Source organism: Erythrobacter sp. AP23, assembly GCF_001542855.1.
In the GTDB taxonomy this organism is placed as follows: Bacteria; Pseudomonadota; Alphaproteobacteria; order Sphingomonadales; family Sphingomonadaceae; genus Qipengyuania.
This window is the reverse complement of sequence record NZ_LNBY01000004.1, coordinates 1-96,389: the sequence shown is the minus strand read 5'-3', so window position 1 is coordinate 96,389 and position 96,389 is coordinate 1. Positions and strand designations below refer to the sequence as shown.

General features: G+C 63.2%; 87 protein-coding genes. 51 read left to right on the top strand and 36 right to left on the bottom strand.

Features of this window, described 5'->3' with window-relative positions; all coding sequences use genetic code 11:
• Positions 1-2,573: strawberry notch family protein (locus tag ASS64_RS04820; RefSeq protein WP_198147647.1), on the bottom strand; the 2,573-nt coding region annotated here is incomplete at its 3' end.
• A 75-nt stretch (positions 2,574-2,648) separates the two neighbouring features.
• Positions 2,649-3,557 carry a toprim domain-containing protein gene (locus ASS64_RS16345; protein WP_083508182.1) on the bottom strand — a complete coding sequence of 303 codons (909 nt, stop codon included), beginning with the start codon at positions 3,555-3,557 and terminating at the stop codon, positions 2,649-2,651.
• Positions 3,558-3,702: 145 nt separating this feature from the next.
• Between ASS64_RS16345 and ASS64_RS04810 the strand changes: the two genes are divergently transcribed.
• Entirely contained in the window at positions 3,703-4,287 is a 585-nt protein-coding gene (locus ASS64_RS04810; protein WP_067690743.1) for a lytic transglycosylase domain-containing protein, read from the top strand.
• 66 nt (positions 4,288-4,353) lie between these two features.
• On the top strand, positions 4,354-4,482 hold the full coding sequence (locus ASS64_RS16920; protein ID WP_234002328.1) for a DUF5818 domain-containing protein: 129 nt from the start codon (positions 4,354-4,356) through the stop codon (positions 4,480-4,482).
• 18 nt (positions 4,483-4,500) lie between these two features.
• Here the strand turns inward: ASS64_RS16920 and ASS64_RS04800 are convergent, their stop codons facing one another.
• From ASS64_RS04800 to ASS64_RS04790, 3 genes are all read right to left on the bottom strand, one after another.
• Positions 4,501-5,670, bottom strand: coding sequence for a tyrosine-type recombinase/integrase (locus ASS64_RS04800; RefSeq protein WP_369815353.1), 1,170 nt, complete (start codon positions 5,668-5,670; stop codon positions 4,501-4,503).
• 265 nt (positions 5,671-5,935) lie between these two features.
• On the bottom strand, positions 5,936-6,199 hold the full coding sequence (locus ASS64_RS04795; RefSeq protein ID WP_198147646.1) for a hypothetical protein: 264 nt from the start codon (positions 6,197-6,199) through the stop codon (positions 5,936-5,938).
• 53 nt (positions 6,200-6,252) lie between these two features.
• A complete protein-coding gene (locus ASS64_RS04790; RefSeq protein ID WP_067690738.1) occupies positions 6,253-6,873 on the bottom strand; it encodes a TetR/AcrR family transcriptional regulator in 621 nt (206 codons plus the stop codon).
• A 127-nt stretch (positions 6,874-7,000) separates the two neighbouring features.
• Here ASS64_RS04790 and ASS64_RS04785 point away from each other — a divergent pair, with 127 nt between their 5' ends.
• The gene (locus tag ASS64_RS04785; RefSeq protein ID WP_067690735.1) at positions 7,001-9,331 is read left to right on the top strand and encodes a TonB-dependent receptor; all 2,331 of its coding nucleotides are present in this window, start codon (positions 7,001-7,003) and stop codon (positions 9,329-9,331) included.
• A 48-nt stretch (positions 9,332-9,379) separates the two neighbouring features.
• Here ASS64_RS04785 and ASS64_RS04780 read toward each other — a convergent pair whose 3' ends face one another.
• Complete coding sequence (locus ASS64_RS04780; protein ID WP_234002327.1) at positions 9,380-10,681, bottom strand: sulfotransferase; 1,302 nt, start codon at positions 10,679-10,681, stop codon at positions 9,380-9,382.
• Positions 10,682-10,812: 131 nt separating this feature from the next.
• Between ASS64_RS04780 and serS the strand changes: the two genes are divergently transcribed.
• From serS to ASS64_RS04765, 3 genes are all read left to right on the top strand, one after another.
• Positions 10,813-12,090 (top strand): serine--tRNA ligase, encoded by a 1,278-nt coding sequence (gene serS, locus ASS64_RS04775; RefSeq protein WP_067690732.1) that lies wholly within the window; start codon positions 10,813-10,815, stop codon positions 12,088-12,090.
• 114 nt (positions 12,091-12,204) lie between these two features.
• Positions 12,205-12,969, top strand: coding sequence for a 5'/3'-nucleotidase SurE (gene surE / locus ASS64_RS04770; RefSeq protein ID WP_067690729.1), 765 nt, complete (start codon positions 12,205-12,207; stop codon positions 12,967-12,969).
• 52 nt (positions 12,970-13,021) lie between these two features.
• Positions 13,022-14,146, top strand: a complete 1,125-nt coding sequence (locus ASS64_RS04765; RefSeq protein WP_083508181.1) for a TrkA family potassium uptake protein — start codon at positions 13,022-13,024, stop codon at positions 14,144-14,146.
• On the opposite strand, the gene ASS64_RS04760 is transcribed toward ASS64_RS04765, so the two are convergent.
• Positions 14,143-14,541, bottom strand: coding sequence for a DUF1761 domain-containing protein (locus tag ASS64_RS04760; protein WP_067690726.1), 399 nt, complete (start codon positions 14,539-14,541; stop codon positions 14,143-14,145). The two genes, ASS64_RS04765 and ASS64_RS04760, sit on opposite strands and share 4 nt — an antisense overlap.
• 77 nt (positions 14,542-14,618) lie before the next feature.
• Here ASS64_RS04760 and rimO point away from each other — a divergent pair, with 77 nt between their 5' ends.
• From rimO to ASS64_RS04720, 8 genes are all read left to right on the top strand, one after another.
• The gene (gene rimO / locus ASS64_RS04755; protein WP_067690764.1) at positions 14,619-15,992 is read left to right on the top strand and encodes a 30S ribosomal protein S12 methylthiotransferase RimO; all 1,374 of its coding nucleotides are present in this window, start codon (positions 14,619-14,621) and stop codon (positions 15,990-15,992) included.
• A gap of 351 nt (positions 15,993-16,343) precedes the next feature.
• The gene (locus ASS64_RS04750; protein WP_198147645.1) at positions 16,344-18,599 is read left to right on the top strand and encodes an EAL domain-containing protein; all 2,256 of its coding nucleotides are present in this window, start codon (positions 16,344-16,346) and stop codon (positions 18,597-18,599) included.
• Between the two features lie 208 nt (positions 18,600-18,807).
• Positions 18,808-19,605, top strand: a complete 798-nt coding sequence (locus ASS64_RS04745) for a transglutaminase family protein (protein ID WP_067690761.1) — start codon at positions 18,808-18,810, stop codon at positions 19,603-19,605.
• 85 nt (positions 19,606-19,690) lie between these two features.
• Positions 19,691-21,133 carry a glucose-6-phosphate dehydrogenase gene (zwf, locus tag ASS64_RS04740; protein WP_067690720.1) on the top strand — a complete coding sequence of 481 codons (1,443 nt, stop codon included), beginning with the start codon at positions 19,691-19,693 and terminating at the stop codon, positions 21,131-21,133.
• Entirely contained in the window at positions 21,123-22,940 is a 1,818-nt protein-coding gene (edd, locus tag ASS64_RS04735) for a phosphogluconate dehydratase (RefSeq protein ID WP_067690717.1), read from the top strand. Before zwf ends, edd begins: the two co-directional genes overlap by 11 nt.
• A gap of 2 nt (positions 22,941-22,942) precedes the next feature.
• Entirely contained in the window at positions 22,943-23,914 is a 972-nt protein-coding gene (gene glk, locus ASS64_RS04730; protein ID WP_067690714.1) for a glucokinase, read from the top strand.
• Positions 23,911-24,522, top strand: coding sequence for a bifunctional 4-hydroxy-2-oxoglutarate aldolase/2-dehydro-3-deoxy-phosphogluconate aldolase (eda, locus tag ASS64_RS04725; RefSeq protein ID WP_067690711.1), 612 nt, complete (start codon positions 23,911-23,913; stop codon positions 24,520-24,522). Before glk ends, eda begins: the two co-directional genes overlap by 4 nt.
• A gap of 84 nt (positions 24,523-24,606) precedes the next feature.
• Positions 24,607-25,266, top strand: a complete 660-nt coding sequence (locus tag ASS64_RS04720) for a L,D-transpeptidase family protein (RefSeq protein ID WP_067690708.1) — start codon at positions 24,607-24,609, stop codon at positions 25,264-25,266.
• Positions 25,267-25,272: 6 nt separating this feature from the next.
• Here ASS64_RS04720 and tilS read toward each other — a convergent pair whose 3' ends face one another.
• The 5 genes from tilS to ASS64_RS16340 all read right to left on the bottom strand — a co-directional run bounded on the left by tilS (position 25,273) and on the right by ASS64_RS16340 (position 30,704).
• Positions 25,273-26,136 carry a tRNA lysidine(34) synthetase TilS gene (gene tilS / locus ASS64_RS04715; RefSeq protein ID WP_255356017.1) on the bottom strand — a complete coding sequence of 288 codons (864 nt, stop codon included), beginning with the start codon at positions 26,134-26,136 and terminating at the stop codon, positions 25,273-25,275.
• A gap of 76 nt (positions 26,137-26,212) precedes the next feature.
• A complete protein-coding gene (locus tag ASS64_RS04710; protein WP_067690702.1) occupies positions 26,213-27,130 on the bottom strand; it encodes a tol-pal system YbgF family protein in 918 nt (305 codons plus the stop codon).
• Between the two features lie 102 nt (positions 27,131-27,232).
• Entirely contained in the window at positions 27,233-28,066 is an 834-nt protein-coding gene (locus ASS64_RS04705) for a RodZ domain-containing protein (protein ID WP_067690698.1), read from the bottom strand.
• A 140-nt stretch (positions 28,067-28,206) separates the two neighbouring features.
• Positions 28,207-30,477 carry a phosphoenolpyruvate--protein phosphotransferase gene (ptsP, locus tag ASS64_RS04700; protein ID WP_067690695.1) on the bottom strand — a complete coding sequence of 757 codons (2,271 nt, stop codon included), beginning with the start codon at positions 30,475-30,477 and terminating at the stop codon, positions 28,207-28,209.
• 71 nt (positions 30,478-30,548) lie between these two features.
• The gene (locus ASS64_RS16340; RefSeq protein WP_083508180.1) at positions 30,549-30,704 is read right to left on the bottom strand and encodes a YdcH family protein; all 156 of its coding nucleotides are present in this window, start codon (positions 30,702-30,704) and stop codon (positions 30,549-30,551) included.
• A 165-nt stretch (positions 30,705-30,869) separates the two neighbouring features.
• Here ASS64_RS16340 and ASS64_RS04695 point away from each other — a divergent pair, with 165 nt between their 5' ends.
• Positions 30,870-31,079, top strand: a complete 210-nt coding sequence (locus ASS64_RS04695; RefSeq protein WP_067690758.1) for a YdcH family protein — start codon at positions 30,870-30,872, stop codon at positions 31,077-31,079.
• 92 nt (positions 31,080-31,171) lie between these two features.
• A complete protein-coding gene (locus ASS64_RS04690) occupies positions 31,172-31,627 on the top strand; it encodes a DUF1465 family protein (protein ID WP_067690692.1) in 456 nt (151 codons plus the stop codon).
• Here the strand turns inward: ASS64_RS04690 and ASS64_RS04685 are convergent, their stop codons facing one another.
• Complete coding sequence (locus ASS64_RS04685) at positions 31,628-33,091, bottom strand: glycerol kinase (protein ID WP_067690689.1); 1,464 nt, start codon at positions 33,089-33,091, stop codon at positions 31,628-31,630.
• Positions 33,092-33,153: 62 nt separating this feature from the next.
• Between ASS64_RS04685 and ASS64_RS04680 the strand changes: the two genes are divergently transcribed.
• The 6 genes from ASS64_RS04680 (at position 33,154) to ASS64_RS04655 (ending at position 40,123) form a co-directional block, all read left to right on the top strand.
• The gene (locus ASS64_RS04680; protein WP_067690686.1) at positions 33,154-34,026 is read left to right on the top strand and encodes an MBL fold metallo-hydrolase; all 873 of its coding nucleotides are present in this window, start codon (positions 33,154-33,156) and stop codon (positions 34,024-34,026) included.
• Positions 34,011-34,694, top strand: a complete 684-nt coding sequence (locus ASS64_RS04675) for a DUF4230 domain-containing protein (protein ID WP_067690683.1) — start codon at positions 34,011-34,013, stop codon at positions 34,692-34,694. The genes ASS64_RS04680 and ASS64_RS04675 overlap by 16 nt, the downstream gene beginning before the upstream one ends.
• 80 nt (positions 34,695-34,774) lie before the next feature.
• Entirely contained in the window at positions 34,775-35,545 is a 771-nt protein-coding gene (locus tag ASS64_RS04670; protein WP_067690680.1) for a hypothetical protein, read from the top strand.
• 69 nt (positions 35,546-35,614) lie between these two features.
• A complete protein-coding gene (gene nadA / locus ASS64_RS04665; RefSeq protein ID WP_067690676.1) occupies positions 35,615-36,601 on the top strand; it encodes a quinolinate synthase NadA in 987 nt (328 codons plus the stop codon).
• A 25-nt stretch (positions 36,602-36,626) separates the two neighbouring features.
• A complete protein-coding gene (locus ASS64_RS04660) occupies positions 36,627-38,747 on the top strand; it encodes a prolyl oligopeptidase family protein (protein WP_067690673.1) in 2,121 nt (706 codons plus the stop codon).
• 59 nt (positions 38,748-38,806) lie between these two features.
• Positions 38,807-40,123 carry a DUF2254 domain-containing protein gene (locus ASS64_RS04655; RefSeq protein ID WP_067690670.1) on the top strand — a complete coding sequence of 439 codons (1,317 nt, stop codon included), beginning with the start codon at positions 38,807-38,809 and terminating at the stop codon, positions 40,121-40,123.
• A gap of 3 nt (positions 40,124-40,126) precedes the next feature.
• Here ASS64_RS04655 and ASS64_RS04650 read toward each other — a convergent pair whose 3' ends face one another.
• Complete coding sequence (locus ASS64_RS04650) at positions 40,127-41,035, bottom strand: DMT family transporter (RefSeq protein ID WP_067690667.1); 909 nt, start codon at positions 41,033-41,035, stop codon at positions 40,127-40,129.
• A gap of 54 nt (positions 41,036-41,089) precedes the next feature.
• On the opposite strand from ASS64_RS04650, the gene ASS64_RS04645 reads away from it, so the two are divergent.
• Positions 41,090-42,202, top strand: coding sequence for an alkene reductase (locus ASS64_RS04645; RefSeq protein ID WP_067690664.1), 1,113 nt, complete (start codon positions 41,090-41,092; stop codon positions 42,200-42,202).
• Between the two features lie 31 nt (positions 42,203-42,233).
• Complete coding sequence (locus tag ASS64_RS04640) at positions 42,234-43,109, top strand: CoA ester lyase (protein ID WP_198147644.1); 876 nt, start codon at positions 42,234-42,236, stop codon at positions 43,107-43,109.
• Here ASS64_RS04640 and ASS64_RS04635 read toward each other — a convergent pair.
• Together ASS64_RS04635 and lipB are read right to left on the bottom strand one after the other, a co-directional pair.
• Positions 43,106-43,417: a hypothetical protein gene (locus ASS64_RS04635; protein WP_157075081.1), complete on the bottom strand. Its 312-nt coding sequence runs from the start codon at positions 43,415-43,417 to the stop codon at positions 43,106-43,108. The genes ASS64_RS04640 and ASS64_RS04635 overlap by 4 nt on opposite strands.
• A complete protein-coding gene (gene lipB, locus ASS64_RS04630) occupies positions 43,417-44,088 on the bottom strand; it encodes a lipoyl(octanoyl) transferase LipB (protein ID WP_067690658.1) in 672 nt (223 codons plus the stop codon). The genes ASS64_RS04635 and lipB overlap by 1 nt, the downstream gene beginning before the upstream one ends.
• 59 nt (positions 44,089-44,147) lie before the next feature.
• Between lipB and ASS64_RS04625 the strand changes: the two genes are divergently transcribed.
• A complete protein-coding gene (locus ASS64_RS04625) occupies positions 44,148-44,972 on the top strand; it encodes a glycerophosphoryl diester phosphodiesterase membrane domain-containing protein (RefSeq protein ID WP_067690656.1) in 825 nt (274 codons plus the stop codon).
• Here the strand turns inward: ASS64_RS04625 and ASS64_RS04620 are convergent.
• On the bottom strand, positions 44,969-45,577 hold the full coding sequence (locus tag ASS64_RS04620) for a class I SAM-dependent methyltransferase (RefSeq protein WP_369815354.1): 609 nt from the start codon (positions 45,575-45,577) through the stop codon (positions 44,969-44,971). The two genes, ASS64_RS04625 and ASS64_RS04620, sit on opposite strands and share 4 nt — an antisense overlap.
• Positions 45,578-45,698: 121 nt before the next feature.
• Here ASS64_RS04620 and ASS64_RS04615 point away from each other — a divergent pair, with 121 nt between their 5' ends.
• Positions 45,699-47,045: an MFS transporter gene (locus tag ASS64_RS04615; protein ID WP_067690650.1), complete on the top strand. Its 1,347-nt coding sequence runs from the start codon at positions 45,699-45,701 to the stop codon at positions 47,043-47,045.
• 4 nt (positions 47,046-47,049) lie between these two features.
• Here ASS64_RS04615 and ASS64_RS04610 read toward each other — a convergent pair whose 3' ends face one another.
• On the bottom strand, positions 47,050-47,394 hold the full coding sequence (locus tag ASS64_RS04610) for an arsenate reductase family protein (RefSeq protein ID WP_067690647.1): 345 nt from the start codon (positions 47,392-47,394) through the stop codon (positions 47,050-47,052).
• Positions 47,395-47,556: 162 nt separating this feature from the next.
• Between ASS64_RS04610 and ASS64_RS04605 the strand changes: the two genes are divergently transcribed.
• Positions 47,557-49,674: a TonB-dependent siderophore receptor gene (locus ASS64_RS04605; RefSeq protein ID WP_067690644.1), complete on the top strand. Its 2,118-nt coding sequence runs from the start codon at positions 47,557-47,559 to the stop codon at positions 49,672-49,674.
• Between the two features lie 3 nt (positions 49,675-49,677).
• Here the strand turns inward: ASS64_RS04605 and ASS64_RS04600 are convergent, their stop codons facing one another.
• Together ASS64_RS04600 and ASS64_RS04595 are read right to left on the bottom strand one after the other, a co-directional pair.
• On the bottom strand, positions 49,678-50,220 hold the full coding sequence (locus ASS64_RS04600; RefSeq protein WP_067690641.1) for a (2Fe-2S)-binding protein: 543 nt from the start codon (positions 50,218-50,220) through the stop codon (positions 49,678-49,680).
• 25 nt (positions 50,221-50,245) lie between these two features.
• Positions 50,246-51,013, bottom strand: a complete 768-nt coding sequence (locus ASS64_RS04595) for a class II aldolase/adducin family protein (protein WP_067690638.1) — start codon at positions 51,011-51,013, stop codon at positions 50,246-50,248.
• 131 nt (positions 51,014-51,144) lie between these two features.
• Between ASS64_RS04595 and ASS64_RS04590 the strand changes: the two genes are divergently transcribed.
• The 9 genes from ASS64_RS04590 to ASS64_RS04550 all read left to right on the top strand — a co-directional run bounded on the left by ASS64_RS04590 (position 51,145) and on the right by ASS64_RS04550 (position 62,605).
• Positions 51,145-52,500, top strand: coding sequence for an MATE family efflux transporter (locus ASS64_RS04590; RefSeq protein WP_369815352.1), 1,356 nt, complete (start codon positions 51,145-51,147; stop codon positions 52,498-52,500).
• A 51-nt stretch (positions 52,501-52,551) separates the two neighbouring features.
• Complete coding sequence (locus ASS64_RS04585; RefSeq protein WP_067690633.1) at positions 52,552-54,939, top strand: chemotaxis protein CheA; 2,388 nt, start codon at positions 52,552-52,554, stop codon at positions 54,937-54,939.
• Positions 54,936-55,370 carry a chemotaxis protein CheW gene (locus ASS64_RS04580; RefSeq protein ID WP_067690631.1) on the top strand — a complete coding sequence of 145 codons (435 nt, stop codon included), beginning with the start codon at positions 54,936-54,938 and terminating at the stop codon, positions 55,368-55,370. The genes ASS64_RS04585 and ASS64_RS04580 overlap by 4 nt, the downstream gene beginning before the upstream one ends.
• A 56-nt stretch (positions 55,371-55,426) precedes the next feature.
• Positions 55,427-55,792 carry a PleD family two-component system response regulator gene (locus ASS64_RS04575; protein ID WP_067690630.1) on the top strand — a complete coding sequence of 122 codons (366 nt, stop codon included), beginning with the start codon at positions 55,427-55,429 and terminating at the stop codon, positions 55,790-55,792.
• Positions 55,793-55,803: 11 nt separating this feature from the next.
• The gene (gene cheB, locus ASS64_RS04570; protein WP_234002326.1) at positions 55,804-56,901 is read left to right on the top strand and encodes a chemotaxis-specific protein-glutamate methyltransferase CheB; all 1,098 of its coding nucleotides are present in this window, start codon (positions 55,804-55,806) and stop codon (positions 56,899-56,901) included.
• Positions 56,892-57,755 carry a protein-glutamate O-methyltransferase CheR gene (locus tag ASS64_RS04565; RefSeq protein WP_067690624.1) on the top strand — a complete coding sequence of 288 codons (864 nt, stop codon included), beginning with the start codon at positions 56,892-56,894 and terminating at the stop codon, positions 57,753-57,755. The genes cheB and ASS64_RS04565 overlap by 10 nt, the downstream gene beginning before the upstream one ends.
• Positions 57,756-57,828: 73 nt before the next feature.
• Positions 57,829-59,400, top strand: a complete 1,572-nt coding sequence (locus ASS64_RS04560; RefSeq protein ID WP_234002325.1) for a bifunctional diguanylate cyclase/phosphodiesterase — start codon at positions 57,829-57,831, stop codon at positions 59,398-59,400.
• Positions 59,397-61,205, top strand: coding sequence for a methyl-accepting chemotaxis protein (locus tag ASS64_RS04555; protein ID WP_067690622.1), 1,809 nt, complete (start codon positions 59,397-59,399; stop codon positions 61,203-61,205). Before ASS64_RS04560 ends, ASS64_RS04555 begins: the two co-directional genes overlap by 4 nt.
• A gap of 56 nt (positions 61,206-61,261) precedes the next feature.
• Positions 61,262-62,605: a methyl-accepting chemotaxis protein gene (locus tag ASS64_RS04550; protein ID WP_067690619.1), complete on the top strand. Its 1,344-nt coding sequence runs from the start codon at positions 61,262-61,264 to the stop codon at positions 62,603-62,605.
• Positions 62,606-62,671: 66 nt separating this feature from the next.
• Here the strand turns inward: ASS64_RS04550 and ASS64_RS04545 are convergent, their stop codons facing one another.
• The gene (locus ASS64_RS04545) at positions 62,672-65,995 is read right to left on the bottom strand and encodes an amidohydrolase family protein (protein ID WP_067690616.1); all 3,324 of its coding nucleotides are present in this window, start codon (positions 65,993-65,995) and stop codon (positions 62,672-62,674) included.
• 29 nt (positions 65,996-66,024) lie between these two features.
• On the bottom strand, positions 66,025-67,053 hold the full coding sequence (locus tag ASS64_RS04540; protein ID WP_067690613.1) for a LacI family DNA-binding transcriptional regulator: 1,029 nt from the start codon (positions 67,051-67,053) through the stop codon (positions 66,025-66,027).
• Between the two features lie 185 nt (positions 67,054-67,238).
• Between ASS64_RS04540 and ASS64_RS04535 the strand changes: the two genes are divergently transcribed.
• The 4 genes from ASS64_RS04535 to ASS64_RS04520 are packed head-to-tail and all read left to right on the top strand — an operon-like array spanning position 67,239 to position 71,480.
• Positions 67,239-68,747, top strand: coding sequence for an NAD(P)/FAD-dependent oxidoreductase (locus tag ASS64_RS04535; protein ID WP_067690610.1), 1,509 nt, complete (start codon positions 67,239-67,241; stop codon positions 68,745-68,747).
• A gap of 33 nt (positions 68,748-68,780) precedes the next feature.
• Positions 68,781-69,539, top strand: a complete 759-nt coding sequence (locus ASS64_RS04530; RefSeq protein WP_067690607.1) for a molybdopterin-binding protein — start codon at positions 68,781-68,783, stop codon at positions 69,537-69,539.
• Between the two features lie 52 nt (positions 69,540-69,591).
• Entirely contained in the window at positions 69,592-70,560 is a 969-nt protein-coding gene (locus tag ASS64_RS04525; protein ID WP_067690604.1) for a polysaccharide deacetylase family protein, read from the top strand.
• Between the two features lie 11 nt (positions 70,561-70,571).
• Positions 70,572-71,480 (top strand): GNAT family N-acetyltransferase, encoded by a 909-nt coding sequence (locus ASS64_RS04520; RefSeq protein ID WP_067690752.1) that lies wholly within the window; start codon positions 70,572-70,574, stop codon positions 71,478-71,480.
• Here the strand turns inward: ASS64_RS04520 and ASS64_RS04515 are convergent.
• From ASS64_RS04515 to rplK, 3 genes are all read right to left on the bottom strand, one after another.
• Positions 71,477-71,656, bottom strand: coding sequence for a hypothetical protein (locus ASS64_RS04515; protein ID WP_067690601.1), 180 nt, complete (start codon positions 71,654-71,656; stop codon positions 71,477-71,479). The genes ASS64_RS04520 and ASS64_RS04515 overlap by 4 nt on opposite strands.
• 161 nt (positions 71,657-71,817) lie before the next feature.
• The gene (gene rplA / locus ASS64_RS04510) at positions 71,818-72,510 is read right to left on the bottom strand and encodes a 50S ribosomal protein L1 (RefSeq protein WP_067690598.1); all 693 of its coding nucleotides are present in this window, start codon (positions 72,508-72,510) and stop codon (positions 71,818-71,820) included.
• Positions 72,511-72,514: 4 nt separating this feature from the next.
• Entirely contained in the window at positions 72,515-72,946 is a 432-nt protein-coding gene (rplK, locus tag ASS64_RS04505) for a 50S ribosomal protein L11 (protein WP_067690596.1), read from the bottom strand.
• A gap of 306 nt (positions 72,947-73,252) precedes the next feature.
• Here rplK and ASS64_RS04500 point away from each other — a divergent pair, with 306 nt between their 5' ends.
• Positions 73,253-74,479: a sensor histidine kinase gene (locus tag ASS64_RS04500; protein WP_198147643.1), complete on the top strand. Its 1,227-nt coding sequence runs from the start codon at positions 73,253-73,255 to the stop codon at positions 74,477-74,479.
• A 203-nt stretch (positions 74,480-74,682) separates the two neighbouring features.
• Positions 74,683-75,717 (top strand): retroviral-like aspartic protease family protein, encoded by a 1,035-nt coding sequence (locus ASS64_RS04495; protein ID WP_067690590.1) that lies wholly within the window; start codon positions 74,683-74,685, stop codon positions 75,715-75,717.
• Between the two features lie 114 nt (positions 75,718-75,831).
• Here the strand turns inward: ASS64_RS04495 and nusG are convergent, their stop codons facing one another.
• Positions 75,832-76,368, bottom strand: coding sequence for a transcription termination/antitermination protein NusG (gene nusG / locus ASS64_RS04490; RefSeq protein WP_067690587.1), 537 nt, complete (start codon positions 76,366-76,368; stop codon positions 75,832-75,834).
• 44 nt (positions 76,369-76,412) lie between these two features.
• On the bottom strand, positions 76,413-76,616 hold the full coding sequence (secE, locus tag ASS64_RS04485) for a preprotein translocase subunit SecE (protein ID WP_067690584.1): 204 nt from the start codon (positions 76,614-76,616) through the stop codon (positions 76,413-76,415).
• Positions 76,617-76,868: 252 nt separating this feature from the next.
• On the opposite strand from secE, the gene ASS64_RS04480 reads away from it, so the two are divergent.
• A complete protein-coding gene (locus ASS64_RS04480) occupies positions 76,869-78,392 on the top strand; it encodes a sodium:alanine symporter family protein (RefSeq protein ID WP_067690581.1) in 1,524 nt (507 codons plus the stop codon).
• An 82-nt stretch (positions 78,393-78,474) separates the two neighbouring features.
• On the opposite strand, the gene ASS64_RS16795 is transcribed toward ASS64_RS04480, so the two are convergent.
• The 4 genes from ASS64_RS16795 to ASS64_RS04465 form a co-directional block, all read right to left on the bottom strand.
• On the bottom strand, positions 78,475-78,624 hold the full coding sequence (locus ASS64_RS16795; protein ID WP_198147642.1) for a hypothetical protein: 150 nt from the start codon (positions 78,622-78,624) through the stop codon (positions 78,475-78,477).
• Positions 78,625-78,671: 47 nt separating this feature from the next.
• The gene (locus ASS64_RS04475; RefSeq protein WP_067690578.1) at positions 78,672-79,835 is read right to left on the bottom strand and encodes a glycosyltransferase family 87 protein; all 1,164 of its coding nucleotides are present in this window, start codon (positions 79,833-79,835) and stop codon (positions 78,672-78,674) included.
• 104 nt (positions 79,836-79,939) lie between these two features.
• The gene (locus ASS64_RS04470; RefSeq protein WP_067690576.1) at positions 79,940-81,763 is read right to left on the bottom strand and encodes a DUF885 family protein; all 1,824 of its coding nucleotides are present in this window, start codon (positions 81,761-81,763) and stop codon (positions 79,940-79,942) included.
• 121 nt (positions 81,764-81,884) lie between these two features.
• Complete coding sequence (locus tag ASS64_RS04465) at positions 81,885-82,724, bottom strand: MipA/OmpV family protein (protein WP_067690573.1); 840 nt, start codon at positions 82,722-82,724, stop codon at positions 81,885-81,887.
• 115 nt (positions 82,725-82,839) lie between these two features.
• Between ASS64_RS04465 and crtY the strand changes: the two genes are divergently transcribed.
• From crtY to ASS64_RS04435, 6 genes are all read left to right on the top strand, one after another.
• Positions 82,840-84,027 carry a lycopene beta-cyclase CrtY gene (gene crtY / locus ASS64_RS04460; RefSeq protein ID WP_067690570.1) on the top strand — a complete coding sequence of 396 codons (1,188 nt, stop codon included), beginning with the start codon at positions 82,840-82,842 and terminating at the stop codon, positions 84,025-84,027.
• Entirely contained in the window at positions 84,024-85,574 is a 1,551-nt protein-coding gene (locus tag ASS64_RS04455) for a phytoene desaturase (RefSeq protein ID WP_083508178.1), read from the top strand. Before crtY ends, ASS64_RS04455 begins: the two co-directional genes overlap by 4 nt.
• An 8-nt stretch (positions 85,575-85,582) precedes the next feature.
• Positions 85,583-86,164: a TIGR00730 family Rossman fold protein gene (locus ASS64_RS04450; protein ID WP_067690746.1), complete on the top strand. Its 582-nt coding sequence runs from the start codon at positions 85,583-85,585 to the stop codon at positions 86,162-86,164.
• Positions 86,165-86,241: 77 nt separating this feature from the next.
• Complete coding sequence (locus ASS64_RS04445; RefSeq protein WP_234002323.1) at positions 86,242-87,183, top strand: phytoene/squalene synthase family protein; 942 nt, start codon at positions 86,242-86,244, stop codon at positions 87,181-87,183.
• Between the two features lie 36 nt (positions 87,184-87,219).
• Positions 87,220-89,091 (top strand): acetyl/propionyl/methylcrotonyl-CoA carboxylase subunit alpha, encoded by a 1,872-nt coding sequence (locus ASS64_RS04440; RefSeq protein ID WP_067690564.1) that lies wholly within the window; start codon positions 87,220-87,222, stop codon positions 89,089-89,091.
• A 121-nt stretch (positions 89,092-89,212) separates the two neighbouring features.
• Entirely contained in the window at positions 89,213-90,763 is a 1,551-nt protein-coding gene (locus ASS64_RS04435; protein ID WP_067690561.1) for an acyl-CoA carboxylase subunit beta, read from the top strand.
• On the opposite strand, the gene ASS64_RS04430 is transcribed toward ASS64_RS04435, so the two are convergent.
• Positions 90,760-92,025: a multidrug effflux MFS transporter gene (locus ASS64_RS04430; RefSeq protein WP_067690558.1), complete on the bottom strand. Its 1,266-nt coding sequence runs from the start codon at positions 92,023-92,025 to the stop codon at positions 90,760-90,762. The two genes, ASS64_RS04435 and ASS64_RS04430, sit on opposite strands and share 4 nt — an antisense overlap.
• A 67-nt stretch (positions 92,026-92,092) precedes the next feature.
• On the opposite strand from ASS64_RS04430, the gene dinB reads away from it, so the two are divergent.
• Positions 92,093-93,223: a DNA polymerase IV gene (dinB, locus tag ASS64_RS04425; RefSeq protein WP_067690555.1), complete on the top strand. Its 1,131-nt coding sequence runs from the start codon at positions 92,093-92,095 to the stop codon at positions 93,221-93,223.
• Here the strand turns inward: dinB and ASS64_RS04420 are convergent.
• The 4 genes from ASS64_RS04420 to ASS64_RS04405 form a co-directional block, all read right to left on the bottom strand.
• Complete coding sequence (locus ASS64_RS04420) at positions 93,220-93,690, bottom strand: NUDIX domain-containing protein (RefSeq protein WP_067690552.1); 471 nt, start codon at positions 93,688-93,690, stop codon at positions 93,220-93,222. The two genes, dinB and ASS64_RS04420, sit on opposite strands and share 4 nt — an antisense overlap.
• On the bottom strand, positions 93,678-94,298 hold the full coding sequence (locus ASS64_RS04415; RefSeq protein ID WP_067690549.1) for a 6-phosphogluconolactonase: 621 nt from the start codon (positions 94,296-94,298) through the stop codon (positions 93,678-93,680). The genes ASS64_RS04420 and ASS64_RS04415 overlap by 13 nt, the downstream gene beginning before the upstream one ends.
• Positions 94,299-94,373: 75 nt before the next feature.
• Complete coding sequence (locus ASS64_RS04410; protein WP_067690546.1) at positions 94,374-94,835, bottom strand: Dps family protein; 462 nt, start codon at positions 94,833-94,835, stop codon at positions 94,374-94,376.
• Positions 94,836-94,926: 91 nt separating this feature from the next.
• Positions 94,927-95,490, bottom strand: coding sequence for a hypothetical protein (locus ASS64_RS04405; protein ID WP_067690543.1), 564 nt, complete (start codon positions 95,488-95,490; stop codon positions 94,927-94,929).
• Between the two features lie 79 nt (positions 95,491-95,569).
• Here ASS64_RS04405 and ASS64_RS04400 point away from each other — a divergent pair, with 79 nt between their 5' ends.
• Complete coding sequence (locus tag ASS64_RS04400; RefSeq protein ID WP_067690539.1) at positions 95,570-96,364, top strand: SDR family oxidoreductase; 795 nt, start codon at positions 95,570-95,572, stop codon at positions 96,362-96,364.
• The last annotated feature ends 25 nt before the right edge of the window (positions 96,365-96,389 follow it).

Below are 96,389 nucleotides of genomic sequence, written 5' to 3'. Positions count from 1 at the left end.
GCGTCGCTCATCGCCTCGGAGCGAAGATTGCCGTCCTCGTCGGCGAAGACCTGCATCAGGCGCACCGGGAAGCTCTTGGTAAGATAGTCGATGACGTATTCACGCGGGGACAGATCGATATCGAGCGCTTCGCGTTCTTCCAAGCTAAGGTCGGCAAGGCGTCGGTCGAGCATGGCCTCGGCTGTCGACACGAGCTGCACGACAACCGAATGGTCTTCACCAAGTGCCGCCTCCATCGCGGGGATCAGGCTCGGCAGTTTCATCGAAAGCAGGAGCTGGGCAAAGAAGCGCTGTTTGGTGCCCTCGAAGATCGAGAGTGCTGCTGCCTTGGCGTTCCCATTGAGCGTATCGCCGCTGTCCTCGTCGACCACGCGGGTTGCTTCGAGCGCAGCTTCGAGGTTGCGGTGAATGATCGCCCAGGCATCGGCATAGGCATCGTAGATCCGCACCTGCGCTTCGGTCAGGCTGTGTTCGAGGATCTCGTACTCGACCCCGGCGAAGGAAAGCGCACGGGCAAGATAGAGACCCTGGGCCTTGAGATCACGGGCGACGAGCTCCATCGCCGCGACGCCGCCAGCGCGGATCTCGGTCATGAATGCCTCGTGGGTCGGAAAAGCGGTCTCGGGTCCCCAAAGGCCGAGGCGGGAAGTGTAACCGAGGTTGGCGATATCCGAAGCGCCAGTGGCAGACGCGTAGAGCACGCGGGCGCGCGGGAGATGGTTCTGCAGCCTGAGGCCCGCCATACCCTGTTCGGAGCCCTTGACCTTGCCGCGGGTTGAAGAGCCCCCGAGCGCATTAGCCATCGCATGGGCTTCGTCGAAGGCGATCACGCCGTCGAAATCCTCGCCCGCCCAGGCAAAGATCTGGTCGAGCCGCGTATCCTCGGCGCGGCCCGAGCGCAGCGTCGGATAGGTGACGAAGAGAATGCCTTCGGACGTCGTTACGGGCTGGCCGAGTTTCCAGCGGGAGAGCGGCTGGATGTCGAGCGGCAGCCCACCAAGTGCTTCCCAGTCGCGGCGTGCATCTTCGAGCAGCGCCTCGTTCTTGGTGATCCAGATATGGCGACGCTCGCCGGCGAGCCAGCGGTCCATGATGACCGCGGCGATCTGTCGTCCCTTTCCCGCTCCTGTCCCGTCGCCGAGGAAGAAGCCTTGGCGGTAGGCGTGGCCGTCGTTGGCAAGCTCAAGCGAGGTGCCTTCCTGGCTGACCTTGAATTGACCCGGGAGGTCGTGTGCGAATGCCTGGGCAGCGTAGACCAGTGTCTCGCATTGCGCTTCGGACAAGAGGCCATTGGCCTGCCAATTTGCGGGGAGACGCGGGCAAACATCGGGCTGCGGTGCTGCGACCGAACCCATGGCGACCGATTCCACGAGCGGGGTGGGATGCACCGGCGCATCTTCGAAGGCGATGCGGCTGGGCCGGTAAGGCAGGTAGATGCCTGCCTGTTCGGGCACAGGCGCGGGGTCGGCGAAGACCGAATAGGCAAGGTCGATCGCATTCGCCGTGGCTGCTGGTGTCGCGGCGAACGGCGCCATCGGCCGAACCGGCGCGCTTTGGGCCGAAGTCTTGCCAACGAGGCGCACTGGCTTACCGAGCGGCAGGCGATGGATGTTGGCGGAGGTCTGTACGCGTGGCGGAAGCGCAGTGATAAGCTCGTGGAGCGAGATGAGGTCGGCAGTATCTCCGGTGATCGCAGGCGAGGACGCAGTCGGCGTCTTGTCGAACACAACCAGGCGAACAGCGATCCCCGTTCCTGTCCGGCGAAACATCTGCTGCAAGCGGACATTGAGCAGGAGCGATGCTTCGTCCTGTTCCTTGGCGAAGGTTGAAGCGTCGAAGCCTTCGGGCATGATCGCGACTATCCTCGCCCCAGCGGCTGACGCCCGGATTGCACTGCGCAGGTGGCGCTGCGCCGTCTCACCATCCTTGCCGCGTTCGTGGCTGTGAGCGAACGGCGGGTTCATCAGCACGGCCGACGGAACAGGGCCGCGAAGCAGGTCGGCGATCAGTTCCCCGTCATGCGCGGTGATCGGGGCCGCAGCGAAGATGTGGCCTAGGCTGTCTCGTCTGGCCGGATCGATCTCGTTGAGGAGCAGCGAGGCCTTCCGGACGCTGCCCCATAGGGCAAGCGCACCATTGCCGGCGGACGGTTCGAGCAGCGTGTCGTGCGCAGAGATAGCTGCGGCCCCTGCCATCAGCCAGGTCAGCATTGGCGGGGTCGAGAACTGCTGGAGCTCGACCTGTGCCTCGCTGCGAACATGCCGGGGCGGTAAGGCTGCTTTGAGCCAGTCGAACCGCGCTTCGGCTTCGTGCACGTTCGTCGCCAGATCGATCCGTGAGGACTCTCGCAGCCAGAGCAGTGCGCCGATCTCGACCGCGTTGTTGTAGTCATCGATGGTCCAGGCGCTTCCCCAGTCCATGACGCCGGTTTCCTCGGCGAACAGGCCGGCGATATCGGCGCGGGAAAGGTGACGTCCCGAAGCGAGAAGCTCGGCAATCCCGGCGCCGACGGCGTAAGCCAATGGCACTGACGACTGTTGCTCGCCGGCGGGAAACAGGTCTGATTGAAACATGGCGATTCGTCCTCCTGATGAGGGCATCGGGACACACCCTCTGCCGGATCAGAAATTCGAGAAGCCCTCTCTCCTCTACCGGGCCGTTTTGCGGCGCAGCCATGCTGTGAGTTCGTCGTTCCAGTCGGTGTCGCGCGAGGAAGGCTTGCGAACCTGGATCGTCCGTCCATCGCGGGCATAAGCGGCTAGGCCACGCGACGCGGCCAGCTCACCGCCAGCATCGTGATCGACGAAAAGGTGAAGCTCGGTCACGCTCTCGGGCACGCTCACGAGACCGAAGCGCTCATTGCCCAGGGTCGCCCACACGGGAATGCCGGTGAGAGCATAGGCCGACATCGCGCTCTCGACCCCCTCGGCAAGGCCAAGCTTGCCGGAAACTGGAGCGAAGAGACGAACAGCAGCTTCACCGAGCGCGCCGAGCGCGCGCTTCGGTTTGTCGAAATCGGCCTTGGCATTGCCCGAAAGGAACGTGCGATGGATGGCGATCGGCCCCTCGTCGAGGCTGACCGCCGCAATCATCGCGGGCAAAAAGCGGGCCCGTCCTTCCGGGCCAAGCGGCGTTCGTGGATGGAAGCGGAGCGCGGGAGATGCGGCGAGGATGCCGCGGCTCTCAAGATAAGCCTTTGCCGGAGTGGCACGCAGTGGCTGTGCATCGCGCCAGATCCTCAGCGCTACCGCCGAGAGTTTGCGGGTGCTGGTCGGTTCGGGTTCGTTGGTGGTCATAGAAGCTGAAAAAAGCGCCGGTGCCTCGAAACCTTCACGCGCCAATGCAGACAGTACGCCCTGCTGATCGCACCCCGCGAAACAGTGGAAGAGGATAGCCTGTCGGCCGAGCGACACACTCAGAGACGGCGTGCGGTCATCATGCGCGGGGCAGCAGGCCATCCCCTTTGTGCCGGACCATTTGCCCCCTCGGCTTTCGCAGATCTTGCGGGCGGTGTCCTCAAGCGAGGTACGTGACAGGGTTGAATTCGAAACGGGCATACCGGCTCCATCGCCTCACAATTGCCCCCTCCAGACGAACCCCTCTCCTCTCGGATAAACTTGCAAAAAAACGTTTTCCTACACCCATTCGTTCTATTTATGTTCTCTTGCGGATCGAGGCAAGGTGAAAGGTAATTCGATGCGAATGTCTCTGGTGGCCTGCGGTTGCGCTGCGCTCGCGATTGCGATTTCGGGATCCGCGCGCGCGCAGGAGTTTCAGGTCTTCGACCATGACCTCGCCACAGTTGAGGCTACAACCGACAAAGGGCGCGCTTTCAACCCGACTGCAATCTACTTGGGCAAGCCAGACGGCGGCAAGGCTTATATCGATAGAAGCTTCAAGGAAGCCTTGTATGAGCCACTCATCCGGCAAGCTGAAGCGCGATACCAATTGCCAGCTCGACTGCTTCAGGCCCTGATTTGGCAGGAATCGCGGTTCAACCCGATGGCGATCAGTCCGGCTGGCGCCGCTGGGCTCGCTCAACTCATGCCGGGAACGGCAAGAGAACTTGGTGTCAGCAATCGCCACGATCCGGCTCAGAACATCGATGGCGGCGCGCGGTATCTGAAGCAGATGCTAGAGCGCTTCGGTGCGATCCATCTCGCGCTGGCTGCCTACAACGCTGGACCCGGCGCCGTGTCGCAAGCCGGCGGAATACCGAAAAATCGGGAAACACCTGGATATGTGAAGAGCGTTATTGAGCGATGGATGGCATACAGCAGATCATGAATACGAATCGGAAAAGGATTAGCGGCCGACTTGAGCACCTCCCTCGAGGAGCCGCCATCGTAATCGATGCAGGGGGATCACTGGGTTCTCGAGGACTTTGAGCCGTCGATTGATGATTTCGGGTTTGAAGTCACCGCAGAGGGTGTCGTCGTCGGCCTTGATCGGCTGCGGGTAGAGTGGTTGAGTGCCTGCTAGTCGAGAGTCGCTTGGCAATCAAAGCACAAGTTGCGCTAAGGCCTCCTCAGCGTCGTTTCGAACAAGATGCCCATAGTGGCGTTCGATCATAGCGACACTAGTATCCGCCATTTGCGCAACCGTGAGAATGGGAAGGCCACCGCGAACCAAGTCGGTAATCACGCTGTGGCGCAAAGTGTATGCTGATGTTTGCGCAGGCAGCTCAGATGCCACCACAGCCTTCTTGATCGGACCCTTCCACATATCTTTCGACCATGGGATGCCGTCGCTGCGAGTAAACAACCATGCAGAAGGCAGTTTGCTTTTGGACTGCTCGCTCAAGAAGCTCGCGATGCTTTCCGGCACCGATATCTGGCGGGGCACGCCGTTCTTGTCGGACCCGATTGTAAGTGTTCTCGTCCGTTTCTCAAAATTGCTCACATTGAGCGCAGCCAACGCACCCGGCCGAAGCGGAAGCAAACATAGTGCGCGCACAAATGGCTCTATGTCGGTGTCGAGCTCGGAAAGCAGCCGACGACGTTCTTGCCTGTCCAGATAGAGGTCCCGTCTCCTATCGGCACCTTTGATGGGCTTCAACGCCTCTTGCCACGCCGCGTCCGTCTTCGGTGCGCCTGGAGGTAGAATTCGCCAAAGCGCAGCGCGAAGCGGCACCATGTCTCGGTTGATCGTGGCAGCCGAACGGGCTTTGACTCGTTTGTCGCCCTTCTTGCTCCGACTGATCAATGCGGGAGCATCTTCCAGGCGTTTTCGCCAGTCGCGAAGGTGTCGTCTCCGAAGCTTCGAAAGCTTGATCCGCGCGAGTGGATCGCCGAAAACATGGCGGCGAAACACGCCCTCTGCGATTGAGCCTGGCTTTTCGCTCAAATAGGCTCGACATGCGTCTGCCACGGTCTCAAGCTTCTCAACTTGGATACCTCCGCTTTCGACCAGTTCCGCAAACGTCTCGGCTTCTTTTCTGGCCGCAGCAAATACATCGTTGCCAGTCAGGGATCCAAACCGTCCGAGCGCCTTTCGGCGATACTTCCGCAAATCCTCATCGTAAGCGCGAGCAAACCAGGTTCCATGGCTCCCAAGCTTGGAAGGCCTATACCCGACATACCAACCAGCTTGGAGGCGTTGCCAATAAGGCTCCTTGTCTGCTCTCGGCTTCAATTTGTCGCGCGATCCAATCTTGCTGAGGTCCGGCAAGCCATCCTCCATCCGCGTCGCAAATCGAAAAAGTATGAAAAAAGTATGAAAAACTTATGCGCACGCTTGAGGATGACCATAGACGAAAGATGCTGTTTTTCAAGTATATTTTTCGTCCTCATGCTTCCGCATGAGTCCTAAAACCCATCTTTCACACAGGTGGGGTCGCAAGTTCAATCCTTGCCGCGCCCACCATCTCCTCCGATCCGGAACGACCAAGACCGCCCCTGACGAGGCGGCCTTTGTTCGCCTTATGCCGGAACGCTCAGGCGGCCTTCCTGCCGTTGTCCGTCTTGGGCGCGGTGGAGGTCTTGGATGGCGTCTGTTCCGGGCCTTCCGCCTGCTTCTTGTCGAGGACCTTCTTGGCGACATAGCCGCCGACGCCGAGCGCGACCATTGCAGGAACGCTCATCCGGCGTAGCACGCTGGTCGCGATCACACCCAACGCGGCTCCGCTGGCGCCGCCCAGGCCGCTGGTCCTGCGGGCGATCCGATCGCCCACGAATGCTCCGATTACCTTGCCGATCATGTCGAATTCTCCTTTGGGAGATCAACGACATCGCACACCTGCGGTTCCGCCCGTCATGCGTTGCTTCCGGCTATTCCCCTGGCGAGAAATGCGTTTGCGCGGCGCGCGACCTCCGCAAAATCCGGGTCGCCTTCGCGCGCCCAGATGACGTAACGCAGCCCCAGAAATACGTTCATGCCCATCAACGCCCAGGCCTCGGGCGGGCCGAGATCGGGACGGTATTCACCACCCTCGGCCCCAACCCGCAACCGTTCCTCGATACGCGCTCCGATGGTTTCGTAATGGGCACGATAGCTCTCGGGATCGACGAATTCCGCCTCGTCGATGATGCGGTAGATTTCCTTGTGCTCGGCGGCGAATTCGAGAAAGGCGCGCAGCGCGGCCCGTTCGACCTCGAGTGCGCCCATCGAGGGTTCGATCGCCTCGCGCGCCGCTTTGCCCACGCCCGCACTCATGTCCGAAACCAGCGCGCGGAAGATTGCATCCTTGCTGTCGAAATAGGTGTAGAAAGTCCCCAGGGCTACCCCGGCACTGCGCGTGATGCCGCTGATCGAAGCCTCGTGAAAACCCTTCTCGGCAAATTCGGTAGCAGCCGCATCGAGCAGCTTGCGCAGCGTCCGTCTGCCCCGCTCCGTCCGCGGCGTCTTGTCGCTTGAAACGTCCGTCGCAGCCATTGGTCGATCCCCCCGCAAACTGCGCAAACCTACCAAAACCGACCTGCCGCGCAACAAGAAACTTGAAAGGTGGTTCAACTTTCAGTATTGCTTCAGGCAGATAACAATTCGGGAGGGAGAAACCGCAATGCGTTCGATCAGGATTCTTGCCGCCAGCCTGCTGTGCGGTGCGGCTACGACGGCATTCATCGCCGCGCCGGCGCAGGCACAGCCGGATGACGATCCAATCGCCGAGGCAGCACCGGCCGACGACGGCAACATCATCATCGTTACCGCACGGCGCCGCGAGGAACGCTTGCTCGACGTGCCCGTGGCCGTCAGCGCCCTTAGCGGCGAAGAGCTGTCGCAGCGCGGCGCGCTCGACATTACCGATGTCGGCCAGACCGTGCCCAATGTGACGCTGGAAGCGAGCCGCGCGACCAATTCCACCCTTTCCGCCTTCATCCGCGGTATCGGCCAGCAGGATCCAGTTTCCGGCTTCGAGCAGGGCGTCGGGATCTATCTCGACGATGTCTATCTTAACCGCCCGCAAGCCGCGGTGCTCGACATTTACGACGTCGAACGGATCGAGGTATTGCGCGGACCGCAGGGCACGCTCTACGGCCGCAACACGATCGGCGGTGCGGTCAAATACGTGACCCGGCGCCTGCCGCAGGAGACCGCGCTCAAGGTGCGCGCGACCTACGGCACGTACGACCAGGCGGAAGGCGTCATCACCGCTTCGACCCCGCTCGGCGACCTTGCCCGTATCGGCGGTTCGTTCGCACGACTCTCGCGAGGCGGCTTCGGTGACAATCTCACCACCGGTCTGGAGAATTACAACAAGGATATCTGGGCGGGCCGCGCAAGCCTCGAGCTCGGCGGCTATGGCGAGCCGGTCTTCATCCGCGTCCAGGGGGATTACACCAAGGACAAGAGCAATCCGCGCGGCGGCCATCGTCTGATCCCGGGCCTGAACTCGGGAGCACCGGTGCTCGACAATGTCTTCGATACGCGCGGCGGGCTCAACGACCCCGAACAGGACGTCGAGTCCTACGGAGTGTCGCTGCACGCCGAGGTCGAGCTGGGCGATGCCCTGACGCTCCGTTCGATTTCCGCCTGGCGCAAGGACGACAGCTTCACACCGATCGACTTCGACGCGCTTCCCGCGGTCGATCTCGACGTGCCCGGCGCCTATTTCAACGAACAGGTAAGCCAGGAATTCCAGCTGCTGTGGGACGATGGCGGGCCGTTCAGCGGGCTGCTCGGCTTCTATTATCTCGACGCCAAGGCCGACACGCTGTTCGATGTACGCCTTTTCACCACCTTCCCAGGGTTTACCGCCTTCACTCAGGCCAATGTGGATACCGAAACCTATGCGATCTTCGGCGATTTCACCTACGATCTGAACGAGCAATTCAGCCTGTCGGTCGGGGGGCGCTACACCTGGGATGAACGCAGCGCCGAAATCCTCCGCCAGAACTATCTGGGCGGCGGTTCACCGGTCTTCGGCGGTGCCGGCGTTCCTTTCGGCGGGCCGAGCACCGACTTCGCAGGTAGCCGCGAGTTCAAGAAATTTACGCCCCGGGCCTCGATAAGCTTCAAGCCCACGCCCGATCACAATATTTATGCGAGCTATTCGAAAGGCTTCAAGGGCGGCGGTTTCGATCCGCGCGGGGTCGGCCTCAATGCGCCCACCACGACGCCGGGAGGCCCGACCGACCAGGAAGTCGCCGACTTCTTGAGTTTCGCGCCCGAAGAAGTCGACAGCTACGAGATTGGCTACAAGGGCAATATCGGTATCCTGAACATCGCCGCAGCGGCTTTCTATGCCGATTACACCGACGTTCAGATTCCGGGCTCGGTTGCGTGTGAGGTTGGGGGAGTGACGACCTTCTGCGGCGTCGTCTCCAATGCGGGCAAGGCCACCTTCAAGGGCCTCGAGCTAGAGGCCAATGCACGCTTCCCCGGCGGGTTCGGCCTTGCCGGATCGCTCGGCTATATCGACGCGCAATATGACGAATACATCACCAATATCAACAATGCGCCGGCCGAGGTTGCGGAATTCCGCGTGGTTCAGAACACGCCCGAACTGACCGGCAGCATCACCGCCAGCTATGACACGCCGGTGGGCACAGGCGATCTCTATCTCGCAACGACGCTGTCCTATCGCAGCAAGACCAGCCAATTCGAGATTCCCAACCCCTTCCTCGATCAGGACGGTTTCGCGCTGCTCGATGCCAGCGTGGTCTATACCGCGCCGGACGATCGCTGGAGCGTGGGGATTTACGGCAGGAACCTGTTCGACAAGGAATACAAGACCAGCGGCTATACCTTCGTAGCCACCGATCCGAGAACGGGAGCGATAGTCAACGGCGCGAACGGGTTCCCCATTCCGACCTTGGGCCCCGAAGGCACCTTGACGGCCTTCTACGGCAATCCGCGGCAGGTCTTCGCCACGGTCACCTTTACCTATTGATCTGGTAGAACGGCGCACGGGGTCGGGAGGATTGTTCCCGACCCCTTGCTATTTGGCGGCGCGCCGGCGCGAAGGCAGCGCCTGGTTTTCGACCGGGATGCCGAATGTCTCGGTATAGTCGGCAAAGCGTTCGTTTACTTCGTCTTCGCCGAGGCCGAATTCGGCCAGGCTATAACGATGCGGGTTCCGCTTCAGCTGTGCCGAACGGTCGAGATAGCGCTGCATCCCCGGCACCGCCGGTTCCATGTCGAGACCCAGGAAGCGATAAACCCGCTCCATCGTCGCGCGCCAGTCCTGCTCCATGTCCTCATACTGCACATCGATCATCCGCTCGCGCGGAATGGAATCGCGCGCGCAGCGCATCTTCGCGATCATCTGGTCGGTCTTGTCGAGCCACTGCCGCCCGGTTTCCTGCGGCGAAACGTGATCGGTGTAGATCGTCGTCTGGTTCCACGCCAGCGAGGCCGCGCTGCCGACCACCTGCCGCGGATCGCGATGAGTGAAGATCAGCCGCGCATCGGGAAACACCTCGAGCAGCGCGGGCAGATCGAGCATGTGTTGCGGGGTCTTCAGTATCCACGGCCGCAGCGAGCTTTCCTGCTGCGACCAGCCTATCAGCCGCAGCAGATTGGCCATGTGGCGATAGGCCGGCACGGCGGATTCGTCTGCGCACCAGTCGGCATATCCCGGCACATGCCACTGTGCCTCCCACTTCATCCCGTACATCGAGGCGGCAACCAGGCCGAGTTCTTCCTCGGGCTCGAACGCCCCTGTCGGGTGGATCGACAGCGTGCGCGGATTGGCCAGCCGCGCGACCTTGAGGATACGGCTGGCGAGCTTGGGCCGGAAATCTTCGGCCTCGCCGGCCAGCACAGCCTCGAATTCGGGGCGCGGCACGGGGCTGATCGTCTCGAAGCTACGCAGATGAGCGAAACGCTTGTCGCTCGCCAGCAGCCGGTGAAGACGCGTGGTGCCCGAGCGCATCGGGCCGACGATCACCACCGGGTTCTTGAGCGGCCGGGCGAGGATTTCGGGATGCCGCTTGAACCACATCTGCGTATAGAGCCGATCGCGCAGCACGTGATGGAACATCTTCATGGCGGAAAAGTCGCCCGCCGCATTGAGCTGTGCTTCGCTCCCGACGCTGTCGAGCAGGACGTCGAACGGGCGTTCGAACCAGGGGTCGCCGAAATCGTCGAGGCCGGTCGCATCGACCGCCTGTTCGAGCAGGAAACCTTTTTCGAGCCGCGCCGGGTCGATCACGCCCAGCCTGCGCCCACCCCGGATCACGCCGTCCGCGACATCGATGAAACGCGTGCGGCGCGGCGGCTGGATCGGCTGGTCGTGCAAGCTGGGTGGCCTTTCAAGCTCTTGGAATTGCCCCTCAACGTATGGACGCTAGAAGCGTGCCCGCAAAAGGACAAGGCGCGCCGGTCCGAAGTATCTGGCCAAGGCGAATGCGAAAAGGCATAGGCCCGGCCATGCACGATATTGCCTTTATCAGAGCCAATCCGTCCGACTTCGATGCCGCCCTTGCCCGCCGTGGCGCCGATCCGGTGGCCGACCGCATCATCGCGCTCGACGCCAAGAAGCGCGAGGCGGCAACCAGGGTCCAGCAGGCGCAGAACCGCCGCAACGAGGCCTCCAAGGCGATCGGCCAGGCAATGGGCCAGGGCGATAAGGACAAGGCCGAAGCGCTGAAGGCCGAAGTGGCCGAGATCAAGGCGAGCATGCCCGAATGGGAAGAGGCCGAGCGCGCTGCGGGAGCCGAGCTGCACGATCTGCTCGCCACCCTGCCCAACCTGCCCGCCGACGACGTGCCGCAAGGCGCCGACGAGACCAACAATGTCGAGCAGCACCAGTGGGGCACGAAGCGCGAGTTCGATTTCGAGCCGAAGGAACACGCCGACATCGGCCCCGCGCTGGGAATGGAATTCGAAACCGGCGCCAAGCTCTCGGGCGCGCGCTTCACCTTCCTGCGCGGCGATATCGCCCGGCTGCACCGCGCGCTCGCGCAGTTCATGCTCGACAAGCAGACGCGCGAAAACGGCTATACCGAATGCAATCCGCCCGTGCTGGTCGGCGACGAAGCGATGTACGGTACCGACAAGCTGCCCAAATTCGCCGAGGACAGCTTCCGAACGACCGACGATCGCTGGCTTGTCCCGACCTCGGAAGTCCCGCTCACCTATTCGGTTGCGGGCGATATCCTGCCCGATCTGGCCGAGCCGATCCGCATGACGGCACACACCTTGTGTTTCCGCTCCGAAGCAGGCTCGGCTGGACGCGATACGCGCGGGTTCATTCGCCAGCACCAGTTCGAAAAGGTCGAACTGGTCAGCGTCTGTCGCCCAGAAGACAGCGAGGCCGAGCACGAGCGCATGACGAAGTGCGCCGAAGGAATCCTCGAAGCGCTCAACCTCCCCTATCGCCGCATGCTGCTTTGCACCGGCGACATGGGCTTCGGCGCACGCAAGACCTACGATCTCGAAGTCTGGCTGCCCGGCCAGGGCGCCTGGCGCGAGATTTCGTCCTGTTCGAACACGGGCGATTTTCAGGCCCGCCGGATGAATGCGCGCTATCGCCCCGAAGGCGAGAAGAAGACGCGGTTCGTCCATACGCTCAACGGCTCGGGCCTGGCAGTCGGGCGCACGCTGGTCGCGGTGATGGAAAACTACCAAAACGCCGACGGCAGCGTCGATGTACCCGACGTGCTCGCCCCCTATATGGGCGGCATCTCGATATTGGTACCACGGTAGAATTCCGTTCGCCCTGAGCTTGTCGAAGGGCTGTCCTTTTCTTTGAGTGCTGTGCCTGAAGTGAAGAACGGTGCTTCGACAAGGTCAGCACGAACGGATAGAGAGAGTGTCGCTTTGAGAATTCTCCTCACCAATGACGACGGCATCCATGCACCCGGGCTCGAGGTGCTCGAAGCGATTGCGCGCCAGTTTTCGGACGATATCTGGGTCTGCGCGCCCGACGAGGAGCAGTCAGGGATGGGCCACGCTCTGACGCTGACCCGCCCGGTACGCCTTCGCAAGCATGGCGATCGCCGCTTTTCGGTAACCGGAACGCCCACCGATGCAGTGACGATGGGACTGCGCAAAGTCATCGACAGCCCGCCCGACGTGATTCTTTCCGGCGTCAATCGCGGCGCTAACCTGGCCGACGACATCACCTATTCGGGCACCGTCTCAGCGGCCATCGAGGGAGCGCTGGCCGGGGTACGCTCGATCGCGCTGAGCCAGGTCTACTCCAAGGAAGGAATGGGCGAGGACGGCCCCTTCGCACCGGCCATCGAATGGGGCGCGAAAGTGCTGGCGCCCCTGCTCGACACACCGCTTCCCAAGCGCACGCTGGTCAATGTCAACTTCCCGCCCGTGCCGCCGTCCGATGTGAAGGGCATTCGTGCCGTGCGGCAGGGATTTCACGACTATTCGCGCGGTACGGTGGTCGAAGGTCGCGATCCGCGCGGGTTCCAATATTACTGGTTCGGCCTCGAAGCGATCGAGCACACGCTCGACCATGGCACCGACCTCGAGGCTATCGACGAAGGGTACATCTCGGTCACGCCGCTGCAGCTCGACCTGACGCATCACGCCTCGCTCGGCGCGCTGGCGGATCGCTACGAAGGGTGAACGACCGCATTCCTATTGACCCCAAGGGGTTGCGGGCGCACCAAGGCGCGCGATGAGCAGCGACAAGCAGGTCGACAGGATCGCTCCTTCCAGCCCGCCCCGCACCTATCGCGGGCCGCGGTTCCAGCCGCTGAGGCGCGCGGTCAGGCTTCCGGTCTGGGGCGATCTCGGCATCAGGCTGGGTGCCGCGCTGTTCCTGATCTTCATCGTCATCATGGTCCACTGGTGGGACCGCGAGGGACTGGTCGACAATCTCGACGGCGAGGTCAGCTTTCTCGACGTCATCTATTTCACGATGATTTCGATCACCACCACCGGCTTTGGCGACATCGCACCGATTTCCGACCGCGCCCGCCTGGTCGAGGCCGTGATCGTTACGCCGATCCGCTTTGCCGTGTTCTTCATATTCGTCGGCACGGCCTATAACTTCATCATCAAGCGCAGCTGGGAGAAATGGCGCATGGCCCGCATCCAGGAACAGCTCTCCGATCACATCGTAGTGCTCGGCTACGGCATTTCCGGCTCCGAAGCGGTCAGCGAATTGATCGAACGGGGCACCGATCCTTCGTGCATCGTGGTGATCGATCCCAGCGAGGACCGCCTGCAAGAGGCCGAAGCGCTGGGCTGCAATGTCATGGCCGCCGATGCCACGCGTGACCAGACTTTGAAAGCGGTTCGCATCGCGCAAGCGCAGAACGTGCTCGTCTCCGCCGGGCGCGACGATACTACCATCCTCATCACGCTGACCGTGCGCGCGCTTGCCCCGCAAGTGCCGATCAGTGCGGTGGTTCGAGCAGACGACAACGAATCGCTCGCCCGGCAGGCGGGGGCGGACAATGTCATCAACCCGGTTCGGTTTACCGGCCTGTTATTGGCCGGCAGCGCTAAGGGTGAGCACATCGCCGAATATCTCGCCGACCTCGCCAGCGTCACCGGCCGCGTGCAATTGGTCGAGCGCACGATCACCGAGGAGGAATGCGGTTGCGCGATCAGCGAATTGCGCACCGGTGGCAGGGGCCTGCGCATCTATCGCAACGGAAAGGCACTCGGCTTCTGGGAAGAGGAGTGCCAAAACCTGCAACCCGGGGACGTGGTCGTCGAGATCGTGCCTACCACCAATGGCGAAACCAAGGGCGACGGACATGACCGCGACGATCGCATCGACGCCCAAGTCTAGCGGAAGTACAGGAATACACCGCCCATCGCGGCCATGCCGACGATGAAGTGCCCGGCATCTATGAGAAAATGGGCCAACGTCTTGCGTAGATAGAGATAATTGATGCCGATCGCCGGGACCATGATCGTGGCGCCAAAGCCGACCGCCATCATCATGACCGCCCGGTCGCTGGCCCCGGTACGCTGGATCGCATGCCACAGGGTCGAAGCGATGATCACTTCGGCCAAGAAAGTGAGAGCGAAAATCACCGCCATATTGCCGCCCTGAAGCTGTTCGTCGCTCACTCCCGCCGCCTTTTGCCAGGCCTTTGCGAACAGCACCCCGTACCAGATCGCCCCTACAAGGAAGAAGGCCAACGCGCCGAGCAATACGGGCAACCAATTGATCTCGCCCATCTATGTTTCTCCCCGATCTTCTCGATACGTTCGACGCTAGCCTAAAGCCGCGCATAGGTGTAGAGGCGCGCGCAATCATGACTACCCAGACGATCCCGATCCCCGACCAGAAGAAGGTCGGCATGGTTTCCCTCGGCTGCCCTAAGGCACTGGTCGACAGCGAGCGCATCCTGACCCGCCTGCGCGCCGACGGATATGCGATGAGTCCCGATTACGCCGGCGCCGACGTGGTGCTGGTCAACACCTGTGGCTTTCTCGACTCCGCCAAGGAAGAGAGCCTCCAGGCGATCGGCGAGGCGATCGCCGAAAACGGCCGGGTCATCGTGACCGGTTGCATGGGCGAAGAAGCCGATGCGATCCGCGCGGCGCACCCCAGCGTGCTCGCAGTGACTGGAGCGCATCAGTACGAGGCAGTCGTGGACGCGGTCCACGAGCACGCTCCGCCCTCGCAAGGCCCCTATATCGACCTGATTCCGCAGCCGGATGTCAAGCTGACGCCGCGTCACTACAGCTATCTGAAAATCTCCGAAGGCTGCAACCATTCCTGCGCCTTCTGCATTATTCCCGACCTGCGCGGGAAGCTCGCGAGCCGCCGGATCGATGCGGTGCTACGCGAGGCTGAAAAACTGGTCGCCGCGGGCACCAAGGAGCTGCTGGTCATAAGCCAGGACACCAGCGCCTATGGTGTCGACACACGTCATGAGGAACGCGTCTGGAAGGGCGAGCCGGTGCGCGCGCACATGACCGATCTGGCGCGTGAACTCGGCCAGCTCGATGCCGGCGACGGCACGCCGCCGTGGGTGCGGCTGCATTATGTCTACCCCTACCCCCATGTCGATGCGGTCATCCCGTTGATGGCCGAGGGGCTGCTGACGCCCTATCTCGACATCCCGTTCCAGCACGCCAGCCCCAAGGTGCTGCGCGCCATGAAACGCCCGGCCAACGAGGCCAAGGTGCTCGAACGGCTCAAGCGCTGGCGCGAGATCTGTCCCGAGATCGCCATCCGTTCTAGCTTCGTTGTCGGCTTCCCCGGCGAAACCGAAGAGGATTTCCAATACCTGCTCGATTGGCTCGAGGAAGCGCAGCTCGACCGTGTGGGCGCGTTCCGCTTCGAGCCGGTGGAAGGTGCGCAGGCAAACAGCCTCCCGGATCCGGTGACCGAAGAGGTCAAGGAAGATCGCTACGCCCGGATCATGGAAGTGACCGAGCGGATCAGCGCGGCCAAGCTCGCTGACAAGGTGGGCTTGCAAATTCCGGTGATCATCGACGAAATCGGCGCACCCGACGAGGATGGCGATGTCGGGGCCACCGGCCGCAGCCAGGCCGATGCACCCGAAATTGACGGCGCCGTCTACCTTCGCAACGTGCCAAAAGATCTCGCTCAGGGCGATATTGTAGCTGTTTCGATCGAGGACAGCGATGCGCACGACCTCTACGGTGCGGTAGCCTGATACACCGGGGAAAACGGTTAACTGTGAACGCTCACTGCGGCATCCTGCAGCTATCCCCCTCAACCGTAACGGAAATTCGTGAGAAATGGCGCGAGTTTTTTTGGTCCCTGCCAATGCGCCTTTACCCAAAACCCTAAAGCACTGTTTACCTTCGCAAGCCGCAGCAGCCTTGGGCTGTGGGGTTCTTCCATCGCCGCCATCAAATCTTTCTTAAACTTAAGAGCGCCATAAGGGCGTTCGATGGGTGAGACACGCTTCTCGAAACTTGCCGGGCCGATACTCGGTAGCGGGCGCGCGCTGTTCGGCGGGCGCCTGTTCGAACGCTTGCGGCACGTGCTGTGGGCGGGGCTGTTGAGCCTTGCGATGTTTGCAACCTACCTCCTGGAACCTGCAGATCAATTTCTCTGGCTGATCCAGTCGCGAATTGCAGACCGGAGTCCTTCGGGCGACATCGTTTTCGTGGCTTCTGACGAGGCGTTGAACGATCCAAAGAATCCCCAGCGACGCTACGAACTCGCCGCCGCGCTGGACGAACTCGACCGGCAGGGCGCCGGGAAGGTGTTTCTCGACATAACCTTCGCCGAATCCAGCGACCCTCGAGCCGATGAGCGGCTAGCGCAATCGATTGCCGATCTGGGTCCGAGGATCACCCTGGTCGACCGAATTGTCGAGGGAACCGCCGTCGAGGAAGTACGCCACGCTACCTCCCCCGCCATAGCCGGGCCGGTGAACCGGGTTGTATCGGACCAGACCGATCGCAACTGGTTGGGTTTCGCATGGAAGCTGCAACATGTTTATGATGTTGGCGGGCGCCCCATGCGCTCCTTCTCGTCTGCGATAAGCGGTATAGAACTAGAGAATAACAGCCGGTTTTCCGTCGACTACGGCTTTGCCCACAGTGAGATTGCAGTCATCCCTATTACTGCATTGTCAGAGGGCATTTCGAGCGTAGAAAAATTGCCGGTCGAAACAACAGGGAAGACCGTGATTGTCGGTCACTCCGGCTTGGTTCCCGGGAGCCAGCAACGGATACCGCGGAAAATCGACGCGGCGGCCAGCTATGTTGACATCTATGGCGGCGAGACCCTCAAGGCCGGCAAAACCGGACTGGTACGCGGACCGGCCGTACTGGCCCTTTTTGCCGCATTGCTGCTCATTGCCCTCACGCTCGGCACTAGTCGTAAACGCCGATGGATTGCATACTCCGGTATTGCCGTTCTTGCACCTGTTATCCTTCTCGCTACCGCAAAAGTCGGATTACGCATCGAGCTGTCTTATGCGCTCGGTTTCCTGGCGGTCTATGCCGCGCTCCGTTCCCGGATGCGTTGGAAGCGGCGCGTCGAAATGGTCAATCTGGAAACGGGATTGCCGAAGCTTCGCGCTCTCGAAGCGCGGCTTCTCCGCGATTCGATAGGCAATGGACACATCGTCATCGCCAAGATCCAAAATTACGAACGCGTGCTGAAGACGCTCAGGTCGGACGAAAAGGGCAGTTATGTCCTAAAGCTCGTCGACCGGCTGCGCGCGGCGGATCCGCATCTGGCGGTCTACAGCGAGGGCCACCATCTCGGCTGGTACGTGGCGAGCGACGAAACCGACGCGGTCGTCGAACATCTCGAAGGTCTTCGCGCGATCTTTGCCGCTCCGGTCCAGGTCGGTGGGTTTTCGGTCGACGTGGGCATTACGTTCGGAATTGCCTCGATCGAGGGCGATCCTCCGGCACGCCTCGCCGCGGCAGTCGCTGCGGCAGAAGAAACTTCCGAGGCTCACAATCCCATTGCGATTGCCGAGACCGGATCGCAAAGCGACCTCCTCTGGGACATCTCGCTAAGAGCGCGCATCGACGAGGCGATGGAAGCGGGCGAAATCTACTGCGTCTACCAGCCTCAGATCGATCTGAATTCGAAATCGATCGTCGGGGTCGAGGCACTGGTGCGCTGGCACGATCCAGCGCGTGGCTTCATCTCGCCCATGCACTTCATCCAGCAGTGCGAAAAAGCGGGACGGATGGAGCATCTTACACGCTACGTGCTCCAGAGCGCCTGTTCGGCCGGCCAGTTGCTGCATTTCCGCGGCCGAAAGATCTCGATGGCGGTGAACATCTCGGCTACTCTGCTCGGCGACATGCGGATTGCCGGAATCGTGCGAAATGCCCTTCAGGCGACGCGCTTCGATCCACGGTCTCTCGTCCTCGAGATCACGGAGACGGCCCGTATCTCGGATCATACGGTAGCGGCGAGCATCATCGAGGAACTCAAGGCGATCGGCGTCAAGATCTCGATGGACGACTTCGGGATCGGCTCATCCAGCTACGAAGCATTCTACGAACTGCCGTTCGACGAACTCAAGATCGACCGCCTCTTCGTGACGAACATGGCGCGCGACCCCAAGGCGCGGGCAATTGTCGCGAGCATTGCCGCAATGGGACGCGAGGCGCGAATCACCGTCGTCGCCGAAGGGCTTGAGAACCCCCAGGATATTGGTTTGCTGGAGGAAATCGGCTGCGAGCAGGTGCAGGGCTTCGCCTTTTCCAGACCCGTATCCCTATCTAACTTGTTGGAATTAAAGGACTTTGGCAAAAACAGGGCGGCGGCGAACATGGTTTAGACTTTACAAACAGACATGGTTAATGAATAGTTACCTCCACACTCAAAGGAGGTACGACCATGTGGAATTTCTGGGAATGGCTGTTCGACGGCTAAGCCGCGATCAAGCATAGAAGGTAAAGGGCCCCTTTTGCGGGGCCCTTTCTCATTTCAGGCACATTCCCATTGCCTCCCGAAACGAACCTGCTCGTGCCTCGTTGACCGGCCATATGCCGATTTCGATCGAATCCCGCTTCGCCTTCCAACTCCCCTCCCCGACCGATGTGCTGCTTCAATTCGAGGCCGCATCGATCCCCGAACAGAATATTCTGTCGCATTCGACACGGCTGAGCCCCAGCGATCACTGCGCCAGAGTGCCCGCGCAGGACGAAATCGGCGAACGGATCTGGATTCGCGCAGCGGGTGAATTCGAGGTCGATTATGAGGCGCGTGTCCAAGTCGATCGCCAGCTCGACAAGCTTGAGGAACTGGCCGCCCTTTCACCGCACGCCATGCCTGGCGAAGCGGTCGAATATCTATTCGACAGCCGCTATTGCCCTGCCGACAATTTCCAACCCTTCGTCGAGGCAGAATTTTCGGGCACCGATGGCGGCGCCCGAGTTGCGGCGATCCGCGACTGGATCGCTGCGAATTTCAGTTACATTTCCGGTAGTTCGAACAACGAAACCGGTGCTGCCGAGAGTTTCATCGCCCGTCGGGGAATTTGCCGAGACTATGCGCATGTTCTGGTGACCATGGCCCGTGCCAGCACGATCCCTGCGCGCTACGTTGCCTGCTATGCCCCGGGAGTCGATCCGCCCGACTTCCATGCCGTAGCGGAAGTGTTCCTTGCCGATCCAGAATCCCGAAAGGGCGGCACGTGGCAGTTGGTCGATGCAACCGGAATGGCCGACCCGGCCGAAACCGTAAAGATCGGCATCGGTCGGGATGCGGCCGACGTGAGCTTCCTGACGAGCTTCGGCCCCAGCACCTTCCGCTCGAGTGAGGTCAAAGTAAGGAAAGAATAGGAATGCAGCCGACTGGATTGCTTTCGTTCGCGCTGTTACCCGCTCTCGCGAGGAGACAGACAACGATGATGGCGCGGCCCCCGGCATGAGCGTTTCCGCAGACCGCCTGCTTCTGTTCGGCGCAACCGGCGACCTCGCCCAGCGTATGCTGCTTCCTTCGCTATGCGCGCTGGATGCGGACGGGCTGTTGGAACCGGACCTCCGGATTGTAGGCACGGCGCGGTCGGAGATGACCACCAAGGCCTATCGCGATTTCGCACGAGAGGCGCTGGAGAAATACCTTCCCGATCATCGCCGAGGAGGTGTCGCCGAATTTCTCAATCGGCTGAGTTATGTGCCCGTCGATGCAACGAAACTCGATGGCTATGACGAGCTGGCCAGGGAAGTCGGCGAATACACCAAGGGCTTGGCGATCTTCCTGTCGACCGCGCCCAGCCTGTTCGAAGCGACGATCGATGGCCTCGTCCATGCTGGACTGACTGAAGGCAATGTTCGCATCGGCCTCGAAAAGCCGCTCGGCACGGATCTCGCTTCGAGCGAAGAGATCAACACCGCCGTCGCCAAGGCGTTCAACGAAGACCGCATTTTCCGAATCGACCACTATCTCGGCAAGGAAACGGTCCAGAACCTTCTGGCTCTGCGCTTTGCCAATCTCCTGTTCGAGCCGGTCTGGAACGCGACCTATATCGATCATGTCCAGATTACCGTCGCCGAGACGGTCGGGCTGGAATCGCGCGTCGCCTATTACGACGACAGCGGCGCGCTGCGCGACATGGTTCAGAATCACATGCTCCAGCTGCTGGCGCTGGTAGCGATGGAGCCGCCCACCAGTTTCGATTCCACTGCCGTGCGCGACGAAAAGGTGAAGGTGCTTCGCGCCCTTCGCCCCATTTCCAGGGATGAGACAGTAACCGGCCAGTACCGCGCCGGTGCAGTGAACGGGCAAGCCGTGCCGGGCTACGACGACGAACTTGGCAAGGACAGCGATACCGAAACCTTCGTGGCGCTCAAGGCGCATGTCGACAATTGGCGCTGGAAGGGCGTTCCCTTCTATATGCGCACCGGCAAGCGCCTGCCCGAGCGCGTAACCGAGATCGTCGTGCAATTCCGCTGCATCCCCCACTCGATTTTCGAGGGTCGGGGAGCGAGCACGCAGCCCAACCGGCTCGTCATCGGCATCCAGCCGGAGGAAAACGTCCAGCTGTCGATGATGGCCAAGGTACCCGGCCTCGATCGGGAGGGTATCCGCCTGCGGCAGATCCCGCTCGATATAGCGATGCCCGATGCCTTCACCGGCACGGTGCGGCGGATCGCCTACGAGCGCCTGCTGCTCGACCTGATCGAAGGGGACCAGACGCTTTTCGTTCGGCGCGACGAGGTCGAGGCGCAATGGGAATGGATCGACGCGATCCGTGCTTTGTGGGAGCAGGAAGACGTCAGGCCCAAAACCTATGGCGCAGGCAGCTGGGGGCCAAGCGCGGCCATCGCCCTCGCCGAACGCGACGGAGTGAGTTGGCATGACGAATAAGCCGCTGAACGACACGATCCACCGCGTAACCCAGCGGGTGATTGCCAAATCGCGCGATAGCCGCTCCGACTATCTCGACCTGATGGACCGGGAGGGCGAGCGGCAGGTCAATCGCGGCTCGCTGTCCTGCTCGAACCTCGCCCACGCTTTCGCGGGCGCGGAAGAGGATCAGGAAGCGATCAAGGCCGCCAAGGGACCCAACCTGGGCGTGGTCAGCGCCTACAATGACATGCTCTCCGCGCATCAGCCCTATTACCGCTATCCCGAGCGGATGAAGATCTGGGCGCGCGAGGTCGGCGCCACCGTGCAGGTCGCGGGCGGCACGCCCGCGATGTGCGACGGAGTAACACAGGGCGAGGCGGGTATGGAGTTGTCGCTGTTCAGCCGCGACACCATCGCGCTGTCGACCATCGTCGCACTGAGCCATGCGATGTACGATGGCGTCGCACTGCTCGGGATTTGCGACAAAATCGTGCCCGGCTTGCTGATGGGCGCGCTGCGCTTCGGGCACCTTCCGGCCATTTTCGTCCCTTCCGGACCGATGGGGACGGGCATCTCGAACAAGGAAAAGCAGCGGACGCGCCAGCTCTATGCCGAAGGCAAGGTCGGGCGCGAGGAATTGCTCGCCAGCGAGATGGGCAGCTACCATTCGCCCGGCACCTGTACCTTCTACGGCACCGCCAATTCCAATCAGATGATGATGGAGATGATGGGGCTCCACGTGCCCGGCGCGGCCTTCGTCCAGCCCGGTGCCAAGCTGCGGCAGGAATTGAGCCGTGCGGCCACGCACCGTCTCGCCGCGATCGGCAAGTCGGGCGAGGATTTTCGCCCGCTGTCGCGCGTGGTCGACGAGAAGGCCATCGTGAACGCGGCCATCGGCCTGCTCGCGACCGGCGGGTCGACCAACCATGCGATCCATATCCCGGCCATGGCGCGCGCGGCGGGCATCCGGTTCGACTGGACCGACCTGTCCGAGCTGTCCAGCGCCGTACCGCTGATCGCACGCGTCTATCCCAACGGTTCGGGCGACGTGAACCATTTCCACGAGGCGGGCGGCATGGGCTATGTCATCGGCACGCTGCTCGAAGAAGGTCTTGCGCACTCCGACATCCTGACGATCTGGGATGGCGGCTTCGAGAGCTACAGCCGAGAACCGGGCATGGATAGCGACGCGCTTGCCTGGCGTGATCCGGGTCCTTCGGGCGACACGGAGATGCTGCGCCCGGCGTCCGACCCGTTCCAGCCCGATGGTGGCATGCGGCTCGTCGAAGGCAATCTCGGTCGCGCGTGTTTCAAATCTTCCGCCGTCAAGCGCGAACGCTGGACCGTCGAGGCCCCCTGTCGGGTATTCGAGACGCAGTCTGCCGTGAACGAGGCGTTCAAAAAGGGCGAACTCGACCGCGACGTGGTCGTCGTGGTCCGCTTCCAGGGCCCGCGAGCCAACGGCATGCCTGAACTGCACAAGCTCACCCCCGCCCTCGGCGTCCTGCAGGACCGCGGCTACAAGGTCGCGCTCGTTACCGATGGCCGCATGTCGGGCGCATCGGGCAAGGTGCCCGCAGCGATCCATTGCACGCCCGAAGCGCTGGGCGGCGGGCCGCTGTCCAGGCTGCGCGACGGCGATCTGGTGCGGGTCTGCGCAGCGACAGGCGAACTGTCGTCCGACGTCGATCTCGATGCGCGCGATCCGGCGCCCGAGCCAGCGCCCGAAACAGGCATGGGTCGCGAACTCTTCGCCATGTTCCGCAGCAATGCAGACGGAGCGGAACGGGGCGCTTCCTCGATGATGGCGATGGCAGGGCTGTGAGCATGGATCTCGTCAGCGTCGATATCGGCGGCACCCACGCCCGTTTCGCTATCGCGACGGTGGCCGATGACGGCGCGATCTCGCTGGGCGAACCCGAAACGCTGCACACCGAGGATCACGCCAGCTTCCAGACCGCGTGGGAGGACTTCCGCGAGCGGATGGGTGGCAGCCTGCCCCCCCGCGTTTCGATGGCCATCGCAGGTCCTGTGGGCGGCGATGTCATCCGCTTCACCAACAACCCGTGGATTATCCGACCGGGCTTGGTGAAGGAGAAGTTGGGCGTCGAGCGTTACTGCATCGTCAATGATTTCGAGGCGGTGGCGCATGCCGTGGCCCGCGTTGGCGAGGATCAGTTAATTCACCTGACCGGACCCGATAAGCCGCTGGCCCCGACCGGTCGCCTCAGCGTACTTGGCCCCGGCACCGGCCTCGGCGTCGCCCATCTATATCGCGAGCCCGACGGGACCTATCGCGTTTCGGCCACCGAAGGCGGCCATATCGACTTCGCCCCGCTCGACCAGATCGACGATGCCATTCTCGCCCGCCTACGCAAACGCCATACGCGCGTTTCGGTCGAGCGCGTCGTGGCAGGACCCGCCATCTCCGACATCTATCAGACGCTCGCCGCCATGGAGGGCAAGCCGGTCGCCGAGGAAGACGACATCGCGATCTGGACGCGCGGGCAGGATGGCAGCGACAGCCTCGCCGCCGCGGCAGTCGATCGCTTCTGCATGTCGCTCGGCAGCGTGGCAGGCGATATTGCACTGGCCCAAGGCGGGTTCGGCGGCGTCGTGATTGCCGGCGGCCTCGGTTACCGTATTCGCGAGACGCTGCTGAAATCGGGATTTTCCGAACGCTTCAAGGCCAAGGGCCGTTTCCAGGAGCTGATGGCATCGATCCCGGTCAAACTCATTGTCCACCCGCAACCGGGGCTGTTCGGCGCCGCTGCCGCTTTCGTCAGGGAACACGGATGACCATCGCCGACATCATGCAGACTGCGCCGGTAATTCCGGTCATCGTCGTCGACCAACTGGAACATGCCGAGCCGCTGGCTCGCGCCCTGGTGGCAGGCGGCCTGCCGGTACTCGAGGTCACGCTGCGCACGCCCGCTGCGCTCGACGCCATTCGCGCGATGCGTAAGGTCGAGGGCGCAATCGTCGGTGCAGGCACGGTCACCAACCAGCAGGATTTGGCCGATGCGATCGAGGCAGGCAGCCAGTTCATCGTTTCGCCCGGCCTGACCGAGCCGCTGGGCAGGGCGGCAATCCGTGAACGAATCCCGTTCCTGCCCGGCATTGCCAATGCGGGCGACATCATGCGCGGGCTCGATCTGGGTTTCACCCATTTCAAATTCTTCCCGGCCATGGCGGCAGGTGGGTTGCCGGCCTTGAAGGCACTCGCGGGTCCATTCAGCCAATGCCGGTTCTGCCCCACCGGTGGCGTTTCGCTTGCGAATGCCCCGGAATGGCTCGCATTCGATCCGGTCTTATGCGTCGGTGGCAGCTGGGTCGCCCCGAGCGGCGTTGTCGACGAACCTGCGGTTGAGGAACTGGCCAGAGAGGCGGCAGCGCTGGCCGGTTAGCGAACCCGCTTCACACTGTGCCTGCATGGGACGAATTCGGGGCCCTTGCTGGAAAATTCATGGGTTTGGGCCCATAAAGTACCCATGGACGTGATTCTGAAGTGGATCGGCGGAGGGACCGTGGCGGCAGCGCTCGTTTTGGCGGGCGTCGCCATTGGCGGTCGCGCGACGGCGGAGAACCAGTTGCCGGAAACCACATCCCTGGCCCAAGCAGCGCCCGCGCCTCAGCCCGTGTTTGCTCACGGCGCGATCGCTGCCAAGGCCGCTGCCGATGCCGAGCGCCTTTACACGGTGCGCCGGGTGCTGCCGATAGAGGGCCCGATCAAGTATGGCGAATGGCATTGGGACGACGAGGGAGTGCCCGACGGTCCGCTCCTGGTCACCGTCGACTTGCAGGCACGCGTGATATCCATTTTTCAGGGCGGCTATGAAATCGGCGCGGCCGCGGTGATGCTCGGAACCGATGAGCACCCGACTCCGACCGGGGTTTTCCCGATACTGTGGAAGCAGCGGCACAATGTGTCGGAGAAATACGGCAATGCGCCGATGCCCTGGAGCATGTTTCTGACCAATGACGGGATCGCGATCCATGGCGGGAGCGAAGTCGAGAACGGCTATGCCAGCCACGGTTGCATCGGCGTGCCCGACGATATCGCAAAGCGGCTGTTCGCCATCGCCAAGAAGGGCGACAGGGTCGTAATCACCGATGGGAAGCGCATGGGCCTCGGCGACAGCATCATCTGATCGTCGCTAGCCGCTGCGTCGCGGCGGTTCGGGCGTGCAAACAAAGGTCTCCTCGCCGGTCTCGATCAGAACTCCGGCCAGATTGCCCCGTTGCACTCCAGTCTTGAGAAACGCCGCTACCTCGCCATGCGAGGTCCGGCCCCCGAGGACGCCCACGGCCCTGGCGACAAGGCGGGCCGACGTATCGAGCAGGGCCGCCTTCGGAACGGATACGCGCCCATCCTCAACCGACGCACGATCGTCCCAGAGCCGGAGCGCGAGACTTTCCAGAGCCTTCTCGGTCTCTTCGAGATGCCCGGCGGAACGCGCAATGGCCAACGGATCGAGCCAGTCCGCATTCTCCAGCGCGCGCCTGATGCGCACGCGATCGTAACTCTCATCCAGATTGCTCGGGTCTTCCACGTGAGGCAGGCCCAATTGCTCGACAATGTCGCACAACTCGCGCTTGCGGAATCCCAGCAACGGGCGGACCACAGGCACCGTCCCCCCTTCGATGAGTGTGCAAGAGCGGATGCCCGCAAGGCCCGCCAACCCGCTCCCGCGATTGAGCCGCATAAGAACCGTTTCTGCCTGGTCGTCGGCATGATGCGCTGTGGCGATGGCTGCCAACCCACGCTCCAGCGCCCAAGCCCCCAGCGCGGAGTAGCGCGCTGCACGGGCCCGGTCCTGCACGTTCCCCGCGTCGACGTTCACCCTGAAGATGTCGCATGGAATTCCGCGCTCTTCGCATACGCGTACAACCAAAGCACATTCCTCGGCCGCTTCGGGTCGCAAGCCGTGATCGACAGTGGCAACCTCGACCTTCTCGCCAAGCAGTTCGTGCGCAAGCGCCAAGAGCGCCATGCTGTCGCTACCACCGGAAACGGCCAGACCAAGCTTGTTGCCATGCCACTGGCTGCCAAGCGCAGCCTCGAAACGCGTCAGCAGCGCCGGGTCGATATCCCCATCAATTGCAATTCACCTTGCCGCGATTGGCTTCGTACTGGCTCTGCAGGCGTCCTGCAGCCAGCGCCGGATAGGTCTCGGAAAACTCGGCGAGCGCAATGCAGGCCCGGCGCGTATCGTCGAGCGCGATCATCGCCTCGGCCAAGTAAAGAAGGCTGTCGCCTGCGCGCGCGCCGGTCTTGTCTTCCTGGTAGTTCTTGAGGAACCAGGGCGCGGCTTCCTTGGCCTTTCCGTCGTCGAGATAGGCCCGGCCCAGCAGGTTGCGTCCGTAGGTGGTGCGCCAGTGGCTGGGGTTCTGCTCGACGAACAGGGTCAGCTGTTGCTGCGCCTCGGGATAGAAGCCTGCATTCCACAGACGATAGCCATAGGAATATTCGTCGTCCGCCGGGTCTTCGGTTTGCGGCTTGGCGATCGACTGGACCGCGGCAAGGCGCTCGTCGCTCGGACCGGAAGGTTCAGCCGCCGCGACCGAACGCGCTGCGCCGCCCGCTGGTTGGGCGGCGGTTTCCGAAGCCGGTGCCGTCGCTGCGACCGCGCTCGCCGAGCTCTCCGAGCTCTCCAGTGTTGCAACCCGCTCGGTCAGCAGGCGGATTGCATTCGCGCTTTCCTCATTCTGCGCGGTTTGCCGTTGCAGCTGCGCTTCGAGCGCGTCGAGCCGGGCGAGGATATCGGTAACCGCGCTCGTCGAGGGATTGGTCACCGTCGAATCGACCGAAGGCGGCGCGCTTATCTCAGGTTCGAAGAAGCGCCCGTCGCCGCCCGGGAAGACCCTGCGCTGCAGCGCCCGCACCTCGGCTTCGAGGCGGCGCAGACGTGCCTCTTCATTTCCATCCTGCGGCAGCGCCGGGGCGGAAGTGGCGAGCAGGGCGAAACCGGCCCCGAGAAAGGACAGGTTGCGGGTGATCGATCCGAATGTCATCCGGTGGCTCCTCGTGGGATATCCGTAGGTTGCGAAAGTGCCCTAGCCCCGCGAATCTGTCGAGGCCATGAAGCGGGCTTATCCCCTTCCACAGGGTAAAAATCAGCCGCCGTTGGGAGGGGTGGCCCCATTTGGAGACGCAGGGCGATCGGCGCGGGCGAGCAGCGCCTCGGCGGTGATCGGAACGTCCTTCACCACCTCGTCTTCTTCCGAGAGCTTGGGCACGGCGCGACCGCCGATGGTTATCGCCAGTGCATATGGTCTCCCGGTCCAAACCTGCGGACCTTCGGCATCTGCGGGAACCGTAAAGCTGTCGCCCACCGCCATCTGGGCTTCATAGAGCCGTTCGCCATTGGCATCGTAGAACTTGACCCAGGTACCGTCCATTTCGCTGGTGAAGACGACCGGACCGGTCGGCGCAGGTGCCGCTGCCTGTACCGGTTCCTCCCCATTCTCCTCCACCTGCGCAGCCACCTCGTCGCGCGGATCCTGCAACGGCGCGGGCCCCAGGCCGGGCGCGAAATAGCTGTTGTAGAATGCGTAAATGCCACCGATGAGCAGTATGGCAGCGAACAACGCAAACCATGCCAGACCACGTCCCGGCACGCGCGCAGGATCGCCAGGTTCGAATTTCGCTGGCGCCGCGCCGTTCTCGTCTCCTTCGGCGAGTTCGTTGCGAACCTGTTCCACAATTTCCCGCTCATCGAGCCCGACCAGCCGGGCATAGGTTCGGGAAAATCCGACCGCATAGGTCCGGGCCGGCAGGTCGGCGAGCGAGCCGTTCTCGATCGTCAAAAGATGCCGCTGAGGAATGCGCGTTTCGGCCGCCACTTGCGCCAGTTCCAGGCCGGCGGCCTCACGGGCCTGCTTCAGCCGGGCGCCGACACTGCCGGATTCCTCGAGCTGTTCCTGATCAAGAGTTTCTTCGTTGCTCATGCGATCCCCGATAAAGCAGTCCCGCGGTTTTGCCGCATGTGGTCTTGACGCAGGAAAAGCGAACCGGCGGCATCCCTGTCAAGCACGCATCCTAACACAGGTGGTGCCTACCGATGAACAGAGGCGCTTTCGCGACGAAATCAGTCGCATTCGATTTCGCGCTCTGCGGCCCATCTTTGCAGTTCGCTGCGCATGTCGTCGGGCGGTGCAGCCAGCCAGCGGTCCATCTGTTCGGTCAATTCACCCAAATCGACCTTGCGCACCAGTTCCTTTATAGGCCCGACAGCCGCAGGCGTGATCGACAAACGCCGATAGCCGATGCCGAGCAGCGCCAGCGCCTCGAGCCTGCGTCCGCCCATCTCTCCGCAAACGCCGAGCCGCACGTCATGGCCGACCAGCGATCGCGACACCCGCGAAAGAAACCGCAGGATCGCGGGACTCAGCCAGTCGTAGCGCTCCGCCAGCTTGGGATTGGCGCGATCGGCCGCGAAAAGGAACTGCGTCAGATCATTCGTCCCGACAGAGATGAACGACAGTTTCGGTGCGAGCAGATCGAGCATGTCGGCCAAGGACGGCACTTCGAGCATGCAGCCATATTCGATCGTCTCGGGCACGAGTTTGCGCCGCTTCCGCAGAAACGCGAGCTGGTCTTCGAACACCTGCTTGCCGGCGTCGAATTCCCACGGTTCGCTGACCATGGGGAACATGACCGAGAGTGTCCGACCGGCCGCAGCTTCGAGCAAGGCCCGGGCTTGCGCCTTGAGCAAGCCCTCGCGTTCGAGCGATAGCCGCAGGGCACGCCAACCCATTGCCGGGTTCTCGTCGCGATCGGCTTCCGCATCACCGATATAGGGCACCGCCTTGTCGCCGCCGATATCGACGGTGCGGAATATCACGGGCCTGTCACCCGCCGCGTCCAGCACGTCACGGTAGAGCCGCAACTGACGGTCACGCTGCGGCAGTGTGGAAGACACAAGAAACTGGAATTCGGTGCGGAACAGCCCGACCCCGTCCGCCCCACTCATCGCCAGCGCGCTCATATCGTCGCGCAGCCCGGCATTCATCATGACCGTGATGCGCGTACCATCGCGGGTAAAGGGTTCGACCTCGCGCAGCTCGGCATAAGCGGCCTGCTTCTCGCGTGTTCGCGCAAAGCGGGTCTCGAATGCGTCCAGCACTTGCTGGTTGGGCCGGAGCGTGACCGTAGCGCTGTCGGCATCGAGGATCACCTCGTCGCCTTCGGCCACACGCGTCCGGATGCCCGGAACGCGGCCCAGCACGGGTACGCCCATCGCGCGCGCGACGATGACGACGTGCGCCGTGAGCGAACCTTCCTCGAGCACCACGCCCTTGAGGCGCCGCCGGTCGTATTCGAGAAGTTCCGCCGGGCCGAGATTACGCGCGAACAGGATCGTGTCGCGCCGCAGACCCTGCGTCGCCGCCGTGCCCAGTTGGCCCGACACGATCCGCAATAGGCGGTTCGACAGGTCTTCCAGATCGTGCATGCGATCCTGCAGCAGCGGATCGTCGATTTCGCGCATGCGCATGCGGGTGCGCTGCTGCACACGCTCGATCGCCGCTTCGGCGGTCAGACCGCTGTCGATTGCCTCGTTGATGCGGCGGCTCCAGCCCTCGTCATAGGCGAACATCTTGTAGGTTTCGAGCACTTCGACATGCTCACCGCCCTTGCCGAACTCGGGTTCCTTGCCGAGTGCGTCGATCTGGTCGCGCATCTTGTCGAAGGCGCGATAGACACGCTGGCGCTCGGCCTCGATATCCTCGGCCACGACCTGGTCGATCTCGATGCGCGGCTGATGGAACACCGCCTGTCCGGCCGCGAGGCCTTTCACGAGGGTCAGACCTTCGAGCACGTCGTTTTCGACATGCGCGATCTCGAGATCGATCTGCTCCTCGTCGTCGACCAGCTCCTTGTGTGCGATCAGCTCCGAGAGAACCATCGCGGTGGTCTGCAGCGCTTCGATCTCGACATCTTCGTAGCGGCGCGGCTCGACATGCTGGACACACAGCACACCCACCGCGCGTTCGCGATAGACGATCGGCACGCCGGCAAAGGAATGAAACTTTTCCTCACCCGTTTCAGGGCGATAGGCGAAGTCGGGATGTGCCTTGGCCTCGGCGAGATTGAGCGTCTCGATATTGTTGGCGATCGTGCCGGTCAGACCCTCGCCCACTGCCAGGCGGGTGAGGTGAACCGCCTCCGGGTTAAGACCTTGCGTGGCGTAGAGCTCCAGCGCACCTTCGCGCAGGAGGTAGATCGAGCAGACCTCGCTCGTCAGGCTTTCGGCGATGATTTCGACAACGCGGTCGAGCTTGTGCTGGGCATGCGTACGCCCAGCCATGATCTCGTGCAGGCGGGTGAGGATCTGGCGGGCAGAAGCTGCGGCTGACATGGCGGCAGCCTATAGCAAATTCATCGGAAGGCGGAAGCGGGACACGTGGCCCCGCCTCCTCATTGCCAATTTCAGCAGGAAGCGAGCTCTTCCTTGATGCGGAGCTTCTGCTTCTTGATCTGCTGGATCATCGCGATGTCGGGCGCCGGTCGGGTTTGCTCCTTGTGCAGGCGGGCCTCGAGACCGGCGTGCTTGGCTTTGAGCGCGTCGACATGGGATGATTGCATCGGGCTGTCTCCTTGACGGTTGTGCGACCCCAGGAGCGACTCGTGCCGATGTGCGGCACGGGCCGCAGATCTGGTATCAAACCACAGGATTGATAATTTACAAAGGGCGATCTTGAAGGCATGCGGCAAAACGGTCGCGAGAAGCGATTTTCCGGGAAGGTCGGCGTGAACGAACAGGAACTGCGCAAGAGACTGGCTCTGCTCCGCAGCGAACACCGCGATCTCGACGTCGCGATCGCCGCGCTGACCGAGGCGGGTGCGCAAAGCGGTTTCGTCGACCAGCTGCAGATGGCCCGGCTCAAGAAACGCAAGCTGGCGCTGAAGGACCGGATCGCTGCGATCGAAGACGTCCTGCTACCCGATATAATCGCCTGATATCGGCATCTTGGGTCAGGGCACGTGTCAGCGCGGGACAAGCATGGTTAATCTGCTGGCGGCTTTTTGCCCCAAGGCGTATCCCCCGCGCCATGCCAGCTCGGGACATCAACGAAGAAATCATCGAGGATCTCTATTCCGAAGCACTGGTACTCGCGGACGATGCGCGGGCGGCCTTCGATCTGCGTGTCCAGGACGCTCGGTCAAATATGGGGGACCTGACCCGCGTGGCGCTGTCGATCGAAGGACTTCGTACGACGACGCGGCTGATGCATGTGCTCGCCTGGCTGCTCAACCAGCGCGCCTATCTTGCGGGCGAGTTGTCCGAACGGCAGCTCGAACGTTGCGGCGCCCTTCCCGAAGAGCGCGAAGCCGATGCCGATAATCTCGGACGGCTCGAGTCCGAGACCCGCGCCCTGATCGAAGAGAGCGAACGGCTTCACGCCAGGGTTGCCCGGCTCGATCGCGACTGGCGCTTGCAGCGGGATGAGGCAACTTCCGTGGCATCGCTGCAGGGCCGCATTGCGCAGGCATTCGCAACTGCCTGATCAGGCTGCGGAAAGTGCCTTGGCATAGCGGGCCAGGCGTGCCTCGCGTACATCCTCTGCCATTGCCGGAGTGAACGTATTTGCACCGCCGCGCATGGCCAGCGCAGCGTCTTCGAGTGAGGCTTGCATTCCGCAACCGACCGCCGCGAGAATGGCGGCGCCCAGCGCCGTCGTCTCGATGAACTCGGGCCGTTCGACTTCGAGGTCGAGGATATCCGCCAGATCCTGTGCCATCCACTCGTTGGCGCTCATGCCTCCATCGATCCGCAGATGCGACCACGGCGCGCCGTCGGCAGCGAAGGCGCTCGCCAGGTCATGGGTCTGGTGTGCCATCGCCTCCAGTGCCGCCCGCGCGATCTGCGCTCGCCCGCTTGCGAAGCTGAGGCCCGAGATCACGCCGCGGGCATCGGGTTTCCAGTGCGGAGCGCCGAGTCCTGCAAGCGCCGGAACGATGACCACCTCGCCGCTATCCTCGATCGATCGGGCCAGTTCCTCGGTCTCTTCCGCGCTCCCGATCAAGCCCAGCTGATCGCGCAGATACTGGACGAGGCTGCCGGCGACGAAACACGCCCCCTCTATCGCATAGGTTCGCTCGCCGTCTTCCTGATACAGCACGGTGCCAAGCAGGCGATTGTCCGAACGCGGAATGTCTCGCCCCTTATTGGTCAGCACGAAGGCACCCGTACCGTAGGTGGCTTTGGTTTCCCCAAAAAACAGACAGCCCTGACCGATGGTGGCGGATTGCTGGTCGCCCGCGAGACCGCAGATTGGAATAGCGCTGCCGAGCCATTGCGGGTCACATTCCGCCAGCGCTCCATGCGTATCGACCACCTCGGGCAAGGCTGCGCGCGGGACGCCGAACAGCTCGCACAAATCCTCGTCGAATTGCGCACCATCGAGTGCCAGCAAAAGGGTGCGGCTGGCGTTGCTTGCATCGCTCAGATGCGCCCCACCCGACAGTTTGTAGACCAGCCAGCTCTCGATCGTGCCGAAGGCGAGCGTGCCCGTGTCGGCAGCCGCCCGCACCGCTTCGTCATGATCGAGCATCCAGCGCATCTTGGTACCCGAAAAATAGGGATCGAGCAGCAGGCCCGTGCGCCGCTGCACTTCCGGCTCATGGCCGTAGTCTCTCATACCCGCACAGAACTGCGCCGTACGCCGGTCCTGCCAGACGATCGCGCGCGCCAGCAGCTCGCCCGAATTGCGATCCCAGGCGACCACCGTTTCGCGCTGGTTGGTGATACCGATAGCGGCGATCCGTCCTGTATCGTCACCGACTACCTCGCGCGCGCAGGACAGTGTCTTCTCCCAGATCTCGGCAGCATCGTGCTCGACCCAGCCCGGTCTGGGATAATGCTGCGTCAGCTCCGCCTGAGCCACCGCCTCCATCTTGCCGTCGGGAGCGAATATCATCGCTCTTGTCGATGTGGTTCCGGCATCGAGGACGAGGATACGATCGGCCATGCTTTCTCCCTGACAAGCGGCGGGACGTGACATGGCGCAGCCTTATCCCCATATGCAAGGGCATGGCTGGACCTCCTCCCAAACCGTGGCCGACCGGCAAGGCGATGCAAGTTGAACCGCTGGTGCGGCGCGTGCTCGCGCCGAACCCGTCGCCCTATACCTATACCGGCACGCAGACCTACATCGTCGGCCTCGGCGATGGCTGCGCAGTGATCGATCCCGGACCGGACGAGAAAGAGCACCTGCTCGCACTCGATGCCGCGATCGGCGAGGAACACGTCTGTGCGATCATGTGCACCCATACGCACCGCGACCATTCGCCCGCGGCAAGGACCCTGTCCGCCCGGACCGGCGCACCGGTCGTGGGCTGCGCGCCGCTGGTGATCGAAAGCGACCTTCCGCGTTCGGATGAGGCATTCGACCCGACCTATGAGCCGGATCGGGTGATGGAAGACGGCGAGCAGATGACCGGCCCCGGCTGGACGCTCACCGCCATTGCCACGCCGGGCCATGTTTCCAATCATTTGTGCTTCGCTTTGGAAGAGAGCGGTGCGCTGTTCACCGGCGACCACGTGATGGGCTGGTCGACCAGCGTCGTGATCCCGCCCGATGGCGACATGAGCGATTACATGAAGAGCCTGGAGAAACTCCATGCGCGCGAGGACCGGGTCTATTACCCGGCGCATGGCGAAGCGGTCGACAAACCGCGCCAGCTTGTCCGCGGCATGCTCGGTCACCGGCGCCAGCGGGAAAACCAGATCGTGCGGCACCTGAGCGATGGCCCACATAAAGCCAGCGATTTCGTGCCCAAGATGTACAAGGGCCTCGATGCGAGATTGCACAAGGCGGCCGAGATGTCGGTCACCGCGCATCTCATCGATCTGGAACAGCGCGGCCTCGTCGCCCGTTCTGGCGATGTATGGCAAACGATCTGAAGACCGGCGAAACCACCATCCAATCCGATGTGCGGCGCGAGCAGCCGCTGGCGCGCATCCAGGCTGTGCCGTGGCTGATCGTGATCGTCCTGCTGGCCGCCGTCGCATGGCTCGGCTGGCGCGCGTTCTTTTATCAGGAAGAGGGCGATCCGGTAGGCAGCGCGATGCTGGCCTTCGAGAAGCAGAATTCGCTCACCGTCTTCTCATCGCGGTTCGAAGTGGTTGCGGAAAGCGTCGACCGGCGCGGCGTGCTCAATCTCGACCTGCTTGAGAGCCGACAGGCGGCGATCATTCCCGCGACGGTCGAGTACCGGCTCGACCTATCGAGCATGGATCGCGACCGCTTCGCCTGGGACGAGGAAGGCGAGGAACTGACCGTAACCCTGCCACCACTGCGCATTTCGCGGCCCAACCTCGACGAAGCAGCGCAGAAGACGTTTACCGAGGGCACGTATGTCAGCCGCGATGCGAGCGCGGACCTGGCGCGCAACAATTCGCAGCAGGCCGAGCGCAAGGCAGCCGAATTTGCGAAAAATCCCCAAGTCCTCGCACTCGCCCGGCAGGCAGCGAAGGAAGCAGTCCGCCAGAACCTTGCCATTCCTTTGCAGGTAGCAGGCTATGGAGACGTCACGGTCGACGTGCGGTTCGACGGAGAAGCCGCCGGCTGATTTGACGACGCTCCCGCGAATTTTTATCCTCTGCAAAACGAAATCAATGGTCGCTTGGCTTTGAGGGGGGACTTGGGACCATGGCGACCATTGCCGATACACCGCCACGCACGGCAGCGGGCGAACACCGCTTTTTCCTGATTGCGACCTGGCTGCTCGCCGCGATGACGGTAGGTGGTTTCGCGCTCAATGCAGCGACGGGGCGGTCGAGTTTCGACGTTCCGCTGGTCTACCACCTGCACGCATTCGTCTTCATGGGCTTCATCGGCCTCTACGCGTTGCAGGCGACGCTGGCAGCGAAGGGAAACACGGCGCTGCACATGCGCCTAGGGCAGGTCGCGGTCGTCTATACTCCGCTCATGCTGATCATGGGCGTGTGGCTGACCTTTGCCACGCTGCGGATTCTCGGCGGACCGCCGTTTTTCGCGCAGAGCGAGTTCCTCGTGGTCAACCTGTTTCACCTGGCCGCCTTCGCCGCGCTTGCCGTCGCCGCGCTGCGATTGCGCAAGCGCCCCGACTGGCACAAGCGGCTGATGTTCGGCGCGATGGTCACCGTCAGCATTCCCGGCATTGCGCGCCTGCTGCCGCTGCCGTTCCTCATCCCCTGGGCATTCCCGATCATCTTCGGCGTCGCCTCGCTCTTTATCCTGGCGGGCATGATGATGGATCGCCGCGTCCGCGGCTCGGTACACGCGGCCTGGTGGTGGGCGCTGATCGGCCCGATCGCGGCCATGGGCATGGGTGAGGTCATCGGTGCGACAGGCTACGCCAAGACCTGGGTCGCGGGCCATGTCGCAGGCACGCCGGGAGGCGAGCGATCGCCCGATCCGTTTCTGCCTCCGGGTTTCTAGAACGGAACGCCCTCGCCTTCCCGTCCGTTCGGTCTATAGAGGCCCCAACAGGACCAGACGGGACACACAATGACCGCACAGACCGACCTGCCGACCGGACAGGATTTGCTCGCTGAGATCGATCGCCTCCGCAAGGAGAAGAACGCGATTATCCTGGCGCATTACTACCAGACCGCCGACATTCAGGACCTCGCCGATTTCGTCGGCGACAGCCTCGAGCTGTCGCGCAAGGCGGCCGAAACCGATGCCGACGTGATCGCCTTCTGCGGCGTCAAATTCATGGCCGACACGGCCAAGATCCTCAGCCCCGAAAAGATCGTCGTCCTGCCCGACATGGACGCCGGATGCAGTCTCGAAGACAGCTGCCCGCCGGAAAAATTCAAGGCCTTCCGCGAAGCGCACCCCGACCACATCGCGCTGACCTACATCAACTGCTCGACCGAGGTGAAAGCGCTCAGCGATATCATCGTCACCTCGTCGAGTGCGGAGACGATCATCAGCCAGATCCCCGAGGATCAGAAGATCATCTTCGGTCCCGACCGGCACCTCGGTGGCTACATGAGCCGCAAATTCAATCGCGAGATGCTGCTGTGGCCGGGCGTTTGCATCGTCCACGAGGCCTTCAGCGAAACCGAGCTGCTCAAGCTCAAGGCGCAGCATCCCGATGCGCCGATCGCCGCGCACCCGGAATGCCCGCCGACCATCGTCGACCATGCCGATTACGTCGGCTCGACCAGCGGTATCCTGCAGTTCGCGCAGACCTTCGAGGGCGACACGCTGATCGTCGCGACCGAACCGCATATCATCCACCAGATGGAAAAGGCCCTGCCCGAGAAGAATTTCATCGGCGCACCCGGCGCAGACGGCAACTGCAGCTGCAACATCTGCCCCTACATGGCGCTCAACACGATGGAAAAGCTCTACGCCTGCCTGCGCGATCTCGAACCGCGGATCGAGATCGAGGAGGGCCTACGCCTGAAAGCCAAGCAGAGCCTCGACCGCATGCTCGAAATGGCCAGCGGCACGATCGGCAAGGGCGATCTGGGCAAGGTCTAGGGTAACACTTCAGGGAGAGAACACCATGGTCGCACGCTTGGCGCTGGCCGCCGCGCTTTGCTTCACCGCCGCACCGCTCGTCGCGCAAGAGACCGATGCGGACGACCCCTATATCTGGCTCGAAGAAATCCAGGGCGAGCGTGCGCTGGCCAAGGTCGATCAGTGGAATGCCGATACGGAAGCCGTGCTGACGGCCCAGCCCGAATATCCGCTGGCCAAGGCTTGGGCAAAACAGATCCTCGACGATACGCGCCAGATTGCGATGCCCCATGCAATCATGGGCGACCGCGTAACCAACCTGTGGCGCGATGCGGACAATCCGCGCGGGCTGTGGCGCATCGCGACGCTCGAAAGTTACCAAGCCGGCGCCCCCGAGTGGCGTGTGCTGATCGATGTCGACCAGCTCGGCCGTGATGAGGGCCAGAGCTGGATCTGGCACGGCGCCAATTGCCTGGCGCCCGAATACCGGCGTTGTCTCGTATCGCTCAGCCCGGGCGGGACCGATGCCGACGTCGTGCGCGAGTTCGACGTGACCACCGGCGAATTCGTCGAGGATGGCTTCGCCCTTCCCGAGGCCAAGTCGAACGTAGCCTGGTTCGACGAGGACACGCTCTTCGTGGGCACCGACGAGGGCGAGGGTTCGCTGACCGATTCCGGCTATCCGCGGCTCGTCAAACTGTGGCGGCGCGGGACCGATTTCAGCGCGGCCGAGCTCGTCGCGGAAGGCGAGCAGACCGATATCAGCATGAACGGCTTTTCGGTGCTCGACGGCGACACGCGTTGGCGCTTCGTGCGCCGGGGGCCCGATTTCTGGACCGGCGAATACAAGCTCGTCCGTGATGACGGCACACTGGTCGAGCTGCCCCTGCCCCTGGACGCCGAATTCGAAGCCGTGCTCGACGGGTACGTCATCGCCAAGATGAATTCCGCTCAGGAACCGGACTCGGGCTGGAGCGCGCCCGTCGGCTCGCTGGTCGCCTGGTCGCTCGAAGATATTGCGGCTGGCCGTGGCAGCACGCCCTCGGTCATCTTCGAGCCGAGCGAATCGCAGGCGATCGAAGAGGTGGCATCCTCCGAGACCAAGCTCTGGGTCAAAGTGCTCGACGACGTTTCGGGCAAGCTGATCGAGCTAGCGCCCGGGGTCGATGGCTGGGCCGCGCGCACCATGGACCTGCCCAGCAACAGCACGATCCAGATCGCCGAAACCAGCGGAAAGGGCGACACCGCCTTCGTCACGGTCGAGAGCATGCTGACCCCGCCGACGCTGTGGGCTGTACCGAGCGACGGCGAGCCCGTCGCGATCGCCAGCGAGCCTGCGCAATTCGATGCGAGCAAGTTTGCGGTCGAGCAGAAGTTCGCGACGTCGAAGGACGGCACGAAAGTTCCCTATTACCTCGTCCGCCCGAAGGGCGCGGAAGGTCCGCTTCCCACGCTGATCCATGCCTATGGCGGTTTCCGCGCGGCGCAGACGCCCAAATACCTCACCGCCGAACCCTATCGCAGCGGGCCGCTGGGCCTTTTCTGGGTCGAGAGCGGCAATGCCTATGTGCTCGCCAACATCCGTGGCGGCGGCGAATACGGGCCTCGCTGGCACGAGGACGCGCTGCGCGAGAAGCGTCAGAACAGCTTCGACGATTTCCATGCCGTGGCCGACGATCTGGTCGCGAACCGTCTCGCCGATCCGGGGCATATCGCCGCCTCGGGTCGCTCGAACGGCGGCGTTCTCGTGGGCGCAGTCGCCAACCAGCGGCCCGACCTTTACGGCGCGATCATTTCGGGCAGCCCGCTGATCGACATGCGGCGTTACAACAAGCTACTCGCGGGCGCATCGTGGATGGCCGAATATGGCAATCCGGATGTGCCCGAAGACTGGGCCTTCATGCGCGACTGGTCTCCCTACCAGAATATGAGCGACGCGCCCGATGTGCCTGCCGCCTTCTATTATCTCTCGACGCTCGACGATCGGGTGCACCCCGGCCATGCGCGCAAGGCGGCGGCCAAGCACGAAGCCTGGGGCCAGACCTTCTATTATCACGAGTATCGCGAGGGTGGGCACTCGGTCGGTTCCGACCACGAGGAGGACGCCAAACGCGCCGCCCTGTTGCTGGCCTATCTCAACCGAGAGATCGGTAGCGGAGCGGAGTAAGGCACCCAATCGCAATTCGCGCGTTCATCCCCTGACCGCAACTGGCAGGGGATGCGCGCTTGACCGCCGACATACGCTTTTTCTGGGCACGGCTTAACGCGAATTACTGGTTCTATCCGGCGCTGTTCTCGATCATCGCAGCAGTGCTGGCCTTCGGCATGGTCGGGCTGGACCGTGCCGGCTTCGCCGAGTTCCTGAACGACGTCGACTGGCTAGTACCGGCCCGACCCAAGGGTGCATCGGACATGCTGACCGTGATGGCGGCCAGCATGATCGGGGTGGCATCTACCGTATTCTCGATCACCATTGCCGCGGTCGCCTATGCCAGCGGGAATTACGGGCCGCGCCTGCTGACGAATTTCATGGAGGACCGCGGCAACCAGTTGAGTCTGGCGACCTTTATCGGCAGCTTCGTCTACGCGCTGATCGTATTGCGCGCGGTGCGGGCAGAGGACGAAACGCCTGCCGCTGCGACCGATGCAGCGGCCACGGCACTCCCGGGCTTTACACCGCAACTCTCGCTGCTTGTCGCCTATGCGCTGATGGGCCTGTGCGTTGCGGTACTGGTATTCTTCCTCAACCACATTCCGTCCAGCATTCGCATCAACAAGGTGCTGGAGGGCATCGGCGAACGGCTGCTTCGCATCATTCGGGAAACCTATCCGGTCGAGGACGAATTCGGCGACGCGATCGAACCGCGCGGTGGCGAGGCGCTCACCGCCTGGGGGACGGGGTATGTACAGCTGATCGACTTCGAGGAACTTGAGGCCATCGCCCGCGATTGCGGCTGCACTTTCTCGCTGCGCGTTCGCACAGGCGATTTCGTTCACCGCGACATGCCCTTGATGGATATCGATGGATGCACTCCCGACTGCATAGAGGGCAGGACACGCGATTGCTTTACGCTCGGCTCCACCCGCACGCCCGAACAAGACCCGCAATTCCTGATCGACGAACTGGTGGAGATCGGCTTGCGCGCGCTGTCGCCCGGGATCAACGATCCCTTCACCGCCATTACCGCGCTACACTGGCTCGGAGCGGCAACGGCGGAGATCGGGCGGCGCGACCTGCGCAAGGACATTTGCGGCAAAGATGCCGACGATTGCCCGGTGATCCCCCTGCCCGACAATTTCGATCATTACGTAAGCCGCGGCTTCGGCGCGATTCGCAGTGCAGTTGCAAGTTCGCCGACGGCAGCCGAGGTCATGCTCGATACGCTGGCCAATGCTGCCGTACCGATCCGCGACGCCCGGCGGCAGGCCGTGCTCAAGGAACAGGCCGAGAGCCTGGCCGATCAGGCGAGACTGGTCCTCATCGGACCCGATCTCGAGCGCTTCGAATCCCATGTGGCCCAGTTCAACAAGGCCTTCTGGTGATCGCTAGCGAACCCGCCCCAGCCTGCCGCGTGTTCGCGCCAGAACCAGCGCCGTACCTACAAGCACCATGCCGAGCACATCGAGCGGCACCAGCAGCTCATCGAATGCGAACCAGCCCACAAGAGCCGCTATCGCGGGCTGCGTCAGCAGCGCCATGCCGATGATAAGCGGCGAAAAGTGGCGCAAGGAGAAGACGAGCAGGCCCTGTCCGACGATCTGGCTGCTCAATGCGAGGACCAGCACCGGCGTCCATCCCGCCGCACCGGGCAGCACGGGCTCGCCGGCCGCCACCGCGATACCGAAAAGCAGCGGCGAGGCCGATAGGCTCACCAGCAGCAAGACCATCCACGGCCCGAGTACGGTCCGTGCGCGCTGGGCGGGCAGAAGGTAGCAAGCATAGAACACCCCTGCGGCAAGACAGAACAGATCTCCGACGAATGTCGCTGCCGATATCTCAAGGCTACGGCCAAGCAGAATCGCAGCACCAGCCAGGGCCGCCAGCACGCCCCCAGCCTCTTGTCCCGTAGGTGCGCGGCGCGCTGCGACAAGCCCCCAGACCATCAGGATTACGCCTCCCGAATTGCCGAACAGAACTGCATTGGCGAGGCGTGTCCGCTCGATCCCGACATGCCAGCTGGCAAGATCGAGGGCAAAGAACCCGCCGGCAAACACGCACAGCAACGCGAGTTTCCGGTCCAACGGCGCCGCCGAGCGTGCCCGCCAAGCGAGCAAGGCCAGGATCGGCACCGGTAGCAGCAGGCGCCAGAATGCGGCCGCGACCGGTCCGGTATCGGCCAGGCGAACGAGCCACGGCCCCAGCGCCAGGGCGACGTTCCCGGCGATCAGCGCAGCAAAGTGCCATGCACCGGGCTGAAAGCCATTCTTGTCCGGCGTGGCGGTTGCGCTGCCCATGGCCCGCACCTAGCTCACTGGCCAAGCCGCGCCAGCAAAAAGGAATTGTCCCGCATGCACGATACCCTGTTCCAGCCGCTCACCATGGGTGCCCTCGAAGCCAAGAACCGCGTCTTCATGGCGCCACTTACGCGCGGTCGCTCGACCCAGCCCGGATCGGTGCCGAACGAGATGATGGCGACTTACTATCGCCAGCGGGCAAGCGCAGGGCTGATCATTTCCGAAGCCACCGGCATCAGCGTGGAAGGACTCGGCTGGCCCGCCGCCCCGGGTATCTGGAGCGAGGAACAGGTCGAAGGCTGGAAGCAGGTGACCGATGCCGTCCACGAGGAAGGCGGGCTGATCGTCCTTCAGCTGTGGCATATGGGCCGCCTGGTCCACCCGCTGTTCCTGGGCGGCAAACCGCCGGTCTCGGCCAGCGCGACAACCGCGCCCGGCCATGCGCACACTTTCGAAGGTCGCAAGGATTACGAACAGGCACGCGAGGCGAGTACCGAGGACATCAAGCGGATCGTCGAAGACTATCGCCACGCCGCCGAGAACGCGAAAAAGGCCGGCTTCGACGGCGTCCAGCTTCATGGCGCCAATGGCTATCTCGTCGACCAGTTTCTGCGCGACAGCACCAATCTTCGCACGGACGAGTATGGCGGTAGCCCGGAGAATCGGACGCGCTTCCTGCGCGAGGTCCTGACCGCATTGATCGACGTCTGGGGGGCCAATCGCGTCGGAGTGCGCCTTTCGCCCAATGGCGAAACGCAGGGCTGCGACGACAGCAACCCGGCGGTCACCTTCGGCGCGGCGGCAAAGGTGATCGAAGAGCTTGGCGTGGCCTTCCTCGAACTGCGCGAGCCGGGACCCGACGGAACCTTCGGCAGCACCGAGGTGCCCAAGCAGAGCCCACTCATCCGGCAGGTCTATTCAGGCGCTCTCATCCTCAACAGCGATTACTCACCCGAACAGGCCGTGTCGGATATCGAGGCCGGTCGGACCGACGCGGTCAGTTGGGGCCGCGATTTCATCTCCAATCCAGACCTGCCCCGGCGATTCCGCTTCGGCGCCGAAATCGCACCCAATGTAAACGTACCGCATAGCTGGTATGGTCAAGGTCCGGAGGGTTATATCGATTACCCGACGCTGACCGAACAAGAACCCGCTGCGGCCGAGTGATTCGCCCTGCGGCATTCGACTGGAGACGATGATGCGCTCGTGGATCCTGGTCCCGCCGGATAACGACAAGGCGCTCGACTCGATAGCCGGGTCGGGCGCCGATGCCGTGGTGCTGGATCTCGCGCGCGCAATGCCGCCCGCGCACCGGGCAAAGGCGCGGACCGAGGCGACAAACTGGTTGCGATCGCACCGTGAACAGGTCGTCGCTGCGCGCAAATTCGAACGTTGGGTTCGGATCAGCGCGATGGATTCCGCCGACTGGCGCGAAGATCTCGATGCCGCAATGGAAGGTACCCCGCATGGCGTGGTTCTGTCGCATTGCCGTGGATCGGAGGACATTCGCCAACTTGCCTCGGTACTTTACGAGATCGAGGACCGCCACGGCATCGCGGCCAACATCACCTGCATCTTACCCGAACTGGGATCCACCCCGGCCAGCGCGCTCGCGATCGGGCGGTTGGCGGACGAGCTCCATCCCCGCGTCGCCGCGCTTACGTGGGATGCGGTGAGCCTGGCCCACACCTTCGGCGCACGGCGCTTGCGCGGTCCGGCGGGGCGCTGGAGCGACGCCTTGGCCTATGTCCGCGCGCAAGTGCTGCTCATCGCGCATGCCCGCGGGATCGGCGCAATCGAACACCCCTTTCGCGATATCCGCGATACCGACGCCGGGGTCCGCATTGCCGAGACCGCGCGTGCCGACGGCTTTACGGGAATGTTCGCCATTCATCCCTCGCAGCTCGCCGGGATCAATGCCGCCTTCGCTCCTCTCGAAAGCGAAGTTTCCGAAGCGCTCAAGATCGTCTCGGCCTTCGCCACCAATCCCGGCGCGACATCGCTGGCCATAGGCGACCGGCTCGTCGACCGGGCCGAACTCGAACGCGCCAAGCGCCTGATCGGCGAAGACTAATCCGCGGCGGGTTCCTCGCCCGCCCCATCCTCTGTATCGGAGAGGGAAAGGCTCTCGGGCTCCGGCTCGGGTGAAATCTGCTCGCTGCTCGTCGGCGCAGCGGATGACGATGATTGCTCTTGGCGCACCGGTGGCGACTGCGACCGCAACCGGTCGAGCGGGATCATTTCATCGCTGATCGTGCCGCCGATGACCTCACCCTTGGCGCCGCGCTCGGCCTCTGCAGCGGACTCCTCGGCAGGCCTGTCGCCTCCGCAGGCCGAGAGCAGCAAAGCTCCTGCGAGGAGCACAGCGGTGGGTCTAGACATCATGGCAGTGCGCAGCCCTTTCCTTCAAGCGCCCCGAGGAAATCGCCGAAGCGGGCCTGCAATGCCTCATCGAATGCGGCGGGTGCAAGATCGATTCCGAGCCGCGCGAGGCTGGTAACGCCGAATTCCTCGATTCCACACGGCACGATTCCCGCGAAATGCGCCAGATCGGGGGCCAGGTTCACCGAAAAGCCGTGCATCGTTACCCAGCGCCGCACGCGCACGCCGATCGCTCCGATCTTCGCTTCCCCTCCGTCGATATCGCGCGTCCAGATCCCGATCCGCCCCTCGCTCCGCCAGCTTTCGACGCCGATATCGGCGAGGGTCGCGATGACCCACCCCTCGAGCGAATGGACGAAACAGCGTACATCGCGGCCGCGTTCCTTGAGATCGAGCATCACATAGCCGACGCGCTGGCCCGGCCCGTGATAGGTGTAGCGCCCGCCACGCCCAGCCTCCACCACCTCGAAGCGAGGATCGAGCAATTCAGCCGCGTCGGCGCTGGTGCCGGCGGTATAAACAGGTGGGTGTTCCAGCAACCAGACCATTTCGCGCGCCTTCCCTTCGGCGATCGCGCGATTGCGGTCTGTCATTTCGTTCAGCGCATCGCGATAGCCGATCCGGCTCTGCTCGGCGCGCCACTCGATCGTTTCGGGAACATGGGGCGACATGCGCGATTGCGTGGCGACTGGCGAAGCGCTTATCAAGGGGCAAACGGGAGTACCACTGAATGAAATTCGATCTCGACACCGCCTGGAAGGATACAACCGGGCTTATGTCGCGCAATCTGGGACTGCTGGCGGTCATAGCCGGTGTGTTCATCTTCTTGCCCAACGCCGGGATTGCCATCGCGCTTCCCGAAATGGGAAATCTGGAAGATGCGCAGGCGAGCGGCAATTTCGATGCCATGATGGCCGCGATAAACGATCTTTACGCCAGCTACTGGTGGGTATTCCTCATCCTTGCTCTGATACAGGGCGCAGGGCTCCTGGCCATGCTGGCGCTGGTACGGCGAAGGGCCAATCCGACCGTGGGCGAGGCCTTGTCGACGGGCGCGAAATCGGTCCCGTCATATGTCGGCGCTCAACTGCTGCAAACGGCCCTGATCGCGATTGCCGTAACCCTGCTCGTTGGCCTCGGCGCCGTTACGGGATTGCGCGCGCTGGCAGTACTCGGGGCAGTGATCGCATTCGTGGTGGTCTGCTACATCGTGACAAAGCTCTCACTCGCGGCGCCGGTAATCGCGATCGAGGGCGAACTCAATCCCATCAAGGCGTTGCAAAGGTCATGGTCGTTGACCGCCGGCAACAGCCTAAGGCTGTTCTTCTTCTACCTGCTCTTGATCGTCGCGTTCATCGTGCTGTCGACGGTCATCTCGCTGGTCCTGGGGCTGATCTTCGCCCTTGCGGGTGAACAGGCGGCATTGCTCGGCGAAGCAGTCATTTCGGGGCTGCTCAGCGCGGCGATGATCGTGGTGACTGCCTGCGTTCTCGCCGCGGCGCACACCCAATTCAACAGGTTGAAGGCCGCACCGCTTCCGCCGACCAACAACTAGCCCCGACGATCCTTCCAGCCCCAGAAAAGCTGGCAGGGGAGCACGTTCCACGGCTCGAATCCGCGATCGATCCGGCGGAAGTGCTTCGCCATGAGGTCGCGCGCCTTGGCTGAGAACTGGTAGACGAGAAATGCTCCGCCCGGGCGGATCACTTCGTGAGTCGCCTTGGCAATCGCCGGGCCGACCCCTTCGGGCAGCGTCGAAAATGGCAGCCCCGACAAGACGTAATCCGCATGGTCGTGGCCGTGCGCCTTGACGATCTCGACGACATCCGCCGCCGAGCCGTGGACCGCATGGAACCGGCTGTCGCGGAAGTGCTTGCGCAGATAGTCGATGTAGAGCGGATTGGTATCGATCACGATCAGCGTTGCATCGCGCCGCATCCGATCGAGTACGGGCTGGCAGAAGGTACCCACGCCCGGCCCGTATTCGACGAAGACTTCGCACTGCTCCCAGTCGACCGGCGCCAGCATCTTGCGGATGGTGAATCGCGAGGAGGGGATGATCGAGCCGACCATGCGAGGCTCTTCGAGAAATCCGCGAAAGAACACGCCCCATTGGCCGAAAAAGCGTGCCGCGCGTTTGCGCAAGCTTGTGCGCTCGATGACACCAAGGCCCTGTTGTCCGGTCAAAATCGCAAACCCTGTGGTTGTTTCATTGGCCCGCCGGTCTGGCAGGCCCGCTGCGCCATTGCAAGCTGACGGGCACCGGCCTACCGCCGGTGCGATGGCCGATGTCGACCCTACCAGCTCTGCAGCGCCGCCACGAGAAGGACCGAGAGCCATCCCGCGTGCGCGCATGGCGCTGCTCTTCGCGGTGATGCTGACCACTGCTGCGGGGAACACCGCGATGCAGTCGGTAATGCCATCGATCGGAACGTCGCTGGGGGTCGAGGACGTTTGGATCAGCCTCGCCTATAGCTGGTCGGCTCTGCTTTGGGTGATCTGCGCACCGATCTGGGCACAGCGCTCGGACAGGCGCGGGCGCAAGGCGATGATGGCCCTCGGCATGCTCGGTTTCATCGCCAGTTTCCTGCTGTGCGGAATCATACTGTGGCTGGGCCTCGCCGGCTTCCTCGCGGCATTCTGGGCCTTGCTGCTCTTCGCTACGGCAAGAAGCCTCTACGGCGGCTTCGGCAGCGCCGCTCCGCCCGCGGTTCAGGCCTATGTCGCCAGCCGTACCCCGCGATCGGAACGTACGCAGGCCCTCTCGCTGATCGCGTCCAGCTTCGGCCTGGGGACGGTCATCGGCCCTGCGCTCGCCCCGCTGATGGTGCTTCCGTTCTTCGGTCTTGCCGGCCCCTTCCTGATCTTTGCGCTGATCGGGACGGCCACCCTGGTCGCCCTGCGTCTGCGGCTACCCAATGACGAGCCGCAATTCCCGGCCAGGGGCAGCGCCTTTGACGCGCCCTATTCCGGCAGTCCTACCGCCGAGGTTTCGAAGGACGAGCAGGAAGAGGACGAGAGCGCCCCGGCAAAATTGCGCTGGTTCGAACCGCGGCTGCGCCCATGGGTCGTATCGGGCCTGATCGGCGGGCACGCCCAGGCAATGATTCTCGGAATTGCCGGCTTCCTCGTGCTCGACCGGCTCGGATTGCGCGGCGATCCGACTGCCGGGGCAGGCCCGGTCGGCCTCGTCCTCATGTCCGGCGCCATTGCCACCCTGCTCGCCCAATGGGGGCTAATCCCGCGGCTCGATCTCGGCCCGCGCGCGGCATCGCTATGGGGCATTGCGATTGCGGCCCTCGGCACGATTGTGTTGGGCCTGGGGCAGAACCTGCACACGATCGCGCTCGGCTATTCGATCGCCTCGCTGGGATTCGGCCTGTTTCGCCCCGGCAATACGTCGGGCACATCGCTGGCGGTCACGCGCGCCGAGCAGGGCCAAGCGGGCGGCGTCACAGCCTCGGTCGCAGGGGCGAGTTTCATCTATGCCCCTGCGCTCGGCGTCTTGCTGTACAACGTCTCGGACTGGCTGGGCTTCGGTCTGATCGTCGCGCTTTGCGCAGTCGTTTTCGCATATGGGTGGAGCGCGCTCCAGGCCGACAGCATGCTGACGCGAGACAGGCGCTGACGCCCTAGATGATTTCCAAAACGCGATCCTGCGGGCGACACAGGCGAACGCCCTTTTCGGTTTCCACCAGCGGGCGTTCGATCAGGATCGGTTCTGCCGCCATTGCGGCGAGCACGGTCGCGTCATCTGCGTCAGGGAGGCCACGCTCCCCGGCATCGGTCCCGCGCATGCGCAGGCCCTGCTGTGGCGTGATCCCCGCATCGGTATAGAGCTGGGCGAGCTTTTCCGCGCTTGGCGGATCTTTGAGATATTCGACTATCGTCACATCCACCTTCGAAAGGTTTTCGAGAATCGCGAGCGTCTTGCGTGACGTGCCGCATTTGGGGTTGTGCCAGATGGTCGCTTTCATGAGCCTAATCTCCTCCGTGTCGGGCGACGACTAAGCGAGTGTTGCGATCAGTGAAAGTCACGCTTGCGATTTTTTCATGCAGACAAGACTTGCAAGTGCGAATGGCTCTCAATAGCAGGCCTGCATCGATTGAGAATCACTCACAACATAAGAAAGTCTTCCATGAGGGATCGTTCTTCGCGCGCCGCGCTCCTCGCTGGTGCCGCCTTCGTCTTCGCCGCCACCCCCGCCCACGCCGATGAGAGCGTGCAGCCCGAACGCGACTATCTGCCGACCGACATCGTGGTTACCGGCGATCGCGGCACGGGCTACGACAATGAGGACGGCTCCACCGCGACCAAGACACCGACCCCGCTGATCGACGTTCCGCAGGGCGTCAGCTTCATCACCGAAGACCAGCTCGAGGATCAGTCGATCCGCCAGCTGAACGAAGCGCTGCGATATGTCCCGGGCATCAGCATGGAAACCGGCGAAGGTCACCGCGACGAGGTTTTCATTCGCGGCCAGGAAACCACCGCCGACTTCTATATCGACGGCCTGCGCGACGATGCGCAATACTACCGCTCGCTCTACAACATCGAGCGCGTCGAAGTGCTCAAGGGCGCCAATGCGCTGATCTTCGGTCGCGGTGCGGGCGGCGGCGCGATCAACCGCGTGTCCAAGCGCGCCGATCTTGCCGGTCAGGCGATTTCGGGCGAGGCCTCGGTCGACAGCTTCGGCGCCTTCGCGCTGCTCGGTGACGTCAACCAGCCGCTGTCCGACAGCTTAGCGCTGCGCGTCAACGGAACCTATGAAGAGTTCGACAGCCATCGCGACTTTTACGAAGGCCGGTTCATCGGCATTTCGCCCACGCTGACCACGCAGTTGGGTCCGCAGACCACGCTGATCGCCACATACAGCTATGACGACGACAAGCGCGTCACCGATCGTGGCGTGCCCTCGGATGGCGGCACCGGCCCGCTGCGCGGCTTCGACGACACCTTCTTCGGCGATCGCGATTTCAACGAGGCCGAAGCGCAGGTACATATCGGCCGCGTTCGTGTCGAGCATGACTTCGGCAGCGGTCTGACTGCCAATGCCACAGTGCAATATGCCGATTACGACAAGGTCTATGCCAACATCCTGCCGACCGGCGTCGATACGGTAGAGAACACCGTCTTCCTCGGCGGCTATCGCGACTACACCGATCGCGAAAACTGGATCGGCCAGGGGAACCTCGTCTGGCAGACCGGAAGCGACACGATCGAATCGACCCTGCTGCTCGGCTTCGAGGCCAGCCGCCAGGACACCCTCAACGGTCGCGACACGGTCAGCTTCACCCGCGCGCCGGACCCGAATGGGCTGGATCCGAACGAAACGCCGCTGGCCGATACGATCTTCGTGCCGCCCTTCGCGCTCAACATCGGCGCGCGTGCGCGCGACTCGCAGCTCGAGACGCTCAGCTTCTACATCCAGGAGCAGCTCCAGATCGGCGATCACATCGAACTGGTCGGCGGCCTGCGCTGGGATCGCTTCGATCTCGAGACCGTCAATCTGAACACCGGCATCAGAGGCGACCGCGTGGACGAGAAGGTCAGCCCGCGCCTCGGCCTGATCGTCAAGCCGAACGCGGACTTGTCGATCTACGCCTCCTATGCGGAGAGCTTCCTGCCACAGGCAGGCGACCAGTTCCTTCTGCTCAGCCCGACCTCGGCCCAGTTCGAACCGGAAAAGTTCACCAATTACGAACTCGGTCTCAAGTGGGCACCGCTCGACAAGGTGCTGGTGACGGCGGCGATCTTCCGTCTCGATCGCAGCAGGACGCCCTTCACCGACAGCCTCGGCAATACCACGCTGACGGGTGAGAGCCGCGTCGAGGGCTTCGAGATCGGTGCAGTCGGCGAGATCACCGACTTCTGGAAGGCCAACGTCGGCTATACCTATCTCGACGGCGAATTGCGTACGGCCAGCCGCTTCGGCCCCGCCGGTCAGCGCCTGCAGCAGACGCCCAAGCACCAGATCGCTGCCTGGAACCGCTTCGACGTGACCGAAGCGCTGGGCTTCGGCCTTGGCGTGATCCACCAGTCGGACCAGTTCGCGAGTTTCTCGAACACGGTCGAACTGCCGAGCTACTGGCGTGTCGATGCGGCGGCCTATTACACGGTCAGCGAGCGGCTCAGCGTGCAGCTCAACATCGAAAACCTGTTCGACGAGACCTACTATCCGAGCGCGCACGGCAACAACAACATCCAGCCCGCCGAACCCTTCAGCGCGCGGATCGGTGTGCGGTTCGAAATCTAGCCGCTAATCGTCGGGGGCGCTGATTGCGGGAACTTCCCGCGCGGCGTCCCCGGCGCTTATTCCGGGTGCCGGCGCAGCGCTGATCGTCTCGCTGCGGCGCGCCACACGGGCTGCCCGCTGCATCGCACGGACCAGACGCGGATAGACGCCGCAGCGGCACAGGTTCGGGATCGCGGCCTTGATTTCCTCGTCGGAAGGCGCCGCGGTCTTGGACAGCAGGGCGCTGGCAGCCATGACGATCCCCGGCGTGCAATAGCCGCACTGGATCGCCTGCTCTGCGACCATTGCCTGCTGCACCGGATGCGACCGGTCGCGGCTCAGCCCCTCGATCGTCGTAATGAACCGGCCCTCGGCCTCGGCGATGGTGATCAGGCAGGATCGCAGCGCCTCGCCATCGACATGGACCATGCAGGCCCCGCAATCGCCCTCGCCGCAGCCGTATTTCGTGCCCGTCAGATTGGCCGCATCACGCAGTGCCCACAGCAGCGGCGTGTCGGGGTCCATCAGGAAGCGCACCGGCTTCCCGTTGACGGTCATGCTGGTCATGCAGCGGGCGCCTTGGCGCTAGAGCTCAGTACTTCCAGCTGTCGTCGATCTTCGACACGCGGCGTTTCCACGCTTCGAAATCGAACACGCCGGCCCCGCCCTGCGACTGCATCACCGACAGGTCGCGCTGGTGCACGTCGACCACCTCCTGCGGGACGACATTAGCCGCGCCTTGGCTAAGCGTGGCGATCTGGATCTCGCAGGCGCGCTGCAGCGCCCACATCTTCACGAACATGCCGGGGATGGTCTTGTCCATCACCACCGGCCCGTGATTGCGCAGCATCAGGATCGAGTGATCGCCAAGGTTCTCGACCAGCCGCTCGCCCTCTTCCGGGCGAACCGTGACGCCTTCGAAATCGTGATAGCCGATCTGGTTCTGGAAATTGCAGGCGTAGAAATTGGTCGGCACCAGCCCGTCCTTGTGACTGCATACCGCCATGGTGGCAGTGGTGTGCACATGACAGATCGCATTGGCGCGTTCGCCCAGGTGCTTGTGGAAGTAGGCATGCTGGGTGAAGCCGGCCTTGTTGACCATATATTGCGACGGGCCGACATTGTTGCCCTCGACATCGATCTTGACCAGGTTCGAAGCTGTCACTTCGTCATAGAGCAGGCCGAATGGGTTGATGAGGAAGGTGTCGTCCTCGCCGGGCACGGCAACCGAGATGTGGTTGTAGATGCTTTCGCCCCAGCCGAGATGCTCGAAAATGCGATAGCATGCCGCCAGGTCCTGCCGCGCCTGCCACTCGGCATCGCTGCATTCGAAATCGCGGGACTTCATCTGTGTGGCCATGGCGTCGTCTCTCCGTAAGGGGTTTTGTTTCGAGACCTGTATCGCATGAGGACGCCGTGGTCCGCAAGCAGGCAGGACTTCATGCTAGGCAAGCTTGTCGTCGCCCGCTAACGCCCCGTCCGATGAGCGAGATGGCAAAACTCACCCGCGGCAGCATTCGCGGCCATCTCCTCGGCCAGACCATGCCCATGGTGTTCGGCGTCGCGGCGATCATGTCGGTCGGTCTGATCGATGCCTATTTCATCGGTCAGCTAGGGGCAAAGGAGTTGGCCGCGGTCAGCTTCATATTCCCGATTACGATTGCACTATCCAGCCTGGGCGTCGGCGTCATGGTCGGAATCAATTCGGTCATTGCCCGCGCGCTGGGCGAAGGCGATGTCGCACGTGCGGAGCGGCGAGCGAATTTCGGTGCGGTCTTCGCGCTGGGAACGGGCGTCGTCATGGGGCTGGCACTCTACGTCCTGCTCGACCCGCTGTTCCGGCTGATGCAAGCATCCGAGCAACTGCTCCCGCTGATCGGCGAGTACATGCGCCCCTATGCGCTAGGCCTTCCCGTCATGCTGTTGCAAATGGGGCTCAACGGCGTGCTGCGCGGACAGGGAGAGGCACGGAAGACCAGTTACGTTTCGATCACCTATTCCCTTGCCAATTGGGTGCTCGATCCGATCCTGATCACCGGCGCCTTCGGTTTCGGCGGTTTCGGCGTAGCGGGCGCGGCCTATGCGACGATCGCGGGTTTCTTCATCGCGATCCTCGTCGCGCTGTGGCTGATCAAGGGCGCGCAACTGCAGATCCATCCCGCGGCGATCCGCGAATGCGATGTCGGCGCATCGAGCAAGGCGATCCTGTCGGTCGCCGGCCCCGCCGCCTTTTCCAATGCGATCAACCCGATAGGCCTTTCGGTGCTGACCGCCTTGCTCGCCAGCCAAGGCGAGGCTGCGGTGGCCGGGTTCGGCGCGGCAGGAAGGCTTCAGAGCTTCGCTGTCGTGCCGCTACTCGCGCTGTCCGGTTCGATCGGGGCGATCGTCGGCCAAAACTGGGGCGCGCGCCGGGCCGACCGGTCGCGCCGGGCAATGTGGTGGTCGGGCTTGTTCTGCATCGGATACGGCCTTGGCACGGCGGTCCTGCTCTATGCGACCGGGGGATGGTTCGCGCGCTTTTTTACCGAAGATCCCGCGGTCATCGAGCAGTTCACACGGTATCTCGAGATTTCGGTCTGGGGTTATACGGGTTTTGGCCTGCTGATCCTCGCCAACGGCGCGCTCAATGCGGTCGACAAGGCCAGCTTCGCCCTTGGCCAGAGCGCGGCGCGCGTGTTTCTCGTGATGCTCCCCTTCGGCTGGATCCTGCGCCCGGACTGGGGGCCGGACGCAATCTATGCGGCAGAACTCGTCGCCAACCTCGCGGGCGGGATTTTGGCCGCTTTCGTTGTCTGGAAAGTCCTGCGTGCGGGGCCGGAAGATGCTCGCCCCTGGCCAAACCAATAGTTAACCATCTTGGTCCATAGCCTTTCGCGATCGTACGAGGGGCCTTGTATCATGGATGACCTGCTGGCGGATTTCGTCGCGGAAACCCGGGAAATGCTGGAAGCGAGCGGCGGCGAGATCGTCGCCTGGGAAGCCGATCCGACGGACAAGGCGCGGCTCGATACCATTTTTCGTTTCGTCCATACCGTGAAGGGCAATTGCGGTTTCTTCGATTTCCCGCGTCTGGAAAAACTCAGCCACGCAGCGGAAGACGCGCTGGCCGATTGCCGCGCCGGTCGCCGCGAGCCCGATGCCGCGCTGGTTTCCGCCGTTCTCGCGATTATCGACCGTATCAGCGAAATGACCGATTCGATCGAAGCCGGCGAGGAACTTTCCGACGGTGGCGACGACGAGTTGATCGCCGCCCTGCAGCCGGGTGAGGCCGAAGTTGCGACTGTCTCCGCACCCGCCGCACAAGCTGCCCCGACGCTGGATGCCAGCGCCGAGGACGCCCCGGCTCAAAAGGCGGCGCGCAATCCCGGCGTCCAGCGCTCGATCCGCCTCCCGACCGAACTGCTCGACGAGGTCATGAAGGGCGTGTCCGACATGGTTCTTGCCCGCAACGACCTGGCGCGGCGACTGCGCGAGGCCGGGGAACAGCCCACCATCGACGGCCCCTTCGATCGCCTGAGCACCATCCTCGCCGATGTCCGTAGTGCCATCACGCGTATGCGCATGCAGCGGCTCGAACATCTGTTCAGCTCGCTACCGCGCCTCGTTCGCGACCTTTCGAACGAGCTCGGCAAACAGGTCACGGTCGAATTCGAAGGCGGCGAGGTCGAACTCGATCGCGAAATGGTCGAGATGGTCCGCGACCCGCTGACACATATCATCCGCAACGCCCTCGACCACGGCCTCGAGGGTCCCGGCGAGAGGATCAAGGCGGACAAACACGAGACCGGCTTGCTCAAATTCGCGGCGCGGCAGGCAGGCAACCAGATCACCCTGGTGATCAGCGACGACGGGCGAGGCATCGACACGGCTCGGCTCGCGGTCAAGGCGGTTGCAGCGGGCATCTACAGCCAGTCGGAAATCGACGAAATGTCGGAGCGCCGCAGGCTCTACCTTATCTTCGAACCGGGCCTTTCGACCGCCGATGCGGTCAGCGCGGTTTCCGGACGCGGCGTCGGCATGGATGTGGTGCGCGCCAATATCGAACGCGTCGGCGGATCGATCGATGTGACCAGCAAGCCCGGGGAAGGCACCAGCTTTCATCTCAAGCTACCGCTCACGCTCAGCATTATCGCCGCGCTGACTGTGGGTAGCGGCGGCCAGCGCTATGCAATTCCGCGCAGCTATGTCGAGGAAATCGTTTTCGGTTCGAGCGACCATGTCGAATTCGCTCAAGCCGGCGAGCGTCGTCTCGTGACATTCCGCGGCATGCGCGTGCCGTGCCTTGCTCTGGGCGAGATACTGGGCACCGAAACGAACGCCGAAGTCGTCTGGGAAAGCAAGACACTGGTCCTGGTCCGCCTCGCCTCGAACGATGTATTCGCGCTCGCGGTGGACCGGGTCTTCGACCACGAGGATGTCGTCGTCAAACCCATCGCGCCGGCGATCATGGAAACCGGCTTCTATGCCGGCACCACCCTGCTCGACGATGGACGCCCCATGATGCTGCTCGACCTGCCGAGCATCGCGCAGAAGCACCACCTCGCGAACGAAATGCGCAGCGCCACGCGGGTTGTCGAAGAAGATACGGTCGAAGAACGCAAGACGCATCCGATCATGCTCTTCACCGGCCTCGATGGTCGCCGCCGCGCAGTCCGACTGGACCTGGTCCGCCGGATCGATACGATCGCCCGCGACGCCATCGACATCGAGGGCACACGCACTCAGGCTGTGATCGACGGCGAGATATTCTCGCTCGTCGGGCTCGAATATGGCGAGCTGCCCGAAGAGAAATGCCGCTTGCTGCGCCTCTCCGATGGCGATTGCGAGGTCGTCTATGCCGTGCGCGAAGTCCTCGACGCCGCCGAAATGGACGGCGAGATCGTTCCGTCGAGCGCCGATCCCCACGTCGAAGGCGTCGCACTGATCGGCGGTCAGCCGGTCCCGGTGATCGACGGGCACGCGCTGTTCGCCAACCACCGCAAGCCGAACGCGCACGCCCGGCCGGTTTCCTGCCGCCTGCCCTCCGATAGCGATTGGGCGCGCACGATCCTCGAGCCGCTGGTCGCGGCGGCCGGCTACAAGGTGTCGACCGACAAGGATGAAGAAACCGACGTGGCGATCGAACTCGTCGAGAGCGAGACGCCCCTCGCTGCCCGTGCTCGTCATGTCATACGCCTGCGCTCCGATCCCGAAGCGGATGGAAGCGGGAACGACAGCATTTATCGTTACGATCGAGAGGGGCTGCTCGACGCGCTCAAGCAAGCCCGCATGGGGAAGACAGCATGAACGAACTTCTTCTCATGTGCCTGATCGCCGGGCGTCGTGCCGCAATTCCCGCGGCCGAAGTTCAGTCGGTCATCGAAATCGACGAGATCACGCCCATACCCGGTGTAGCCCCGTTCATCCTCGGCCTCACCGCTCTGCGCAGCCAGGCGCTGACCGTGATCGACTGTCAGGTCGCCCTTGGTTTCGATAGCCGGCAGGATGTACGCGGCCAGCGCGCTGCCGTGGTGCAGGTCGACGGCCATCCCTATGCCTTGCTGGTAGATGCAGCCTACGATGTCGGCGAGGCCCGAAGCGAACCGATCGCCGTTCCCGGCGGTTTCGGCGCCGGATGGCAGACCGCCGCGCGTGGAATGGTGGAAACGGACGGCGGCCCCACTCTCATCATCGATGTCGAAGCGTTGGTATCGGGGCCCATCGCACGGGCAGCTTAAGCGATTAGTTACCTAACGCCGATAGACGATACTCGAAAACACCAGAGGTCATTGCAATGAAATCCTGCCTTATCGTCGATGATTCGCGCGTCATCCGGAAGGTTTCGCGCCACATTCTCGAAACGCTCGGCTTCAGTGTCGAGGAAGCCGAGAATGGCCGCGAAGGCCTTGAAAAATGCGCCGAAGACATGCCCGACGTTATCCTGCTCGACTGGAACATGCCGGTCATGACGGGGATCGAGTTCATCACGCAGCTGCGCCAGCGCGATGGCGGCGACAAGCCTAAGGTCGTGTTCTGCACCACCGAAAACGACGTCGCGCACATTCGCGAGGCGATTAGCGCGGGTGCGGACGAATACGTCATGAAGCCGTTCGATCACGAAACCTTGCAGATCAAGCTCCAGCTTGTCGGCATGGCCTGAGGAGGCGTGATATGGGCGCACTCCTCCGTTCCGATGCCTTAGTCTCGGGCGCTGATACCCGACCATGCAGCGATCCCGTGCGGGTGATGATCGTCGACGATTCACTGACCGTGCGCACCGTTTTCTCGCGCATGATCGAGCAGGAACCCGATATGCGGATCGTCGCGACCGCCAATTCGGCGGAATGCGGCCTTGCCGAACTCGCCACGGCCACGCCCGATGTCATGCTTCTCGACCTCGAGATGCCGGGCATGGGCGGTTTGGCGGCCTTGCCCAAAATCATGCAATCGGCGCCCGATACGCAGGTGTTGGTTATTTCCTCGCTGACCGCCGATGGAGCAGAGGCGACGGTCACTGCGCTGTCGCTGGGGGCCGCCGACACCATGCTCAAGCCGCGCCCGGGCGGCTTCAACGACGACTATCGCTCCACCCTTCTTGGCAAGATCCGTGCGCTCAGGGGTGACACGGCGGACGATGCCGCAGGCCTCGCGGTGGCGAAAACCGCCGCCGATCGCATTGGCAAGCCGCCGCAGCTCGTCGCCATCGGCGCGTCGACCGGCGGGATTCACGCGCTTAATCTATTCCTGCGTCAGGTGCCGAAGAATTTCGACCTGCCGATCCTGATCACGCAACATCTGCCTGCCAGTTTCATCCCCGTTTTCGCACAGCAAATGGAGATGGCTGCGGGCCGCGAAGCGGTCCTTGCCGACGATGGCATTCAGATCGAGCGCGGCAAGATTTATATCGCGCCGGGGCATGGCCACATGGTGGTGCGCAAATCGGGCGGACACCATGTCCTCGGACTGGCCTATCATCCGGTAAAAAGCGGATGTACGCCTTCAGTCGACCCGATGTTCGAAACTCTTGCCGAGGCGTATGACGGGCACGTCGCCGGCGTGCTGCTGTCGGGCATGGGGCGCGATGGTACCGACGGAGCCCAGTCGGTGGTGTCGGCGGGCGGCACGATATACGCGCAGAATGCCGAGACCTGCGCGGTATGGGGGATGCCGCGTGCCGTTACCGAGCTTGGGCTGGCTGCGGCCGTTCTGCCACCGGCCGAACTGGCGGACCGCCTCCTTGCAAGCGCAGGAGCCGCCGCATGGCGGTAGATGACGCGTCGCACCGCATCATCGGTGACCTTCTTGCGCAGCGTACGGGGCAGCAACTTACCGAAGGCCGTCGCTGGCGTGTCTCCGGCGCACTGTCCGGCCTCTTCCGCGAATTCGGTATCGAGAACGTCGATCAGCTCGCCTGCATGCTCGAGCGCCCCAGTGAGCATCGCCTCGCCACGCGGGTGGTCGAAGCGCTGCTCAATAACGAAACCTATTTCTTTCGCGATCATTCCTATTTCTCGGCTCTGTCGAACCAGGTCTTGCCCGATCTCGCACGCAAGCGCGAAAGCACGAAGCGGCTGAGGATCTGGTCGGCCGGCTGTTCGACCGGCCAGGAAGCACTCAGCCTCGCAATGATCTTTGCCGAACAACCCAATCGGTGGAAGGACTGGCGAATCGAAATCCTTGGCACCGACGTGTCGAACAAGGCGATCGAGACCGCACGCAACGGACGCTATACCCAGTTCGAAATTCAGCGTGGGATCAGCGTCGCGCAGATGCTGAACTTCTTCACCGAGGACGAGGGACACTGGCAGGCGGCGGACAGGATTCGTGCCATGATCCGCTTCCAGCAGCACAACATTCTCGACTATCCGCCCGCGCCGGGCCGGTTCGACCTGGTCATGTGTCGCAACGTACTGCTCTATTTCGACCCGGAGACGAGGGCTAAAGCCTTCGACAGGCTGGCCAGCGGGATCGCTGCCGACGGGTGGCTCATGCTGGGTGCCGGCGAGACGGTGGTTGGGCAGACCGACAAGTTCAAACCTTCCGAGTTCGGATCCTCGCTCTACTCTCCGATCATGGGTAATGTTTCGCGCGCCGAACAGCGATTGCGGGCTGCAGCCTGCTGAATCGCCCTTGGCAGCTGCGGGACAAGGTAAACCGCCGATTTACGCTTCTTTAGCGAATGCGCTCTAGTCCGACATGAAGGGTCGCAAAGAGGGGCGTGTGTCGAAAATGACTGTGGGTACGTATACGTCTCACGAAAGCGGCAGCACGCGGACCATCCTCTTCGGGCCGATGGCTGCGCTAGGCGGGAGTTTCATCCTGACCTGGTCGATCGCCGTTGCCAATCGCTTCCTCGACTTCGCGACGTCTTCCACGATCCTCGTCATCGGCGCCATCCTGTTCAGCATGGCGGCGGCGATCTGCGCCCATCTGACCGTCCGCCATTTGCGCCGCATCGAACAACTCTCGCGCAGCGACAGCCTGACACTGCTGCCCAATCGCCGCGCTCTCCATTTCGACATCCGTCACGAATACCGGCAGGGCCACGAAGTGGCATTGGCGATGATCGACCTCGACGGTTTCAAGCTGATCAACGATCACTACGGCCATTTCGTCGGCGATGTCGCTATTCGCGAATGCGCTGACATTTTCAAGCAGGTCAGCGATGGCGAAGCCAAAGTGTATCGGCTGGGGGGCGACGAGTATGCAATGATGATCGGGGGGCCGGTTGCCGGCACGCTGCTGGAAGGGCTCTGCCGGCGCATCATCGAACGGCTTGCCAAACCCGTTCACGTCGAAGACCGGCGCCTCACGCTGGGGGCAAGCATCGGCCTCGCTCGCCGGGCTGCGCAGGACGATGTCAGTTCCTCCGAGCTGCTGCGCCGCGCAGACATTGCGATGTATGCCTCCAAGCGCGGCGGCAAGATGCGCTGTACTTGGTTCAGCAAGACGTTCGACAAGAGCCGCGAGCAGCTCAAGGAAATGGACGACGATTTGCGCAATGCGCTCGCCAAGGACGAATTCCGGCTCAATTACCAGCCACTGGTGGACAGCAACACGCGCATGATCGTCGCGGTGGAATGCCTGCTGCGCTGGGATCGTCCGGACGGCAAGCAGGTCGGCCCGAACATCTTCATTCCCGTTGCGGAAGAGAGCGGGCTGATCAATTCGATCGGCTTGTGGGTGCTGCGCCAGGCTTGCTGCGACGCCCTCGATTGGGACGGCATCACGCTGTCGGTCAACATTTCGGCGGCGCAATTGCGCAACCCCGAATTCCCAATCCAGCTGGGCCACATTCTAGAGGAAACGCAATTCGACCCCGAGCGACTCGAGCTCGAAATCACCGAAACCTGCTTGGTACTCGATCCGCTGGTAGCGGAGCGCAGCCTCGCGGTGATCCGCGGTTTCGGGGTCAGGATTTCGCTCGACGATTTCGGCACCGGTTACGCTTCCATCGGCTTCCTGCGGCAATTCCGCTTCGAAAAGCTCAAGCTCGACCGCAGCCTTGTGGTCCAGGCGAGCGAAGACGACGGCAGCCGCGCCATGATGCTGTCCAGCATCACGGTGGCGCGCGCCATGAAAATGGCTGTGACCGCAGAAGGCGTCGAAACGGAGGAGCAGGCCGCCATGGTCCGCGCTGCCGGTTGCGACCAGATCCAGGGCTGGCTGTATTTCAAGGCAATGCCGGCCGAAGAAATCGCCCAACATCTCGGCAAGCCCATCGGCTTGTCATCAGAAGAAGCAAACGAGGATAGCCAAGTCGCATGAGCGCGCTCCAGGATATGGTCAACGGCATGGTTGCCGAACACGAAGCCTCGCCCCCCGACCATACGGTGGAGGCGCCCGAGGAGCCGTTCCTTACCGATCCAATCGAAGCCGACCCCGCCGAGAGTGAGGCCCCGGGAGGGCTCAAGGGCTGGCTGGACAACAAGTCGGTCGGTGAGAAGCTGAATGCAATCTCGCTTGCCAGTATCGCCGTTGTGGTGCTCAGCCTCTTGGGTACACTTGTCGGAGGCTATTTCGCGCTCGAAGCGCGTTCGGAACGCATGGCCATCTCCACCGCTGCGGTGACGGCCGAGCGAATGGTCGCCGATATCGATGGCGGACGCCTGTTCGTTCAGCGCTACGCAGTGACGGGCGATCCGAACGATCTGACTTCGGCCCTCGAAGCCTTCGCGGATACCGACCGGGACCTCAGCCGGCTGGAAGACGAGGTTGTCGGCGTCGCGCCTAGCGTGTTGCCCAGGATCGAGGACCTCAACAGCAAGCTGTCGCGAATTAGAATGCGTGTGACCGAGGCCCAACGCGCCCGCGGCACTCAAGCGCAGTGGCAGGACTTTTCGGACAGCGTCTATGTCGAAGGGCGCAGCTTCGTAGAAACGGCCGTGGCGACCCGGGAGGAGATCGAGCGGATCGGCAAGACTTCAGATGCCGCCTCGCAAACCATGATCATGTGGCTCTTCGTCGCCTTTTTCGGTGTTGCAGGCGTGGGAATCGCGGTTGCGTGGATGACAGCGCGATATCTCGGACGCGATGTGTCATCGACGCTCAAGCGCATGACCGCGGTGGCAACGCGGCTGGCCGAGGGCGACAAGGACGTTCACATCCCGGCGACCCGCCGGCACGATGAAATCGGCGATCTCGCCCGTGCGCTCGAGGTCTTTCTGCAGGCCGCCCGTCAGTTCGAAAACGTTGCGCAGGAACGCGAGGCGCTGCGACGGGAACGCGGTCAGGAAATGGTCCGTTTCGCTCAGCGCTTCGAGACGACAGTCGGGGAAGTGGTCAATGGCGTGGCTTCGGCGTCCGCGCAGCTCAAGACGACCGCAGGCTCGATGGCCGCGGCCGCCGAACAGGCTTCGACCCAGACATCCAGCGTGACTGCCGCCATGGGCCAGGCCTCGAACGGCGTGACCGCCGCCGCCGCCGCTTCGGACGAATTTGCCATGTCGATCGGCGAGATCAGCCGCCAGGCGTCTCATTCGGCGCAGTTGGCACGAAAGGCGACGGATGCCGCAAGCGGCGCCGACGAGACAATTTCGGCACTTGCCGTTTCGGCGGAACAGGTGGGGCAGATCGTCGAGCTCATCCAGTCGATCGCGCAGCGTACCAACCTGCTTGCGCTCAACGCCTCGATCGAGGCGGCCCGTGGCGGCGAAGCCGGACGCGGCTTCGCGGTGGTTGCCAGCGAGGTCAAGGAACTGGCCGCGCAGACCAGCCGCGCGACCGAGGAGGTCGCCGAGCAGATTCGCGCGATGCAGGATTCGACCGGTGCCAGCGTCGGCGCGCTGCGTTCGATCGCGGACCAGATCAAGGAACTCGAATCGACTGCCACCTCCATCGCCAGCGCTGTCGACCAGCAGTCGGTCGCCGGGCAGGATCTTGCACGCAGCATCGACCTTGCCGCGCGGTCGACCGACGAGGTCTCGGCCAATATCGTACAGGTTCGCGAAACCAGCCTGGCCACCGGAGCAGCCGCCAGCCAGGTGCTCAACTCCTCGACGGAGCTCGAGGCGCAGGCCAGCACGCTCAAATCGCAGGTCGCGCAATTCCTGCTGCACGTGCGCGCGGCTTAACGCGATCTCAAGCAATCGCCCTTACGGTTGCCACAACCTTAAGGGGGTGCTTGGGGATGAACGCACACAGTTCGATCATGGCCGACGAATTGGTCCGCGAAATCGCGGAAGTCGAGGTCATGAAAGCCGAGAACGGTCCGCAACTTACCGGACTGAACAAATGGTTCATGAAGCAATCGCTCGCCTCCAAAGCGAAGATTGCGTCGATATTCTCGCTCGGCGGGCTCGCTCTTGTCACCCTGATCGCGCAGATCGGTTTCTTCATCCCGTCCTTTGCCCCGATCGCGCAAGTGCTCACGCTGGTCATCCTCGGCATAGCGCTGCTGGGCGGTATTTCGAGCCTGCGCTTCGTGCTCAAGCATATCATCGAGCCCTATCTGAAGATCAACGAGGACATGTCCCGTCTCGCGCGGGGCGAACGCGATATCGAGGTATCGAATACCCATCGGCCGGATGAGATCGGCGATCTCGCCCGGACCTTCGCGGTCTTTCTCCGCTCGGGCCACAAGCTCGACGAGCTATTTGCCGGGCGCAAGCGCGCGGCCGAGGAACGCGAGGCCGAGCTGATGCGCATGGCGCGCGATTTCGAGACCGGAGTAGGCGATGTGGTAAGCGGGGTTGCCGCGGCTGCGACCCAACTCAACGCCACCGCATCCGGAATGGCGTCTACGGCCGAACAGGCCTCGAGCCAGTCCAGCCTGGTAACGGCTTCGATGGAGCAGGCGAATAGCGGCGCAACTGCGGCAGCAGCTGCATCCGACGAATTCGCCATGTCGATCGGGGAGATCAGCCGCCAGGCGGCCCATTCGGCGGAACTCGCCCGCAAGGCGACCGATACGGCGAGCGGTGCCGACGAGACGATTTCCGCACTCGCGTCGTCCGCCGAGCAGGTCGGTCAGATCGTCGAGTTGATCCAATCGATCGCCCAGCGCACAAATCTCCTCGCGCTCAACGCCTCGATAGAGGCCGCACGCGGTGGCGAGGCAGGGCGCGGCTTTGCCGTGGTCGCCAGCGAGGTGAAAGAGCTGGCCGCGCAGACCAGCCGGGCAACCGAAGAGGTCGCCGAGCAGATCCGCGCAATGCAGGACTCAACCGGTGCCAGCGTCGGCGCGCTGCGCTCGATCGCGGGCCAGATCAAGGAGCTGGAGTCGACCTCGGTCTCGATCGCCAGCGCGGTCGACCAGCAATCGGTCGCCGGACAGGACCTTGCGCGGAGCATCGACCTCGCCGCGCGGTCGACCGACGAGGTTTCCGCGCATATCGAGCAATTCCGCGAGACCAGTCTCGCCACCGGCACGGCAGCGAGCCAGGTGCTCAACTCGGCCAGCGAACTCGAAGATCAGGCCGGTGCACTCAAGAGCCGCGTCGACGCCTTCCTCCAGCAAATCCGCGCAGCCTGACGGCAATGGCGCAAGTGATGCGGAGAGGACGCGCGGGGAAGTGTTCTCCGCGCCCCTCCCCCCACTCTATTCCCACCAATAAGGCAGGCGGCGGGCGTTGCCCGTTTCGACCTCGTTCATCGTTCGTGCATCGTACAGCCGGCCGCCAAGCATGACACGGTCGATCCTGTCCGAATTGCGGATGCTCTCGCTCGGATCGGCGTCGAGGACGATGAGGTCCGCCAGCTTGCCAACCTCAAGGCTGCCGATGTCGCGTTCCATGCCGAGTGACTTCGCGGGTTCGATAGTGCCGGCCCGCAGCGCCTCGACCGCCGACATACCGCCACGGGCAAAGCTCCACAGTTCCCAATGCGCCGCGATGCCGGCCTGCTGGCCATGCGCACCGATACTGACCTTGACCCCACGATCGGCAAGCTTCTTGGCCTCGCGCGCGGCATCGTCGTCGACGAAGGCCCATTCGGGTGCCTTCACCCGCCGCGCGGTCTGCGCGATCAGCTGGCGCGGCGGCGTGTGGATCATCAGCGGATTGTCGAATACGTCGGTCGCCTGCCGCCAGTAGGGATCGCCCGCCAGCCCGCCATAGGTAACGGTCAGCGTCGGCGTATAGTTCGACTGCGAGCCCGCCCAGAACTGCAGCACATCCTCGTAGAGAACTTCGCCGGGCACATTGTGTTCGATGGTCGAATTGCCATCGGCGATGAGGTTCATATCCATACCGAACAGCGACCCGCCCTCGGCGACGACCAGCATGTTCTCCTCGCGCGAGGCGGCGACGACCTGCTGACGCTGGTCGCGCCGCGGCTGGTTGTAGTTCTTGATCGAGATACCGCCCTGGGCCTTGATCCGCTGGATATGCGCGAGCGCATCTTCATAGCTGTCGATCCGCGCATAGACGCTAGGCGCCTTGGCGCCATAGACGATCTCGGCGGTCGAGAAGATGCGTGGGGCGAGCAGCGTGCCGGCTCGCTGGCGCTCGGCCGCGGCGAAGATCATGCTGGCGCGCGACGAAGGATCGTGGATCGTCGTCGTTCCCATCGCGAGGTTCTGCACCAGCGACCAGTTCTGTTGCGGGACCAGATCGCCCGTGCCCTGCGGTCCGTGCGCATGCGCATCCACGAGGCCCGGCATAATCGTCTTGCCGCGGGCATCGATGACGGTCGCGCCCTCCGGAACGGGCACCGAAGAGGCCGGACCGATTGCCGCGATCCGGTCGCCGGTGATAACGATCGTGCCATTGGCAATCTCGCCCGCACCGTCACCTGCCATGGTCAGGATCTTCGCTCCGGTGATCGCCACCGTGCCGCGCGGCTTGTCGGCGGCAATCGTGCGCTCGAGCGACGTCCCGCTGGTCGGCGGCACGAATTTGGGCGCATCCTTGTCCTTGGGCGCGTCTGCGAACATCAAGGCCACACTCGCGCGGTAAAGCACCGGGCCCATCGTCCAGGTCAGCATGTCGCCGCCCTCCGTCCAACCGATATAGTCCGCCCCACCCTTCGATGCGCGCACGACAGGTAGCGAGCTGGCCTTCTCGCCCACGGTTACCGCCTGCCCGCCGGGCATCAGCGGCGTGGCGAAGACCTCGTAATTCTCGCGGAAGGCGACGAAATCGCCGCGCGGGCTGACATGGTATTCGGTCGCCAGCTCGCCTTCGGCATGCACTTGCCGCGCCTCGCCATCGAGGTCGGCAGACAGCAGTTGCAGCTTGCCGTCCTTGCGACCGAGCATGAACACGCGGTCGCTGTCGGCACCGAATTGCGGGTTGGTCGTATCGCGCGACACCAGCTCGGCCTCGCCGCCCGCTGCGCTGACTTGATAGACGCCTTCGTTCTCGGAAAACTCGGGCGATGTCAGGTATCCGCCCGAGCGCTTCTCGAACACGATCGTGCGGCCATCGGGCGAGAATTTCGGATTGGCGTAGTGGCCGCGCATTTGCGTGACCGCGCGCGCGCCGGAGCCGTTGGCATTGGCAGTCATGACCTGACCGAGTTCGCCATCGGTCCAGCGGACATAGGTAATCCGGCGTCCGTCGCGCGACCAGGACGGCCACAATTCGAGCGCCCTGTCATCGCTCGAGGTGAAGCGGCGTGCGGTACCGCCGGCAACCGGCTTGGAATAGAGCTTCCCGAGGCTTTCGAACACCACGGTGCGTCCGTCCGGCGATACGCTGGCGAAGCGCGGGATCTTTGCCGTGAAGCTGTCAGGCGCAACCGGGATCACCGGATGCGGCGCATCGGCAACGCCGCGCGTGTCGTTCACGGTGAACGGAATGACGCTGGCCCCACTGCCATCGGCGGCCACGCGTTTCAGCTTGCCGCCCGCCCAGAGCACGATCGAGCTGCCGTCGGGCGTCCAGTCCATCAGCGGATAGAATCCGTAGACCGCCCAGGTTTCCTGCATGTCCATGTCGAGATCGCCATAGATCATGCGTTGCTCGCCCGTCGCGAGATCCTTGACCCACAGTTCGGTCTGGTCCTTGTCGCGGCGGATGAACGCTATGCTCCTGCCATCGGGCGACGGCTGCGGGCGCACTGCCCCGCCATATCCGCTGACCGCCGTAGTCACCTCGCCCGTCGCCAGCTCGTAGCGTTCGATCGCGAATGTGCCTTGCGTCGAATCCTGCGCATATTCGAAAATCGGACCCGGCGTGACATTGCGCGAATAATAGACCGCCTCACCGTCAGGCGAGTAGACAGGCTCGCCCAGCTCCTTCTGCAGCTCTTCGCTGGCGCGAGCGACCAGTTTGACGCCGCCGCCGCCCGAGACGTGGTAGAGCCAGATTTCGCCGGTGCCGAGCGAACGCTGGGTGGTGAAATGCTTCTTGGCGACGATGTAATTGCCATCGGGCGACCAGCTGGGCTGGTTCAGGAGACGGAAATCTTCCTTGGTCAGCTGGCGCTTGTCCGAACCGTTCGCATTCATGATCCAGATATTGTCGCCCCCGCCGCGGTCGCTGGTAAAGGCGATGCGGCGTCCGTCGGGCGAAAAGCGCGGCTGCACTTCCCAGGCGAGCCCTTCGGCGATGCGCGTAGGGGCGCCGCCCGCGATCGGCATGGTGTAGATGTCGCCGAGCAGCGCAAAGGCCAGCATGCGTCCATCCGGCGAGACGTCGACATCCATCCACGTGCCCTCGTCGGTGCGGATCGGGACCTGCCGGATCGTCGCACCGCGCGGGGCGGAGATGTCCCACTTCTCATCTTCCTTGACGGCTCCGGGATTGGCGGAGGCCGGTGCCGCATCGACCGCCATGCCGCTGCCTTCGCCGGGACCTTCCTCGGCGGAAGCATCCACTTCCTGTTCCTCGACCGGGTTTGGACTTGGCTGCGGATCCTGCGCAAGAGCCGCTTGGCCAGCGAACAGCACGGCAAGTACGGAGGCGAGACTGGTCTTCATGGGTTTCTCCGGAATGGGAATCGGTACGGTCAACGCACGCTGGCGCGTTCGACGAGATGGACGGCGACGCGCCGCTCCGGCCGCTCGTCTTCGGAAGCGAGCGCAGTATCGACAAGCAGCGAGCCCGCCAGCGCAAAGTCGGGTTCGACCGTCGTCAGCGGCGGAGAACTGAATTCTCCCGAACCGAGCCCGTCGAAGCCGATCACGCCGACATCGTCCGGGACGGCAATGTCGCGCGCCGCGAGTTCCTCCAAAGCGCCGAGTGCCATCGCATCGCAGGCGAAGAAAAGGCCGTCGAAACTGGCACCGTCCTCGACCAGGCGGGCAATCGCATTGCGGCCCTGCGAAACGCGATCCTCGCCATCGCTCACCAGAGCATCGACGGGCTTCAGGCCCGCTGCCTCCATCGCGCTACGGTAACCTTCGTAACGCTCGCGGAACTGATGCTGTGACGAGGCGGTATCACCGACGAACACAACTCGTTTCGCGCCACTCCGCACGAGCCGCTCAACGGCAATGCGCCCGCCGTCGCGATTGTCCGACCGCACCCAGACGCTATCGTCGAAAGGCGAACCCCAGAACGCCATGCCGCTGGATTCCTCGGCACATTTGCGGAAATAGTCCCACGCCCCCTCGTTGGTCGCGGTGCCGATCACCACCACGCCATCGGCCTGGCGCCGCGCGACATAGTGACCGAACAACTCATCGGGCTTGGCCTGAAACGACACCAGCGCCTCGTACCCCCGCTCGGCGGCAGCGGCGCAGGTGCTGCCCAGCAGGCTGTAATAGAACGGGTTGATCGCCGCCGGCCCCTGCCCTTCGCGACCGATGACGACGATGGCGATCGTTCCGGTCTCGCCCCGCCGCAGGCCCGCTGCGCGCGTGTTGACGTGGTAACCCAGCTCCTCCGCCGCCATTTCGACGCGGCGACGGGTCGCTTCGGTTATCGTTTCCGATCCCGCCAGAGCACGACTGACGGTCGATTGGCTCACTCCGGCTCGCTCGGCAACGTCGATCGACGTAACACGACGCGGCCTGGGCTTCTCGCTGTTAGGCATCCTTCAAACGCACTCCCTGTGCAGCCGCACTAACGCAGGCTTTTACCGAAAGCGAGACCCAAGCCCGAATGCCGGATGGGGGGCTCTCTCAAGTGCGCCTACCGGATAAATTAGGTTGCGCACTGCAACCGAGGCTGGCGCTGGCACGCAAGCTGCGTTAGGTTCTCTTCACTTGGGAGAGACAGATGAACAATACGGCGACCGATTTCGATGTGATGATCGTGGGTGCGGGAATTTCCGGCATCGGCATGGCGGCGCATATGAAGGAGAAGGCGCCGGATCACGACTTCGTCATCGTGGAGCGCCGCGAGAACCTCGGCGGGACCTGGGACCTGTTCCGTTATCCCGGCATCCGGTCGGACAGCGACATGCATACGCTCGGCTTCGACTTCGAACCGTGGAAGCACGAGAAATCGATCGCCGATGGTCCCGCGATTCTCGAATATCTCGACCAGATCGTCGACGAGCGCGACATCCGCAAGCACATCCGCTTCAGCCACAAGGTGCTGGCCGCCGACTGGCGCGAAAGCGAGGCGCGTTGGCACGTGACGCTCGAGACCGAGCAGGGCGAGAAGAAGCACCTGACCGCCAACTGGCTCTATCTCGGCTCGGGCTATTACGATTACGACGAGCCCTACGATCCAGGTTTCGAGCTGGGCGAGTTCGAGGGCCAGGTAATCCACCCGCAATTCTGGCCCGAAGACCTTGATTATGCGGACAAGAACGTGGTCGTGATCGGCTCGGGCGCGACCGCAGTCACCATCGTGCCCTCGATGAGTGAGAAGGCCGCCAAGGTCACCATGCTCCAGCGCACACCTACATGGATGTTCAGTCGCCCGGCCAAGGATGCCCTGGCCAATTTCCTGCGCAAGATCCTGCCCGAAAAGCTGGCCTACCGGATCACCCGGTGGAAGAATATCAAGCTACAGGATTACGGCTTCAAACGCGCACGCACGAAGCCGGAGAAGATGGCTGCGGACCTGCACAAGCGTATCCGCAAATCGATGGGCGAGGACTATGATCTTGCGCCCTTCACCCCGCCCTATAATCCGTGGGAGCAGCGGCTGTGCCTGGTGCCCGACGACGATCTGTTCGATGCGATCAAGAGCGGCAAGGCCGATGTGGTCACCGGCCATATCAAGGCCTTCGAGAAGGGCGGCGTGCGTTTGACCGACGATCGTTTCCTTCCTGCCGACATCGTGATTACCGCTACCGGCCTCAAGCTCGCGGTGGCGGGCAAGATCGCGCTGTCGAAGGAAGGCCAGCCGATCGATCTGTCCGAACACTTCTACTACAAGGGCTGCATGTTCTCGAACGTGCCGAACCTGGCTGTGGTGTTCGGCTATCTCAACGCCAGCTGGACTCTGCGCGCGGATATCAATTCGGATTATATCTGCCGCGTGCTCAACGAGACCCGCCGTAGGGGTGTCGATGTCGCCGAGCCGGTGCTGACGTCTCAGGCGGAAGCGCAGATCGAGGAGGACGATATCTTCGACTTCTCCTCCGGCTACATTCAGCGCGCCAAATCGATCATGCCCAAGAATGCGGTCGAGTATCCCTGGCGGCTCAACCAGGAATACGTCGTTGATCGCAAGCGCATGAAGGACGACCCGGTCGACGATGGCCTGCTGCAGTTTCGTCGCCACGGGGCCAACACGCGCCGCGCCGACGAACAACTCGAAGCGGCGGAGTAGCATTCGCGCGCAACCCGCGTTACGCAATCCGTCATGACTGAACGCATCTATACTGCGGGACTTGTCGTGATCGGCGACGAGATTCTGTCCGGGCGCACGCACGACAAGAACATCGCCCAAGTCGCCAGTTGGCTGCAGGTTCAAGGAATCCGCCTGTCCGAAGTGCGCGTGGTCCCCGATGTGATCGAACGCATCGTCGAGGCAGTGAATGCATTGCGCGAAGCCTACGATTACCTGTTCACCACCGGCGGCATCGGGCCGACGCATGACGACATCACCGTCGACGCGGTGGCCGAGGCGCTGGGCGTCCCGGTCGTGATCCACCCCCAGGCTCGGGCACTCCTAGAGAAATACTATTCCGACAAGCCCGGTGGGCTCAACGAATCGCGGCTGCGCATGGCGCGCGTGCCCGAGGGCGCGGAACTGATACCCAACCACATGTCGGGGGCTCCGGGGATCAAGCTGGGCAATATCCACCTGATGGCGGGGGTGCCGCATATCACCGCCGGCATGCTCGATGCGCTCACCGGGACGCTCGAGGGAGGGGCTCCTCTGCTGTCGGAAACGGTCGGATGCTGGACCCCCGAAAGCGAGGTCGCCGACATCCTGCGACAGGTGGAGCAGGCGCACCAGGAATGTCAGCTCGGCAGTTACCCCTTCTTTCGCGATGGCCGGGTCGGTGCCAATTTCGTCGTCCGTTCGACCAGCGAGGGGGAACTGAGGAGCTGCGTCGACAGCCTGTGCGACGGGCTGGCGACCGCCGGTTTCGACTTCACGCCCGGCGGAATCTGACCGGTCGGGATGGTCATCGCTCCGTTAACCCTCGCATGTTAGGGTCCGGGGCATGACGGCGGTCTATATCACCATCGATACCGAGTATTCTGCCGGGCTCGCGGCACGCCTCGGCGTCGGCGCACGCGAGGAGGTATTCGAGCATTCGATTACATGTCGAACGCCCGATGGCGATGTGGGCATCCTCCACCAGATGGCGGTGATGGACGCACACGGGATCAAGGGGGTTTTCTTCGTCGATCCCATGCCGGCACTGATTTGGGGGACACGCGCGGTAGCCGAAGTGGTCGAGCCGATCCTCGAGCGCGGACACGAGGTACAGTTGCACCTGCATCCCGAATGGCTCGAGCTGGCCGGCGATGCCAATCCCTTGTCCGGCCGCACCGGGCGCAACATGCACGCGTTCACCGAGGAAGAGCAGGTCGAACTGCTTGCCTTCGCCCGAGACCAACTGATGCGCGCAGGGGCCCCTTCTCCCACGGCGTTTCGCGCGGGCAATTACGGTGCCGACGATGCCACGCTGCGCGCACTGGCACGTCTCGGGATCCGCTACGACAGCAGCCATGTGCCCGGCATTGCCGGCTCCGAGTGCTGCATCTCTCTTTCCGCCGAAGACAGGGAGGTCGTCCGTCACGAGGGCACGATCGAAGTGCCGGTCGGTTCGATTCGCAGCCATCGCGGCCAGCGGCATGCACAGATCACGGCGCTGTCGTCTTGGGAATTGGCAGCCGCGCTGCGCTTTAGCGTGCGCGAGGGTTCGGCGATGCTCAATATCGTTAGCCACAGCTTCGAACTGATGAGCCGCGACCGAACGCGGATCAATTCGATCGTGCGCGACCGCTTCACCCGCTTCTGTGGGAGCGTCGCGGCGACGCAAGGCGCACACAGCGCCACCTTCGGCAGCCGCCCGCCCCGGATCGGCGACGAGACCGGAGCTGCGACCATGCCGCGGAACGAAATCCGCACCGCTGCGCGGGTTGCCGAACAGCTGGTCTCGAACGCGCTCTACGGGGCCTCGTGAAAGACGGCCTCATGCCAGCGAGTTCACATCGCATCCCGTTCACGGTCGGATCGCGCCGCCTGCTGACGATCGAGCGCGAGGTCGCCACGTTGGCGTTCTCACTCCAAGACATCCTATCCAAGCGTATCCCACCGGTGCCCGTTCTGAACAATGTCGAGGGATTACGCGTACTGTCTGCGCCACCTGTCGCCGAAACCCGCCTGCGCGAAGCCATGCCCGGCTTCCTCGTCGGCGCGCGCGAGGAGTATGCGCGCTCTTACATCGACATGGCGGGAACCTTTGAGGAATACCTCGCGCGCTTTTCGGGCAAGACACGCTCGACCCTGCGGCGCAAGCGCCGTAGATTGGAGAAAGCAAGCGGGGGCGCGCTCGACCTGCGCGCCTACCGCACGCCCGAAGAGATCGATACCTTCTCGCAGCTCGCCCTGCCGCTTTCGCGCAAGACATACCAGGCGCGCCTGCTCGATGCCGGGCTTCCCGACAATGATGCGGAGCGCGCGGAAAGACGCGCCCTTGCCGGAAATGACCAGGTGCGCGCCTTCCTCCTGTTCCTCGAAGGCACGCCGGTAGCCTATCTCTACTTGCCGGTCGTGCGGGACACTCTGGTCTATGCCTACCTCGGCTTCGACCCCGAGCATGCCAGCCTGTCGCCGGGTACGGTACTACAGATGGCGGCGCTGGAGGTTCTCTTCGCTGAGGACCGGTTCCGCTATTTCGATTTCACCGAAGGCGAGGGCGCGCATAAGGCGTTGTTCGGTTCGGCCAGCGTGCGGTGCGCCAGCTTCGTGATGCTCCGCCCGACCTTGGCCAATCGCGCCCTGCTCGCCAGTCTAAAGGGTTTCGACTACGCGATCGCCTCTGCAAAACGGATCGCGCAGCGAACGGGGGCCGAGGGCCCGATCAGGCGGCTCTTGCGCTAGAGATCGACCTTGCGCTCCTGCTCTTCTTCGAGGTCGCGGCGCAGCTCGCGCGCACCGCGTTCCGCCTTCCGGTCGAGCCTGTCACTGGTCTTGCGATTGCGCGCCCACGCGTAGACGATCACGGCCAGTAGGATGAACGGACCGACAACCGTGGCAATCGGGAGAATGGCTTCCATGGAATACTCCTGCGTTCTTTGCCCTTTCAACGCATTGCGGGGCTGATCTTTCCGCCGGGCAAGGAAAAGGGCCGGCGGGTCTGCACCCACCGGCCCTTTCGCATTTTCATTCCAGAGCAGGAAAACCTAGCCACGCCGAGGCGCGGCAAGGACCCCCGCGATCAGGCGCCTTCGACTTCGGCCAGGTCGACTTTGAGGCCCGGGCCCATCGACGAGGTCAGCGTGACCTTGCGGACATACTTGCCCTTGGCACCCGACGGCTTCGCCTTGACGATAGCATCGGTCATGGCCTTGAAATTGGCCTTCAGGTCCTCGTCCTTGAACGAGAGCTTGCCGATGCCCGAGTGGATGATGCCCTGCTTCTCGACGCGGAATTCGACCTGGCCGCCCTTGGCGTCCTTAACGGCCTGTTCCACGTTCGGGGTCACGGTGCCGAGCTTCGGGTTCGGCATCAGGCCCTTGGGACCCAGGACCTTACCGAGACGGCCGACGACGCCCATCATGTCCGGCGTGGCGATAACGCGGTCATAGTCGAGATTGCCGTTCTGCATGTCTTCCATGAGGTCTTCCGCACCGACCTTGTCGGCGCCGGCGGCCTTGGCCTTCTCGGCATTGTCGCCCTTGGCGAACACGGCGACCTTGACGTCCTTGCCGGTGCCGCTCGGGAGCGAAACCATGCCGCGGACCATCTGGTCGGCGTGGCGCGGGTCGACGCCGAGGTTCATCGCGACTTCGACGGTCTCGTCGAACTTCGCCTTGTGCTCGCGCAGCGTGGCGATGGCTTCGTCCACACTGTAGAGCTTTTCGCTGTCGAGCTTGGCGACAGCCTGCTGCTTCTTGGTCTGCTTAGCCATTATCTTAGCCCTCCACCACGTCGAGGCCCATCGAACGCGCGCTGCCTTCGATGATCTTGGTGGCCTGTTCGATGTCGTTCGCGTTCAGGTCCTTCATCTTCTGCTCGGCGATTTCCGCCAGAGCCGAACGCTTGATGCTACCGGCCGAAACCTTGCCCGGCTCCTTCGAACCCGACTTCAGTTTAGCAGCCTTCTTGATGAGGAAGCTGGCCGGCGGGGTCTTGGTCACGAAGGTGAAGGAACGGTCGGCATAGACCGTGATGGTGGTCGGAATCGGCATGCCCTTTTCCATGTCGCCGGTGGCGGCATTGAAGGCCTTGCAGAATTCCATGATGTTCACGCCGCGCTGACCTAGCGCAGGGCCGATGGGCGGCGAGGGGTTGGCGGTGCCGGCAGGCACCTGCAGCTTGATATAGCCGTCGATCTTCTTGGCCATGATTGGCCTCCTTTCTCACTTTCGCCACGGCACTTTCGAACCGGGGCTCATGGTAAGCGGTCAAGCGGTCTGACGGATCAGACCTCCCGCACGGGTTCCCGAGGATGACTTGGGAAGGCGCGCACATAGCGTTTTCGCGCGCGAATGCAAGCGATTCGCTAGGGCCGAGCCGCATGCGCGGCATGTCGAGAACGCCCCCTATGATATTCGTACATGCGGCTTTTCCCCAGTGACCTGGTAATAGCGCTGTTCACCTATCGCTTTGCAACGGATGTGCTAGGACCGAGCGCCACAGAAGGAGCGCACATGCAGAGTTTCGTCGATATCTGGCAATACATGCCACATGGGATGTGCCTGCTCTGGCAACCGTGGCTGGTCACGCTGTGGGCTGGCAGCGATCTGATCATCTTCCTTTCCTACACGGCCATTCCGCTTGCGCTGCTGACGGTGCTGCGAAAGCGCCAGGACATTCCCTTTTCCGGCCTGGTGGTGCTGTTCTCCAGTTTTATTCTGCTGTGCGGCCTTACCCACCTGATGGGCATCGTCACGCTTTGGTATCCCATCTATCCGTGGGTTGGCATGTTGAAGCTGGCGACCGGTCTCGTTTCGGCGGCGACCGCCGTGGTCCTGTTCCGACTGATCCCGACGCTGGTTGCCCTGCCGTCTCCGGCACAGCTATCGGAAGCGAACAGCAAGCTACAGGCTGAAGCCGACGCGCATCAGGACACTCTTGCCAAGCTGAAGAGTCTTGTGGCCGATTTGCAGGCCGAAGCGGCAGCGCATGAGGCGACACTGGCGAAACTCGAAGACTTGGTGGCGGAGCGGACCGAGGAGTTGCACGAGGCCAATACCAGGCTTGCCGTGCAAACTCGCGAAGCGGTGCACCGCAGTGCCAACCTGCTGTCGGTCGTAACCTCGCTCACCCGGCAGACGGCGCGGGGCCACGAGCGGACCGAGGATTTCATCGAAGCCTTGCTCGGACGCATTCACTCGCTGGCAATGGCCACATCGACCGTCGTGCGTGGCGACGATCATCTTTCCGGCGACCTGGCGACCATTATGCGCCAGCAGCTCGATCCCGTACTGCTGACATACGGCAAACGGGTCAATCTGGATGGGCCGCCGACCCAGATTGTCAGCGAAGCTGCGCAGCAGATCTCGCTCGCCGTTCACGAACTCGCCACCAATGCGCAAAAATACTCTCTCTCGCAGGATGCGGCTTCCCAGGTCACCATCAGCTGGGGTGTCGAGGGAGCCGATGAAGACCAGCGGTTCGTTCTCGTATGGCGCGAAACTCACCCGACTGGCGAGACGGCAAGCGACACGCCGGCAGGAGAAGGTGGTTTCGGCACGAAGCTGCTCACCCGCATCGTGCCCCAGGTGCTGCGCGGTGAAGCGACGCGCTCAATCGACGACGGCGTGCTCGAATATCGCCTCAAGGCACCGGCCTCTGCCGTGCTGGCCAATCCCGAGGATACCGATACCGCAACGCTCGCGGCCCGCTTGGTCGATGAGAATTTCGGGTTGAAATAGCCACGACAGGCCCTGGGCGATCTAGCGTCCGATACCGGCGTGGTGGTGCCGAACGGACTTGGCCAAAGTCGTCGATCGCACCCGACACTGGCAAGGCTCATTCCGCGGAGCGCTTGCCGCAGCATGGCTCGCCCGTCGAGCGCCGGCCGCCGTTGGTCGACTGGCGATGACGAAGGCCGACCATTAGTGTACGTTATTGTATTGTGATCAAAGAAGTGATCTCGACCGCTCTTGCTGCACTCTTGTGCACCGCGACCGTCGCCTCCGCGCAGGAGGCCCCCGTTTCGGGAGACTCCGGTTTGCGAATTCCCGAGATATCGCCGGCGGAGTTCGATGAAAACCTCGCCATAGGAGGTGAGGAGATCGGCGCGCGGAAACTGCGTAGCCGCATGACAGTGGATGTCATGGTCAATGGCACCGGCCCGCACAAGTTCGTCGTCGACAGCGGAGCGGACACATCGGTCGTCGGTGCAAGACTGGCTGGCGAACTTGCCATGCCACCGGGTACGCCGGCGATGTTGCACGGCGTTACCGAAAGCAAGGTGGTCGATCGCGTGTTTGTCGACGAGATCATGCTCGGCCCCACGGCAACCACCGAACTCGAATTGCCCGTGCTCGACGAGCGCGACTTGGGCGGTGATGGCATGATTGGCCTCGACGCGCTGGTCGAACAGCGTTTGCTGATCGATTTCGATGAACGTCACATCAGCGTCGACGATGGTTTTACTCCGGCCCCGCTGATGGACGGAATGATCATCGTGAAGGGCCGGCTGCAGCGAGGCCAATTGATCCTGACCGAAGTGACGGCGGGCAAGGAAAAGGTCGATGCGGTGGTGGATACCGGCTCCGAAATCACCATCGGCAACGTTGCTCTGCGCGACAAGCTGGCCCTCAGACGCACGAGCGACCTTCGCAAGATCAAGGTTTATGGGGTTACCGGCAAAGAACTAGAGCTCGACTTCCTAGTGGTCAGGGAACTGAAGCTGGGCCCCGTCCTATTGCGCAATGTTCCAATCGCCTTTGCCGACATTCCCCCGTTCGAGGTCTTCGGACTGGCAGACCAGCCGTCGCTGCTGCTGGGCACCGACCTGATGGAGAACTTTCGCCGGGTGTCGCTCGACTTCAAGGACCGCAAGGTGCGCTTTCAACTCAGGAAGTGCAACAGATCTCTGATCCAACTGCGCACGACCACGATTGCATCTCGAATCAAGGCGGACCGACCGAGCGCCTGTAGCTGAGCCCTGCGAGTGAATTGCGCGGGGCGTAGTCCACAAGACCGCGTCGTATGAAATGCGAGGCCCCGCCCGGACCGCTCCGAGCGGGGCTTTCCGAAAAGGTACGATTTCCGTCGGTTACTTGACCAGTTCGACCTGTTCGAAATCGAGTTCGACCGGCGTCGCGCGGCCGAAGATCGAGACGGAAACCTTGACCTTCTGCTTGTCGAAATCGAGTTCCTCGACGAGGCCATTGAAGCTGGCGAAGGGGCCGTCGAGCACCTTGACCTGGTCGCCGATCTCGTAGTCGACGCTGATTTCCTTCTTGGGCGCCGCACGGGCCTCTTCCACACCGCCGAAATAGCGCGCCGCTTCCTTCTCGGAGATCGGCTGCGGCTTGTTGTTGGTGCCGAGGAAGCCGGTCACCTTCGGGGTATTCTTGACGAGGTGGTAGACGTCGTCGGTCATGTTCAGCTTGGCCAGCACGTAGCCGGGCATGAACTTGCGCTCGACCTGGACCTTCTTGCCGCGCTTGACCTCGGTAACGGTTTCGGTCGGGACCTCGACCTCTTCGACGCCCTCGGACAGGCCGAGGCGCTCGGCCTCGGCGATGATCGAATCGCGAACCTTGTTCTCGAATCCGGAATAGGCGTGGATGATGTACCAGCGTGCCATGTGTTCTCGTTACCCTGTCGAAATGCGGCTTCGGCCCGGAAGGATCAGGCCAGCGTCAGCAGCCAGCGCACCACGGCGCTGAACAGCGAATCGATGCCGAGGAAAAAAAGCGAGAGGATGACCATCATGATGAACACAAAGATCGCCGTGCGCACCGTTTCCTCGCGCGTCGGCCATACGACCTTGCGTCCTTCGGTCTGCACCTGCCGGAGGAACTCCGCCGGGCTGGTCTTCTTGTCGTCTGCCATCGCTCACGTCTCTCGCGTAAAAATCGTGCCGCCTTCCGCCACGTCCCTTTCAGGTAGGGTCTCTCGCCGCCCCGGTTCAAGTCCGGGAGGGGCTTTTATCGGGTCCCAATGTCGGAAGACGGCGGTGCGTCTACTCTCGCATGCAGCAAAAGGCAAGCCGGGGACTCGCCCGAAACGCCCCTTTGCAAGCGCCCAAAGCGCGACTAGCCTGCGCGCTTTCCAGTTCAGGGACGCATGAGGGGAATTTTTGCAATGGCAACAAGCCAGGCACCAAGTCTGGGCGAGCGGCTGATCGAGCCGGTCACCAACCTATCCGATTTCATCTGGGGCGGGACATGGAACGGGGTCGAAGTGCTCCCCTTCCCACCCATGACCATCATCCTCTTGGGCATCGGCCTGTGGATCATGGTCGGTCTCAAATTCTACCCGATCATCAAGCTCGGCAGCGCGTTCAAGGGTCTGTTCGCGGGTCGCAAGAGCCAGGGCGAAGGCGAAATCTCGCCTTTCGCGGCGCTTTCCACAGCGCTTTCGGGGCAGGTCGGCACCGGCAATCTCGCCGGTGTCGCCACCGCGATCGCGCTGGGCGGCCCGGGAGCCATCTTCTGGATGTGGGTCACCGCACTGTTCGGCATGGCGCTGGCCTTTGCCGAAGGCTCGCTCGCCATCCGCTACCGCGAACGCACCAGCGACGGCGTTTTGCGCGGCGGCCCGATGACCTACATCATGATGGGCCTGGGCAAGAAATGGACCTGGCTCGCCATCGTCTTCTGTATCGGCACGCTGTTCTCGGCGCTGGTGACGGGCAATTCGATCCAGGCGAATGCGGTAGCCGACGGCCTCAACGAACTGTTCGGCATCGAAGAGTGGCTTGGGGGCCTGATCGTCGCCTTCCTCGTTTTCATCGTCATCATCGGCGGCATCAAGTCGATCGGTAGCGTGGCCGAGAGGATCGTGCCTTTCATGGCCGCCACCTATATCGTGATGGCGGTGATCGCGCTGATCCTGAATTTCGGCGATCTGGGCGAAACCTTCGGGCTGATCTTCCATGGCGCGTTCAATCCGCAGGCGGCCAGCGGCGGCTTCGTCGGCGCGGCCATCATCCTGGCGATCCGTGCCGGTGTCGCGCGCGGCCTGTTCTCGAACGAGGCGGGCCAGGGTTCGACCGCGATCGCGCACGCGGTGGCGCAGACCAACGATCCGGAAACGCAGGGCCGCATGGCCATGCTCGGCACCTTCATCGATACTATCGTGATCTGCACCATGACCGCGTTGGTGATCCTGACCGTGCGCGGCGATTTCACCGCCGGCGGCGAAGCTGTGGCCCATGCCTGGCAATCGGACAGGGTCGGCTTCGAAATGACCAGCGGCGCCTTTGCCGCAGCCTTCCCGATCGAAATCGCCGCGATCCCCATCGGTACGCTGGTCGCTTCGGTCGCGCTGATTCTGTTCGTCTTTACCACCCTGCTGACGTGGAGTTATTACGGCGAACGCGCGATCACCTTCATTTACGACCGGTTGAAGGGTTCGACCCGTGCAGGCGAAAAGAAGCTGCACATGGCTTGGCGCGTGCTGTGGTGCGTGGTGATCTTCATCGGCGCGGCGCAGCCGAGCGAACTGGTCTGGCGCCTGGGCGACATTTCCAACGCCGCGATGGCACTGCCCAACCTGCTCGCGCTGGCACTGCTGAGCGGAGTGGTCTTCAAGCTGGCGCAAGGTCAGAAGGACGCCGGCCCGACCCACACCGCCGATACGCCGGAAGAACCCGAGGAGTACTGAGCCCGAGTGCCTTGATGGGCTAACAAAAAAGGGCCGGGGGTCTATCCGACCGCCGGCCCTTTTCCTTGGTACGACTGAACCCTCAGCGCAACCCGAACAGACGTGCCAGGAAGCTCGGCTGTTCCATCGGCTGAATCTTGCCGTGTGTCCGATAGCGCAGCGAACTGTCGCTATAGGGCTTCGGCTGCACCCAGCCATCGGGGCGGCTGCTGTGGAAGGACAAACTCGACATGGTATACCTCCATGAAATTCTGCCCTCCGTCCTGATCAGTAAAAACACTAGGTCGACGGGGAGGTTCCCGCCTTGCGAACCCCGCCACGCGTCCAGACCAGCGCCAGCAGCGCCAGCGCAGCGAGCGGCATCAGGTTGATCCCGAGCGGAAAGGCCAATGCGCGGGTGGCGTAGGGCGCGAGATAGAGCAGGACGAGGCCGAGCTTTTCATAGGGCCGGAAACCGTGCTCGAGCCCCTGTGCGACCAGCCACAGCGTCGGGAATATCAGGAAGGGCAGATCGTAATTGAACAGATAGGGCGAAGCGAGCGCGGTAGCTGCCAATACTGCTGCCCCCGTCGCCCGCGCATCGTAACCGAAGCGCCGCCAAGCGAGCATGGCTACCGCGAGTGCTGCGAACCCGGAGATGACCGCCAACGCCACTGCCACGCCGTCTCCCGCCCACAGGCGCGCCTGCGCATAAAACGTCGTCATTCGCAGCAGGAAGTCGGGATTGATCCCCTCCATCAGCGCTTCGCTCGCACGCCAGCTGGTGGAATACGCGGCCAGTGTCTCCCCGCCGAAGGCAAGCCACGACAGGGCAAGCAGTCCGATGGCAGCGATGCCGGCCGCAAGGAAAGCGCGCCATTTTCCGCCTGTCGCCAGCCAGAAGGGCGCGAGCACTGCCAGATGCGGTTTGATTACCAGAACACCGATGGCCGCACCTGAAAGCGCCGGTCGCTTGCCCAACTCGTGCGCCGCCAATACCAGCAGGGCGCCGGTCAGCAGCCCGGTCTGCGCATGGCCCGCCGCGATCAGAGCGCCGGGATAGGCCACCACAAGCGGCCACAACCTTGGGAAAGCACGAATGCTCACCCAGGCCCATAGACCCCACGTAATCGCCACCCAGGCAATCCAGGCCAGTGGGAAGGGTAGCGATCCAAAGGGCGCGAGGACGAACAGGAAGGGCGGCGGATTGACGAAGGCGAACCATCCCTCGCTTCCCGTTCCGGTCTGGACGCCTTGCTGAACCGCCAAGTCGTAGGCCGCCTTCGGATCGCCCGCTGCGGTTACATGGCCCGCGCCCCAAAAGGCCAGGAAATCGGTTCCCGCCGGCCCCATGGCCTTGAGGTACGAATTGACCAGCAATCCGAGGCCGGCGAGCGCCAGCAGCAAGGCGTAGCCGCGTACCCGCTCGCGCGTCAGCCAGTCCGCCTGGCGCAGCCAGTCCATCGCCGCCCGTCCCCTCGATCGCGAGAATACATGCTCGCAGGGTTAGCGCGGCGACCAGACTGTCGCCAGTTCAGCCAGGCGGCAATCCCCGCCCGCGCCAGGTTCTAGATGGCCTTGGAGGCGATCCAGCGGTCGATCTTGGACTCCAGCACCGGCATCGGCAGTGCGCCGGTATCAAGCACCTGGGCATGGAATTCGCGAATGTCGAAATCGTCGCCCAATTGCTCTTCCGCCTTTTTGCGCAGCTCCTGAATCTTCAGCGCGCCGACCTTGTAGGCGAGTGCCTGGCTTGGGATGGCGATGTAACGCTCGACCTCGGCCACGACTTCGGTTTCGGTCATGCCGCTGTTTTCCAGCATGAAATCGATCGCCTGTTGGCGGCTCCAGCCTTTCGCATGAAGACCCGTGTCGACGACCAGGCGCATCGCGCGCAGCTGCTCGTCCTGCAGCGTGCCATAGCGGTTCCACGGATCGTCGAAGAAGCCCATCTCGTAGCCCAGCGTTTCCGAATAGAGTGCCCAGCCTTCGACATAGGCGGTGTTGCCGCCGAAGCGCATGAAGGCGGGAAGATCATCGTTTTCCCGCGCGAGGCTGATCTGGAAGTGATGTCCCGGCGCGCCTTCGTGCAGGTAGAGCGTGACGTTACCGGTCGTCAGGCGGCTCGGCAGGTCGTAGGCGTTGAAATAGAAGGTTCCCGGACGCGACCCATCGGGTGCGCCCGACTGGTAGGACCCGCCCGCCGAAAACTGCTCGATCGATTCGTCATAGGGCTTGATCTCGAGCGGGGTCTTGGGAACCAGCGAGAAGTACTCGCCGATCTTTGCGTCGACCTCTTCGCCGATATCGTAATAGGTTTGCGTCAGCGCCTCGCGGCTCTCCGGCTTGAACTGCTCATCGGTACGCACGAAATCGAAAAACTCGGTGAGCGTGCCGGTGAAGCCCACCTCTGCCTTGATTTCCTCGAGGTCGTTCTTGATCCTCGCTACCTCGGCCAGGCCCAGATCATGCAGATAGTCCGCCGTCAGCGGCAGCGTGGTGGTGCTCTCGATCATCTGTGCATAGAGCTTTTCGCCGCCCCTCATGTCGCTGAGGCCAACGCTTTCGCGTGCGACGGGCAGGTACTCGTCGCGCAGGAAGTCGCGCATGCGTTCATCCGCAGCGTAGATTTCCGCGGTCTTGGCTTCGTAGGCCGCGGTCAGGCGCGCCTTGTCTTCCTCCGAAAAGTCCTCGGGGAAGTTTGTCACCGGCTTCATATATTGCGATTCCGCGATCGGGATCGCCAGCATGGTGTCCAGCTGCTTGACGACGTTTCCGATAGTCAGCCTGGTCTCGAGGACGCCGCTTTCCATGCCTTCGCGGAATCTCTCGATCGCGCGGCCGGAAATCTCGATATAGTCATCGTGCCGCGAGAGGTTGTCTTCGTAATTCTCCAGCGTCTTGAACTGCGCCGCCGCATCGCCGCTGGCGAAGTTCGGATAGAAAGTGTGAAAGCCGGAGAAATGGTTGACCGGGCGCACTTCGGTAAGCGCGCGGATTTCATCGGTCTGCCCGCGCAATGCGGACTCCTGGTTGTACTTGAACACGTCGTAGGCGAGCTGATCGGTCTCGCTCAGCTTGCTGCGGTCGATCAACTCCAGCTTGGCGAGGTTGAGCTGCGTGTTCAGGCGACTGGCGTAGAACGACGAGTCGGTCAGAAAGTCACCCAGCCGATCGGCGTTCCTGTCGTCGCCGCGAAACAGCCGACCGAGCGGATTCAGCTCGAGCCCGCGTTCGTCGGCATCGGCGAAGAGCGCAAAGAGCCGGTCGTGCTCGCTCAGTTCGGCGGCAGCTTCCGAGTCTTCGTGACGATCGCGAGCAAGCGCCGGATTGGCGGTGATGACAAGAGCAAGAGCAGCGCTCGAGGCGAGCGCATGGCGGACGATTTTCATGGCATTTCCCCTGGGACCTGTGTTGCCGGCTTAGAACACATGCGCGGACAGCAGGGCAAGCGCATCGTCCGACGACGGTGCGACAGAAATCGACGAGCGGTACGTTCGACTGGAGTGGGGGCTAGAAGGTGTAGCCGATCCCCAGGGCCCCCAACCACTGGTCGGCATCGCCGCGAACCGACGTGAAGGGCGTGCGCTTGGCATCGCCGAGCATCCGGGAATAGCCGCCCAACACGATGAGCGCGAGGCCGCCATTGGCGAGGTCCCCGTCGAGATCGATGCCGGTTAGCAGGTTTACGCCGACGCTTTCCCAGCCGCCATCGGCCCGGAAGGGTGCCAGCGGCCCGCCTGCGGGAACCGAATAGTAATAGTCGGCATAATCGTCGTCGACGTAATCGCCGCCGACCGACAGCGAGATCGCCATACCGCGGCTCAGCGGCGTGAAATAGGTCACGCTGGGGCTGACGATGACCCCGTCATGGGCTCCGGCGACATCCCACAACGCGTCGACATTCACGCTGAGGCTGTCGAACTGGTTGAGCACGCCCGGAAAGCTGATACCGATGGTGGGGCCGACTTCGAATGCCGTGTCGAGCTCGCCATAGGTGAGAACCACCGGATCTTCGATCTGGACCGCTCGATTGCGATTGAGCCGCGCCGAAATCCCGCCGGATATAGTCGCGCCCTCGCTATCGTCGTTGACGAAATCGAGCGCGACCCCGGCCGGTCGCGGCGAAATGCCAACCGTGCCGAGCTGGCCCTGAACGATGGGTACCGGGGAAAAGACGTAATCGTCCGAACCGTTGTAACTCGGTGAATAGATCGCACCCAGACCGATCGAGATCCAATTATCGTCGAACACCGTTTCTTCATCCGTCGGCAGGCTTTCGACATCCTGGGCGAGAGCGGGCGCGCCGCTCAGAAGCAGTGCAAGGCCGGAGGCGGCAACGATCGATTTCATGCAGATTCCCTCGATTTTCCTGTTTGCTATCCAACTCCTGCCATACCGCCACGTTCCCGTCATGCTCAGCAAAGCGATTGCCGCGATCACGCTTCGGCCCTAAGCCCTGCTGCCAATGAGCGGGCGCACCATCGATATGGCCATCGTCGGAGGCGGGTTGGCCGGCGGGCTGGCGGCGCTGGCCGTGCACCGCGCGCATCCCGACTTGTCCATCGCATTGTTCGAAGCGGGTGAGAGCTATGGCGGCAACCACCGCTGGAGCTGGTTCACCTGCGACGTAGACGAGGCCGGTGCCGATCTTCTCGCGGCGTTCCCAAAGGCCGAATGGGCCCCGGGCTACGATGTGCTCTTCCCCGGCTATACGCGCACGCTGTCGGCGGCCTATCGGTCGCTGGCCAGCGCGGATTTCGATGCGACCTTGCGGCGTGCATTGCCGCAGGCGGCCATCCGGACGGGCTCGCGCGTGGCCGATCTGCGTCCCGATTGCGTGGTGCTCGATAGCGGCGAGCGCATCACGGCAAAGGTGGTGGTCGACTGTCGCGACTTCAGCGCCTCGCCCCATTTGCGTGGCGGCTGGCAAGTCTTCATGGGCCGGCACTTGCGCACCAGCGCGCCGCATGACGTCGCGCGCCCGATCGTCATGGACGCCCGGGTCACGCAACATGACGGCTACCGTTTCGTCTACACGCTTCCGCTCGCCGCCGACGAGCTGTTTGTCGAAGATACCTATTACGCCGACAGTCCTGTGCTCGATCGCGCGGTGCTGGCGGGACGGATCGATCGCTATTGCGACGACATGGGCTGGTCGGGCGAGACCATCGGCGGAGAAACCGGCGTGCTTCCCGTCATCACCGGCGGCGATTTTGCCGCCTTCCGCCGCGAACTCGGTGCGCCAGGCGTTGTGCGGGCCGGCGCCCGGGGGGGCTTCGTCCACCCGCTGACGAGTTACACGCTGCCCTTCGCCGTCGCCAATGCGCTGGTACTGGCGCGCAAGGCACAGCTTCCCGGCGAGCGGCTGGCCGAACTGTTCGAACGACGCGCGCACCGGCACTGGCGCAGGACGCGGTTCTATCGCGCGCTCGGGCGGATGCTGTTCGACGCCGCGAAACCCGATAAGCGCTATCGTGTCTTCCAACGCTTCTACCGCCTGCGCGAACCCTTGGTCGAACGTTTCTATGCCGGGCACCCGACACGCGCCGACAAGCTGCGCATCCTGACCGGCAAGCCGCCCGTAGCTATACCCTCAGCCATCCGCGCGCTGCTTGGCAAGGGCAGCCCGCTCGTCCATGAAAGATCGCCATGAACGCCGAAACGACTACTCCCGCCAGGCCCGCCGATGCGGGCGAGGCCGTGGGGCCGATCCCCAGCGGCAAGACCGCCTGCGTGATCGGCGCCGGGTTCGGCGGATTGGCACTGGCCATTCGCCTGCAATCGGCGGGTATCCAGACGACTGTCGTCGAAGCGCGCGACAAGCCGGGTGGGCGCGCCTATTTCTGGGAACGGGACGGCTTCACTTTCGACGCCGGTCCCACCGTGATCACCGACCCCGACTGTCTGAAGGAACTGTGGGCACTGTCGGGCCACGATCTCGCCGAAGACGTCGAACTGATGCCGGTGATGCCCTTCTACCGCCTGCACTGGCCCGACGGTACGCAGTTCGACTATTCGAACGACGAAGAGCAGCTATTCCGCGAAATCGCGCAGCTCAATCCCGCAGACGTCGCCGGTTACCAGCGCTTCCTCGAATATTCCGAAGCCGTTTACGAAGAAGGCTACGTAAAGCTCGGCCATAAGCCGTTCCTCGATTTCAAGTCGATGCTCAAGGCGGCGCCGGCGCTAGCCAAGCAGCAGGCCTGGCGCAGCGTTTATTCGATGGTTTCGAGTTATGTCGAAAACGAGAAGCTGCGCGAGGCACTGAGCTTCCATACGCTGCTGGTCGGCGGCAATCCCATGAAGACCAGCAGTATCTACGCGCTGATCCACAAGCTGGAAAAGGACGGCGGCGTATGGTGGGCCAAGGGCGGCACCAACCGGCTGATTGCGGGCATGGTCAGGCATTTCGAACGGATCGGCGGCACCGTGCGGCTGCACGATCCGGTCGTTCACCTCCATACGCTGGGCAAACACGTCACCGAAGTGGAAACGCACTCGGGCTGGCGCGAGCGGTTCGACGCCATCGCCAGCAATGCCGATATCATGCACAGCTACAAGGATTTGCTGGCCGGATCCAAGCGCGGCGCGGACTATGCCCGGAGGCTGTCGCGCAAGAGCTTCAGCCCGAGCCTGTTCGTGGTCCATTTCGGGATCGAGGGCAGCTGGCCGGGAATCCCGCACCACATGATCCTGTTCGGGCCGCGATATAAAGGCCTGCTCGAAGACATCTACGACCACGGCGTGCTGCCGCAGGATTTCTCGATCTACCTGCACCACCCCAGCGTGAGCGACGACAGCATGGCGCCCGAAGGCATGAGCACTTTCTACGCGCTCGTACCCGTGGCCCACATGGGCAAGCTGGCAGTCGACTGGGAAGAAATCGGTCCGCTGCTCGAGAAGCGTATCCTGGACGAACTCGAACGTCGCCTGATTCCCGATATCCATTCGCGGATTGTGACCAAGTTCCACTACGCCCCGCGCGATTTCGCGATGGACCTCAATGCCCACATGGGCAGCGCCTTCAGCCTGGAACCGGTGCTCACGCAGAGCGCCTGGTTCCGCGGCCACAATCGCGACGACGTGCTGGACAATTTCTACCTCGTTGGCGCGGGAACGCATCCCGGCGCCGGGATTCCCGGTGTGGTGGGCAGCGCGAAAGCGACTGCCGGCTTGATGCTGGAGGATCTCGCGGTATGAGCCGCGGCATGAAACGTCTTGCTATCTATTGCGGCTCGGCCTCGCCCGACGATCCGCGTTATATTCAGCTGGCCTACGACGTGGGCCGTGACCTTGCCCAGCGCGGGATCGGTGTCGTCTATGGCGGCGGCCGGCTCGGTCTGATGGGCGCAACCGCGCGCGGCGCACTGGAAGCAGGCGGAGAGGTGATCGGCGTGATCCCAGATGCGCTCGCCAACAGCGAGGTCGCCAATCACGACTGTACCCAGCTTTACACCGTCGGCGGCATGCACGAGCGCAAGCAGCGCTTCACCGACCTGTCCGATGGCTTCATCACCATCCCCGGCGGAGTCGGGACGATGGACGAACTGTGGGAAGCGATGAGCTGGGCACAGCTGGGCTATCACGACAGCCCGGTCGGCCTGCTCAACGCCTTCGGCTTCTACGACGAGCTCATCGCCTTCAATCGCAAGATGGCGGAAGTCGGCTTCGTGCGGCCCGTGCACCAGAACATTCTGGTCCACGATGCCACGCTCGACGGCCTGCTGGACCGGATGGCAGCCTATGAGCCGCACACGCCGATCTTCAAGATGAAGGCCGACGACCTCTGAACAGACCCCGTCCCCTCGTCCCGTCGCGTTACCTGCGGCCCACCCCGGCCAAGGCCGGCGGCGGCCGGGACCGGGCGATGCTGGTCGATAAATCGCTCGAATCGATCGAGCAAGGCTCGCACAGCTTCGCCGCCGCGTCGAAGCTGTTCGACAAGCCGACGCGTGAACGCAGCTGGTTGCTCTATGCCTGGTGCCGCCGCTGCGACGACATCGCCGACAATCAAGATAAGGGCGGGCCGCTGGGCGACCAGGGCACGCCCAAGGATGCCGAGGACCGGGTGCAGGCGCTGCGCGTCCTGACCAAGCGCGCCTTCGAGGAACAACCGACCGCCGATGCGGCCTTCGACGCCTTCGGGCTCGTCGCCGACGAATGCGGGCTGACGCTCGACGAGGCGAACGACGTCATCGCCGGCTTCGCGCTCGACGCCACGCGCTGGAGCCCGAAGACCGAAAAGGACATGCTGCGTTATTGCTACCACGTCGCGGGCGCGGTCGGCATCATGATGGCGCGGATCATGGGCGTACATCCCGACGATGGTGAAACGCTCGACCGGGCTTGCGACCTGGGGCTGGCCTTCCAGATTGCCAATATCGCACGCGATATCGTGGAGGATGCCGAGGCGGGACGTTGTTACCTGCCCAAGACCTGGCTCGACGAGATGGGCTGGGAACAGGGCGAACACGCGCTGCCCGAAAACCGCTTCAAGCTCGCCAGCCTGATGCCGCGCCTGATTGCGCTGATGGAGAAGCACGAGGCGGCGGCCAAGCTGGGCGCTAAACGGCTGCGATTTCGTCAGCGCTGGGCGGTGCTCGCGGCGGCGCGGATCTATGGGGCGATAGGGCGCAAGGTGCTCACCCGCGGGCAGCTTGCATGGGACACGCGCACGCGGGTGAACGGGTTGGAGAAACTTGGCCATATGACCGCCGCCTTCTTCGAAGCGCTCTGGAACCGACCCGACGGCCCGGCCGAGCCAATCATCTGGTCGCGTCACGATTTCCGTCCCGTTGCGGGCTGGTAGCTTGATGCGCGACGACGCTACGGCTAGCGCGCATCCATGATTTCAAAGCTCCTTATCGCCAATCGCGGCGAGATCGCCTGCCGCATCATCCGCACCGCGCGCGAAATGGGGATCGCCACGGTCGCGGTCTATTCGGATGCCGATGCCAAGGCGCTCCACGTGCGCAGCGCGGACGAGGCCATGCATATCGGTCCCTCCCCCGCCGCGGAGAGCTATCTGGTCGGCGAGAAGATCATCGCCGCAGCAAAGCAGACCGGCGCCGAAGCGATCCATCCCGGCTACGGATTCCTGTCGGAGAATGCGGGCTTCGCGCAGGCGGTCATCGACGCTGGCCTCATCTGGGTCGGACCGAAGCCGTCGAGCATCGAGGCGATGGGCCTCAAGGACGCCGCCAAGAAGCTGATGCGCGAGGCGGGCGTGCCGGTGACACCCGGCTATGAGGGCGAAGATCAGTCGGTCGAGCGCCTCAAGTCCGAGGCCGACGCCATTGGTTACCCGGTGCTGATAAAGGCGGTCGCCGGCGGCGGCGGCAAGGGCATGCGCAAGGTCGATGCGGCGAAGGATTTCGAAGCCGCGCTCGAAAGCTGCCGGCGCGAGGCCAAGGCGAGCTTTGGCAATGACGAGGTGCTGCTGGAAAAGTGGATCACCTCGCCCCGCCACATCGAGGTGCAGGTGTTCGGCGATGCCCACGGCAATGTCGTCCACCTGTTCGAGCGCGACTGCTCATTACAGCGCCGCCACCAGAAGGTGGTCGAGGAAGCCCCCGCGCCCGGCATGGACGAGGCCACGCGCGAGGAAATCTGCGCCGCCGCCGTGCGCGCGGCCAAGGCGGTCGATTACGAGGGCGCGGGCACGATCGAATTCATCGCCGACGCCAGCGAAGGCCTGCGCGCCGACCGCATCTTCTTCATGGAGATGAACACGCGCCTGCAGGTCGAACACCCGGTGACCGAGGAGATCACCGGGGTTGACCTGGTGGAGTGGCAGCTGCGCGTCGCGAGCGGCGAGCCGATCCCGGCCAAGCAGGACGAACTCTTCATCGACGGCCATTCGATCGAGGCGCGCCTCTATGCCGAAGACCCTTCGGGCGGATTCCTGCCCTCGACCGGACAGCTCGAACATTTCGACCTCGGCGTCGAAGGCCGGATCGAAACCGGGGTCGAGGAAGGCGACATGATCTCGCCCTTCTATGACCCGATGGTCGCCAAACTCGTCGTCTGGGGCGAAACCCGCGCCGAGGCGATCGATCAGCTCGCCGATATCGCCGAAAACGTCGAGATATGGCCGGTGAAGACCAACGCAGCCTTCATCGCCAATTGCCTGCGCGACGAGGATTTCGAGGAAGCCAATCTCGACACCGGCTTCATCGGATCCAAACTCGACCTCCTAGTGTCGTCCGATGAGGCGGATGCCGAGATCTGGCAGACCGCTGCCGACTTCGTCGCACTGGCCGAGACCGAGGAGCATGACGACCTGCCCATCGGTCTGCGCCTCAACGCGCCGGGCGTGCTCGACGCGGTGCTCACCCACAAGGGCGAAACGCGCAGTATTCCTGCTGCGCGAACGCATGCCGAAAGCCATGCAACCGGCTTCGTCGACCCCGAACGCGCAGTGGTCTTCTCAGACGGTCAGAGCTTCGTCTTCGAGCGCCAGTCGCGCGGTTCGGGCGCCGCCTCCGCCGCGGACGGTGCGATCCTCGCACCCATGCCGGGCAAGGTGATCGCGGTCGATGTGGCCGAGGGCGATGCGGTCAGCGCAGGCCAGCGACTGATGGTACTCGAGGCGATGAAGATGGAGCACGCGCTTACCGCGCCCTTCGACGGGACCGTGACTGAATTGTCCGCCAGCGAAGGCGCGCAGGTGCAGGTCGAGGCGGTGCTGGCGGTTGTCGAGCCCGCCGAAGATTAGCCGTCATCCCAGCGAAAGCGCGAGCTGACCGAAGGGCAAAGCCGGGATCGGTCCCTCACAGGTGCGAGTCTGATAGCGGACCCAGCTTTCGCTGGGACGACGGCTTGGTTATTGGTCGCGCATGGGCTGGGAAAGAGAACTCGAAGAACTGCGCCACCGCGAAGCGTTGGCCGAACAAATGGGTGGCGAGGAGAAGGTTGCCCGCCAGCATGCTCGCGGAAAAATGGATGCGCGCGCCCGGCTTGCAGCGCTTGTCGATGACGGCTCGTTCCGCGAGATCGGCAAGATCGCCGGGCGCGGCTCCTATGACGAAGACGGCAATCTCACCGGCGTCCTCCCCGCCCCGTTCCTGTTCGGCAAGGCACTGGTCAATGGCCGCCCCGTCGTCGCGACGGCGGACGATTTCACCATTCGCGGCGGCGCGGCCGATGCGGGGATCAGCCGCAAGATGGTGCAGGCCGAAAAGATGGCGCATGAGCTGAAACTCCCGCTCATCCGCATGATCGACGGCACGGGCGGCGGCGGCAGCGTGAAGACGCTCGAACAGATCGGCGCGACCTATATCCCTGCCGTGCCGGGGTGGTCGGACGTGGTGAAGAACCTCGATACGGTGCCGGTCGTCGCGCTCGCACTCGGCCCTACGGCAGGCCTTGGTGCAGCCCGCACGGTCGCCAGCCATTATTCGATCATGGTCAAGGGCCTTAGCCAGATCTTCGCCGCCGGACCCGCCGTGGTCGATGGACTGGGCGAAAGCTACAAGGGCTCCGACGACCACAGCCAAGCCAAGGAAGACCTGGGCGGGAGCGGCATCCACACGCGCAACGGCGTGGTCGACGACGAAGTCGCCAGCGAGGCCGAGGCTTTCGCCCGCGCGCGGCATTTCCTGTCATTCATGCCCGAGCATGTCGGTCAGCTCGCGCGCCGCTCCAACTGTACCGATCCGGTCCACCGTCGCGAGGAAGCGCTGCTCTCGCTCGTCCCGCGCGAGGAAAAGCAGGTCTATTCGATGCGCCGCTGTATGGAGATGGTTTTCGACCAGGGCACGGTGTTCGAAATCGGCCGCATGTGGGGCCGCGCCTGCATCACCGCGCTCGCCCGATTGGATGGCTGGCCGGTGGCGGTCCTGGCGAGCGACCCTAGCTATCTTGGCGGGTCGTGGGAGGCCAAGACTAGCGAAAAGGTCGAACGCTTCGTCAAGCTTGCCGACCAGTTCCGCCTGCCGATCGTCCATCTGGTCGACAACCCCGGCTTCATGATCGGGCGCGAGGCGGAGATGGCGGGCACCATCCGCTACGGCGTGCAGGCGATGAACGCGATCTACAAGGCGACGGTGCCGCTGGCATCGGTGGTGCTGCGCCGCGCCTACGGTATCGCGGGCAGCGCGATGAGCAATGCCGAGACCTTCCAGTATCGCTATTGCTGGCCTTCGGGCGACTGGGGTTCGCTTCCCATCGCGGGCGGGCTCGAGGTCGCCTATAAATCCGAACTCGAGGCCGCCGAGGACCCGGAGGCCGAGCTGTCCGCGATCCGCGACCGGCTGGACAAGGTCACCTCGCCCTTCCGCAGCGCCGAACGCTTCAACGTGGAAGACATCATCGACCCGCGCGACACACGGCCCCTGCTGTGCGAATTCGCCGACCTCGCCTGGCGCACGCTGCGCGCCGAGGCCTAGTCCAGATCCGGTTCCGGCGGGCCGAACAGTGAGCCGCGCTCGGAATAGAGCACGAAGATCAGGCTCATCGTCGCGGTCACCAGCAATGCCAGGGCCAGCGGGCGGGCAGTTCCGTCATAGGCGTAGCCCACAGCCGCACCCAGCAGCGCGCCGGTAGTCATGCGCAGGAAGCTCTGCGCGCTCGAGGCGGCCCCCGCGATATGGCGGAAGGGTTGCATCGCGATCGAGCCGAAATTGGCACCGATAAAGCCCAGCAGGCTCATATTGGCCGCCATCAACGGGATGAAGGTCCACAAGGTTTCGTCGGGCTGGCTGGCGAACCATAGCTGCAGCGCGGCGATGGCGATGAACAGGAACAGCGCGGTGTGGCTGACGCGGCGCGCGCCGAAGCGCTCTACGATGCGGCTGTTCGACCAGTTGGCGAGCGCCATGCATCCTGCGCAGAAGGCGAAGAGCAGCGGGAACATGTCGCCCGCGCCGAAAGCCTCGCCGATCAGCTGCTGCGACGAATTGATGAAGCCGAACAATCCGCCGAAAACCAGCGCGCTGGCCAGCGTGTAGCCGATGGTGGAGCGAAGCGTGACCGCGCTGCGCATGTTCATGGCGATGACCGAAATGTTGATCTCCTGGCGATCATCGTCGTGCAGCGTCTCGGGCAGGCGCACATAGACCCAGACCGTCATCACCACGCCGAGCAGCGCCATGGCGACGAAGATCCAGCGCCAGTCGCCGAACAACAGCAGGACTCCTTGCCCTATGCTCGGTGCCACTGCGGGGACGAGCAGGAAGATCACGAAGATCAGGCTCATCATCCGGGCCATCTTGTCGCCGCCCACGCGGTCGCGGATGATCGCCGGTGGCAAGGCGATGATGCCCGCCGCGAAAAAGCCCTGCAGCGCGCGCAATACGATCAGCTGCGTAAAGCTAGTGACGGCGGCACAGGCCACCGACAACAGGATGTATGCCCCGAGTGCCGAGAAGAGCACCGGTCGCCTGCCGAATCGGTCGGCAAAGGACCCGGGGATCAGCGTCCCGACGCCCGCCGCGAGCAGGTAGACACCCACCACGAACTGCCGGTCGTTGCCCTCGGCGCCGAGGCTTCCGGCAAGTTCGTCGAGCGCGGGCAGGATGGCGTCGATGCCGAAGGCATTGCAGGCCATCAGCAGGGCCATCATCCAGATCAGTTCGCGCTCGCCGATCATCGGGCGTTTGGCCCGGTCGGGTAACGGGCGTTCGCCGCTTGCTAGCTGATCGGTTCGCATCTGCACGAAATGGCAGGTGCGCCACAAGGTTCCGCTTTGCAACCCGTGCGCCTATCTTGGGGTCGCAATGAGTGACGCGAAAGACACGGATGATGCGGGAGAGGCCGCTGCGGAAGCGGATGGCCTTCGCAAGATCATCCACGTCGACATGGATGCCTTTTTCGCCAGCGTCGAACAGCGCGACAATCCCCAGCTTCGCGGCAAGCCCGTGGCGGTGGGCGGATCGAGCGGGCGGGGCGTGGTCGCAGCCGCAAGCTATGAAGCACGCAGGTTCGGCGTGCGCAGCGCCATGCCGTCGGTCACGGCCAAGCGGCTGTGCCCCGACCTGGTCTTCTGCAAGAGCCGCTTCGAAGTCTATCGCGAAGTCTCGCAGCAAATCCGCGCGATCTTCCGTCACCACACCGATCTCGTCGAACCGCTCAGTCTCGACGAGGCCTATCTCGACGTGACCGAGGACAAGCTCGGTATCGGCAGCGCGACGCGCATCGCCGAACTGATCCGCCAGGAAATTCGCGCCAAGACGAAGCTCTCCGCAAGTGCGGGGGTGAGCTACAACAAATTCCTCGCCAAAATCGCGAGCGACCAGAACAAGCCCGACGGGCTGTGCGTTATCCGCCCGGGCGAAGGCGCGCGTTTCGTGGCGGACCTGCCGATCCGACGGTTCCACGGCGTCGGCCCCAAGGGTGCGGAAAAGATGGCGAAGCTGGGCATCGAAACCGGGGGAGACCTGGCGGCCAAGGACATCGAATGGTTGCGTGCGCATTTCGGCAGCTTTGCCGACTACCTCTATCGCGCCGCGCGGGGGATCGATCTGAGGCCCGTGCGATCGAGCCGCATCCGCAAGTCGGTCGGCGGCGAGCGGACTTTCAGTCGCGACCTGTCGACGGGCAGCGAACTGCGCGAGACGATGGAGGACATCATCGACATCGTGTGGGGTTATATCGAGCGCGCAGAAGCCAGGGGCCGCACCGTGACGCTGAAGATGAAATACACCGATTTCCAGATCTTCAGCCGCGCCAGGACGCTCGACCGGCCGATCGCCGACAAGCAGGAATTCGCCGCTGTCGGCCGCGCGCTGCTGGAAGAGGTATTGCCGCTGCCGATGCCGATCAGACTGATGGGACTGACATTGTCGAAACTGGAACGCGATGGCGACGAGGAAGCGAAGCGCCCCGACGCGCAGCTTTCCCTGCTCTAGCTCTTACCCGACTGCCACAATTCCAGCCGTGCCCTCGTGCGCGGGCCAAGCGGTTCGGGCAGCGAGTGTATCGGGAAAAACCGCGCCTCGATCACCTCGCGGCCATCGGCCCTGGGCATCGCATCGACCACTCCTTCGAAAATATGCGCGGTATGGGGAGCTCCCGAGATCTTCTCCTCGATAACACCAACAATCGCCATTCGCTGGATTGCGCAGCCGGTTTCCTCCTGCAGCTCTCGCCGGGCGGCCTGATCGGGCGACTCCTTTCGCCCCACGCCGCCACCGGGGAAATACCACCCCGACGGGCCATAGCTGTGCCGTACAAGCAGCAGCTTTCCGTCGAGATCGCGCGCGATCACGCTCACGCCCGTCCCGGTCCTTCCGGTGGTTCGCCGCCAGCAGTGGCGCAGGGTGTGAGCGACCTTGAGGGCCAGCCGATACAGCGGCGCAGGGATCAGGTGAAGCATGTCACCGGTTGTGTAGCTGCCCGAAGCAGCCGCGCAACCGGCAGATCGTGTTCACCCTCAATTGCCTGGTCGAGCACGGCGCGCTTTTCCTCGCCGCGGATGACGAACATGATCCGATCGCTCGCCAGAAGCGACGGCAGCGTCAGGCTGATCCGATCGAAGGGCGCCTCGGGCGGTAGCGGGTCGGGCGTCAGGCGCAGAATGGCGCGCGATTCGTCGACCTGCGGATCGATGTTGGCAAACAGCGAGGCGATATGACCATCCGCGCCCATACCCAGCCAGGCGAGCGCGAAACGCGGCACCGCTTCCATCTCGCTCAGAGTGACGACTTCCGCGCCCGCCGGTTCGAACAGATCGCGCAGCTTGCCGGTATTCGAGGCCCGGTGATCCTCGGGCACCACGCGATCGTCGCCCGGCCACACGACCAGCCGCGTCCAGTCGAGATCGTGCTCGAGCAAGGCGTCCATGATCGGGAACGGAGTCGATCCGCCAGGCACGGTAATCGTGACCGGACCATCGCTGCCGTCGAGCGCCTTGCCCAGTTGCACCGCCAGCCAGTCCGCAATTGCGGCGTCGCTGGAACCCTCGACGATCGTCACATTTTCCATGTGTCCCTGATACACCAAGGCCGCCCGTCCCCAAGGGGAAAGGCGGCCCGCAGGCGCTTTCGCATAGCTATGCGCTTACTTGCTGGTCTGGTTGAGGAACCAGATGCGCTCCTCGGTCTGGTCGATCCAGTCGTCCACGATACCGCTGGTGGCATTGTCGCCGACTTCTTCCGCCGCTTCCTTCACTTCGCCGAGGCGCGTGTGCAGCTTCCGATTGTCGTCGCGCAATTCCCTGACCATCGCATCGGCAGTGAGGGTGACGTCGTCCTGGTCGTCGATGCGCGTGTGCTTCATCACGCTGCCGATCGAGGTGAGCGTATACTCGTCGTTCTTGCGTACGCGCTCGCCCAGATCGTCGACGGTGCCGATAAGTTGGGCGGCCTGCTCGTCGAACAGAACGTGGAGGTCGCGAAAGCGCGGCCCCGCCACGTGCCAGTGGAAATTCTTGGTCTTGAAATAGAGTGCGGTCGTATCCGCCAGCGCTCCATTTAGCGCGCTGACGAGACCTGCTTTCGAATTGTCGCCGACTTCGGCCATGTAGTGTTCCCCTTCGTGGATTGGATACTCACCTCACCAACGGCCAATTCACGCTTGGGTTTCTAGATTATAGGTAGTCGTTGTGATCGCCTTATCCGATTATACCGCGGGCGCTCAATCCCGTGATCATTGCGAGTATGAAAAGCACCACGGCAAGGCCGATCCTGATCGCACGCAGCGGCAGCCGTTCCTCCAGCCTGTTCGCCATCGCCCAGCCGACGAATACGGCAGCGCCGCCCCCCAGCGCTCCACCGAGGCCCGCCAACGGCCAGGACGCAAACACGACCGCAAACGCAGCCACGAGAAAGCGCGAGGCATCGGTCAGCTGGCGAGCAAACAGCACGATGGCGATCGCGCCGAGCGAGCGGGTGGGCTCTTTCGGCGCCTTCTCGCGGTTCGGCCAGGCGCATTCGAACGCCGCCAGCAGCAAAGCGATAGCCACGAACATGGTCGATGCGTTTTCGGACATCGTCTGCGACAATTGCGCCCCGAACCAAGCGGCAATCGCTGCCGTCGCCGCCGAACTGGCCAGCGCCACCGCCAGCAATCCGTGCGATCCGCCCAGCACGCCTGCCAGCCGCGAAACTAGCAACTGGTCGCGCGCGCCGGTAGCGGCAAGGAAGCTGGCGACCATGGCGAAAATCAGCGATGTCATGGCGGTTCCCGCTCCCCTTCCTATACCCGACAGCATGCGATAGCACGCCGCGGCGAGAAACACAGAGGGAGAGCATTTCGTGCAATTGACGAAGGGCATGGCGGCGGTCGTAACCGGCGGCGCATCGGGTTTGGGCAAGGCGAGCGCACAGGCGCTGGCGGACGCAGGGCTCAAGGTGACGATCTTCGACGTCAACGAAGAGGCGGGCGAAGCGCATGCCAAAGCGATCGGCGGCACTTTCGCGCGGGTCGACATCACCGACGAACAATCGGTGATCGGGGGTTTCGACAAGGCGCGCGCGGCACACGGACAGGAGCGCGTCACGGTCCATTGCGCCATGACCAGCCGCCGGGGCAAGACGCTGGGCTGGGACAAGGAAAACGGGCGCTACAAACGGCTCGCGACCGAGGATTACGCTTTCGGCGCGGAAGGCATCCTCGTCTCCTCCTATCGCATCGCCAGCCATTCGGCGCTGGGCATGGCCAATAGCGAGCCGCTCAACGAGGATGGCGAACGCGGTTGCATCACGCTCACCGCCAGCGTCGCGGCGCAGGACGGGCAGATCGGCCAGGTCATCTACGGCAGCTGCAAGGCGGGCGTGAACGGCCTCGTGCTGCCGATGGCACGCGACCTCATGGATATCGGCATCCGCGTAAACTCGGTTATGCCCGGCATATTCGCCACCCCGCTGATGTTGGGCATGAAGGATCGCAATCCGCAGATGTGGGACGAGCTCAACGCCAGCGTGCCCTTCCCCAAACGCCTCGGCCATCCGGAAGAGTTCGCCTCGCTGATCTGCGAGATTGCGCGCAACAGCTACATCAACGGCCACCAGTTCCGGCTGGATGGCGCGATCCGGATGCCGCCGAAATAGCGAGGGTTGGGAAGCGCTGGAGCGG

Coding starts and splice junctions, on each gene's coding strand:
- ASS64_RS16345 (WP_083508182.1), bottom strand. CDS start 3,557: ATGCCCGTTTCGAATTCAACCCTGTCACGTACCTCGCTTGAGGACACC.
- ASS64_RS04810 (WP_067690743.1), top strand. CDS start 3,703: ATGTCTCTGGTGGCCTGCGGTTGCGCTGCGCTCGCGATTGCGATTTCG.
- ASS64_RS16920 (WP_234002328.1), top strand. CDS start 4,354: ATGCAGGGGGATCACTGGGTTCTCGAGGACTTTGAGCCGTCGATTGAT.
- ASS64_RS04795 (WP_198147646.1), bottom strand. CDS start 6,199: ATGATCGGCAAGGTAATCGGAGCATTCGTGGGCGATCGGATCGCCCGC.
- ASS64_RS04790 (WP_067690738.1), bottom strand. CDS start 6,873: ATGGCTGCGACGGACGTTTCAAGCGACAAGACGCCGCGGACGGAGCGG.
- ASS64_RS04785 (WP_067690735.1), top strand. CDS start 7,001: ATGCGTTCGATCAGGATTCTTGCCGCCAGCCTGCTGTGCGGTGCGGCT.
- serS (WP_067690732.1), top strand. CDS start 10,813: ATGCACGATATTGCCTTTATCAGAGCCAATCCGTCCGACTTCGATGCC.
- ASS64_RS04765 (WP_083508181.1), top strand. CDS start 13,022: ATGAGCAGCGACAAGCAGGTCGACAGGATCGCTCCTTCCAGCCCGCCC.
- ASS64_RS04760 (WP_067690726.1), bottom strand. CDS start 14,541: ATGGGCGAGATCAATTGGTTGCCCGTATTGCTCGGCGCGTTGGCCTTC.
- rimO (WP_067690764.1), top strand. CDS start 14,619: ATGACTACCCAGACGATCCCGATCCCCGACCAGAAGAAGGTCGGCATG.
- ASS64_RS04745 (WP_067690761.1), top strand. CDS start 18,808: ATGCCGATTTCGATCGAATCCCGCTTCGCCTTCCAACTCCCCTCCCCG.
- zwf (WP_067690720.1), top strand. CDS start 19,691: ATGAGCGTTTCCGCAGACCGCCTGCTTCTGTTCGGCGCAACCGGCGAC.
- edd (WP_067690717.1), top strand. CDS start 21,123: ATGACGAATAAGCCGCTGAACGACACGATCCACCGCGTAACCCAGCGG.
- glk (WP_067690714.1), top strand. CDS start 22,943: ATGGATCTCGTCAGCGTCGATATCGGCGGCACCCACGCCCGTTTCGCT.
- eda (WP_067690711.1), top strand. CDS start 23,911: ATGACCATCGCCGACATCATGCAGACTGCGCCGGTAATTCCGGTCATC.
- ASS64_RS04720 (WP_067690708.1), top strand. CDS start 24,607: ATGGACGTGATTCTGAAGTGGATCGGCGGAGGGACCGTGGCGGCAGCG.
- ASS64_RS04710 (WP_067690702.1), bottom strand. CDS start 27,130: ATGACATTCGGATCGATCACCCGCAACCTGTCCTTTCTCGGGGCCGGT.
- ASS64_RS04705 (WP_067690698.1), bottom strand. CDS start 28,066: ATGAGCAACGAAGAAACTCTTGATCAGGAACAGCTCGAGGAATCCGGC.
- ptsP (WP_067690695.1), bottom strand. CDS start 30,477: ATGTCAGCCGCAGCTTCTGCCCGCCAGATCCTCACCCGCCTGCACGAG.
- ASS64_RS16340 (WP_083508180.1), bottom strand. CDS start 30,704: ATGCAATCATCCCATGTCGACGCGCTCAAAGCCAAGCACGCCGGTCTC.
- ASS64_RS04690 (WP_067690692.1), top strand. CDS start 31,172: ATGCCAGCTCGGGACATCAACGAAGAAATCATCGAGGATCTCTATTCC.
- ASS64_RS04685 (WP_067690689.1), bottom strand. CDS start 33,091: ATGGCCGATCGTATCCTCGTCCTCGATGCCGGAACCACATCGACAAGA.
- ASS64_RS04680 (WP_067690686.1), top strand. CDS start 33,154: ATGGCTGGACCTCCTCCCAAACCGTGGCCGACCGGCAAGGCGATGCAA.
- ASS64_RS04675 (WP_067690683.1), top strand. CDS start 34,011: ATGGCAAACGATCTGAAGACCGGCGAAACCACCATCCAATCCGATGTG.
- ASS64_RS04670 (WP_067690680.1), top strand. CDS start 34,775: ATGGCGACCATTGCCGATACACCGCCACGCACGGCAGCGGGCGAACAC.
- nadA (WP_067690676.1), top strand. CDS start 35,615: ATGACCGCACAGACCGACCTGCCGACCGGACAGGATTTGCTCGCTGAG.
- ASS64_RS04660 (WP_067690673.1), top strand. CDS start 36,627: ATGGTCGCACGCTTGGCGCTGGCCGCCGCGCTTTGCTTCACCGCCGCA.
- ASS64_RS04650 (WP_067690667.1), bottom strand. CDS start 41,035: ATGGGCAGCGCAACCGCCACGCCGGACAAGAATGGCTTTCAGCCCGGT.
- ASS64_RS04645 (WP_067690664.1), top strand. CDS start 41,090: ATGCACGATACCCTGTTCCAGCCGCTCACCATGGGTGCCCTCGAAGCC.
- ASS64_RS04640 (WP_198147644.1), top strand. CDS start 42,234: ATGCGCTCGTGGATCCTGGTCCCGCCGGATAACGACAAGGCGCTCGAC.
- ASS64_RS04635 (WP_157075081.1), bottom strand. CDS start 43,417: ATGTCTAGACCCACCGCTGTGCTCCTCGCAGGAGCTTTGCTGCTCTCG.
- lipB (WP_067690658.1), bottom strand. CDS start 44,088: ATGTCGCCCCATGTTCCCGAAACGATCGAGTGGCGCGCCGAGCAGAGC.
- ASS64_RS04625 (WP_067690656.1), top strand. CDS start 44,148: ATGAAATTCGATCTCGACACCGCCTGGAAGGATACAACCGGGCTTATG.
- ASS64_RS04615 (WP_067690650.1), top strand. CDS start 45,699: ATGGCCGATGTCGACCCTACCAGCTCTGCAGCGCCGCCACGAGAAGGA.
- ASS64_RS04610 (WP_067690647.1), bottom strand. CDS start 47,394: ATGAAAGCGACCATCTGGCACAACCCCAAATGCGGCACGTCACGCAAG.
- ASS64_RS04605 (WP_067690644.1), top strand. CDS start 47,557: ATGAGGGATCGTTCTTCGCGCGCCGCGCTCCTCGCTGGTGCCGCCTTC.
- ASS64_RS04600 (WP_067690641.1), bottom strand. CDS start 50,220: ATGACCAGCATGACCGTCAACGGGAAGCCGGTGCGCTTCCTGATGGAC.
- ASS64_RS04595 (WP_067690638.1), bottom strand. CDS start 51,013: ATGGCCACACAGATGAAGTCCCGCGATTTCGAATGCAGCGATGCCGAG.
- ASS64_RS04590 (WP_369815352.1), top strand. CDS start 51,145: ATGGCAAAACTCACCCGCGGCAGCATTCGCGGCCATCTCCTCGGCCAG.
- ASS64_RS04585 (WP_067690633.1), top strand. CDS start 52,552: ATGGATGACCTGCTGGCGGATTTCGTCGCGGAAACCCGGGAAATGCTG.
- ASS64_RS04580 (WP_067690631.1), top strand. CDS start 54,936: ATGAACGAACTTCTTCTCATGTGCCTGATCGCCGGGCGTCGTGCCGCA.
- ASS64_RS04575 (WP_067690630.1), top strand. CDS start 55,427: ATGAAATCCTGCCTTATCGTCGATGATTCGCGCGTCATCCGGAAGGTT.
- cheB (WP_234002326.1), top strand. CDS start 55,804: ATGGGCGCACTCCTCCGTTCCGATGCCTTAGTCTCGGGCGCTGATACC.
- ASS64_RS04565 (WP_067690624.1), top strand. CDS start 56,892: ATGGCGGTAGATGACGCGTCGCACCGCATCATCGGTGACCTTCTTGCG.
- ASS64_RS04560 (WP_234002325.1), top strand. CDS start 57,829: ATGAAGGGTCGCAAAGAGGGGCGTGTGTCGAAAATGACTGTGGGTACG.
- ASS64_RS04555 (WP_067690622.1), top strand. CDS start 59,397: ATGAGCGCGCTCCAGGATATGGTCAACGGCATGGTTGCCGAACACGAA.
- ASS64_RS04550 (WP_067690619.1), top strand. CDS start 61,262: ATGAACGCACACAGTTCGATCATGGCCGACGAATTGGTCCGCGAAATC.
- ASS64_RS04545 (WP_067690616.1), bottom strand. CDS start 65,995: ATGAAGACCAGTCTCGCCTCCGTACTTGCCGTGCTGTTCGCTGGCCAA.
- ASS64_RS04540 (WP_067690613.1), bottom strand. CDS start 67,053: ATGCCTAACAGCGAGAAGCCCAGGCCGCGTCGTGTTACGTCGATCGAC.
- ASS64_RS04535 (WP_067690610.1), top strand. CDS start 67,239: ATGAACAATACGGCGACCGATTTCGATGTGATGATCGTGGGTGCGGGA.
- ASS64_RS04530 (WP_067690607.1), top strand. CDS start 68,781: ATGACTGAACGCATCTATACTGCGGGACTTGTCGTGATCGGCGACGAG.
- ASS64_RS04525 (WP_067690604.1), top strand. CDS start 69,592: ATGACGGCGGTCTATATCACCATCGATACCGAGTATTCTGCCGGGCTC.
- ASS64_RS04520 (WP_067690752.1), top strand. CDS start 70,572: ATGCCAGCGAGTTCACATCGCATCCCGTTCACGGTCGGATCGCGCCGC.
- ASS64_RS04515 (WP_067690601.1), bottom strand. CDS start 71,656: ATGGAAGCCATTCTCCCGATTGCCACGGTTGTCGGTCCGTTCATCCTA.
- rplA (WP_067690598.1), bottom strand. CDS start 72,510: ATGGCTAAGCAGACCAAGAAGCAGCAGGCTGTCGCCAAGCTCGACAGC.
- rplK (WP_067690596.1), bottom strand. CDS start 72,946: ATGGCCAAGAAGATCGACGGCTATATCAAGCTGCAGGTGCCTGCCGGC.
- ASS64_RS04500 (WP_198147643.1), top strand. CDS start 73,253: ATGCAGAGTTTCGTCGATATCTGGCAATACATGCCACATGGGATGTGC.
- nusG (WP_067690587.1), bottom strand. CDS start 76,368: ATGGCACGCTGGTACATCATCCACGCCTATTCCGGATTCGAGAACAAG.
- secE (WP_067690584.1), bottom strand. CDS start 76,616: ATGGCAGACGACAAGAAGACCAGCCCGGCGGAGTTCCTCCGGCAGGTG.
- ASS64_RS04480 (WP_067690581.1), top strand. CDS start 76,869: ATGGCAACAAGCCAGGCACCAAGTCTGGGCGAGCGGCTGATCGAGCCG.
- ASS64_RS16795 (WP_198147642.1), bottom strand. CDS start 78,624: ATGTCGAGTTTGTCCTTCCACAGCAGCCGCCCCGATGGCTGGGTGCAG.
- ASS64_RS04475 (WP_067690578.1), bottom strand. CDS start 79,835: ATGGACTGGCTGCGCCAGGCGGACTGGCTGACGCGCGAGCGGGTACGC.
- ASS64_RS04470 (WP_067690576.1), bottom strand. CDS start 81,763: ATGAAAATCGTCCGCCATGCGCTCGCCTCGAGCGCTGCTCTTGCTCTT.
- ASS64_RS04465 (WP_067690573.1), bottom strand. CDS start 82,724: ATGAAATCGATCGTTGCCGCCTCCGGCCTTGCACTGCTTCTGAGCGGC.
- crtY (WP_067690570.1), top strand. CDS start 82,840: ATGAGCGGGCGCACCATCGATATGGCCATCGTCGGAGGCGGGTTGGCC.
- ASS64_RS04455 (WP_083508178.1), top strand. CDS start 84,024: ATGAACGCCGAAACGACTACTCCCGCCAGGCCCGCCGATGCGGGCGAG.
- ASS64_RS04450 (WP_067690746.1), top strand. CDS start 85,583: ATGAAACGTCTTGCTATCTATTGCGGCTCGGCCTCGCCCGACGATCCG.
- ASS64_RS04445 (WP_234002323.1), top strand. CDS start 86,242: ATGCTGGTCGATAAATCGCTCGAATCGATCGAGCAAGGCTCGCACAGC.
- ASS64_RS04440 (WP_067690564.1), top strand. CDS start 87,220: ATGATTTCAAAGCTCCTTATCGCCAATCGCGGCGAGATCGCCTGCCGC.
- ASS64_RS04435 (WP_067690561.1), top strand. CDS start 89,213: ATGGGCTGGGAAAGAGAACTCGAAGAACTGCGCCACCGCGAAGCGTTG.
- ASS64_RS04430 (WP_067690558.1), bottom strand. CDS start 92,025: ATGCGAACCGATCAGCTAGCAAGCGGCGAACGCCCGTTACCCGACCGG.
- dinB (WP_067690555.1), top strand. CDS start 92,093: ATGAGTGACGCGAAAGACACGGATGATGCGGGAGAGGCCGCTGCGGAA.
- ASS64_RS04420 (WP_067690552.1), bottom strand. CDS start 93,690: ATGCTTCACCTGATCCCTGCGCCGCTGTATCGGCTGGCCCTCAAGGTC.
- ASS64_RS04415 (WP_067690549.1), bottom strand. CDS start 94,298: ATGGAAAATGTGACGATCGTCGAGGGTTCCAGCGACGCCGCAATTGCG.
- ASS64_RS04410 (WP_067690546.1), bottom strand. CDS start 94,835: ATGGCCGAAGTCGGCGACAATTCGAAAGCAGGTCTCGTCAGCGCGCTA.
- ASS64_RS04405 (WP_067690543.1), bottom strand. CDS start 95,490: ATGACATCGCTGATTTTCGCCATGGTCGCCAGCTTCCTTGCCGCTACC.